Origin of the sequence: Caballeronia terrestris (assembly GCF_001544515.1) — a bacterium.
In the GTDB taxonomy this organism is placed as follows: Bacteria; Pseudomonadota; Gammaproteobacteria; order Burkholderiales; family Burkholderiaceae; genus Caballeronia; species Caballeronia terrestris.
Genome location: NZ_FCOL02000008.1, coordinates 1 through 111573, shown reverse-complemented (window position 1 = coordinate 111573; position 111573 = coordinate 1). Strand labels below are relative to the sequence as shown.

General features: G+C 64.2%; 112 protein-coding genes, 2 tRNA genes and 2 pseudogenes (1 of these 116 only partly in view). 62 read left to right on the top strand and 54 right to left on the bottom strand.

The genetic code is table 11. The features are described from left to right. The 5 genes from puuE to AWB67_RS09760 form a co-directional block, all read left to right on the top strand. Positions 1 to 390, top strand: the final stretch of a protein-coding gene (gene puuE, locus AWB67_RS09780; protein ID WP_087656035.1) for an allantoinase PuuE. The gene continues 567 nt to the left of window position 1, outside the view; only the last 390 of its 957 coding nucleotides appear in the window; its start codon lies beyond the left edge, outside the window; its stop codon occupies positions 388 to 390. Beyond that, positions 387 to 908: a 2-oxo-4-hydroxy-4-carboxy-5-ureidoimidazoline decarboxylase gene (gene uraD / locus AWB67_RS09775; protein WP_087656034.1), complete on the top strand. Its 522-nt coding sequence runs from the start codon at positions 387 to 389 to the stop codon at positions 906 to 908. The genes puuE and uraD overlap by 4 nt, the downstream gene beginning before the upstream one ends. A 38-nt stretch (positions 909 to 946) precedes the next feature. Continuing rightward, complete coding sequence (alc, locus tag AWB67_RS09770; RefSeq protein ID WP_087656033.1) at positions 947 to 1960, top strand: allantoicase; 1014 nt, start codon at positions 947 to 949, stop codon at positions 1958 to 1960. Continuing rightward, positions 1957 to 2457, top strand: coding sequence for an ureidoglycolate lyase (locus AWB67_RS09765; RefSeq protein WP_087656032.1), 501 nt, complete (start codon positions 1957 to 1959; stop codon positions 2455 to 2457). The genes alc and AWB67_RS09765 overlap by 4 nt, the downstream gene beginning before the upstream one ends. Positions 2458 to 2654: 197 nt before the next feature. Then, the gene (locus AWB67_RS09760; protein ID WP_087656031.1) at positions 2655 to 3137 is read left to right on the top strand and encodes a DUF1579 domain-containing protein; all 483 of its coding nucleotides are present in this window, start codon (positions 2655 to 2657) and stop codon (positions 3135 to 3137) included. A 76-nt stretch (positions 3138 to 3213) separates the two neighbouring features. On the opposite strand, the gene AWB67_RS09755 is transcribed toward AWB67_RS09760, so the two are convergent. Then, positions 3214 to 4407 carry a urate hydroxylase PuuD gene (locus AWB67_RS09755; RefSeq protein ID WP_087656120.1) on the bottom strand — a complete coding sequence of 398 codons (1194 nt, stop codon included), beginning with the start codon at positions 4405 to 4407 and terminating at the stop codon, positions 3214 to 3216. Positions 4408 to 4515: 108 nt separating this feature from the next. Then, positions 4516 to 4869 carry a hydroxyisourate hydrolase gene (gene uraH / locus AWB67_RS09750; protein ID WP_087656030.1) on the bottom strand — a complete coding sequence of 118 codons (354 nt, stop codon included), beginning with the start codon at positions 4867 to 4869 and terminating at the stop codon, positions 4516 to 4518. Between the two features lie 458 nt (positions 4870 to 5327). On the opposite strand from uraH, the gene AWB67_RS09745 reads away from it, so the two are divergent. Further along, the gene (locus tag AWB67_RS09745) at positions 5328 to 6701 is read left to right on the top strand and encodes an 8-oxoguanine deaminase (RefSeq protein WP_087656029.1); all 1374 of its coding nucleotides are present in this window, start codon (positions 5328 to 5330) and stop codon (positions 6699 to 6701) included. A 49-nt stretch (positions 6702 to 6750) separates the two neighbouring features. On the opposite strand, the gene AWB67_RS09740 is transcribed toward AWB67_RS09745, so the two are convergent. Next, positions 6751 to 7683: a LysR substrate-binding domain-containing protein gene (locus tag AWB67_RS09740; protein ID WP_087656028.1), complete on the bottom strand. Its 933-nt coding sequence runs from the start codon at positions 7681 to 7683 to the stop codon at positions 6751 to 6753. A 246-nt stretch (positions 7684 to 7929) separates the two neighbouring features. Here AWB67_RS09740 and AWB67_RS09735 point away from each other — a divergent pair, with 246 nt between their 5' ends. The 4 genes from AWB67_RS09735 (at position 7930) to AWB67_RS09720 (ending at position 12800) form a co-directional block, all read left to right on the top strand. Next, positions 7930 to 9501 carry an ABC transporter ATP-binding protein gene (locus AWB67_RS09735; RefSeq protein WP_087656027.1) on the top strand — a complete coding sequence of 524 codons (1572 nt, stop codon included), beginning with the start codon at positions 7930 to 7932 and terminating at the stop codon, positions 9499 to 9501. 5 nt (positions 9502 to 9506) lie between these two features. Then, a complete protein-coding gene (locus AWB67_RS09730; protein WP_087656026.1) occupies positions 9507 to 10616 on the top strand; it encodes an ABC transporter permease in 1110 nt (369 codons plus the stop codon). Positions 10617 to 10649: 33 nt separating this feature from the next. Beyond that, on the top strand, positions 10650 to 11579 hold the full coding sequence (locus AWB67_RS09725; protein WP_087656025.1) for an ABC transporter permease: 930 nt from the start codon (positions 10650 to 10652) through the stop codon (positions 11577 to 11579). Positions 11580 to 11705: 126 nt separating this feature from the next. Next, entirely contained in the window at positions 11706 to 12800 is a 1095-nt protein-coding gene (locus AWB67_RS09720) for a BMP family ABC transporter substrate-binding protein (protein WP_087656024.1), read from the top strand. 87 nt (positions 12801 to 12887) lie between these two features. Here the strand turns inward: AWB67_RS09720 and AWB67_RS09715 are convergent, their stop codons facing one another. The 3 genes from AWB67_RS09715 to mscL form a co-directional block, all read right to left on the bottom strand. Further along, positions 12888 to 13097, bottom strand: coding sequence for a dodecin (locus tag AWB67_RS09715; RefSeq protein ID WP_087656023.1), 210 nt, complete (start codon positions 13095 to 13097; stop codon positions 12888 to 12890). 235 nt (positions 13098 to 13332) lie between these two features. Beyond that, complete coding sequence (locus AWB67_RS09710) at positions 13333 to 13824, bottom strand: hypothetical protein (protein WP_087656022.1); 492 nt, start codon at positions 13822 to 13824, stop codon at positions 13333 to 13335. Between the two features lie 344 nt (positions 13825 to 14168). Next, positions 14169 to 14609, bottom strand: a complete 441-nt coding sequence (gene mscL, locus AWB67_RS09705) for a large conductance mechanosensitive channel protein MscL (protein ID WP_087656021.1) — start codon at positions 14607 to 14609, stop codon at positions 14169 to 14171. A 425-nt stretch (positions 14610 to 15034) separates the two neighbouring features. Here mscL and glgX point away from each other — a divergent pair, with 425 nt between their 5' ends. Further along, a complete protein-coding gene (glgX, locus tag AWB67_RS09695; protein WP_087656119.1) occupies positions 15035 to 17242 on the top strand; it encodes a glycogen debranching protein GlgX in 2208 nt (735 codons plus the stop codon). A gap of 266 nt (positions 17243 to 17508) precedes the next feature. Here the strand turns inward: glgX and AWB67_RS41780 are convergent, their stop codons facing one another. From AWB67_RS41780 to AWB67_RS09680, 3 genes are all read right to left on the bottom strand, one after another. Then, the gene (locus AWB67_RS41780; RefSeq protein ID WP_374729810.1) at positions 17509 to 17652 is read right to left on the bottom strand and encodes a hypothetical protein; all 144 of its coding nucleotides are present in this window, start codon (positions 17650 to 17652) and stop codon (positions 17509 to 17511) included. Positions 17653 to 17860: 208 nt separating this feature from the next. After that, on the bottom strand, positions 17861 to 19111 hold the full coding sequence (locus tag AWB67_RS09685; protein ID WP_087656019.1) for a tetratricopeptide repeat protein: 1251 nt from the start codon (positions 19109 to 19111) through the stop codon (positions 17861 to 17863). A gap of 99 nt (positions 19112 to 19210) precedes the next feature. Then, complete coding sequence (locus tag AWB67_RS09680) at positions 19211 to 19891, bottom strand: PspA/IM30 family protein (RefSeq protein ID WP_087656018.1); 681 nt, start codon at positions 19889 to 19891, stop codon at positions 19211 to 19213. A 272-nt stretch (positions 19892 to 20163) separates the two neighbouring features. Between AWB67_RS09680 and AWB67_RS09675 the strand changes: the two genes are divergently transcribed. Beyond that, a complete protein-coding gene (locus tag AWB67_RS09675) occupies positions 20164 to 20571 on the top strand; it encodes a DUF2177 family protein (RefSeq protein ID WP_087656017.1) in 408 nt (135 codons plus the stop codon). A 24-nt stretch (positions 20572 to 20595) separates the two neighbouring features. On the opposite strand, the gene AWB67_RS43330 is transcribed toward AWB67_RS09675, so the two are convergent. Beyond that, on the bottom strand, positions 20596 to 21009 hold the full coding sequence (locus AWB67_RS43330) for a plasmid mobilization protein (RefSeq protein WP_087656117.1): 414 nt from the start codon (positions 21007 to 21009) through the stop codon (positions 20596 to 20598). Positions 21010 to 21569: 560 nt separating this feature from the next. Between AWB67_RS43330 and AWB67_RS09665 the strand changes: the two genes are divergently transcribed. Further along, positions 21570 to 24080 carry a penicillin-binding protein 1A gene (locus AWB67_RS09665; RefSeq protein ID WP_087656016.1) on the top strand — a complete coding sequence of 837 codons (2511 nt, stop codon included), beginning with the start codon at positions 21570 to 21572 and terminating at the stop codon, positions 24078 to 24080. Positions 24081 to 24148: 68 nt separating this feature from the next. On the opposite strand, the gene AWB67_RS09660 is transcribed toward AWB67_RS09665, so the two are convergent. From AWB67_RS09660 to AWB67_RS09645, 4 genes are all read right to left on the bottom strand, one after another. After that, positions 24149 to 24580, bottom strand: a complete 432-nt coding sequence (locus tag AWB67_RS09660) for a copper chaperone PCu(A)C (protein WP_087656015.1) — start codon at positions 24578 to 24580, stop codon at positions 24149 to 24151. A gap of 7 nt (positions 24581 to 24587) precedes the next feature. Then, positions 24588 to 24947 carry a copper homeostasis periplasmic binding protein CopC gene (gene copC / locus AWB67_RS09655; RefSeq protein WP_200822203.1) on the bottom strand — a complete coding sequence of 120 codons (360 nt, stop codon included), beginning with the start codon at positions 24945 to 24947 and terminating at the stop codon, positions 24588 to 24590. Positions 24948 to 25012: 65 nt separating this feature from the next. After that, the gene (locus tag AWB67_RS09650; RefSeq protein WP_159964814.1) at positions 25013 to 25378 is read right to left on the bottom strand and encodes a DUF2946 domain-containing protein; all 366 of its coding nucleotides are present in this window, start codon (positions 25376 to 25378) and stop codon (positions 25013 to 25015) included. Positions 25379 to 25537: 159 nt separating this feature from the next. Continuing rightward, positions 25538 to 25614 (bottom strand) — tRNA-Met (locus tag AWB67_RS09645). Positions 25615 to 26178: 564 nt separating this feature from the next. Here AWB67_RS09645 and AWB67_RS09640 point away from each other — a divergent pair. Together AWB67_RS09640 and AWB67_RS09635 are read left to right on the top strand one after the other, a co-directional pair. Beyond that, on the top strand, positions 26179 to 26676 hold the full coding sequence (locus AWB67_RS09640; protein WP_087656013.1) for a heme-degrading domain-containing protein: 498 nt from the start codon (positions 26179 to 26181) through the stop codon (positions 26674 to 26676). A gap of 5 nt (positions 26677 to 26681) precedes the next feature. Continuing rightward, positions 26682 to 27020 carry a DMT family transporter gene (locus AWB67_RS09635; protein WP_087656012.1) on the top strand — a complete coding sequence of 113 codons (339 nt, stop codon included), beginning with the start codon at positions 26682 to 26684 and terminating at the stop codon, positions 27018 to 27020. 37 nt (positions 27021 to 27057) lie between these two features. Here the strand turns inward: AWB67_RS09635 and AWB67_RS09630 are convergent, their stop codons facing one another. After that, positions 27058 to 27396 carry a hypothetical protein gene (locus tag AWB67_RS09630; protein WP_087656011.1) on the bottom strand — a complete coding sequence of 113 codons (339 nt, stop codon included), beginning with the start codon at positions 27394 to 27396 and terminating at the stop codon, positions 27058 to 27060. 204 nt (positions 27397 to 27600) lie between these two features. Between AWB67_RS09630 and AWB67_RS09625 the strand changes: the two genes are divergently transcribed. From AWB67_RS09625 to AWB67_RS09600, 6 genes are all read left to right on the top strand, one after another. Continuing rightward, complete coding sequence (locus AWB67_RS09625) at positions 27601 to 27873, top strand: hypothetical protein (RefSeq protein ID WP_087656010.1); 273 nt, start codon at positions 27601 to 27603, stop codon at positions 27871 to 27873. Beyond that, a complete protein-coding gene (locus AWB67_RS09620) occupies positions 27873 to 28226 on the top strand; it encodes a hypothetical protein (protein WP_235025091.1) in 354 nt (117 codons plus the stop codon). Before AWB67_RS09625 ends, AWB67_RS09620 begins: the two co-directional genes overlap by 1 nt. 88 nt (positions 28227 to 28314) lie before the next feature. After that, a complete protein-coding gene (locus AWB67_RS09615; protein WP_087656008.1) occupies positions 28315 to 28599 on the top strand; it encodes a DUF1488 family protein in 285 nt (94 codons plus the stop codon). A gap of 228 nt (positions 28600 to 28827) precedes the next feature. Next, positions 28828 to 29010 carry a hypothetical protein gene (locus tag AWB67_RS09610; RefSeq protein WP_087656007.1) on the top strand — a complete coding sequence of 61 codons (183 nt, stop codon included), beginning with the start codon at positions 28828 to 28830 and terminating at the stop codon, positions 29008 to 29010. A gap of 56 nt (positions 29011 to 29066) precedes the next feature. Next, on the top strand, positions 29067 to 29780 hold the full coding sequence (locus AWB67_RS09605; protein WP_087656006.1) for a TetR/AcrR family transcriptional regulator: 714 nt from the start codon (positions 29067 to 29069) through the stop codon (positions 29778 to 29780). After that, positions 29777 to 30892: an enoyl-CoA hydratase/isomerase family protein gene (locus AWB67_RS09600; RefSeq protein ID WP_087656005.1), complete on the top strand. Its 1116-nt coding sequence runs from the start codon at positions 29777 to 29779 to the stop codon at positions 30890 to 30892. Before AWB67_RS09605 ends, AWB67_RS09600 begins: the two co-directional genes overlap by 4 nt. Here the strand turns inward: AWB67_RS09600 and AWB67_RS09595 are convergent. After that, positions 30889 to 31314 (bottom strand): hypothetical protein, encoded by a 426-nt coding sequence (locus AWB67_RS09595; RefSeq protein ID WP_087656004.1) that lies wholly within the window; start codon positions 31312 to 31314, stop codon positions 30889 to 30891. The genes AWB67_RS09600 and AWB67_RS09595 overlap by 4 nt on opposite strands. Positions 31315 to 31584: 270 nt before the next feature. Here AWB67_RS09595 and ssuE point away from each other — a divergent pair, with 270 nt between their 5' ends. From ssuE to AWB67_RS09570, 5 genes are all read left to right on the top strand, one after another. Then, the gene (gene ssuE, locus AWB67_RS09590; protein WP_087656003.1) at positions 31585 to 32193 is read left to right on the top strand and encodes an NADPH-dependent FMN reductase; all 609 of its coding nucleotides are present in this window, start codon (positions 31585 to 31587) and stop codon (positions 32191 to 32193) included. Positions 32194 to 32289: 96 nt separating this feature from the next. After that, entirely contained in the window at positions 32290 to 33438 is a 1149-nt protein-coding gene (gene ssuD / locus AWB67_RS09585; protein WP_087656002.1) for an FMNH2-dependent alkanesulfonate monooxygenase, read from the top strand. Between the two features lie 105 nt (positions 33439 to 33543). Then, complete coding sequence (ssuC, locus tag AWB67_RS09580) at positions 33544 to 34308, top strand: aliphatic sulfonate ABC transporter permease SsuC (protein WP_235025097.1); 765 nt, start codon at positions 33544 to 33546, stop codon at positions 34306 to 34308. Then, positions 34305 to 35165 (top strand): ATP-binding cassette domain-containing protein, encoded by an 861-nt coding sequence (locus tag AWB67_RS09575; RefSeq protein WP_087656001.1) that lies wholly within the window; start codon positions 34305 to 34307, stop codon positions 35163 to 35165. Before ssuC ends, AWB67_RS09575 begins: the two co-directional genes overlap by 4 nt. Positions 35166 to 35203: 38 nt before the next feature. After that, positions 35204 to 35419, top strand: coding sequence for a TOBE domain-containing protein (locus tag AWB67_RS09570; RefSeq protein ID WP_087656000.1), 216 nt, complete (start codon positions 35204 to 35206; stop codon positions 35417 to 35419). A 16-nt stretch (positions 35420 to 35435) separates the two neighbouring features. On the opposite strand, the gene AWB67_RS09565 is transcribed toward AWB67_RS09570, so the two are convergent. After that, positions 35436 to 35672, bottom strand: coding sequence for a hypothetical protein (locus AWB67_RS09565; protein ID WP_087655999.1), 237 nt, complete (start codon positions 35670 to 35672; stop codon positions 35436 to 35438). A 496-nt stretch (positions 35673 to 36168) separates the two neighbouring features. On the opposite strand from AWB67_RS09565, the gene dusA reads away from it, so the two are divergent. Both dusA and AWB67_RS09555 read left to right on the top strand, forming a co-directional pair. Further along, complete coding sequence (gene dusA / locus AWB67_RS09560; protein ID WP_087655998.1) at positions 36169 to 37173, top strand: tRNA dihydrouridine(20/20a) synthase DusA; 1005 nt, start codon at positions 36169 to 36171, stop codon at positions 37171 to 37173. A 118-nt stretch (positions 37174 to 37291) separates the two neighbouring features. Beyond that, positions 37292 to 37367: transfer RNA gene (locus AWB67_RS09555), tRNA-His, on the top strand. Positions 37368 to 37785: 418 nt separating this feature from the next. Here AWB67_RS09555 and AWB67_RS09550 read toward each other — a convergent pair. Beyond that, a complete protein-coding gene (locus AWB67_RS09550) occupies positions 37786 to 38553 on the bottom strand; it encodes a hypothetical protein (protein ID WP_087655997.1) in 768 nt (255 codons plus the stop codon). Positions 38554 to 38864: 311 nt separating this feature from the next. Here AWB67_RS09550 and AWB67_RS09545 point away from each other — a divergent pair, with 311 nt between their 5' ends. The 4 genes from AWB67_RS09545 to AWB67_RS09530 all read left to right on the top strand — a co-directional run bounded on the left by AWB67_RS09545 (position 38865) and on the right by AWB67_RS09530 (position 41498). Further along, a complete protein-coding gene (locus AWB67_RS09545; RefSeq protein WP_125477570.1) occupies positions 38865 to 39092 on the top strand; it encodes a hypothetical protein in 228 nt (75 codons plus the stop codon). A 130-nt stretch (positions 39093 to 39222) separates the two neighbouring features. After that, a complete protein-coding gene (locus tag AWB67_RS09540) occupies positions 39223 to 39609 on the top strand; it encodes a hypothetical protein (RefSeq protein ID WP_087655995.1) in 387 nt (128 codons plus the stop codon). A gap of 94 nt (positions 39610 to 39703) precedes the next feature. Next, a complete protein-coding gene (locus AWB67_RS09535) occupies positions 39704 to 40159 on the top strand; it encodes an Lrp/AsnC family transcriptional regulator (RefSeq protein ID WP_087655994.1) in 456 nt (151 codons plus the stop codon). 229 nt (positions 40160 to 40388) lie between these two features. Next, on the top strand, positions 40389 to 41498 hold the full coding sequence (locus AWB67_RS09530; protein WP_087655993.1) for a saccharopine dehydrogenase family protein: 1110 nt from the start codon (positions 40389 to 40391) through the stop codon (positions 41496 to 41498). A 160-nt stretch (positions 41499 to 41658) separates the two neighbouring features. Here the strand turns inward: AWB67_RS09530 and AWB67_RS09525 are convergent, their stop codons facing one another. Together AWB67_RS09525 and AWB67_RS09520 are read right to left on the bottom strand one after the other, a co-directional pair. After that, a complete protein-coding gene (locus AWB67_RS09525; protein ID WP_087655992.1) occupies positions 41659 to 42234 on the bottom strand; it encodes a P-loop nucleotide/nucleoside kinase family protein in 576 nt (191 codons plus the stop codon). Further along, a complete protein-coding gene (locus tag AWB67_RS09520; RefSeq protein ID WP_087655991.1) occupies positions 42231 to 43544 on the bottom strand; it encodes a cation:proton antiporter in 1314 nt (437 codons plus the stop codon). The genes AWB67_RS09525 and AWB67_RS09520 overlap by 4 nt, the downstream gene beginning before the upstream one ends. Positions 43545 to 43718: 174 nt before the next feature. Between AWB67_RS09520 and AWB67_RS09515 the strand changes: the two genes are divergently transcribed. Then, complete coding sequence (locus AWB67_RS09515) at positions 43719 to 45101, top strand: FAD-containing oxidoreductase (RefSeq protein WP_087655990.1); 1383 nt, start codon at positions 43719 to 43721, stop codon at positions 45099 to 45101. Between the two features lie 2 nt (positions 45102 to 45103). On the opposite strand, the gene AWB67_RS09510 is transcribed toward AWB67_RS09515, so the two are convergent. From AWB67_RS09510 to AWB67_RS09500, 3 genes are all read right to left on the bottom strand, one after another. Continuing rightward, a complete protein-coding gene (locus AWB67_RS09510) occupies positions 45104 to 46342 on the bottom strand; it encodes an MFS transporter (protein ID WP_087655989.1) in 1239 nt (412 codons plus the stop codon). Between the two features lie 24 nt (positions 46343 to 46366). Further along, on the bottom strand, positions 46367 to 47479 hold the full coding sequence (locus AWB67_RS09505) for a hypothetical protein (RefSeq protein ID WP_087655988.1): 1113 nt from the start codon (positions 47477 to 47479) through the stop codon (positions 46367 to 46369). A gap of 166 nt (positions 47480 to 47645) precedes the next feature. Continuing rightward, on the bottom strand, positions 47646 to 48197 hold the full coding sequence (locus tag AWB67_RS09500; RefSeq protein WP_087655987.1) for an ankyrin repeat domain-containing protein: 552 nt from the start codon (positions 48195 to 48197) through the stop codon (positions 47646 to 47648). Between the two features lie 224 nt (positions 48198 to 48421). Here AWB67_RS09500 and AWB67_RS09495 point away from each other — a divergent pair, with 224 nt between their 5' ends. Next, entirely contained in the window at positions 48422 to 49045 is a 624-nt protein-coding gene (locus tag AWB67_RS09495) for a DUF938 domain-containing protein (RefSeq protein ID WP_087655986.1), read from the top strand. Positions 49046 to 49226: 181 nt separating this feature from the next. Here the strand turns inward: AWB67_RS09495 and AWB67_RS42990 are convergent, their stop codons facing one another. Then, the gene (locus AWB67_RS42990; RefSeq protein ID WP_268807990.1) at positions 49227 to 49355 is read right to left on the bottom strand and encodes a hypothetical protein; all 129 of its coding nucleotides are present in this window, start codon (positions 49353 to 49355) and stop codon (positions 49227 to 49229) included. Between the two features lie 127 nt (positions 49356 to 49482). Beyond that, entirely contained in the window at positions 49483 to 50415 is a 933-nt protein-coding gene (locus AWB67_RS09490) for a DMT family transporter (protein ID WP_087655985.1), read from the bottom strand. 97 nt (positions 50416 to 50512) lie between these two features. Here AWB67_RS09490 and AWB67_RS09485 point away from each other — a divergent pair, with 97 nt between their 5' ends. From AWB67_RS09485 to AWB67_RS09470, 4 genes are all read left to right on the top strand, one after another. Then, positions 50513 to 51424 (top strand): LysR family transcriptional regulator, encoded by a 912-nt coding sequence (locus tag AWB67_RS09485; protein WP_087655984.1) that lies wholly within the window; start codon positions 50513 to 50515, stop codon positions 51422 to 51424. A gap of 224 nt (positions 51425 to 51648) precedes the next feature. Beyond that, positions 51649 to 52827 (top strand): Rieske 2Fe-2S domain-containing protein, encoded by a 1179-nt coding sequence (locus AWB67_RS09480; protein ID WP_087655983.1) that lies wholly within the window; start codon positions 51649 to 51651, stop codon positions 52825 to 52827. Between the two features lie 96 nt (positions 52828 to 52923). Then, positions 52924 to 53196 carry a hypothetical protein gene (locus AWB67_RS09475; protein WP_087655982.1) on the top strand — a complete coding sequence of 91 codons (273 nt, stop codon included), beginning with the start codon at positions 52924 to 52926 and terminating at the stop codon, positions 53194 to 53196. A 642-nt stretch (positions 53197 to 53838) separates the two neighbouring features. After that, positions 53839 to 55083, top strand: a complete 1245-nt coding sequence (locus AWB67_RS09470; RefSeq protein ID WP_087655981.1) for a porin — start codon at positions 53839 to 53841, stop codon at positions 55081 to 55083. An 88-nt stretch (positions 55084 to 55171) separates the two neighbouring features. On the opposite strand, the pseudogene AWB67_RS09465 reads toward AWB67_RS09470, so the two are convergent. Next, positions 55172 to 57348 (bottom strand): annotated as a pseudogene (locus AWB67_RS09465) (TonB-dependent receptor). A gap of 253 nt (positions 57349 to 57601) precedes the next feature. On the opposite strand from AWB67_RS09465, the gene AWB67_RS09460 reads away from it, so the two are divergent. From AWB67_RS09460 to AWB67_RS09450, 3 genes are all read left to right on the top strand, one after another. Next, positions 57602 to 58630, top strand: a complete 1029-nt coding sequence (locus AWB67_RS09460; RefSeq protein WP_143328402.1) for a hypothetical protein — start codon at positions 57602 to 57604, stop codon at positions 58628 to 58630. Positions 58631 to 58700: 70 nt separating this feature from the next. Beyond that, the gene (locus AWB67_RS09455; RefSeq protein ID WP_087655979.1) at positions 58701 to 58895 is read left to right on the top strand and encodes a hypothetical protein; all 195 of its coding nucleotides are present in this window, start codon (positions 58701 to 58703) and stop codon (positions 58893 to 58895) included. A gap of 15 nt (positions 58896 to 58910) precedes the next feature. After that, positions 58911 to 59243, top strand: coding sequence for a hypothetical protein (locus AWB67_RS09450; protein WP_087655978.1), 333 nt, complete (start codon positions 58911 to 58913; stop codon positions 59241 to 59243). 206 nt (positions 59244 to 59449) lie between these two features. On the opposite strand, the gene AWB67_RS09445 is transcribed toward AWB67_RS09450, so the two are convergent. Beyond that, the gene (locus AWB67_RS09445) at positions 59450 to 61045 is read right to left on the bottom strand and encodes a hypothetical protein (RefSeq protein WP_235025090.1); all 1596 of its coding nucleotides are present in this window, start codon (positions 61043 to 61045) and stop codon (positions 59450 to 59452) included. Between the two features lie 121 nt (positions 61046 to 61166). Continuing rightward, positions 61167 to 62210, bottom strand: coding sequence for a T6SS phospholipase effector Tle1-like catalytic domain-containing protein (locus tag AWB67_RS09440; RefSeq protein ID WP_087655977.1), 1044 nt, complete (start codon positions 62208 to 62210; stop codon positions 61167 to 61169). Between the two features lie 313 nt (positions 62211 to 62523). Here AWB67_RS09440 and AWB67_RS09435 point away from each other — a divergent pair, with 313 nt between their 5' ends. The 5 genes from AWB67_RS09435 (at position 62524) to AWB67_RS09415 (ending at position 70190) form a co-directional block, all read left to right on the top strand. Further along, positions 62524 to 62730: a hypothetical protein gene (locus tag AWB67_RS09435; RefSeq protein WP_087655976.1), complete on the top strand. Its 207-nt coding sequence runs from the start codon at positions 62524 to 62526 to the stop codon at positions 62728 to 62730. Between the two features lie 339 nt (positions 62731 to 63069). Next, the gene (locus AWB67_RS09430) at positions 63070 to 64140 is read left to right on the top strand and encodes a hypothetical protein (RefSeq protein ID WP_087655975.1); all 1071 of its coding nucleotides are present in this window, start codon (positions 63070 to 63072) and stop codon (positions 64138 to 64140) included. A gap of 177 nt (positions 64141 to 64317) precedes the next feature. After that, positions 64318 to 67503 carry an efflux RND transporter permease subunit gene (locus AWB67_RS09425; RefSeq protein WP_087655974.1) on the top strand — a complete coding sequence of 1062 codons (3186 nt, stop codon included), beginning with the start codon at positions 64318 to 64320 and terminating at the stop codon, positions 67501 to 67503. 36 nt (positions 67504 to 67539) lie between these two features. Then, positions 67540 to 68724, top strand: a complete 1185-nt coding sequence (locus tag AWB67_RS09420; RefSeq protein WP_087655973.1) for an efflux RND transporter periplasmic adaptor subunit — start codon at positions 67540 to 67542, stop codon at positions 68722 to 68724. Next, a complete protein-coding gene (locus AWB67_RS09415; protein ID WP_087655972.1) occupies positions 68721 to 70190 on the top strand; it encodes an efflux transporter outer membrane subunit in 1470 nt (489 codons plus the stop codon). The genes AWB67_RS09420 and AWB67_RS09415 overlap by 4 nt, the downstream gene beginning before the upstream one ends. 21 nt (positions 70191 to 70211) lie before the next feature. On the opposite strand, the gene AWB67_RS09410 is transcribed toward AWB67_RS09415, so the two are convergent. Together AWB67_RS09410 and AWB67_RS09405 are read right to left on the bottom strand one after the other, a co-directional pair. Then, on the bottom strand, positions 70212 to 71453 hold the full coding sequence (locus tag AWB67_RS09410) for an NAD(P)/FAD-dependent oxidoreductase (protein WP_087655971.1): 1242 nt from the start codon (positions 71451 to 71453) through the stop codon (positions 70212 to 70214). A gap of 22 nt (positions 71454 to 71475) precedes the next feature. Next, entirely contained in the window at positions 71476 to 72261 is a 786-nt protein-coding gene (locus AWB67_RS09405) for a lysine/arginine/ornithine ABC transporter substrate-binding protein (protein ID WP_087655970.1), read from the bottom strand. 150 nt (positions 72262 to 72411) lie between these two features. On the opposite strand from AWB67_RS09405, the gene AWB67_RS09400 reads away from it, so the two are divergent. Continuing rightward, positions 72412 to 73383, top strand: coding sequence for an ornithine cyclodeaminase family protein (locus AWB67_RS09400; RefSeq protein WP_087655969.1), 972 nt, complete (start codon positions 72412 to 72414; stop codon positions 73381 to 73383). A gap of 38 nt (positions 73384 to 73421) precedes the next feature. Continuing rightward, positions 73422 to 74300 carry a class A beta-lactamase gene (gene bla, locus AWB67_RS09395; RefSeq protein WP_087655968.1) on the top strand — a complete coding sequence of 293 codons (879 nt, stop codon included), beginning with the start codon at positions 73422 to 73424 and terminating at the stop codon, positions 74298 to 74300. A 7-nt stretch (positions 74301 to 74307) separates the two neighbouring features. Here bla and AWB67_RS09390 read toward each other — a convergent pair whose 3' ends face one another. Continuing rightward, positions 74308 to 74949 (bottom strand): hypothetical protein, encoded by a 642-nt coding sequence (locus tag AWB67_RS09390; protein ID WP_087655967.1) that lies wholly within the window; start codon positions 74947 to 74949, stop codon positions 74308 to 74310. Between the two features lie 10 nt (positions 74950 to 74959). Further along, a complete protein-coding gene (locus tag AWB67_RS09385) occupies positions 74960 to 76354 on the bottom strand; it encodes a selenium-binding family protein (protein WP_087655966.1) in 1395 nt (464 codons plus the stop codon). A gap of 264 nt (positions 76355 to 76618) precedes the next feature. Between AWB67_RS09385 and AWB67_RS09380 the strand changes: the two genes are divergently transcribed. After that, a complete protein-coding gene (locus AWB67_RS09380) occupies positions 76619 to 77446 on the top strand; it encodes an EamA family transporter (protein WP_087655965.1) in 828 nt (275 codons plus the stop codon). A 69-nt stretch (positions 77447 to 77515) separates the two neighbouring features. Continuing rightward, positions 77516 to 77683 carry a hypothetical protein gene (locus AWB67_RS41405; protein ID WP_200822202.1) on the top strand — a complete coding sequence of 56 codons (168 nt, stop codon included), beginning with the start codon at positions 77516 to 77518 and terminating at the stop codon, positions 77681 to 77683. 113 nt (positions 77684 to 77796) lie between these two features. Here AWB67_RS41405 and AWB67_RS09375 read toward each other — a convergent pair whose 3' ends face one another. Together AWB67_RS09375 and AWB67_RS09370 are read right to left on the bottom strand one after the other, a co-directional pair. Beyond that, positions 77797 to 78114: a hypothetical protein gene (locus AWB67_RS09375; protein ID WP_087655964.1), complete on the bottom strand. Its 318-nt coding sequence runs from the start codon at positions 78112 to 78114 to the stop codon at positions 77797 to 77799. 82 nt (positions 78115 to 78196) lie between these two features. After that, positions 78197 to 78661, bottom strand: a complete 465-nt coding sequence (locus AWB67_RS09370) for an Lrp/AsnC family transcriptional regulator (protein WP_087655963.1) — start codon at positions 78659 to 78661, stop codon at positions 78197 to 78199. A gap of 111 nt (positions 78662 to 78772) precedes the next feature. On the opposite strand from AWB67_RS09370, the gene AWB67_RS09365 reads away from it, so the two are divergent. After that, positions 78773 to 79672: a DMT family transporter gene (locus AWB67_RS09365; RefSeq protein WP_087656114.1), complete on the top strand. Its 900-nt coding sequence runs from the start codon at positions 78773 to 78775 to the stop codon at positions 79670 to 79672. A gap of 62 nt (positions 79673 to 79734) precedes the next feature. After that, positions 79735 to 80652 carry a recombination-associated protein RdgC gene (locus AWB67_RS09360; protein ID WP_087656113.1) on the top strand — a complete coding sequence of 306 codons (918 nt, stop codon included), beginning with the start codon at positions 79735 to 79737 and terminating at the stop codon, positions 80650 to 80652. Between the two features lie 335 nt (positions 80653 to 80987). Here AWB67_RS09360 and AWB67_RS09355 read toward each other — a convergent pair whose 3' ends face one another. The 6 genes from AWB67_RS09355 to AWB67_RS09335 all read right to left on the bottom strand — a co-directional run bounded on the left by AWB67_RS09355 (position 80988) and on the right by AWB67_RS09335 (position 85566). Then, positions 80988 to 82091: a GGDEF domain-containing protein gene (locus tag AWB67_RS09355; protein WP_200822201.1), complete on the bottom strand. Its 1104-nt coding sequence runs from the start codon at positions 82089 to 82091 to the stop codon at positions 80988 to 80990. Beyond that, positions 82051 to 82680, bottom strand: coding sequence for a hypothetical protein (locus AWB67_RS09350; RefSeq protein ID WP_125477569.1), 630 nt, complete (start codon positions 82678 to 82680; stop codon positions 82051 to 82053). Before AWB67_RS09350 ends, AWB67_RS09355 begins: the two co-directional genes overlap by 41 nt. Before the next feature lie 336 nt (positions 82681 to 83016). After that, on the bottom strand, positions 83017 to 83868 hold the full coding sequence (locus AWB67_RS09345; RefSeq protein ID WP_087655961.1) for a DMT family transporter: 852 nt from the start codon (positions 83866 to 83868) through the stop codon (positions 83017 to 83019). An 89-nt stretch (positions 83869 to 83957) separates the two neighbouring features. Beyond that, positions 83958 to 84869: a YihY/virulence factor BrkB family protein gene (locus AWB67_RS09340; RefSeq protein ID WP_235025089.1), complete on the bottom strand. Its 912-nt coding sequence runs from the start codon at positions 84867 to 84869 to the stop codon at positions 83958 to 83960. 125 nt (positions 84870 to 84994) lie between these two features. Beyond that, a complete protein-coding gene (locus AWB67_RS39480) occupies positions 84995 to 85246 on the bottom strand; it encodes a hypothetical protein (RefSeq protein ID WP_125477568.1) in 252 nt (83 codons plus the stop codon). Then, positions 85243 to 85566, bottom strand: coding sequence for a hypothetical protein (locus tag AWB67_RS09335; protein ID WP_087655960.1), 324 nt, complete (start codon positions 85564 to 85566; stop codon positions 85243 to 85245). Before AWB67_RS09335 ends, AWB67_RS39480 begins: the two co-directional genes overlap by 4 nt. Before the next feature lie 96 nt (positions 85567 to 85662). Here AWB67_RS09335 and AWB67_RS09330 point away from each other — a divergent pair, with 96 nt between their 5' ends. Further along, complete coding sequence (locus tag AWB67_RS09330) at positions 85663 to 86634, top strand: alpha/beta fold hydrolase (RefSeq protein ID WP_235025088.1); 972 nt, start codon at positions 85663 to 85665, stop codon at positions 86632 to 86634. 10 nt (positions 86635 to 86644) lie between these two features. Here AWB67_RS09330 and AWB67_RS09325 read toward each other — a convergent pair whose 3' ends face one another. Beyond that, positions 86645 to 86884 carry a hypothetical protein gene (locus AWB67_RS09325; RefSeq protein WP_087655959.1) on the bottom strand — a complete coding sequence of 80 codons (240 nt, stop codon included), beginning with the start codon at positions 86882 to 86884 and terminating at the stop codon, positions 86645 to 86647. Between the two features lie 129 nt (positions 86885 to 87013). On the opposite strand from AWB67_RS09325, the gene AWB67_RS09320 reads away from it, so the two are divergent. The 3 genes from AWB67_RS09320 to AWB67_RS09310 all read left to right on the top strand — a co-directional run bounded on the left by AWB67_RS09320 (position 87014) and on the right by AWB67_RS09310 (position 88862). Beyond that, positions 87014 to 87973 carry an AraC family transcriptional regulator gene (locus AWB67_RS09320; protein ID WP_087655958.1) on the top strand — a complete coding sequence of 320 codons (960 nt, stop codon included), beginning with the start codon at positions 87014 to 87016 and terminating at the stop codon, positions 87971 to 87973. A 108-nt stretch (positions 87974 to 88081) separates the two neighbouring features. After that, positions 88082 to 88417, top strand: a complete 336-nt coding sequence (locus tag AWB67_RS09315; RefSeq protein ID WP_087655957.1) for a superinfection immunity protein — start codon at positions 88082 to 88084, stop codon at positions 88415 to 88417. Between the two features lie 58 nt (positions 88418 to 88475). Beyond that, positions 88476 to 88862: a DUF488 domain-containing protein gene (locus tag AWB67_RS09310; protein ID WP_087655956.1), complete on the top strand. Its 387-nt coding sequence runs from the start codon at positions 88476 to 88478 to the stop codon at positions 88860 to 88862. A gap of 222 nt (positions 88863 to 89084) precedes the next feature. Here the strand turns inward: AWB67_RS09310 and AWB67_RS09305 are convergent, their stop codons facing one another. The 3 genes from AWB67_RS09305 to AWB67_RS09295 form a co-directional block, all read right to left on the bottom strand. Beyond that, the gene (locus AWB67_RS09305) at positions 89085 to 90368 is read right to left on the bottom strand and encodes an RNA polymerase sigma factor (protein ID WP_087655955.1); all 1284 of its coding nucleotides are present in this window, start codon (positions 90366 to 90368) and stop codon (positions 89085 to 89087) included. Continuing rightward, positions 90365 to 90763 carry a VOC family protein gene (locus tag AWB67_RS09300; protein ID WP_087655954.1) on the bottom strand — a complete coding sequence of 133 codons (399 nt, stop codon included), beginning with the start codon at positions 90761 to 90763 and terminating at the stop codon, positions 90365 to 90367. Before AWB67_RS09300 ends, AWB67_RS09305 begins: the two co-directional genes overlap by 4 nt. 78 nt (positions 90764 to 90841) lie before the next feature. Next, positions 90842 to 91195, bottom strand: coding sequence for a YciI family protein (locus tag AWB67_RS09295; protein ID WP_087655953.1), 354 nt, complete (start codon positions 91193 to 91195; stop codon positions 90842 to 90844). A gap of 480 nt (positions 91196 to 91675) precedes the next feature. Here AWB67_RS09295 and AWB67_RS09290 point away from each other — a divergent pair, with 480 nt between their 5' ends. The 3 genes from AWB67_RS09290 (at position 91676) to AWB67_RS09280 (ending at position 94621) form a co-directional block, all read left to right on the top strand. Then, positions 91676 to 93610, top strand: a complete 1935-nt coding sequence (locus AWB67_RS09290) for a hypothetical protein (protein ID WP_087655952.1) — start codon at positions 91676 to 91678, stop codon at positions 93608 to 93610. A 100-nt stretch (positions 93611 to 93710) separates the two neighbouring features. Further along, positions 93711 to 93950, top strand: a complete 240-nt coding sequence (locus tag AWB67_RS09285; RefSeq protein ID WP_087656109.1) for an alkylphosphonate utilization protein — start codon at positions 93711 to 93713, stop codon at positions 93948 to 93950. A 299-nt stretch (positions 93951 to 94249) separates the two neighbouring features. Continuing rightward, positions 94250 to 94621, top strand: coding sequence for a DUF2917 domain-containing protein (locus AWB67_RS09280; RefSeq protein ID WP_159964812.1), 372 nt, complete (start codon positions 94250 to 94252; stop codon positions 94619 to 94621). Positions 94622 to 94634: 13 nt separating this feature from the next. On the opposite strand, the gene AWB67_RS09275 is transcribed toward AWB67_RS09280, so the two are convergent. From AWB67_RS09275 to AWB67_RS09265, 3 genes are all read right to left on the bottom strand, one after another. Then, the gene (locus tag AWB67_RS09275) at positions 94635 to 96287 is read right to left on the bottom strand and encodes a tannase/feruloyl esterase family alpha/beta hydrolase (protein ID WP_087655950.1); all 1653 of its coding nucleotides are present in this window, start codon (positions 96285 to 96287) and stop codon (positions 94635 to 94637) included. Between the two features lie 637 nt (positions 96288 to 96924). Continuing rightward, positions 96925 to 98214 carry an acyl-CoA dehydrogenase family protein gene (locus tag AWB67_RS09270; protein WP_087655949.1) on the bottom strand — a complete coding sequence of 430 codons (1290 nt, stop codon included), beginning with the start codon at positions 98212 to 98214 and terminating at the stop codon, positions 96925 to 96927. Positions 98215 to 98316: 102 nt separating this feature from the next. After that, complete coding sequence (locus AWB67_RS09265) at positions 98317 to 99177, bottom strand: LysR family transcriptional regulator (protein ID WP_087655948.1); 861 nt, start codon at positions 99175 to 99177, stop codon at positions 98317 to 98319. A gap of 127 nt (positions 99178 to 99304) precedes the next feature. Here AWB67_RS09265 and AWB67_RS09260 point away from each other — a divergent pair, with 127 nt between their 5' ends. Both AWB67_RS09260 and AWB67_RS09255 read left to right on the top strand, forming a co-directional pair. Further along, positions 99305 to 100690, top strand: coding sequence for a DHA2 family efflux MFS transporter permease subunit (locus AWB67_RS09260; protein ID WP_087655947.1), 1386 nt, complete (start codon positions 99305 to 99307; stop codon positions 100688 to 100690). Between the two features lie 66 nt (positions 100691 to 100756). Continuing rightward, positions 100757 to 101752 carry an aldo/keto reductase gene (locus AWB67_RS09255; RefSeq protein WP_087655946.1) on the top strand — a complete coding sequence of 332 codons (996 nt, stop codon included), beginning with the start codon at positions 100757 to 100759 and terminating at the stop codon, positions 101750 to 101752. 6 nt (positions 101753 to 101758) lie between these two features. On the opposite strand, the gene AWB67_RS09250 is transcribed toward AWB67_RS09255, so the two are convergent. Together AWB67_RS09250 and rarD are read right to left on the bottom strand one after the other, a co-directional pair. Continuing rightward, the gene (locus AWB67_RS09250; RefSeq protein WP_087655945.1) at positions 101759 to 102418 is read right to left on the bottom strand and encodes a Rossmann-fold NAD(P)-binding domain-containing protein; all 660 of its coding nucleotides are present in this window, start codon (positions 102416 to 102418) and stop codon (positions 101759 to 101761) included. Next, on the bottom strand, positions 102415 to 103317 hold the full coding sequence (gene rarD / locus AWB67_RS09245) for an EamA family transporter RarD (protein ID WP_087656108.1): 903 nt from the start codon (positions 103315 to 103317) through the stop codon (positions 102415 to 102417). Before rarD ends, AWB67_RS09250 begins: the two co-directional genes overlap by 4 nt. A 246-nt stretch (positions 103318 to 103563) precedes the next feature. Between rarD and AWB67_RS09240 the strand changes: the two genes are divergently transcribed. Beyond that, the gene (locus tag AWB67_RS09240; RefSeq protein ID WP_087655944.1) at positions 103564 to 104625 is read left to right on the top strand and encodes an AI-2E family transporter; all 1062 of its coding nucleotides are present in this window, start codon (positions 103564 to 103566) and stop codon (positions 104623 to 104625) included. Between the two features lie 60 nt (positions 104626 to 104685). Here AWB67_RS09240 and AWB67_RS09235 read toward each other — a convergent pair whose 3' ends face one another. From AWB67_RS09235 to AWB67_RS09215, 5 genes and pseudogenes are all read right to left on the bottom strand, one after another. Further along, a complete protein-coding gene (locus AWB67_RS09235; protein ID WP_087655943.1) occupies positions 104686 to 106335 on the bottom strand; it encodes a SpoVR family protein in 1650 nt (549 codons plus the stop codon). Then, on the bottom strand, positions 106332 to 107597 hold the full coding sequence (locus AWB67_RS09230) for a YeaH/YhbH family protein (protein WP_087655942.1): 1266 nt from the start codon (positions 107595 to 107597) through the stop codon (positions 106332 to 106334). The genes AWB67_RS09235 and AWB67_RS09230 overlap by 4 nt, the downstream gene beginning before the upstream one ends. A gap of 203 nt (positions 107598 to 107800) precedes the next feature. Further along, complete coding sequence (locus AWB67_RS09225; RefSeq protein WP_087655941.1) at positions 107801 to 109723, bottom strand: PrkA family serine protein kinase; 1923 nt, start codon at positions 109721 to 109723, stop codon at positions 107801 to 107803. Between the two features lie 557 nt (positions 109724 to 110280). Next, positions 110281 to 111042: a 2-keto-4-pentenoate hydratase gene (locus AWB67_RS09220; protein WP_087655940.1), complete on the bottom strand. Its 762-nt coding sequence runs from the start codon at positions 111040 to 111042 to the stop codon at positions 110281 to 110283. Between the two features lie 159 nt (positions 111043 to 111201). Further along, positions 111202 to 111573, bottom strand: a pseudogene (locus tag AWB67_RS09215) (methyl-accepting chemotaxis protein); the annotation flags it as partial.

Here is a 111573-nt window from a genome sequence, read left to right as displayed (position 1 = left end):
TACGGCGACGACCTGCCGTTCTGGATGGACGTCGAAGTAACGGGCGGCGCCAATTGCCCGCAACTGATCGTGCCGTACACGCTCGACACCAACGACATGCGTTTCGCCACGCCGCAGGGTTTCAACACGGGCGAGCACTTTTTCACCTATCTGCGCGATGCGTTCGACGTCCTTTACGAAGAAGGCGACGAAGCGCCGAAGATGCTCTCCATCGGCATGCATTGCCGCCTGCTCGGACGCCCGGGGCGTTTTCGCGGCTTGCAGCGTTTTCTCGATCACATCGAAAAACATGACCGCGTGTGGGTGACGCGTCGCGTGGATATCGCGCGGCACTGGCGCGAACATCACCCTTATGAAGGCGGCAAACAAACCAACGGGACGACGGCATGAAGGCGATGCACTACACACTCGATCAACTCAACGCACTGCCCACTGAAACGTTCGTGACCGTGCTCTCGGGCATCTTCGAGCACTCGCCGTGGGTGGCTGAAGCAGCAGCACCGCAACGGCCGTTCGCAAGCGTCGATGCCTTGCACGTCATGATGTCGGGCGCGGTGGAAGCGGCGGGCGACGAGCGGCAGCTCGCGCTCATCAACGCCCACCCGGAGCTTGCGGGCAAGGCGGCGGTGCGCGGCGAACTCACCGAGGAATCGACTCGCGAGCAAAGCGGCGCGGGCCTCAACCTATGTACGCAGGAAGAATTCGACCGCTTGCAGGCGCTCAACGCTGCGTATCGCGAGAAGTTCGGCTTCCCGTTCATCCTCGCCGTACGCGGTTACGACCGCCACGGCATCATCGCGAACTTCGAGGAGCGCGTGAATCACAGCCGCGCCGACGAGCTTCGCACCAGTCTCGATCAGATCTACCGGATCGCACGCTTCAGGCTCGATGACCTGATCAGCGCCTGAATCCGTTTTTCACCGCAGAAAGTACAAGGACGAAGACAATGGCAATCCCGACACTCGATCCCAACGCGCCCGAATTCACGCGCCGTTATGTGAACCTCGCGGACCCGCGTCTCGGCGCGCAGGCGCTCGAGGCGAGCGACGACTTCTTCGCGCCGAAAGAGCGCATGCTGAACCCGGAGCCGGCAGTATTCATCCCCGGCAAGTTCGACGACCACGGCAAGTGGATGGACGGCTGGGAAACGCGCCGCAAGCGCTCGACCGGCTACGACTGGTGCGTGATCAAGCTGGCGCGCCCGGGCGTGATCAAGGGCATCGATCTCGACACGAGCCACTTCACCGGCAACTTCCCGCCGGCGGCATCGATCGAAGGCGCGCACGTCGCCGATGGCGCGGCACCGAACCAGTCGACGAAATGGACCGAAATCGTCCCGTCGACCACGCTCCAGGGCAACAGTCACCACTATCTCGACGTCAACGTCGAGCAGCCGGTCACGCACCTGCGCGTGAACATTTATCCGGACGGCGGTATCGCGCGTCTGCGGGTGTACGGCCAGCCGCAGCTCGACTGGAGCGCCGCGAGCAAGAACGAACTGTTCGACCTCGCCGCGATGGAAAACGGCGCGTACCTCGTCAACACGAACAACCAGCACTTCGGGCTCGCCTCGACGCTTTTGATGCCGGGCCGTGGCGTGAACATGGGCGACGGCTGGGAAACGCGCCGCCGCCGCGAGCCGGGCAACGACTGGTGTATCGTCGCGCTCGCGCAGCCGGGCATCATCAAGAAGATCGAAGTCGATACCGCGCACTTCAAGGGCAACTATCCGGATCGCTGCTCACTGCAGGCGGCATACGTGACGGGCGGCACCGACAGTTCGCTCATCACGCAGGCGATGTTCTGGCCGGTGCTGCTCGGCGAGCAGAAGCTGCAGATGGACAAGCAGCATTTCTTTGAGTCGGAACTGGCGGCGCTCGGGCCCGTGACGCACGTGCGCTTCAACATCATCCCGGACGGCGGCGTATCGCGTCTGCGTCTTTTCGGAACGCTCGCATGAAAAAGCTCGCTATCGAACCGTTGACGCGTGCTGCGTTCAAGCCTTTTGGCGACGTCATCGAGCTCGATGGCGCGAAGCAGATCCCGATCAACCTCGGCACGACAATCCGTTTTCACGATCTCGCGAACATCGACGTCGAAAGTGAAAACGGCCGGCCGCTCGTGAACCTTTTTCGCGGTGAGCCGCGCATGCTGCCGTTCGAAGTCAAGATGCTCGAACGGCATCCGCTCGGCAGCCAGGCGTTCGTGCCGCTGAACGACAAGCCGTATCTGGTCGTCGTGGCGCCGGCTGGCGACCTGGATGAAGGCGCGATTCGTGCATTCGTCACGCGCGGGTGGCAGGGCGTGAATTACGCGAAGGGCGTCTGGCACCATCCGCTGATCGCGCTCGATGACGTGAGCGATTTCATCGTCGTCGATCGCGGTGGCGATGGGTTGAATCTCAACGAGCAGGATCTGCGCGAATCGTTGTGGCTGACTGAAGAAGCGATGCGCTGACACGGCGAAGCACACAGCGGCAACATGAAAAGGACCAGGCGACTGGTCCTTTTTGTCATATGTAGTGATCGCTGAATCAACGTGCCGGATCGAGCGGCTCGACGGTATTACAATCGGCTTTCTAGTGCCGATTCGCGGCGCGGGCTGGCTGGGCGCAGACTAAAAAAACGCACGGCGCCCGGCTCAAGGAGATCACGATGATGACGGAACCGCAGAAAGAACACGCCTGGCTGATGAAGCTGTGCGGCGACTGGACTTCGAAGGGCGAGGCGATATGCGAACCCGGCGCCGCGCCCGACACGTGGGAAACCACGGAGCACGTGCGCTCGCTCGGCGGCCTGTGGGTGCTGTGCGAGGGGCGCGGCGAGATGAAGGACGGCAGCGTCATGACGTCGGTGATGACGATCGGCTACGATCCGCAGATCAAGGAATACGTCGGCAACTTCGTGGCGTCGATGATGACGCACATGTGGATCTACGAAGGCGCACTCGACGCCGACGAAAAAGTGCTCACGCTCAACACCGAAGGCCCGGTCTTCACGGAGCCCGGCAAGTACACGAAGTACAAGGACGTGATCGAACTGATCGATGACGATCACCGCACGCTCACGTCGTTCATCCTGATGGACGACGGTACGTGGTTCCAGATGATGCGCGCCGACTACTGGCGCAAGATATAACAAGCGTATGCGCACGAAGAAAGAGGCCATGAATTTGCATTCATGGCCTCTTTGCATTGGAGCCAAGAAAAACCGCTTACTTCACCGCACCGCCATCGAACCACGCGGCGATCTTCTGGCGCTCCGCATCGGTCATCTGCGTGACGTTGCCGAGCGGCATCGCCTTCAGCGTTACCGCCTGCTGATGCACGCGCTGGGCGTTCTGCGAAATCTCGTCGGGCGTATCGAGCATCACGCCGGCCGGGGCGCTGCCCATCATCGTCGGATGCGCGGAGTGGCACGACGCGCAACGCTGCTGGATGATCGGCGCAATATCGGCGACCTTGATCGCGGGGGCGCCTGCCACTTGAACCTGCGCGGGCGAGGGCTTCGGCATCGTCCAGCTGAACGCGCCGAGCACGAGCACGAGGCCGGCCACCGGCAGATACCACAACTGCTGGCCGCGATGGCGCATCACGAAGAACTGTCGGATCAGCGCGCCCGCCAGCATGATGAGCAGCAGAATCAGCCAGTTGTACTGGTGCGTGTAAGTCATCGCGTAGTGGTTCGACAGCATCGCGAACACCACCGGCAGCGTGAAATACGTGTTGTGCACCGAGCGCTGCTTGCCGCGCTTGCCGTAGATCGCGTTCGGTGTCTCGCCCTTCAGCATCGCCGCGACCATCTTGCGTTGTCCCGGAATGATGACGAAGAACACGTTAGCCGACATGATCGTCGCAAGCATGGCGCCCGAAATCAGATACGCCGCGCGTCCCGCGAAGATGTGGCACGCGAGCCACGCCGCGACCACGACGTAGATGCCCACGCAGATGCCGAGCAGCTTGTCGTTGTTGCCGAGCGTGCGGCACAGCGAGTCATAGACGATCCAGCCCGCCATCAGGAAGCCGAGCGCCGACGACACCGCGACCACCGGCCCCATGTCGAGCACGTTCTTGTCGATGAGATACGTGCTCGGCGAGAGCAGGTACAGCACGAAGAAGAGGCCGAAGCCGGACATCCACGTGGTGTAGGACGGCCAGAACGACCAGTGCAGGCTTTCCGGCATGTCCTGCGGCGCGACGGAATACTTCTGCATGTGATAAAAACCGCCGCCGTGCACGTGCCAGAAATCGCCGAACACGCCGCGTTTGCGGGCATTCGGGTCCTGCGGCGGTTTGAGACTGTTGTCGAGAGCGACGAAGTAAAACGACTCGCCGATCCACGCAATTGCAACGACGACGTGCAGACAGCGCAATACGAGATTGAGCCAGTCGGTGACAAAACCTTCCATGTTCTCCTCCACTACCGATTCGTTATGCGCACATCGTCGCTATGGTTGCAACCTTCGTTGCATGGGGACAGGCGCGATGTACTGGTCTGGTGCGATGCTCGATCCGTCTCAACTACCGCGATACGTGCTGTAAGCCCAAGGCGACACGAGCAACGGCACGTGATAGTGCGAGCCCGAATCGGCGATGCCGAAGCGCAGCGCCACCCGATCGACGAAACGCGGTTCCGGCACCTCCACGCCGATGGCCGCGAAATAGTCGCCCGCGTGGAACACGAGTTCGTATTCGCCGGTGACGAGCGCGTCGCCTTCTAGCAGCGGCGAGTCGCAGCGGCCGTCGTCATTGGTGAGCGTGGTTTTGAGCGCGCGGCGGGTATCGCCCGAGAGCGCGAAGAGTTCGACCTTGATGCCGGCGCCGGGACGACCGTGCGCGGTGTCGAGCACATGGGTTGTGAGCTTGCCCATTCGCATGTTCCTTGTGTTGTGCGATGAACGGCTGCGCATCGATCCAGTACCTGTGCGGCAGCGGCGGATCGAGGCTCCACGTGAGTGGCTACATACCCGTCGGCGTGATCAGATGCGCGCCGTGTACAGCATTTTAGAAACTTGCACGCCGCCGTGCGTCCGCGATAGGAAAGATAATCCCCAGCACATGACAGCGGCACGTAAGCTGGCATTCGTTCCAATGCGTTCTCTATGCGCTTCAAACGTACACGGCTACCGGGCGATGCTACCCGCGCCAAAATTCGCGAATATATTGGGGACGTGAAGGCGACTATGGCGGCGTTCGCATTGCCAGCGGGATTTTGGCTACCGACATTGAGGCCTCGCGCAGTGCGGCTGCGCGTCCCGAAGACGGCGATCGACGCTGGGTAACCGGGATTTTCCTTCCCCTTACCTACGCAAAAACGGAGATCGACGCCATGGAAAAACAACAACGCTCACGAACGCTGCTCGTCAAGAATGCACAGGTGCTCGTCACGATGGACGGCGCGCGCCGCGAGATCGCCGACGGCGGCCTGTACGCGGAAGGCAACCGCATCGTCGCGGTCGGCCCGACGCACGAACTGCCCGCTACCGCCGACGAAGTGCTCGACCTGCGCGGCCATCTGGTGATTCCGGGCCTCGTCAACACGCATCACCATATGTACCAGAGCCTGACGCGCGCGATTCCCGCCGCGCAGAACGCCGAGCTGTTCGGCTGGCTCACGAATCTGTACAAGATCTGGGCGAACCTGACGCCCGAGATGATCGCCGTCTCGACGCAGACCGCGATGGCCGAACTGCTGCTCTCGGGCTGCACGACGTCGAGCGATCATCTCTACATTTATCCGAACGGCAGCCGCCTCGACGACAGCATCGCGGCCGCGCGCGCGATCGGCATGCGGTTTCACGCGGCGCGCGGCAGCATGAGCGTCGGGCAGAAGGACGGTGGGTTGCCGCCGGATTCGGTCGTCGAGAACGAAGACGCGATCCTGAAAGACACGCAGCGCCTGATCGAGACCTACAACGACGAAGGCCGCTACGCGATGCTGCGCGTGGTCGTCGCGCCGTGCTCGCCGTTTTCGGTGAGCCGTGAGTTGATGCGCGATTCGGCGGTACTCGCGCGGCAGTACGGCGTGTCGATGCATACGCACCTGGCCGAAAACGTAAACGACGTCGCGTACAGCCGCGAGAAGTTCGGCATGACGCCCGCTGAATATGCCGAGGACCTCGGCTGGGTCGGCCACGACGTGTGGCATGCGCACTGTGTGCAGCTTGACCGCGCGGGCATCGACTTGTTCGCGCGCACCGGGACCGGTGTCGCGCATTGTCCGTGCTCGAACATGCGGCTCGCCTCCGGCATCGCGCCGATCCGCGCGATGCGCGATGCGGGCGTGCCGGTGGGAATCGGCGTCGATGGCTCGGCGTCGAACGACGGCGCGCAGATGGTCGCGGAGGTGCGCCAGGCGCTGTTGCTGCAGCGAGTCGGCTTCGGTCCGGATGCGATGACCGCGCGCGAAGCGCTCGAAATCGCGACGCTCGGCGGCGCCAAAGTGCTTGGCCGCGACGACATCGGCGCGCTCGCACCCGGCATGGCGGCCGATTTCGTGTCGTTCGACCTGTCGCAGCACGGGTTCGCGGGCGCGCTGCACGATCCGGTCGCGGCGCTCGTGTTCTGCGCGCCGTCGCAGGTGTCGACGAGCGTGATCGATGGAAAGGTGGTCGTGCGGGAAGGGCGGCTGACGACGCTCGAACTCGGTGCGCTCGTCGAGCGGCACAACCGGCTGGCGGGGGAACTGGCTAACGCGGCTTAAATAGAGGAGTAAGCGGCCAACGCATCCGCGCTGGCCGTATCGAAGCAGATCAAGGCTGGTCGATGAGTGAGCGCGTCGCTTCCCCGACGAGCCCGCGCAGCCAGCGCACTTCGTCGGAGTAATGGCAGCGCTCGTGCCAGAGCTGGTAGTACTGCATCGGCGGGAAGTCGAGCGGTGCGGGCACCACGGCGAGCGGCAGGAAGCGCGCGTAGTGGTCCGCGAAAAGGCGCGTCGTCGTGAAGACGAGATCGGACTTGATCAGCACGTACGGCGCAAGATTGAAGTACGGCAGCGTGACGACCACATGGCGCTTCAACCGCTCGCGCGCCAGATGCACGTCGATCGCACCGCGCTGGCCGACCGAGTAGGGCGTCGGCGCGAGATGCGGTGCGTTCAGATACTGGTCGAGCGTGAGCCCGCCGCGCTTCGCGAACGGATGCGTATTGGAAACAAGACACACGATCTTGTCGACGAAAAGGTTCGACAGATGCAGTTGCTCCGGCGGTTCCGGCCAGTTGCCGACGACGATATCGAGCTTGCCGTCCTCCAGCGCGAGTTCATAGTCGAAGGCGGGACCGAGCGAATGAAATTCGAGCGTGGCGTTGGGCGCGGCGATGCGAAACCGCTCGACGACCGTCGGCACGAAGAGCACGTTGAGGTAATCCGGACAGCCGATGCGATAGCACCGCACGGAGGTCGACGGTTCGAAGTTGTGTTGCTGAACCTTGATGCGCTCGATTTCGCGCAGTGCGTTCTGCGTCGGTTCGAGCAGGCGCAGGCCGTATTCGGTGGGGACCATCCCGGACTTGCCGCGCACGAGGAGCGGGTCGCCGGTGATGTCGCGCAGACGCCTGAGCGCCGCGCTGATGGCCGGTTGGGACTGATTGAGCTTGACGGCCGCGCGCGTGACGCTGCGCTCCATCAGCAAGGTGTGCAAGACGCGCAATAAGTAAGTATCGATCGCCTCGCGCTGCTGACTCATGTTATCTCCGGTATATGTTCTGGCTGATCGACGACTGTGTGGACCATATCAGTTTTAATATGACTCAACGATTGCGTCAAGGTGGGGATACCCGCAAAGGCCGGCTCGGCGAGGCGTCGGCGGCTTTTTTGAGTTATCGACGGAACGCTTTGAATTCGGTATCTTCTGCCCGCGGTCCGGTTTGCCTCATGCGCCTCTCGGGCTTTCCGGCCTTTCGACTTACGGCTTTGCGCACTCACTGAGCTCATGGGCGACGCTACTCTCACCTCCAATCCGCCGCCGCGCCTGTCGCTTTCCGGCATCAGCAAGCAATACCCGGCCGTCAAGGCGAACGACGACGTCACGCTCATCGTCGCGCCCGGCGAAATCCACGCGGTGCTCGGCGAGAACGGCGCGGGCAAGTCGACGCTGATGAAGATCATCTACGGCGCCGTGCGGCCGGACCAGGGCGAGATCCGCTGGGGAGGCGAGTTAGTCGAGATCGGCAGCCCGGCGGCTGCGCGCAAGCTTGGTATCGGCATGGTGTTCCAGCACTTTTCGCTGTTCGAGACGCTCACCGTCGGTGAAAACATCGCGCTCGCGCTCGAGGACAAATTCGATCTGAAGACGCTGGCCAAGCGCATCCGCGAGGTGTCAGCGGATTACGGGCTCGACGTCGATCCTCAGCGGCACGTACACAGCCTGACCGTCGGCGAGCGGCAGCGCGTGGAGATCGTGCGGTGTCTCTTGCAGAACCCACGCCTGCTGATCATGGACGAGCCGACTTCGGTGCTGACGCCGCAAGCGGTCAAGAAGCTCTTTACGGTGCTTCGACGGCTGGCGTCGGAGGGCTGCAGCATTCTCTACATCAGCCACAAGCTCGACGAAATCCAGGCGCTCTGCGAAACCGCGACCGTGATGCGCGGTGGCCGCGTGACGGGCAACGTCGATCCGCGCAAGGAGACGCACGCGTCGCTCGCGCAATTGATGGTCGGCCATTCGCTGCCCGGTTACACGCGCCGCGCGCACACGCCGGGCGATGCACGGCTCGTCGTGAAGAACCTTTCGGTGGCGAGTCCCGACCCGTTCGGCACGTCGCTCGAAAACGTCTCGTTCGAGGTCAAGGCCGGCGAAATCTTCGGGATCGCGGGCGTCTCGGGCAACGGGCAGGCGGAGTTGCTGGCGTCGTTGTCGGGGGAAATCCGCGACCGGCACGTCGCCGCCGATGCCGTCTCGATCTGCGGCAAGCCCGCCGGGCGTTTGTCGGCTGGCGCGCGCCGCTCGCTCGGCTTCGCCTTCGTGCCGGAAGAGCGGCTCGGACGCGGCGCGGTGCCGGCGATGTCGCTCGCGGAGAACGGCTTGCTGACTGCGCATCGCGAAAGCATGGTGAAGGGCGGCTGGATCAACGCGAAGGCCGTGCGCGCGTTCGCCGACCGCTGCATCCAGTCGTTCGACGTGCGCTGTGGCGGCAACACGGCGCTCGCGCAAAGCCTCTCGGGCGGCAACCTGCAGAAGTTCATCGTCGGACGCGAGATTTTGCAGGAGCCGAAGGTGCTCGTCGTCGCGCAACCGACCTGGGGCGTCGACGTCGGCGCGGCCGCGTTCATCCGCCAGCAGTTGCTGGACCTCGCGGCGCGCGGCGTCGCGATCCTCGTGATTTCGGAGGAACTGGAAGAACTCTTCGACATCTGCGACCGCTTGGCCGTGATCGCGCGCGGCAAGCTCTCGCCCGTGCGCGCGACTGGCGACACGAATGCCGAAGAAATCGGCCTTTTCATGGCGGGCCTCTTCGACGGCAAGCGCGCCGAGCCCGCCGCCATCGACTCAATCAACAAATAACCCCGATGATCTTTCCCTACCGACTCGAAGCGCGCCCGAGCCCGTCCCGCGCGATGCAGCTTGCCGTTCCGGCCGTCGCGGCGGTCGCGACGCTCGTCATCGGCTTCCTGATTTTCAGCCTCGTCGGGCAGGACCCGCTCCGCGCGATGCACGCGTTCTTCGTCGAGCCACTTTCCAACGTGAACGGCTGGTCGGAGCTCGTGCTGAAGGCGTCGCCGCTGTGTCTGATCGGGCTCGGGCTCGCGGTGGGCTATCGCGCGAACGTGTGGAACATCGGCGCGGAAGGGCAGATGCTGCTCGGCGGGATCGTCGCGGGCGGGATCGCGATCCACTTAGGCGACACCTCCGGCTGGTGGACGCTGCCGCTGATGATGGCGGGCGGCGTCGTGGGCGGCATGGCGTGGGCGGCGATCCCGGCGCTCCTCAAGAGCCGCTTCAACACGAACGAAATCCTGACGAGCCTGATGCTCACCTACGTCGCGACGCAGCTTCTGATCTATCTGGTCAGCGGCCCGTGGCGCGATCCCGAGGGCATGAACTTCCCGATCTCGGCGATGTTTGTAGACGACGCGCTCTTCCCGCGCCTCTACGGCGACTGGCACTGGGCGTGGCTGAAGGGCACGCGGATCAACGCGTCGGTCTTCCTGACGGCGATCGCGATTCCGCTCGTCTGGATCTTCATGCGCAAAAGTTTCGCGGGCTACCGGATGAACGTCGGCGGTCTCGCGCCGCTCGCCGCGCGCTACGCCGGGTTCTCCGACAAGAAAACCATCTGGACGTCGCTTCTGCTCTCCGGCGCGCTCGCGGGCTTGGCCGGCATGGGCGAAGTCGCCGGGCCGATCGGACAGTTGCAGGCCGGCTGGTCGCCGGGATACGGCTTCACAGCGATCATCGTCGTGTTCGTCGGACGGCTGCATCCGATCGGGATCGTGCTCGCCAGTCTCCTGATGGCGCTCCTCTATCTCGGCGGCGAAGCGGTGCAGACGTCGCTCCAACTGCCGCAGGCGCTCGCGGGCGTGTTTCAAGGCCTGCTGCTGTTCTGCTTGCTCGGCTGCGATCTCTTCGTCAACTATCGCGTGCGGCGCCGGACGGTGCATCACGCGGCGCATTCCTGATTTCCTTAGGTTTCTTCGCGAGGCTCGAACAATATGGACATCAACCAGGCCGGCAACCTCGCCACGAGCGCCGTCATCGCGGCGATTCCGCTGATGTACGCGGGCGCGGGCGAACTCGTCGCGGAGAAGTCGGGCGTACTCAACCTCGGCGTCGAAGGGATGATGCTGATGGGCGCCGTCTCGGGCTATGCCGTCACGGCGATCACGGGCAATCCGTGGCTCGGCATCGGCGCGTCGCTGCTCGCCGGGATGGCGATGGCGCTGCTCTTCGGCTTTCTCACGATCACGATGCTCGCGAACCAGGTCGCGACGGGGCTATCGCTCACGATCTTCGGCATCGGCTTTTCGGCGTATATCGGCAAGCCCTACACGTCGGCGGCGGTGCGCGCGTCGATCGAGGCGATGCCGATTCCCGGCCTCTCGTCGATTCCGGTCGTCGGTCCCGCGTTCTTCTCGCTCACGCCGCTCGGCTATCTCGCGTTCATCATGTTCGGCGTGATCGGCTGGTTCCTGTACCGCACGCGCGCCGGGCTCGTGCTGCGCTCGGTCGGGGAGTCGCCGGCGGTCGCGCATTCGGTGGGGTTTCCGGTGGTCGGCGTGCGCTACGGCGCGACGCTCTTCGGTGGCGCGATGGCGGGCATCGGCGGCGGCTATTACTCGATTGTCTACCTGCACATCTGGCAGGAGCAACTAACCTCGGGCCGCGGCTGGATCGCGCTCGCGCTCGTCGTGTTCGCGACGTGGCGCCCGGGGCGGCTGATGATCGGCGCGCTGCTCTTCGGCGCGGTGATGGCGCTGCAGTTCTACGCGCAGGCGATCGGCGTGCCGGTCCCGACGCAGTTCCTCGCGATGCTGCCGTACATCGCGACGATCGTCGTGCTCGTGCTGATCTCGCGCAATCCGAACACGATCAAGCTAAACGCGCCTGCCTCGCTCGGCAAGCCGTTTTTCGCCGCGAGCTGAAGGCGTTGCAAGGGCGCGGTGTTGTACATCGGCTGCGCGGCGCGGCTCACGGGTTCCGTTCCCATTTTTGACACAACAAACTGACAGACGGTTCCGCTTTTCACAACATCGACCAGGAGAATCACAATGAAAAAATCATGGCTGAACGCGCTGACGGCTGCGGGTACCGCGGTCGCGCTGTCCGCGACGCTCGCGGCAGCGAGCGCCCGGGCGGCGGATGCGCCGGGCATCGCGTTCGTCTATCTGGGCAACCCGGGCGACGCGGGATGGACCTTCGCCCACGACGCGGGCAGCAAGGAAGCGGAGGCGAAATTCGGCAACAAGGTCAAGATCACGCGCGTGGAGAACGTGCCGGAATCGGCGGATTCGGAGCGCGTGTTCCGCGATCTCGCGAACAAGGGCAACAAGGTCATCTTCGGGACGAGCTTCGGCTACCAGGACTTCCAGTTGAAGGTCGCGAAGGACTTTCCCGACACGATCTTTCTGACCGCGACCGGCTTCAAGAAGGCCAAGAACTTCGGCACGTACGACGTGCGGATGTACCAGGGCGCGTATCTGGCGGGCGTCGCGGCGGGTTACGTGACGAAGACGAACACGCTCGGCTTCGTGGCATCGGTGCCGATTCCCGAGGTGATCCGCAACATCAACGCGTACACGATGGGCGCGCGTTCCGTGAATCCGAAGATCCATACGAAGGTCATCTGGATCAATAGCTGGTTCGATCCGGGCAAGGAAAAGCAGGCGGCGGAAACGCTGATCGGCCAGGGCGCCGACGTGCTGCTGCAAAACACCGATTCGAACGCGACGCTCGCGACCGCCGCCGAAAAGAAGGTGTTTGCGTTCGGCTGGGATTCGAACATGAAGAAGTTCGGCCCGAGCGCCCATCTGGGCTCGGTCGTCGCGCACTGGGGCGTGTACTACAACGAAGTGATCCAGCAGGTTCTGGACGGCAAGTGGAAGAATGACCCGGTGTGGCTCGGCATGCCGCAGAAGGCGGTCGATCTGGAAGACCTGAACAGCGGCGCGATCCCCGCGAAGGCGATGCAGGCGGTCGCGGCGAAGCGTGACGAACTGCACGGCGGCAAGTGGGACGTGTTCACGGGTCCGATCAAGGATCAGGCGGGCGCGGAGAAGGTCGCGGCGGGGAAGATGCTGACCGATCCGGAATTGCAGCGCATCAACTGGTACGTGGAAGGCGTGGACGGGTCGCTACCGAAGTAAGCTCTCGTAGCGCGCTGGATCGAAAAGTAAGGCCGCGCTTCTTGCGAAGCGCGGCCTTTTTTGCATGTGGGCTTGAAACCGCGCGCGTCACTCTTCCAGGCGCAGCCCGACCTTCAGCGTAACCTGCCAGTGCAGGACTTTGCCTTCCTCGATGTGCCCACGGGTCTCTATCACTTCGAACCAGTGCATGTTGCGCAGGGTCTTGGACGCCTTGGTCAGCGCGACACGCACGGCGTCATCGCTTGACTGCGTCGACGAGCCGGTAAGTTCGATCATCTTGTATACGTGTTCCGACATGATGTTCTCCTTGGATTGAGGCGGATTGACGTGGCTTTCGATTTGCCACGATGTTGCAGCAAGACATGCGCCACGGTTCGGCGCGCGAGCGTGGGTGCAATCAATTAAAGGACATGAAGGGGCAGCGCCGAAAGTCGGAAAGACACTGACGCGTTTTGCTGCTGCTGCCCTGAAGGCGCAGGCGGTGATCGAGGGATTGGGATCGCCCGGGCAGAGGATGCCCGGGCATTGAAGATCAGCGCAGCGGTCGCGAGGCGGCGTCGCCTGCGTCCTGCCGGCGTGTGCCGCGACGCGTGCGCGCCGAGACCGTCGCACCGAATTCGCTCAGGATCTGCGTGCGGGCGCGGCTCGCAAACACAAGGAAACCGAAGCCGTTCGCCTCGTACCAGTAGCCGCCGTTCTCCAGTCCATCGAGCGGCTGTTCGAGCGCGTTCGTGATCGACTCGATGCAGCGGCGATGCAGTTCCTCGGTCGCCGGATAGGGCGGCTGGGCGCCGCGCACGCTGCATAGCAGGACGTCCAGACCGGGCAGGACGTGCGCATAGAGTACCGGCTCGTCCTGCGCGCGGGCGCGCGCGATCTTGGTGTCGAGCTGGCCGAACGCCTTGAAATGTCGAAGGACCGCGAGGAACGACTCGTCCCCGTCGACCTTCACGCGCTTACGCTTTTTCGGGAAGGACATAAAAATTCGCCTGAAAAAGAATTGCAAGAAACGCAGCGTCCTCATGCGGCCACTCCCGTCTTGCGGGCCGGACTTTGATCTTGGCACGTCGATCTTTTATAGCACATCGAAGTGGTCGGTTCACCGCGATTCGGTGGGACGCTGCACGTCGCCGGCTAACCGTCCGCCGGACGATGCACGGCGCGCACGAATCGTGCCGAAGACCTGCGGCGGCTCGCTTGGCATCAGTCTCAATAATAGTCCCGCAATTCCGCGCGCGACGAAAAATCTCGAAGAAAAAAGCTGCGGAGCGTACGAATATGCCTCGGCAAATCGCCTGCCGATGCAAAAAACCCGGCGGAGCGCGGGTCGTTGGCGATACGCACACAGGCGGTACGTGCGGGCGAATCTCAGAGACGCGGCGAATTCTTCAGGGAATCGCGAATTTCGCGCAGTAGCAGCACGTCTTCGGGCGTCGCAGCGGGTTCCGTCTCGTTGGGCTTGCGCAGGTTATTGATGAACTTGACCATCAGGAAGATGATGAAAGCCAGCATGATGAAGTTGATCAGGACCGTGATGAACGAGCCGTATCCGAACACGGCGACGCCCGCCGTCTGCAGGTCTTTATACGAGCCGATATTGCCCTTGAACGTCTCCGGTATGGGCCCGAGCTTGACGAACAGGTTCGAGAAGTCGAGCCCGCCTGTCGCGAGCCCGACGACCGGCATGATCAGATCCTTGACGATGGAGTTCACGATGGTCGAGAACGCGCCACCGATGATCACACCGACGGCCAGGTCCATGACGTTGCCCTTCAGGGCGAAATTCTTGAATTCCTGAATCATGCTCATGCGCGGCTTCCTCCAGTAAAAAGTTCGCGACGATTGGCGCAAACAGGCAGCAAAGCTTGTGCCAAAGTTAAAGCGGACGAATATTCCTCCTTATTGCATCCGCGGGTGGAGCAGAGTCATGATAGCTAATCGGTCCCCATGACGCGCGCGGTTTTTGACGCGTTGAAAATTTCAGGCTTGCTGCGGCTGGGCCCGTCGCTCCGTTCGACCTGTACGTTTTACACCGGGCCTAACCGCGCATGCGATAGACGCGCCGAGAACAACGCGCTGACGCGCGACCGCCTTCGGGCATACAACCTGCTTATATCGACGGCCTGAGTCCGCGCGCGGTGTTTTACCGCCGCAGCGAATCCTCATGCCCGCTTTCGCCGCCGCGCTTCGCAAGAGAAGCGTGGCGCATCACCATCACCGAGAACCACCACTACATGCCGAACGATATCCGCATTGCCGAAGGTTCGCCGTTTCCGCTCGGCGCCACCTGGGACGGCGAAGGCGTCAATTTCGCGCTCTTTTCCGCCAACGGGACCAAAGTCGAACTGTGCCTTTTCGACGAAAAAGGCGAGAAGGAAATCGAACGCATCGAACTTCCGGAATACACCGATGAAGTCTGGCACGTCTACGTCCGCGGGCTGAAGCCGGGCACGGTGTACGGCTATCGCGTGCACGGCCCGTACGAGCCCGAAGCCGGTCACCGCTTCAATCCGAACAAGCTGCTGCTCGACCCGTACGCGAAGGCGCACGTCGGCGAGCTGAAGTGGGACCCGGCCGTTTTCGGCTACACGCTCAACGCCGATGGCGACGATCTCACCTTCGACGAACGCGACAGCGCGCCCTTCATGCAGAAGTGCCAGGTCGTCGACCAGACGTTCCAGTGGACCCACCCGACGCGCGTGCGCGTGCCCTGGGAACGCACGATCTTCTACGAAACCCACGTGCGTGGCTACACGAAGCGCCATCCGGCCGTGCCCGAGCACATGCGCGGGACGTTCGAGGGCCTCGGGCAGAAGGAAGTCATCGAGCACATCAAGAGCCTCGGCGTGACCTCGGTCGAGCTGATGCCGATCCATGCGTTCGTCAACGACAGCCATCTCACCGACCGTGGCCTGACCAACTACTGGGGCTACAACACAATTGGCTTTTTCGCCGCCGATCCGCGCTTTTTCGCGCGCGGTCCGGGTGTGGTCGCCGAGTTCAAGGAAATGGTCGACCGGCTGCACGAAGCGGGGCTCGAAGTGATCCTCGACGTCGTCTACAACCACACGGCCGAAGGCAACGAGCGCGGGCCGACGCTGTCATTCCGCGGCATCGACAATGCCTCGTACTACCGCCTGATGCCCGAGGAAAACCGCTATTACATCAACGATACCGGCACCGGCAACACGCTGAACCTGTCGCATCCGCGCGTCTTGCAGATGGTCACCGACAGCCTGCGCTACTGGGTGACGGAGATGAACGTCGACGGCTTCCGTTTCGACCTCGCGACGATCCTCGGCCGCGAGCCGTACGGTTTCGACGAAGGCGGCGGTTTCCTCGACAGTTGCCGCCAGGACCCGATACTCTCGAGCGTCAAGCTGATCGCCGAACCGTGGGATTGCGGCCCGGGCGGCTATCAAGTGGGTGGCTTCCCGCCGGGCTGGGCCGAATGGAACGACCGATACCGGGACACCGTCCGCGAATTCTGGAAGGGCGACGACGGCGTCGCGGCCGAGCTCGCGACGCGCATCACCGGTTCCGGCGACAAGTTCAACCATCGCGGGCGTCGTCCGTGGGCGAGCGTGAACTTCATCACCGCGCACGACGGCTTCACGCTGAACGACCTCGTCTCGTACAACGACAAGCACAACGACGCCAACGGCGAGGATGGCAAGGACGGCCATTCGGACAACAAGTCGTGGAACTGCGGCGCCGAGGGTCCTGCCGACGACCCTGAAATCCGCACTTTGCGCGAGCGTCAGAAGCGCAACATGCTCGCGACGCTGCTGTTCTCGCAAGGCACGCCGATGGTTCTCGCGGGCGACGAGTTCGGCCGCACGCAACAGGGCAACAACAACGCGTATTGCCAGGACAACGAGATAAGCTGGGTCGACTGGGAAGGTATCGACGATGACGGCCGCGCGCTGATCGAATTCATGCGCAAGCTGACGACGCTGCGCCACACGCTGCCGGTGCTGCGTCGCGGGCGCTTTTTGACCGGCGAATATCACGAAGATTTGCAGGTCGCCGACGTGAAGTGGCTGAGCCCGTCCGGCGACGAACTGATGCCCGAGCAATGGGACGACCCGTCGATGCGCTGCTTCGGCCTCGTCATCGACGGTCGCGCGCAGGCGACGGGCATCCGCCGGCCCGCATCGGACGCGACGCTGCTCGTGGTGGTGAACGCCCATCACGATGTCGTCGATTTCACGCTGCCGGAGGTGCCGGGCAGCGACCAGTGGAGCTGCCTAATCGATACGAACGCGCCGATCCGCGAAGAACTCGAAGACTTCGATTCGGGCGCGGTGTATCAGGTGACGGGGCGCTCGTTGCTGCTCTTCGCGCTGCATGCGCGCGGCGCGACCAAGCGCATCTTCAAGCGTCTGGAAGAAGCGTTGACGGACGAAGTAGAACCGGAAGGCGATGCGCCGAAGGGCTGAAGAGCGGATGGCGGGCCCTGCATGATGCGGGTCCGTCTCCCTTTCCCACAACCGCCATCCGGACGATGAACGAAACGAACTCGCCACACCGCGCCCGCTTCATCGGAGCGACATGATTTTCGACGCGATAGCACGCGTCGCGGGTTGGGATCAGCTCGAGCGCGTGTGGGAGTTCATCGTCGGGTTCTTCAAGTTTCTGTGGGCGCTGCTGCGTTTTCTCGGCGGCGGGTGAGCGCTGTATCGCACCAGCGGTCCGATACGCGCCGTCACGCAGCCGTTTGTGCGCGGATGAACATGCCGTGCGTGGCGATAAACGGATTGTTGCTCGCGAGCAGCTGCACGGCGCCGGGCCCGTACCCACGGTCCTTGGTGCCGCCGATATTCGCGAAGTGGCTCAGTTCATGTGCGATCGTCGCCTCGATAACGCGTTCGCTCGCTAGGCATCGTGTCCGGCAAACGATTCGATTGAATCATTGCTCATTTCGCGAGAGGCAATACAGGAGGCTATGCATCTCGGCATGAACGGAGCACAGAGGCCTGTGTGCAGGCGCTAAAAAACAAAACCCCGTCGCTTTCGCGACGGGGTTCGATTTGAGCGCTGCGAGGCCAGAAGCGCTTCTACGTATCGCGCCAGCTATCGTCGTTGTTGCTGCCGAGGTCAAGACCGCCGCCACCGCTGCCGTCGTTCCAGTCGTTCGAGCCGTTGCCGAGGTCGAGGCCGCCCGTGCCGTTGTCGATTCCACCGCCGGTGGCGCCGCCTGCTCCTAACGGATTGTCGGCAGAAGGCGTATCACGCTCGGACAGGGGGCCGCCGCGACCATGCGAAAGCACCTGACCGAGCAGCACGCCCGTGAGCAGGCCGCCCATGCCACCCATGCCGCCTCCGAAACCGCCGCCTTGCTGGATGATTACGGGCGGTTGCTGCTGCGGATACGGTTGTTGGGGATAGGGCTGCTGCGGCTGTTGTTGCGGATAAGGCCCTTGCTGATACTGCCCCTGCGGGTTGCGCCCGAAGCGCTCGGCTTCCTGCGCGTACACGGAATCGCCTTCACGCGGGGCGGGCGCCGCGTTCGAATCGACCCGGCCTTCCGCGCGCGCCTTCAAACTTTCGACGCGGTTGGCAAGATCGTCGACCTGATAGGGCGCGACCGGATTCTTGGCATTCGAGAGCCCCTCGACCAGCTCGCGCAACTGCTCCTCGACACCTTCGACTTCCTTCAACAACGCCTCGTGCCCCGGCGCGGTCGAAAGCCGCACGTCGAGCTTGAGCGTGCGCACTTCGTTGAGCAATTCCGTTGCGCGTTTCAGTTGCGCGCGACGATCGTCGGTCGCTCGGCCGTCGTCTTTCTCGCGGGCGCGCTTCAGGCCCCAGCGCAGCACGAGCGCGATAGCGCCGAACAGGAGCACGATGCCGATCCACGCCGCCGCCGATGCGCCGTGCTTCTCCTGCACGGGCGCCGGCGCCGGGTTGAACGGCTTCTGCGCGACGCTGCCGGTGTTCGCCTGCTGCCCGCCGGGCACGTTCGCGACGACGCCCGCGCGATTCGCGTCGCCGCGAATGCGCGCTTCCGTCGCGGCGAAGCGCATCGGGTCGGTGAACTTGAGCTGCGGATCGAGCGATTTCGCCTGCCGCAAGTGGGCGAGGGCGTCGTCGTAGCGGCCCTCGCGATCGAGCACCTGCGCGTACAGATAGTGCGCATGCGCGTTATCCGGATGCGCCTGCAGGACCTCGGTCAGGCCGGCGTCGGCTTTCTGCCAGTTGCCCTGCGTCATCGCCTGTTCGATTTGCTGGGCGCTCGGCACGGCAAACGCGGCCGACGACGTAACCAGCAGCAGCGACGCCGCGAGAGCCGTCAAAAGTTTTTTCATGATGCGGACCGGACGCGATAAACGCCCGTCTCCAATCGATGACACATTCCCGTGCGACGCGCGGCAAGCCCGGAAGTTCGCCGCGACCGCCCGGTAAGGTTACTGCGCAGGCGTGTTCAACTGCTTCTTCAGCGCTTCGAGCCGGTCCTCGACGGACGGGCCGCGATGGAGTTCAGCAAGCTTGTCGTCGAGCGCCTTGCCGGACTTCTGGTCGGCGGAATTGAGCCGCGCGTCCGAGCGGGCATTGGCAAGCTGCACCTTGTCTTCCAGCTTCTGAAAATCCTCGGACAGATTCTTCCCGCCGATGCCGCCGAGCGCCGTCGCCGCGACGTCCTTGGCCTGCGCGATCTGCTGCTTCGCCTGCAGGATGTTGGAGCGCGCGTTGAGGTCGTTGCGGCGCTGGCGCATGTCGGTGATCTGCTGCTTCAGATGATCGACCGACGGCACGAGTGTCGCGAGCTCGCCCGCGAGCGCGTCGCGTTCGGTTTCGGCGTTGGCTTGTGCCGCGAGCGCTTCACGCGCCAAGCCTTCGTCGCCGGATTGCAGCGCGCGCTTCGCGCCGTCTTCGTACTTTTTCGCTTTCTCGGCGGCGACGTCGCGCTTGCTTTGCTGCGTCGCGACCTGCGCCTCGATTTCGATCAGCGCGTTTTCCGCCTTGGCGATGCTGTCATCGAGTTCGCGCACGATCTGGCGTGAATCGCGCGTCGGGTCCTGCATGGTGTCGGCGGCGTCGTTCAACAGGCCTTTTACGGTACGCGTGATGGAATCCAATAGCGACATGTGTTTCTCCTTGATGAAGGCGGACGTTCGCGCGTTGCGTGATGGCGAACCGTTCGTGCGGCGCGTCTTCCTGACGCGCCACGTAAATTCGGGCCGGGCGCGCGAATTGCAAGCACGAGCTTCAATATTTCACGCTTTTGCCGGCTATCTTGCGTCTTCTATTAGAGCACGATGCGGCTTAAGCGGGTCTTAACCCGACGCCGGGCCAGCGTTAAGGAATGTAACGGCGGACGGCCCTTGCCATCGTGACAAACACAATCAGCGGAACAATCATGTCGAAGGTGCTCGTCGTTGCGTTTGCGGTCGCGGCCGTCGTGTTTCTCGTGCTCGACGGTCTCTGGCTCGGGGTGATCGGACGCGGTCTTTATCAGCGCGAAATCGGCGCGCTGCTGCTCGAGCAGCCGAACTTCGGCGCGGCAGCGGTCTTTTATGTGCTGTACATCGGCGCGATGACGTACTTCTGCGTGATGCCAGGCATCGCCGAATCGAGTGCGGCGCGCGCTCTGATCAACGGCGTGCTGTTCGGCGCGATCGCCTATGCGACCTACGACCTCACCAACCTCGCGACGCTCAAGGGCTGGAGCACGACAATCGTCATCGTCGATATCGCCTGGGGCGCGTTCGCGACGGCGGTGGCATCGGCGGCTGCGGTGGCGGTTTCTGCAAGGTTCGCGCCGTGACACGCGGATGACAAAGGCCTCGAATTACTTCGAATGACCGCCGGTTATCGACGCGCCTTCGCCGGTATCGCCGGATTCGGTGGATTCGTCGGATTCCGGCGTGGATTCGGGTCGGGGAGCCTTGGCGAGCGCCGCGGCCTTCTGCGCGGCCGCCGCATTGACCGCCGCGTTGACGGCTGCCGCCTTCGCCTCGCGTGCGGCCGCTTTTTCCGCGACGTGACGCAACGCGACATTGAGTGCATCGGGCGTTTTGGGCGCCCGCAAACGGTCGACGATGCCGGCGACCTTGATCTGCTCGCTCGTCGCGTTGTAGTTCAGCACGGCCCGCCGCATGAGCTCGCTCACGCTGATGCCGAGGCCATCGGCCGTGTTGCTGATGGCGAGTTTTTGCGCGGGTGTCACGAAAACAACGATGCGTTCGCTGGGTTTGGTAGACATGAGCGGCTCGCAAACAGTAAGGCGATTGCAAAGAAGCGATGCGACAAAGTTACCGCAAAGGGCGGCGCCGGGCGAGTTCGTTCGACCGCTGAACGGCGCATCCATCATATCGTTTTGCGCTTCTGCGTGGTGAGCCGCCGTTTTGCGACGAAAACGCGTCATGAGGCGAAAGTCGCGCGCGCTCAATGACTTGGGCATTTTCTCATACGGTTGTCCACAGCGTGCTCAACAGAATGTGTGGGTAACTCGTCCGTGCGCAGTCGCACCGGGAAAGTCATTTGCTTACAAAAAAATCGGACGCTTCCGGTAGATCGTCGCTCGAATTCTTTAAAATGCGCTGTTACCCTGCGCGTGGGCCGACAAGCGCTCGCTTTAAGTCTCGGGTCTCCGGCCGCACTCATAGCGCATCGCACTGTCTATCAGTGAACCACTGCGAGTGAACCACTGCGCGCCTTCACCGTCATTCATCGCTCGCGCGGCCCGCAGCTGCGCGAAGCGCGGGGCGCAAGCCTCGAGTGCCAGCATTACGCGCCCCGCAGGGCGCCGAACCATCGAAGTCAATGCCAATCATCAAACGACCGAACCCTTCGAACCCCTCGCGCGACGTCCGCCATTACATCGGCCCCGGCGATTCCAACGATCGCAACGACCGCAATGACAGAAACGATCGCAATGACCGCCGCGGCCGCGACGAGCCAAAGCGGCGCTCGTTCCCCGGAGCCGTCGTGAAGTGGATTGCCGGGCTCTTTGCGATCGGCGCGGTGCTCGGCGCACTGATCATTGGCTATGCGCTCGTCGTGATGGGGCCGAATTTGCCGTCGCTCACCGTGATCACCGACTATCGGCCGAAAGTGCCGCTGCGCGTCTATACGGCCGATCACGTGCTGATCGGTGAGTTCGGCGAGGAGCGTCGCAGCCTTGCGCGCTTCCAGGACATCCCCGACTCGATGAAGAAAGCCGTGCTCGCAATCGAGGACTATCGCTTCTACGATCACGGCGGCGTCGATTTCCTCGGCATCCTGCGCGCGGGCGTCACCGACGTGATGCACGGCGGCGCCTCGCAGGGCGCGAGCACGATCACGATGCAGGTCGCGCGCAACTTCTTTCTGTCGAGCGAGAAGACCTACACGCGCAAGATCTACGAAATGATGCTTGCGTACAAGATCGAGAAGGCGCTGACGAAGGATCAGATTCTCGAGCTGTACATGAACCAGATCTATCTGGGCGAGCGCGCCTATGGCTTTTCGGCTGCGGCGCGCGTCTATTTCGGCAAGGACCTGAAGGACATCACGCTCGCCGAGGCAGCGATGCTCGCGGGCTTGCCGAAGGCACCGTCGGCGTATAACCCGGTCGTGAACCCGAAGCGCGCGAAGATCCGCCAGCAATACATCCTGAAGCGCATGCTCGACCTGAAGTACATCACGCCCGAGCAATATCAGCAGGCGGTCGCGGAGGAACTGCACACGAAGTCGTCCGGGACGGAGTACGGCGTGCATGCCGAATACGTCGCGGAAATGGTGCGGCAGATGATGTACGCGCAGTACAAGGAAGAGACCTACACGCGCGGCCTCACGGTCACGACGACCATCGATTCCGCCGATCAGGACGCCGCCTACCGCGCCGTGCGCAAGGGCATCATGGATTACGAGCGGCGCCACGGTTATCGCGGGCCGGAAGGCTTCGTGAACCTGCCGAAAGACGCCGACGACCGCGATCAGGCGATCGAAGACGCGCTAGTCGGTCATCCGGACAACGGCGATCTCGTTGCCGCCGTCGTGACGGCCGTAAGCGCCAAGCAGGTGACGGCGGAGTTCGTCGGCGGCGATCCGGTGAACATTTCCGGCGACGGCCTGCGCTTCGCCGCGCCGGGGCTGCGCAACAATGCGTCGGCGGCGTTGCGCGTCAAGGTCGGCTCGATCGTGCGGCTCGCGAAGGACGCGAAAGACAACTGGCAGATCACGCAGTTGCCGCAGGTGGAAGGCGCGCTTGTGTCGCTCGTGCCGCAGGACGGGGCGATCCGCGCGCTCGTCGGCGGCTTCGATTTCAACAAGAACAAGTTCAACCACGTCACGCAGGCGTGGCGCCAGCCGGGTTCGAGCTTCAAGCCGTTCATCTATTCGGCTGCTATCGACAAAGGCCTGGGACCCGCGACCATCATCAACGATGCGCCGCTCTATTTCCCGCCGACCACCCCCGGCGGCCAGGCCTGGGAGCCGAAGGACGACGACCAGCCCGACGGCCCGATGTCGATGCGTACCGGCCTGCAGCGCTCGAAGAACCTCGTGTCGATCCGCATCCTGTCGTACATCGGCACGCAGTACGCGCAGGATTTCGTCACGAAGAACTTCGGCTTCGATGTCGACAAGACGCCGCCGTATCTGCCGCTCGCACTCGGCGCCGGGCTCGTCACGCCGCTGCAGTTGAGCGGCGCGTACTCGGTGTTCGCGAACGGCGGCTATCGCATCAATCCGTACCTGATCGCCGAAGTTTCGGATGCGCGCGGCACCGTGATCTCGCGCACCGATCCGCTGACTGCGGGCCGCAACGCGCCGCAGACGCTCGATCCGCGCAACGCGTACATGATGAACAGCCTGCTGCATACGGTCGCGACCTCGGGCACCGGATCGGGCACCAACGCGCTCAAGCGCAACGACCTGCAGGGCAAGACCGGCACCACCAACGACGCGAAGGACGGCTGGTTCGCAGGCTATCAGCGCTCGCTCGTCACGGTCGCTTGGATGGGCTACGACCAGCCGAAGACGCTCGGCAGCAAGGAATTCGGCGCGCAGCTCGCGTTGCCGATCTGGGTCGATTTCATGGGACGCGCGCTCAAGGGTGTCGCGCAGCAGCAGATGCCGAAGCCCGACGGCATCAGCAATTTCGACGGCGAGCTTTTCTACGCCGACCGGCTGCCGGGCAGCGGTTTCATCGCGAGCATCGGCATGGATGCGGCCGATCCGGCGGGTGCCGTGACGACGACTTCAGGTGGCGTCGGACCGGGCGGCATGCAGGCGCCGAACGTCGATTCCGACGAGCGCAAGCAGATCATGGATCTGTTCAGCAAGCACTGACCTTATTTGTTGTCGACGAAAAAAAAGCGCGCCGCAGGAGACTGCGGCGCGCTTTTCATTGTGCGGTCTTATTTCCCGAGCGCGGAGGCTGGTTTGACCGTGCAGGTCGTGCTGATCGTCGAGTGGTCGTCGAAAGAGAGCGTGAGCGGCACCGTCGAGCCGATCGCGAGCGGCTTCGGCGCGTCTTCGAGCATCAGGTGATAGCCCTTCGGCGCAAATCGCAACGTGCCGTGCGCGGGCACCTCGGCCGCCTCGACGTGCGACATCGTCGCCGTCGTGCCGCTTGTCTCGGACTTGTGCAGCATCGCCATGCCGAACGCGGGCGTCTCGGCGCCGACGAGGGACACGGCCTTGTCGCCGCCGTTCGACACCACGAAGTATCCCGACGACGGCAGGTTCGGCGGCATCGAACGAATCCAGCAGTCACTGACCGTGAGCGTTGCAGCGTGAGCGAACGGCGCGCCGAGCAGCGCGCCGGCGAGGACGATGATCTTTTTCATGCTGACCTCACTTGACCTTGAAGTTGTAATGGCCCTGCGTGCGATGGCCATCGGCGGCGACGGCCGTCCAGCTCACGCGATACGTGCCCGGCGCGAGGTCGCCGAGCGCGACGCTCATATGCTTCTTGTCGCTGGCATCGACGGCGGATTTGGCCGCGGTGACCGGCTTGCCGGCGGCATCGGTGACGTCGAGCTTGCTGAACGACGGTTCGAGCGCCTCGCCGAAATCGATCGCGACTTCGTGCGGCGCGCTGACGGTGGAGTCGGCAGCGGGGACTTGATGCTTCGGCACGGCGTGCGCAAAAGCGAACGGCGCGGCGACGATGAGGCTCGCGGCAAGTGCGCCGCGGAGGACTTGCGTTTTCATGATGTGTGTTCTCGCCTGATACGAGGTTTGTAGAGCGGCTGCTCGACGCAGCGCATGGAGCGGATTCAGGCGAAGGAGGGCGGGGCGCGGGGCTTGGCGGCGAGCATCGGGGCGTAGGGCGTCGTGGTGACGCGTCCCGTTGCAATGCGCGCGGAACCTTCGATCGATCCCACGCGCTGCGCGTGCTTCGGCGGCGCCATGAACGGCGTATGCGCGGTGAAGCTGCAATAGCCGCACGCTTGCCAATGTGCGGCGTGATCGTTTGGTGTCTGCTTCGCGTTCGAGGAGACATCGGTGGAACAGAACGACGCCAGCGTCGACTCGATGCGACCGCGTTCGATCATCTGCGATGCGGCAGGGACGAGCGTCGTCAAGAGGATCGCAAGCAATCCGACGATACCGCCGATCTTCCGTATCAGAACGCTGCGCATGATCGCGTGGGACACCGTGTGCAGAACCAGCGGCCGATTATGCCACGCGAGGCAAGGGCCGCTTGATGAGCACATGCGATGGATCGACGCATGTCACGACAAGCAAAAAACAAAAAGCCCGACTCGATTGAGCCGGGCTTTTTGCCTTGAAATCTTACTTGGTTGCGGGGGTAGGATTTGAACCTACGACCTTCGGGTTATGAGCCCGACGAGCTGCCAGACTGCTCCACCCCGCGTCCGTCGAAGAAAAGATTATAGCGCGGTGCAACGTTCACCGCAAGCTTTTCGAGATTGCACTGAGGTGCCAGGTGAGTGTCGCTTCGACATCTCATGGGATATCGAGAGAACTCGCGTTTTTCCAGGAGGCGTTCGCCGGATCGCCGAGGCCGCGCTCACGACCAATACGCTCGCATCGCCGTCAGAGTCGAGGAAGAGAGCGTGCTAGTTCATACACGGCAAGCGAGAAGGCATTTCCCGCCGATAACATCAGGCTGACACCCAAGCCTGTTGATCGGTCTGGTTCATGACGCTTGCTGTTCCCGCTGGCCCTGTGAGGCGGCCTTCGACACTATTCGCGGTTCGCGGTGGTTCGGAATCCGATCATTCTTGACCGGCAGAGTACAAACGGGCTTTGCACATGAAACTGATGGAAACGGCAGAGGAAGTCGTTCCAAGGCAAGTCCGCGTGGATTTACGGCTTGCCGGCTTTCGTGGTCATGTCAAAATGTGTGGCTCCAGGCGCGGGTGTACGACGGCCAGCGCTCTTTCAATCACCGTCAATTGAAAATCGACTGGACATCATGGACATCCCCCACGACCTCCACGCCATCGCCCACCAGGAAAAGACGCTCGTCTTCCCGCAGTTCGACTGCGACCGCGCCTGGCAAATCGGCTCGCAATTGCGCGAGATGGCCTATGCGCGCGGCGCGGCTGTCGCGATCGACGTGCGCATGTTCGGCCGTCATCTCTTCTTCGCCGCGCTCGATGGCACGACGCCGAACAACGCGTCGTGGATCGAACGCAAGTCGCGCACGGTCGAGCATTTCCGGTGCAGTTCCTACGCGATTGGTCTCCAGCTCCAGCAGCAAGGCACGACACTCACCGACAAATACGGCCTCTCCGCCGCCGATTACGCCTCGCACGGCGGCGCCTTCCCGTTGACGGTGGCGGACGTCGGCGTGATCGGTTCGGTGGCGGTGTCGGGGCTGCCGCAGCGCGACGATCATCAGATGGTCGTCGAGGCGCTCAGCGCCGTGCTCGGCAAGGATTTCGGCGCGCTCGCGCTCTCGCGGGAATAGGCCGCATGCGCTCGTTCGCGTATGGGCTGCTCGCGGTGGCGATCGTCGCGGAAGTCGTGGCGACGTCCGCGTTGCGCGCGTCGGATGGATTCACGCGGCTCGTGCCGTCGCTGATCGTCGTCGCGGGCTACGGGCTGTCGTTCTATTTGTTGTCGCTCACGCTGCGCTCGCTGCCGGTCGGCATCGTCTATGCGGTCTGGTCGGGCGCGGGGATCGTGCTGATCACGGCCGTCGCCGCGTTTCTTTTCAAGCAGGTGCCCGATTTACCGGCTGTTCTCGGCATGGGCCTGATCGTCGCGGGAGTTGTGGTGCTGAACGTGTTCTCGAAGGTGAGCGCGCACTAAAACCAAAAGCGCCTCCTTCGATCGACATAAAAAGCGCTTACTTGCAGCGTACGACCATCGAGCGGTTCTTGACGTTGGCGGAAATCACGTTCGTGATGCCGCCGCCCGTCGGGCCGCCTTCCTCGTTGTCCTTCGACACGATGTCGTAGCCCGTTGCGCCGCACGCGCGGCCGGCGAGCACGTAGCAGCTTCCCCAGCTCGATCCGGCATCAGCGCCGCTGCAGTTGATCGCGTAGCCGGTCTGGCCGTCGGGCAAATTGATGAGCGACGCGTTGTTCGACGACGCGCAAGCTGCAAGGCCGGCAGCCAAGAGCAAAGAGGCGCAAAGCGGCAGCCTCGACGATGTGCGGCGCATGCGCCGCGCGAATTCCTTCATGTGTACCTCGTGGATGTTCGGTGCGGAAAGGCCGTATTTTCCCACACGCGCCTTACGCGACCCGTAAGCGGTTGTTAGCGCAGGCGCGCGGTTTGCGGGGTGCCAGACAACGCATGAACGGGCGTTGATCGGCAATATGTACGCTATTTACAGAAATATTTGCCGATTGACGAGGATCAACGAAGCATACATAAGGAAAATGTCATGGCAGAACGAGTGAGCGGCCCGTACCGGGGCTATTACATCAGCGCGTCGGCGCGGCTGATACAGCCGCACGGCCTGCAGGGCAAAGGCGACGAAGCGCCCATCTACGTCGGCTCGGTGAGCGTGGCGCAGCACGGCCCCGACGATGCCCACCGCTTCGAGGCGCTCATCGATCTCGGCAGCGAACAGCGTTTCGCCACCGTCGACGAGGCGCTCGCGCACGTCGAAAAAGCCGCGCGCGCGTATATCGACCGGCTGTTGCCGTCTTCCTGATGCGACATCTGCACGTTCGCCACCCGCTCCTGCACGACATCGCGCAATGTCTGCTCGATCTCTTTCCGAGCAGCGCCGATGTGAGCGAAGTCGGCCCTGAACAGACGCCGTCGCTCTTCATGAGCTGGCGCACGAGCGGCGTCGCGAATCATCCGGGTAACGTCGCCTGGGGCGTGCATTACCGCTTCGATCCCCAAGTGCTGCGCGCCGGCCCCGAGTTCACCGACGACGCCCGGCGTGCGATGTGCAACCGCGTGCGCGAATTGAGCCGGCATCTGCGTTTCGATTACGCCGATCCGACGGCGACGTCGCTCTTCGTGGTCGACGTCCCGGCGGCGCCGGTCGAGGCATAACAGGTAGACCGCGCCGCGCGCTGGCGAGTACCATATGCGCCACTTCCCATGCGACGTAGTTGTATCCGCGTCGAGTCACGAGGCGATCATGGTCATTCAGTTTCCCCCGGACGCTCCCGATTACCACGGTTCCAACCTGACGATCGTCTTCGCCGCGCTCGTCGATGGAGAGCGCGTAACGTGCGCGATCTCGGTCGAAGCGCTCGAAGATCACTTCGATACACCGAGCTGCGACAGCGACGGCTGGATCCGCGCGTTCGATTCCGGCCGCCCGCGCATCGAAGCAGTCGCACGCGAACATCTGCGCGTGAGCAACGGCTCGCCGGTGCTTTTGAAGAGTGGCCACTTTCCTCCCGGAAAAGTTGTCGCATAGGCAAGGATTACACCACCGTGTAAGCCGTTTATCCCGCGTCGGGCACATCCGACCGTACTTCAGAAATCCTTAGCAAAACCCCCGCACCGTCTCAACGCGCGGCCTAATTTGCGATTACCATTCAAGAACAGTGCGCCGCGAAAATGCGATTGGCGCGGCACGCCGCTTGCTGGCCGGGATTCGCTTGGCGGCCGGAAGCTCAAATATAAAAATCGCGCGGGGGTTGTCATGTTTCATACCTTGATGAGTTCGCTCGTCGAGTTCAGCGCTTTCTGGCTGATCTGGGCGGCGGTCGGTTTGTTGTTCCTGGCGGTTTGCATCGTGGTGGCATCCGCCATCACGAGCGATCCGGAAGAGCCGCTTCACGGCGCCACGCAAGCAGCCGACGAAGAACGCAAGATGATCGTCTGAGCGTTCGGCCGGGCTGAACGACCGTCAGCCCGGACTCACTTTCGAGAGTGATCCGCATGGGAATCCAGGAACGACGGACCGAGCAGCGGCAGGCGGTGCGCGAACGCATCCTGGATGCGTCGCGTGACATCGTCGGGCGCGAGGGCTTCGCCGCGCTTTCCATGCGAAAGATCGCGGAGGCGATCGACTACTCGCCCGCCGCCTTATACCTGCATTTCAAGAGTCGCGCCGATATCGCCCAGGCATTGCGCGCGGAGGGCCACGCGCAGCTCTTCGCGGCCTTTGCGCCGCACTCGACGATCGTCGATCCCGCCGCGCGTCTGAAAGCGATGGGGCGCGCCTACGTCGAATTCGGGCTCGAACACGGCGAGACGTATCGTCTGATGTTCATGGAGCCGTCGAGCCCCGCCGATACCCCCGATTTCCCGAACGCCGCCGCGGCGCACGCTCTGATGACCGATGCCTTCGTCGAACTGCGCGCGGCGGGCCGCTCGCCAGCGCGCGCGCCGGCGGCCGCCTGCGCGGAGGCGCTGTGGGCGAACCTGCACGGCATCGTCGCGCTGGCGCTCGCGCGCTCGGCCTATTTGCAGCATTTACCCGGTTCCAGTCATTCCACGCACGCCGCGCTGCCTGAAGCGCTCGGTGCAGCGCCGGCCGAAACGCTCGCCGAGCTTTCGCTCGACGCGTGGTTCGGCCACGACGCTGAAACCGCCGAACCCGCGTTTTCAGTCCGTGGCGTGAAACCCGAACAGACCCCTATCCACCGATGAGAACCGACGACATCCGCATCGAAACCGCCAACGGACTGGGCTTCATCGCGCTCGACCGGCCGCAGGCGCTGAACGCACTGACGACAGGCATGCTCCACGCGATCCGCAACGCGCTTGGCGACTGGCGCCACGATCACGCGATCCGTGCCGTCGTGGTGTACAGCCCGCACCCGCGCGCGTTCTGCGCGGGCGGCGACATCCGCTATCTGTATGAATTGGCGAAGGCAGGGGAGCGCGCTGCCATCGACAAGTTCTTCACCGACGAATACCGCCTCAACCATACCGTCTTCACCTATTCGAAGCCGTATATCGCGGTGACGAACGGCGTCGTGATGGGCGGCGGAGTCGGCATTTCGCAGGGCGCGCACCACACGGGCGGCCTGCGCATCGTGACCGGCTCGACGAAGATGGCGATGCCGGAAACGCGCATCGGGCTCTTTCCGGACGTCGGCGCGAGCTGGTTTCTCGCGCGCGCGCCGGGCGCGATCGGGCGTTACATGGCGGCGACCGGCGCGACGATCGGCGCCGCCGATGCGCTCTACGCCCGTCTCGCCGATGCATACCTCGACGACGCCGCGCTCCCCGAACTGATCGAATCGCTCAAGCGCGAGCGCCTGAACGACGCCGTCGACGTGGTGCGTTTCATCGAAGCCGCGTGCGTGAAACACAAGGTCACGCCGACGCCGGACGCGAGCCCGCTCGCCGCCGCGCGCGCGCAGATCGACAAGCACTTCGCGACCGGCGACGGCGCGGCGATCCTGGCGTCATTGCAGAAGGAAGCTGACGGCGGCGCCTCGGCCGACTGGGCCGCGCAAACGATCGCCGAATTGCGCGAACGCTCGCCGCTATCGATCGAAATCGCGCTGGAACTCGTCGATCGCGCGAAGCTCTCGACGATGGCCGACACGCTGCGGCGCGATCTCGACCTCACGCACAACATCTTCGAGCACGGCGACGTGGTGGAAGGCATCCGCGCGCGCATCGTCGACAAGGACAACCAGCCGGTGTGGAAAGTGCCGCGCATCGAGGACGTGACGCGCGACGGGGTGAAGCGGATGTTCGACAGTCCGTGGACGCGCGAGCACCATCCGCTCAGGCTCTTGAAGGATTAGCGCTCCGCGTGGCCCGCCATGAAGGCGCGCATGAACACCAGCGCGCCCCAGCCCCACATCGCGTTGGTTACGAAACCGAGCGCGAGGCGCGGCAGCATGTTGCCGCTCGGCCAGATGCCGCGCGCCGGATCGACCACGAACACGCTCGCCGCCGTCAGCACGATGCCGCCGAACACGAGCGCGCCCACCCACGGCGCGTGCCGCTCAGGCGAAACGCGCAAAAGCCACGCCATCAGAATGCCGAACACCGAGCTCCAAAGCGCGTTCGCGAGGAACGTCGGGATGCCGAGCGGCAGGAACGGGTCGGTGGAGAAGCCGGCCGGCTCGAAGAGACCGGCGGCATGCAGCAGTGCGAGAGTCGATTCGCGAAAAAACAGGGCAGCGAGAAAACCCGAAACGAACGGCAGTATGACTTTTTGCATTGAATGGACCGCGTAGGGCGCTAGCCGCCGCATTTTTAAGATGAGCGCCATTATAGAGGGCGCCTGTCTGTAAAAAGCGGTGGAAAAAGCGTCGGCGCATGGCTGCTCCAGCGTCGGCCTAATCACGAAAGTGGAAAACCTAAGCTGGAAAAAATCGTTCTAATCGACAAGTCGCATCCATAGACTGTTTCCAGAGCGAGACGGAGCGGCCGTCTCACGTAAAACGCGCAGCCTCGGCACATCAAGCGCGAGCACAAGGAAACAGCACCGATGTCCTATGTAGTGTCGATCTCCGGAAGTCCTGCCGTTCAGTCGCGCAGCACCTGGCTGCTCTCGCTTGCCGAAAGCGCGCTGCGCTCGCGCGGCCTGACGGTGCGACGCATCGATGCCCGCGCGTTGCCGCCCGCCGCGCTGATGCACGCCGACTTCGCGCATCCGGCGATTCGCGAGGCGCTCGAACTGATCGAACACGCGCAGGCGGTGGTGATCGCGACGCCGCTCTACAAGGCGTCCTACAGCGGCCTCATCAAGACGCTGCTGGATTTGCTGCCGCAGACGGGTCTCGCCGGCAAGATCGTCCTGCCGATCGCAACCGGCGGCTCGCTCGCGCATCTGCTCGCGCTCGATTACGCGCTGAAGCCGGTGCTGTCGTCGCTCGGGGCGCGGCATCATCTGACGAATGTCTTCGCCTCCGACGCCGACATGCCGAGGAGCGACACCGGCTACACCGTGCACGCCGAGACCGCGCAGCGCGTGATCGCCTCGGCCGATGCACTCGCGCACGCGCTCGGCGAACAGGCGCAGTTGCGCGAATGGCGCTCGAAAGCGGCCGTTGCGCCAGCGCCCGCGCTTGCCGGACTCGTGCCCTGCGCGACCTGACCGTTATTTAAGAATCTTCCAAGGCCCGCTGAACGCATCGTCCGGCGGCGCCGCTGCACGCCATTTCCATACAGATCGTCTCGCAGGAGTTTTCCGATGAATGTCTTCTGGTTCATTCCGACCCACGGCGACAGCCGCTATCTTGGCACGACGCAAGGCGCGCGCGCCGCCGACGCCGATTATTTCCGCCAGATCGCCGTCGCCGCCGACACGCTCGGCTACGAAGGCGTCCTGCTGCCGACCGGCCGCTCCTGCGAGGACGCGTGGGTCGTCGCGTCGAGCCTGATTCCGGCGACCAAACGCCTCAAGTTCCTCGTCGCGATCCGGCCGGGGCTGTCGTCGCCGGGATTGTCGGCGCGCATGGCGTCCACCTTCGACCGGCTCTCCGGCGGACGGCTGCTCATCAACGTCGTGACAGGCGGCGACCAGGCGGAACTGGAAGGCGACGGCGTCTTCCTCGATCACGACACGCGCTACGAAGTCACCGACGAGTTCCTGCACATCTGGCGTCAGTTACTGGAAACGTCGCACACGAACGATTCGATCGATTTCGAGGGCAAGCACCTCACGTCGAAGGGCGGCAAGGTGCTGTATCCGCCGGTGCAGAAGGCGCATCCGCCGCTGTGGTTCGGGGGATCGTCGCCGGCGGCGCATGAGATCGTCGGCGATCACATCGACACGTATCTCACGTGGGGCGAACCGCCCGCCGACGTCGAGAAAAAGCTCGCCGACATCAAAAAGCGTGCGAAAGAGAAGGGCCGCGACATCAAGTTCGGCATTCGCCTGCATGTGATCGTGCGCGAAACCGAGGAGGAAGCCTGGGCCGACGCCGACAAGCTCATCAGCAAGCTCGACGACGACACCATCCAGCGTGCGCAGGCCACTTTCGCAAAGATGGATTCCGAAGGCCAGCGGCGCATGGCGGCGCTGCACGGCGGCCAGCGCGACAAGCTCGAGGTCTATCCGCACCTGTGGGCGGGCGTCGGGCTCGTGCGCGGCGGGGCGGGCACGGCGCTCGTCGGCAATCCAGAGCAGGTCGCGGGGCTGATGAAGGAATACGCGGCGCTTGGCATCGATACGTTCATTCTGTCGGGCTATCCGCATCTGGAGGAGTCGTACCGCTTCGCCGAACTCGTCTTTCCGCTTTTGCCGCGCGAGCAAAAGGAACGCGTTTCCGGGCCGCTATCGGGGCCGTTCGGCGAGATCGTCGGCAATTCGTATTTGCCGCGCGCGTCGCAAAGCTGACAGCGAGGAGCGTCGAACGTGTCTCATATCGATATCGCCCAGCCGGGCGCCTCCCAGCGCGCCGCGCAGTCCCCGGACGGCGGGCAATTCTTCCGGCGCTTTCTCGTGCAGGCCGCGCCGTGGCTCGTGCCGTTCGCCGTGTTCATCGCGTGGGAACTCGCTGCGCGCACGGGCGGATTGTCGGCGCGCGTGCTGCCGGAGCCGCTCGCGGTCGTCAAAGCGGCGTGGTCGCTCGTGCTCTCCGGCGACATGTGGACGAACGTCAAGGTCAGTTCGTTGCGCGCAGTGACGGGGTTCGCGGTGGGCGGCGGCATCGGCTTCGTGCTCGGGCTCGCGACGGGGCTTTTCCGGCCCGCCGAAACCGCGCTCGATTCGACGATCCAGATGATCCGCAACATCCCCGCGCTCGCGATGATCCCGCTCGTGATCCTGTGGTTCGGCATCGGCGAGGAGGCGAAGCTGTTCCTGGTCTCGTTCGGCGTGTTTTTTCCGGTGTACGTGAACACGTTCCACGGCATTCGTTCCGTCGATGCGAATCTTATCGAGATGGCGCGCAGCTACGGGCTGTCGGGCTTCGCGCTGTATCGTGACGTGATCTTGCCAGGCGCGCTGCCGTCGATTCTCGTCGGCGTGCGGTTCGCGCTCGGGCTGATGTGGGTGATGCTGATCGTCGCGGAAACGATTTCCGCGCAGTCGGGCATCGGCTACATGACGATGAACGCGCGCGAATTTTTGCAAACGGATGTGGTGGTCGTCGGCATCCTGCTTTACGCGCTGCTCGGCAAGCTCGCCGACATGCTCGCGAAGGGCATCGAGCGCGTGACGCTGCGCTGGCATCCCGCTTATCAACACAAAGGAGCGAAGCGATGAACGCGATCACTTCCTCGACGGCGTTCGCGGGCATCCCCGGCGCCCGCGCACCGCTCTTTCGCGAGGCTCAGCCAGCGGGCCCAGGCCGCGCCGATCTCGCGATCGAGCTGCGCAACGTCGACAAGCATTACGGCGACCGGTCCGTGCTTTCGGACTTCGATTTCGCGATCGAGCGGGGCAGTTTCGTCTCGATCGTCGGACGCAGCGGCTGCGGGAAATCCACGTTGCTGCGACTGATCGCGGGACTCGAAGCGACGAGCGGCGGCACGCTCACGCGGCACGCGGCGCGCGAAGGCAGCGCGCTCCAGACCCGCATCATGTTCCAGGACGCGCGGCTCTTGCCGTGGAAGTCCGTGCTCCAGAACGTGATGCTCGGCCTGCCGCGCTCGGCACGCGGCGATGCGCGCGCCGTGCTCGCCGAAGTGGGTTTGAGCGAGCGCGAGGGCGACTGGCCGGCACAGCTTTCCGGCGGACAGCGGCAGCGTGTCGCGCTGGCTCGCGCGCTGGTGCATCGGCCGGATCTGCTGTTGCTCGACGAGCCGCTCGGCGCGCTCGACGCTCTTACGCGCATCGAGATGCACGCGCTGATCGAGCGTTTGTGGCGCGAGCATCGGTTCACGGCGTTGCTCGTCACGCACGACGTGCAGGAGGCGGTGGTGCTCGGCGACCGGATCGTGCTGATCGAGGAAGGCCGCATTTCCTTCGATGCCGCGATCGACCTTGCCCGGCCGCGCTCGCGTGCGTCGGCCGGTTTTGCCGCGCTTGAGGAAGCGGTTTTGACGCGCGTCCTCGGGACGACGCCTGGCGTGGAGCCGTCGCGCGATTCACATCCGCTTGCGGTCCGCTGGGCGATCTGACAAGTCTGACAATCGATTCACCACTCTGGAGACTCACAATGGGCATCACCGCGATCAACGTGCGCAATCAGTTCAAGGGCAAGGTCAAGGAAATCATTCGCGGGTCGGTGGTGTCGGAAGTCGACGTCGATACGCCGTTCGGCATCGTCACGTCTGTTATCACAACGCGCTCCGTCGACGAGCTCGAGCTCAAGGTCGGCTCGGAAGTGGTGGCGCTCGTGAAGTCGACGGAGGTGTCGATCGCGCGGCTTTGAGTCGCTTTATTTCGCTTTATTTCGCGATGGCGTCGCTCGCCGGGTTGCTGTGGATCATGCGGTCGCTGTTGGGCGGCGGCGTCGGACGCTTCATCGGCATGTTGTCCGGATTGTTGGGATTGTCGGGGCGCACCGTGCTGGCGCCCGCGGCAGCCGGCGGCTTAACCATCGAGGCGGCGGCGTCGGATGGCGGTTTTTGTTGGGCGAAGGCGGTGGAGACGGCGCAAAGGAGCAGGGCGGCGAGCGTTTTCATGATTTTGTCCCTCGGATGGCGGGCGGTTTGGCATGCGTTTGGTAAGCATTTTGTGTGACTGGCATTTGGCGTCGACGCGGAATGGGGACCTAAATCACTCGGTCAGGAACCGCACGAACTTCCCGCCCCGCTCCGAAACCGCGCATCCCACTGAATGATCTTGAACGGCTCGCCAGCCGTTCGACCGTGCAATCAGCGTTCGCGAGCCCTGCGCGGGCGCTGACGTCTCGAAAGTCCGCACTTTTTCCCGAATGATTTGAACGGCCCACTGGACGGTTAAAGTGGAAGTTCGTCGTTGCTGGTCGCGCGACTGCGGCTGCGCCACGAAGGTGTGTACCTCCGCTGAATGATCTTAAACGGCTCGTTAGCCGTTCGAATGCGGAGATCAGCGTTCGGCCGCCCCACGAACGAATTTGTCCTCATCCTGTAAAATCACGGATTCGGCGCCGTTTTTGCCGCACCGGCGTGGCGCCCCACGCAATCGATCCCGCGTCCCATGTCAGCAGTTTCCGAACCCAGCCCGCGCCGCGTGTCCGTCGCCCCGATGATGGACTGGACCGACCGCCATTGCCGGTCGTTTCACCGTCTGCTTTCCCGCGATACGTGGCTCTACACCGAAATGGTGACGACCGGCGCGCTCCTTTTCGGCGACGTCGCGCGGCATCTCGCGTTCACGCCCGCCGAGGCGCCCGTCGCGCTGCAACTGGGCGGCAGCGAACCCGCCGATCTCGCGAAGAGCGCGAAGCTCGGCGAGCAGTGGGGCTACGACGAGATCAACCTGAATTGCGGCTGCCCGTCCGAGCGCGTTCAGCGCGGCGCGTTCGGCGCGTGCCTGATGAACGAGCCGCAGCTCGTCGCCGATTGCGTGAAGGCGATGCGCGATGCCGTCGCGATTCCCGTGACGGTGAAACATCGCATCGGCGTCGATACGATCGAGGACTACGAGTTCGTGCGCGATTTCGTCGGCACGGTGGCGGAGGCGGGCTGCGAGGTGTTCATCGTGCACGCGCGCAACGCGATCCTGAAGGGCTTGAGCCCGAAGGAAAACCGCGAGATTCCGCCGCTGAAACATGAGTATGCGTATCGGCTGAAACGCGATTTTCCGCAGCTCGAGATTTTGATCAACGGCGGCATCAAGACGCTCGACGAGGTGGAAGAGCACCTGAAACACGTCGATGGCGTGATGCTCGGCCGCGAGGCTTATCACAATCCGTTCGTGCTCGCGGGCGTCGATTCGCGCTTTTACGGCGCGCAGTCGCCGGTCGCGACGCGCGAGGAGATCGAAGCCCGCCTGATCGACTACGCACGCGCCGAGCTTGCGTGCGGCACGTATCTCGGCGCGATCACGCGGCATGCGCTGGGGCTGTATCGCGGCGTCGCGGGGGCGCGCGGCTGGCGCCGGGTGCTGTCGGACAGCAAGCGTCTCGCGACCGGCGATCTCTCCATCTTCGACGACGCGCGCACGCATCTGCGCGAAGCGGTCGAACTAGCCGAAGGCTGATTGACGAATCGCTTCGCGCGGGGGCTAGGCAAACGGAATCTTTATTCGTATAATCTCGCTTCTCGATCGGCAAGCCAGTTCTTGGTAAGCCCGAGAGCAGTAAATCAGGTTGTCAGTGGTGGCTGTAGCTCAGTTGGTAGAGTCCAGGATTGTGATTCCTGTCGTCGTGGGTTCGAGTCCCATCAGCCACCCCAAGTTTTTTTCTCAAGCCAGGTCGGCATTTTTCCCAGTTGATATATCGCGTTGAATCGGGTTTCGCTGCCGCATTTCGCACGCGGTGTGAAGCCGACGGAAACTGCGTCGTCGAGTGAAAAAGTCCCGCAAGGCGAACCTTGATCGCACGAGTAAGCGCGCGTGACGCTATTCGGTCATTCTGAGTATCGTGTCCGCGCCGGTTACTGCGTGGGCGGCCAGTCCGCGATCGATTTCGACATCGATGTGATAGTCGGCCTTGACTCGTGCGTCGAACAGGGGCCGAAGCCTTTTGAAAAGCCTTTGCGGCATGAAACGCCGCGTAGTACGAGCGACTGCAGACCGCCCGGTAGTGAGGTTCCGACTCGGCAGTTTTCAATAATTCGGCTGCGCAGGTGGCGAGTTCTCTCGGTGTCGCGCTCATACCCGGACCTCCTCGAAGACCACGTCGAAGGTTACATCCTTCTTGAGACCCGCCTGATTTTCCGCTTCGGCGAGTTCGACGTTCATTTCAAATGCTTCGAGTGCCGGGACAGGAACGGTCAGCGAATACGTCACGCCATGGAATAAACCATCAGCGGAGGTGACGAGAGGCACAATGATCGGGCGGATCCTATGACGGCGAAGCACTGTGCCAGCCACGTCGAGATGACTCGCGATCTGTTCGTCTGAAATGCCAGCATCGAGCAAAATCGCGTGCGCCTGCAGGAGATCGTCCGCTTCCTCCATGTCCCATTCGATCTGCATTTTTTCGGCTCGCGCAATGAAGCGGGCCGCCTGAGCGATTGCGCCAGCCGCAAATCCTTCCCGAAGCGCCAGCGTGAACTGACCAAGCTCCGGCGCGCCGACTCGGGCATAGATGTCCTGACCCGCCTGGAACTTGCCGAGGTTCAAGCGATTAATCATCCGGTTCACTTCATTCGTGCCGGTGTTCCCCAGCGCGACGCTGTTCCTGAATGCCTCTTCCGTGTCATCAAAATCGCCCGTCAGCCCCTTCCACGCGCCTGTGAGTTCCCAGGCGGAGCACGCATCGACGGTCATAAGAGCATCGATTTCCCGCTTGATCGCGCGCCACTCGCGGACGAGCGGCGTCACCGTCGACGGATCGATGTAATAGGGCGAGGCCGTCTGGAGAGCGTTGATTCTCTCCACGATTTGTTCGGTCTTCGGCTGAGGAATTGCTTTCATGCGCCTTCTTTCAAAGAGTCACGCGGGCTGGGCGGTTTGTCTTTAAGTCAATTTAAAACGGCTTACTTTAAGAATCGTACTATTTGTCGATCGAGCTTGTGTGTGCCCGGAGGCGGCTTTGGAATAGGCCGCGCGGTAAGGCAAAAGCGAATCGGCCTAGAATCGTCAAGGCTGGCGCGCCTTTGCGAGACCCATATGCCAAGTTGTCATTTGAAAACTCTTTGCACAAAAGCGCAGAAACGCACATGAATTAAGCAGAAGGCGCGAAACCGCGCGCTCAAGTTTTGACAAACCCTGCCGTCAAAACCGGCATGCCCCGCGAAACCTATTCTCCCGCGAAAGACCCCGACATCCACGAGCTGATCGCCCGGGGCAGCGCGTTGATCGGATCGCTCGACGTGATCCGCAAGGCGCGCTGCATGCCGTCGTTCACGGATGACATGAACGCCTACTGGACGTGGTGCCAGGCCGGCGAGCCCGACGATCCCAGCATCGTCGATATCATCAGACGCCTGATTCGCGACGGCGCAGCCAGTTGATCGCGCCACGAGCCGCCAGCCTCCGCCAATTTGCCCCGCGATGTGTCCCGCGCCACACAACGCTCGCCGCATCGGCACTACGCTCACCGTGCGATTCCTGCCAAGAGCAATCGAAGAACGGGAGACCGACATGGCGCTGAGCAAAGCAGAAAACCGGGTGTTCGGGGACAAATGCCTGCCGTTCCTCGTCAAAAGCGTCACTTCCAGCTTCGGGCGCGACTTCCACGTAATGCCGCGCTTGATGCACGTCGCGCCGACCGTCGGACTGCACATCACCGCGCACCGCGCCGCCGACGCCAGAATGTCGTATCCGCTGAACGTGTTCGTCTTCTGGCCCGCGCCGGGGATCCGGCAGTTCCTGAGCAACGTCGACCGGCCGATCGTCGCGGCCAGCGTAAGCGAGCGCGTCCCGCAGGAGATCCGCAAAATCATGGAGCGATCGGGCATCGATTTCACCGGCCGCTCGCAGGAGCGCGGCGAAGTCGTGATGGTCGAATTGAGCGAGAGCGTTCTTTGAGCGGATCTTAGGCTCGGACTCAATGCCCGGATGACGGCGGTTTGGCCATGTGTTAATAATGCGCGAACCTGAAACCGCCCCGGAACGCCACCGCATGAGACCGCCGCGCCTCGATCAACTCGACGACATTGACCGCAACCTCGTCGCGCTCCTGCAAACGAACGCGCGTGAGAGCGTCGCGAATCTGGCACGCCAGCTCGGCGTCGCGCGCACGACTGTCATCGCGCGCGTCGCGCGGCTCGAAAAGAACAACGTGATCGCGGGCTACGGCGTGCGCCTCGGCCAGGACGTGCTCGACGCGAGCATCCAGGCTTACGTCGGCATCAAGCTCGCGCCGAAGTACGGCCGCGACGTCCAGAAACGTTTCGCGAAAATGCCCGAGATCCAGCTCCTTTGCGCAGTCAGCGGCGAGTTCGATTACGTCGCGTGGCTGCGCGCCGATTCTCCCGACCGCCTAAATGATCTGCTCGACGAAATCGGCGCGCTGGAAGGCGTCGAGCGCACGACGACGTCGATCATTCTCGCGCGCAAAATCGACCGCGGCGGGTAGGTTTCGACGATTCGTAGCTAATCCAAGTCGAAATGACGAAAACGATCGTCGATACGCATCATTTTGTGTCTATGATCAATATTCATGCGCTCCTAAACTTGTGTAAGAAGGACTGACTAAACAGCGCAACTTCGTTGCATGGGACCGGAGTAAGGCGCATGGGTTCAGAGTAAGCGCTAAAGCGCCAACTCTGATCGACAGCGCCAACTCTGTTCGACAGGAGATAAGAATGAAAGTAGCCCTGATAGGCGCCGGCTTGATCGGTCAAAGCATCGCCCACCTGCTGCGTGAAAGCGGCGATTTCGAAGTCGTCGCGTTCGACCGCGATACCGCTGCGCTCGCGCTGCTCGACGAGCAGGGCATCGAGACGCGCCGCGTCGATTCCGCCGATACTGCCGCCTTGCGCCACGCCTTGCAAGGTTTCGACGCGCTCATCAACGCGCTGCCGTACTACCTTGCGATCAACGTGGCATCGGCGGCGAAAGCGGCGGGCGTCCACTATTTCGACCTCACCGAAGATGTGCGCGCGACCCACGCGATCCGCGCGATCGCCGACGACTCGCAGCAGGCGTTCATGCCGCAGTGCGGCCTCGCGCCGGGGTTCATCGGCATCGTCGCGCACGATCTGGCGAAGCGCCTCGACGACGTTCGCGAAGTGAAAATGCGCGTCGGCGCGCTGCCGGAGTTTCCGACCAACGCGCTGAAGTACAACCTGACGTGGAGCATTGACGGCCTGATCAACGAGTACTGCCAGCCGTGCGAAGCGATCCGTGACGGTCGCACGCAATGGGTCCAGCCGCTCGAAGGCGTCGAGCATTTCTCGCTCGACGGCACCGAATACGAGGCGTTCAACACGTCGGGCGGGCTCGGCACGCTGTGCGAGACGCTCGCGGGCAAGGTCGAGACGCTCGACTACAAGTCGGTGCGCTATCCGGGTCATCGCGACCTGATGAAGTTCCTGCTCGACGATTTGCGCATGTCCACCGATCGCGACGGCCTGAAGGCGATGCTGAAGCGCGCGGTGCCGTCGACGGCGCAGGACGTCGTGCTGATCTTCGTGACGGTGACAGGCATGCGGGGCGGCCAGCTCGTGCAGGACGTGTTCACGCGCAAGATTTTCGCGAAGGATGTCTGCGGCGTGCCGATGAGCGCAATCCAGATCACGACCGCTGGCGCGATCTGCGCGGAACTCGATCTGTTCCGCGAGGGCGTCTTGCCGCAAAGTGGCTTCATTCGCCAGGAGCAGGTGCCGCTCGATGCGTTCCTGAGCAATCGCTTCGGGCGTTTGTACGAAGGGGAGAGCGTGGTGCAGGCGACGCGGCGGCTTGCGGCGGCGTAAAAACAAAAAACCTGAGAGACGAAAAGGCGCTTCGGCGCCTTTTTTGTGCGCCGGGGCAGGCGGGATGGCTTGGTGCAGGTTCTCCGGTCAGCGTGCCGAGTGGCGAAAACGAGCAAAGCGCCGGTGGTGTCGCAGTGCGTGGCTTCCTCGACTCAAGCCACTACGTAAGGCGCTTCAGCAGTTCCTCATAAGCTTCATCCGACGGCGCGGAGTTGTCGAACGCCAGCAGATCGCGGCACGAGTCGCCACCCGGCACGAAGCGGCGCGTCTTGTACTCGTCCCAGTGCGCGAGCTTGTACGCGTCGTTCGGATCGCCACGCGCGACGATCCGCTCACGCGCCACGTTTTCATCGACATGAACCCAGACGACGCGCAGCGTCACCTCATCACCGATGCCGAGCCACGCGCGCTCGAAAATCCGCCCGTCGCGCACTTCACGGGACAACGGCGCGACCACCGCCGCGGATACACCGAGTTCGAGATTCTCCCGAGCGGTATCGATCAGCGATCGATACTCGGGATCGCGCAAGTGCTGCAAAAAAAACGGGCTGTCGCGATCGTTCGGGTCGCCGGTCAGCGCGCCCATCGCGGCGGCGCTGTATGCGCCGTAGAGCGTGTCCTTGTCGAGCATGCAGAACGGTTCGCCAGTCGCGCGCATGAGCCGCGGCACCAGCCGCTTGGCGAGCGTCGTCTTGCCGGTGCCGGCGTGGCCGCAGAAGAAAATCAGATGTGTCATAGGGTTGACCGTCCGCGCTGATACCACTTCATCAGCGGCGTCGAAGAGATGCCGTGCACGATCACCGACGCCGTGATCACCGCGATCACGAGCGGAATCAGCGGTCCGGCGGCGCTTTTCGGCGCGTGTTCGAGCGCGAACATCAGGTAATAGAACGAGCCGACGCCGCGTATCCCGAACCAGCTCATCAGCCGCCGCTGCGGCCCCGTCGCCATTGATCCGACGAGCGACGCCTCGACGGCCGCCGGCCGCACGACCACGAACAGGGCGACGATCAGGATCACCGCGTGCCAGGTCAACATCGGCTGCCAGTAGTTCGCGAGCACCGCCCCGACGATCAGCATGATCGCCACCTCCGCGATCCGTTCCAGTTCGATCGTGAAGCCGAGCACGCGTTCCGCCATGAACGCGTGCGCGCGCTCCGGATCGGACGCAACCGAGCCGACGTCGTCGGCGTCGATCGTGCCCATTGCCTCGCGCGGCGACTTGTCGCCGCTCGCCTTCTGCTCGACGCGGCGCATCGCGAGGCCGGCCGCGAACACCGCGAGAAACGCGTACGTGTGCAGCAATTGTGCGACGCCGTACGATAACGCGATTAATCCGAGCGCATAGAAGCCCTCGGGGCCAAGCGCCTGGCCGTGGCGCGTGCGCAGGAACGCGACGAGCCGCACGGCGAGATCACCGAGCAGCCAGCCGCTCGCGAGCGCGCCCGCGACGCCCCACAGCGCCTCGCCCGTGAACGCCCACGAGAGCGCCTCCCCCGGCGACGCCTCGTACTTGCACACGGCGACGCCGAGCAGCGCGAACGGCAGCGCGATGCCGTCGTTCAGGCCGCCTTCGCCCGTCAGCGAAAAGCGCAGCAAGTCGATGTCGCCGGGACGCTCGACTTGCACGTCGTGGGCGAGCACGGGGTCGGTCGGCGCGAGCATCGCCGCGAGCAGCAGCGACGGGCCCCAGTTCAGGCCGAGCAGATACACGCCGACGAGCGTCAGCGCGGCGACGGTCAGCACCATCGCTACGACCCCGAGCCGCAGCGGTAGCAGCCAGATGCGATCGGTCGGCGGAACGCGCAGGCGCAGGCCGATCGCGAACAGCGACACGAGCATCGCGACTTCGGTGATGCGGCGCAGCACGGTCGCATCGGCGAGGAGATCGAGGGAGAGAAGGCCTGCGCCCGCGGGCCCGAGGCCGAAGCCGATCGCGAGGTAGCACATCGCTGTGCTGATCGGCAGATGCTTGAACGTCGAACTGGCAAGTCCCATGAGGATGAGTACACCGCCAACGACGAGAAACCACATCGTCTCGGTCATGGAAACCTGTCTGCTGAGGGGAAATGGCCGGCGTTTTTTCTGTGGCCGGAAGATGAATCAAGGTAGCACGGCCCATGCCCGTCGCGCCTTTTGGTGCACGCAATCGGCGCCCGCGACGCGTAAGATGTGACGACCCTCGTTCAACGCAATGCAACGCAATCGCGGGAGGTTCCCATGTCACAGCATTTCGACGCCGTCGTGATCGGCACCGGACAAGGCGGCTCGCCGCTCGCCGTGCGCCTCGCGCAAAGCGGACGCAAGACGGCGGTCATCGAGCGGCATCTGTTCGGCGGCACCTGCGTGAACGTCGGCTGCACGCCGACCAAGACGTACGTCGCGAGCGCGCGCGCCGCGTACGTCGCGCGCCACGCGGCGGAGTACGGCGTGATGATCGCGGGCGACGTGCGCATCGACATGGCGCGCGTGAAGGCACGCAAGGACGAGGTGATCGGCCAGTCGCGCAACGGCGTCGAGAAATGGCTGCGCGATACGCCCAACATGACGGTTTTCACCGGCCACGCGCGCTTCACCGGGCCGCATGCGATCCGTATCGACGGGAACGACGGCCAACAGCACGACCTGCAAGCCGATACGGTTTTCATCAACACCGGCACGCGCCCGACGATTCCCGACATCGACGGCATCGAGCGCATTTCGTATCTGACCAACTCGACGCTGCTCGATCTCACCGAGGTGCCTGAGCATCTGGTGATCGTCGGCGGGAGCTATATCGCGCTCGAATTCGCGCAGATGTTTCGCCGCTTCGGCAGCCGCGTGACGGTGCTCGTGCGCGGCAAGCGAGTGCTCGTCCGCGAGGACGCCGATTTCGCCGAGAGCGTGCAGGCGGTGTTGGCGAAGGAGGGCGTCGAGTTCCGTTTCGGCGGGGAGCCGACACGCCTGGAGCCGTTCGGCAACGGCGTGCGGATCACGCTGAACGAAGCGACGATCGACGCCTCGCATCTGCTCTTCGCGACCGGCCGCCAGCCCAATACCGACGACCTCGGCCTCGACGCCGCGGGCCTCGCCACCGACAAGCACGGCCTGATCGAAGTCGACGGCCAGTTGCGCACGAAGGTCGAGGGCATCTGGGCGATCGGCGATGTAAACGGGCGCGGCGCGTTCACGCATACGTCGTACAACGATTTCGAGGTCGTCGCGGCGAATCTGCTCGACGGCGAAGCGCGCAGCGTCGATACGCGGATCATGACCTACGCGGTGTTCGTCGATCCGCCGTTCGCGCGTGTCGGGATGAGCGAGAGCGAAGTGCGCGCGGCGGGCCTGGACGCGCTGATCGCAAGGATGCCGATGTCACGCGTGGGGCGCGCGCGCGAACGCGGCGAGACGGACGGCTTCATGAAAGCGTTGGTCGACGCGAAGACGAAGCGGATTCTGGGCGCGGCGATCCACGGCATCGAAGGCGATGAAGCGATCCATACGTTCGTCGACATCATGAACGCGGGCGCGCCCTACACGACGCTGCAACAGGCGATGCACATCCATCCGACCGTCAGCGAACTGATCCCGACGCTGCTCGGCATGTTGAAGCCGCTCAAATAAGCTCAAGCCTCGACCGGCGGCTTCTCGGCTTCCTTCGTAAGCGCCGCCTCGCGCGTTTCCGGCATCGCGAGCCAGACGAGCGCGGCCGCGAGCGCGCCGGCCGCAGCAAGCCCGAAGAAGCTCATCGACGTGCCGAAGCGGTCGGCGGCGAAGCCTGCCGCCGCCGTCGAAAGTGTCGCGCCGACGCCTGCCGCCAGCCCGAAGAAGCCGATGCACAGGTTGTAGCGGCCCTTGCCACCGGCGACGTCGGCGGCGATCAGTGGCAGCATCACGCCGAACACCGCCGCGCTGATGCCGTCGAGCATCTGCACCGGCACGAGCAGGTACGGGCTGCTCACGCCGGCAAACAACAGCGCGCGCACCGGCAGCGCGCAAAAGCCCAGGATCAGCACCGGGCGCCGTCCCCAGCGCTGCGCCTGCCGCCCGACCCACGGCGACAGCGCCGCGACGATGAACTGCGGCACGATGATGCACGCGGCGATCACGAGTTGAACGTTGTCGCCCATGTGCGCCGTGACTTCGCCCGCGGCGAGATTGAGCATTGCCGCGTTCGAGAGGTGAAACAGCACGACGCACGCCGCGAAGATCAGGAGCCGCTTGTCCTGCAGCATCTCGCGCAGGGTCTCACGCTCCTCGCCGGTCTCGGTGAGCTTTTTCTCCTTCGGGCTGCCGCGCGGCAGCTTCGGCGCCATCTCGTGATGGATCATCGAGAGCGCGACGAGCGCCGGCAGCGCGAGCGCGGCTGTCAGGAAGAACACCGAGCGCAGCGAGAAATACTCACCGAACACGCCCATCAAGGCGGCGGTGAGCGCGCTGCCGATCGACGCCCAGCGCGCGTTGCGTCCGAGCCGGTCGCCGAGATCGGCGCGGGACACGAGCGCGTAGGAGATCGCCGCCATCGCGGGCACGAGCATGCAGCTCGCGAAGCCGTGCAGCACTTCGGCGGCGAAGACCATCACGAACGTCGGACTCGCCGCGAGAAAGAGCGCGCTCGCGATGATCGCGACGATCGCGGAGGCGGCGGCGAATTTCTTGTTGCGCATCGCGTCGACGAGCGCGCCCGCCGGCAACTGGCTCGCCATCGCGCTGATCGTGCCGACGGAGAGCATCAGGCCGATCTCGCCCTGCGTCCATTTGTTGGCCGAAAGGTACGACGCGATGAAAGGGCCGAAGCCGGTCTGCACGTTGGCGACGAAGAAGTTCAGCCAGTCGAGCGCGCGAAGACTTCGTGCAATTACCATTGTTGTGGATCGGTCTCGTTGTCGTTATCTGGAGGAGCGCGCGGCTGAAGCCGCACCTGCCACGCCCGCGGCCCCCGACGCGCCCGACGCGCCCGACGCCACCGCGCCGGTCGCGACGGCGCCCGACGAAGACGACGCGGCGGACGCGGGGGCCGAAGCGGCAGCGGTGGCGGAAGCCGGCGCGGGCACCACGGGAGAAACGATCTTGATCGGTTGTTCGGGTCCGTAAGTGGGTGACGCCTTCAACTGGGCGTCGGTGAAATCCATCTGCAATTGCAGCGCCTTGTTGCGTGTCACGAGCCGCAAGTCGCCCCAGTTCGCCGCGACGTGCCGCTTGTCGCCGGAGAGCGAATCGCTCAGGTCGACAACGACGGCCTGCGGCTGCGCCTGCGAGTCGATCAGCACGTCGACCACGCGGCCCATGCGGCCGCCGTTTTTCGCGAGAACCGTCGAATCGACGAGCTGCGCGAGGTTCGGCGGCACGTCCTTGACCGGCAGCGGCTTGGGCACGGCATCGGTCTTCGGTTTCGGCGTGCCCGGCGGAGGCGCGCCGAGCGTGATCGCGGCGGTTTTCGCGGCCGGGGTAAAGCGGAACGCCGTCCACGGAAACACGACCTTGCGATCGCCCACGCCGAGGAAGCCCGCGAGGTTTACCATCATCAGCTTTGGCTTCGCGGCGTTGTCGACGAAGAGGTCGATCGCCCGGCCGATCACCTTGCCGTCGGGACGCTGCACTTCGCTGTCGAGCAGGCCGTGGAGCTGGTCGTGCTGGAGGATGCGCGTCGAGATGATCTGCGGCGGAGGCGGGGGCTCCGGCTCTTCCACCGGCGGCGGAGCAGGCGGCGCCACGGGCTTCGGCTTCACGACACGGCGTTTCGGCTTTGGCGGAGGCGGCGTTTTCGCTTGCGACGCAGGCTCGGCTTCGGCGACGACCACCGCCGACGACGGCTCCTCGGCATCGGCGGCTTCGCCTTCGCTCGGCGGCGGCTGGTACGAGTGCTCGACGATCGGCACGGGCGACTGCTGCGGCAAGAGGCTGCACGCCGACAACGCACAGAGCGCGGCGAGGGCACTCAGCCGTGCGCGGCGCTGCCACGCGGCAAGGAGCGCCGCCACGGCAAGGCCAAGCGCCAGCATCGCCGGCAACGACAGATCTCGGGCTGAACCATTTCGACTTCGACGCGAGAAACCGCCAGTCATCACAAAAGCTCCATTGTCCGGGCCGCCTGCCTTGGGTCAGATCGCCCCGGACTGAGCCTGCGTGGCCGGGGCGGATTGAGAAGTGAACGCGCGCTGCGGGGCTTCAGTCGCCCGAAGGGTTTAAACGCGCTTCAGTTGCCGCGGCGAGCCGCGCGACGGAATCGGGCGCTCCCATCTTTTCAGCGGCATCGCGCGCAGAGAAGCCGTTCGCGTCGCGCGCCCCGGGGTTCGCGCCGTGCGCGATCAGATACTCCACCAGTTCGACGCGATTGAACATCGCCGCGATCATCAGCGCCGTGCGGCCATCCGGCGACGCGCCCTCGACATCCGCGCCGTGCGCGAGCAGCACTTCGATCACCGGCATGTAGCCCTTGAACGCGGCGCCCGCGATCGGCGTCTGGCCGCGATCGTTGCGCAGATCGGGATCGGCCTTGTGTTCGAGGAGCACGCGCACCGCGTCGGCGTGGCCGTGGTAGCTCGCGAGCATTACGAGCGTGTCGCCATGGTCGTTGCGCAGGTTCGGCGGGAGGCCCTTCGACAGCAGGGCGTCGAGCATCGCCGCATCGCCGCGCCGGGCGACGTCGAAGACTTCGCTCGCGAACGCGATCATGTCTTCGTCGGGGCCTTGGGGTTTTTCGTTGTCGGGTTCTTGCATGGTCTTGCTCCGTCTCGGCTGCCGGGTGAAATGCGCGGCGGGCGGGTTGCTCCCTCAAGCGTCGAACTGCGTGCAGGTCGAAAGCGCAGGTTGAAGGATACAGGTTTGCTCGCGCGGGCTGCACGTCAGCACGATTCGCGCCATGTGGGTGCTTGCGTGCTTGACTCGCGATGTCGCGCGCACTTACGCTCGGCGCAATCCATCGATTGAAGGGAGCCGCTCACATGACCGATTCCGACATCGCCGTACGCCGCAAGGCGCCCGCCGCCGAGCGCAATCGCGACGCCATCCTCTCCGTGCTCGCGCGCGTGTTGCCGAAGAGCGGCGTCGTGCTGGAGATCGCGAGCGGCACCGGCCAGCACGCCGTGCATTGCGCGCGGGCGCTGCCGGGTATCGACTGGCAGCCGAGCGATCCGGATGCTGCGTCGCGTGCGTCGATCGAGGCGTGGCGCGTTCACGAAGGGCTTGCGAACCTGAAGACGCCGCTCGCAATCGATGTGCGCGCGGCGGACTGGGACGTGAAATCGGCAGCGGCGATCGTCTGCGTGAACATGATCCACATCGCGCCGTGGGAAGCGGCCGAGGCGCTTTTCGACGGCGCCAGGCGGTTGATTGGAGCGGGTGGTGTGCTCTATCTGTATGGCCCGTACAAGCGCGACGGCGCGCACACGGCGCCGAGCAACGAAGCATTCGATGCGCAACTGCGCGCAACCGACCCGCGCTGGGGCGTGCGTGACATGGAAGCGGCGGAAGCGCTGGGACACGGCGCTGGTTTCGTGCTGGAGGAAGTCGTGCCGATGCCGGCGAACAACTTCAGTCTGGTGTTTCGGAAGGGTTCGACGGTCTGACAGCGTCCGATATTGCGCCGCGTGCAACGAGTTAGGTCATGAGCGGCAAACTGTTGATGAAATCGGACACTTGTCGCTTCACGCGCTTCGGCGCGGCGGTACTTATCGCGCTCGATGGTCAGGAAGCGTTCAGAATTGCGCCGCACGCACCGCGCCAAGTCGCGGGCGGCAAGCTGTTTGATCAAATCGAGCGTTTCGTCGCTTCACGCGCTTCGGCGCGGCGGTACTTATGGCGCTCGATGGTCAGGAAGCGTTCGGAATTGCGCCGCGCGCACCGCGCCAAGTCGCGGGCGGCAAGCTGTTTGATCAAATCGAGCGTTTCGTGGCTTCACGCGTTTCGGCGCGGCGGTACTTATCGCGCTCGATGGTCAGAAAGCATTCAGAATTGCGCCGCACGCACCGCGCTTCTTCACGGGCGGCAAGCCTTCCAAGAAGCCTCAAGTCCTCACGCCGACGCCACGTTCCGCCACCGCAACCGGCTTTTCCCACCGCACTGTCGCCATCACCGATGCCGCGACGATCATCCCGCCGCCGATCCACCCGCCGGCCGACACCGTTTCCCCCAGCCACACGCTCGCGAAGAGCGCGCCGAACGCGGGTTCGCTGCCCATCAGCAGGGAAACGCGCGTCGGGCTGCTGCGGCCGATCGCGAAGTTCTGCGCAAAGAACGCGAACAGCGTGCACGCGCAGACGAGATAGATCACCGATCCCCAGAAGAGCCCATGTCCGGCGAACGCGGGCGCGTGGCGCAACTGCCCCGGCGCGAAAACCAGCGCGACGACCACGCTCCCGATCGCGACGACACCCGCCTGTACCGCCGTGATCGACAGCGCGGGCAGGCCCGCCGCGCCGCGCATGACGCGCTTGGTCACACAGACGTTCAGCGCGCGCAGCAGGGCCGCCACGAGGATCAGCACGTCGCCGGGGTTGAAGGCGAACGCGCCGTCGCCGGCGAGAAGCCATGCGCCCGCGAGCGACACCGCGACCGCCAGCCATTCGATACGGCTCGGCGGCCGCCGCAACAACGCCCATTCGACGATCGGCGTCAGCACGACGCACAGGCTGATCAGGAACGCCGCGTTCGACGCACGCGTCTGCATCACGCCGAAGGTTTCCGCGAGAAAGATCGCAAAAAGCAGCACGCCGACGGTCAGCACGCCGCGAACGGTGGCGGCATCGGCGTGGCGAAAGTGTCGCAGACTCGGCGACAGTAAACAAAACGTGATGCCGAAGCGCAGCGCAAGGAGGGCGAGCACGGGATAGACCGCCAGCGCCTCCTTCACGACGCCGTAGCTGCTGCCCCACACGATGGCGACCCCGAGCAACATCAGGTCCGAGAGAAATTGCAGACGCTTGGTGTCGGTTGTCATGGCGCAGCCGGTAGGGAGTCGAGCCGCCATTGTCGAATGATGTATCGGCCGCGATAATCGGGAACGCGTGCACAACCTTTTTGCGTCACGCGCACAAATGAATCCATCTGAACTTTTCGCGTTGCTGCCCGATATGGCGGTGTTCGCGCGCGTCGTCGATGCCGGCAACTTCTCCGTCGCCGCGCGCCAGCTTGGCAGCACGCCATCGACGGTCAGCCGCCAGATCAAGCGTCTCGAGGACGCGCTCGCCACGCGCCTCCTCGAACGCTCGACGCGCAAGGTCCGCGTGACGGAGTCGGGCCAGCAGGTCTACCGCTATTGCCGCGACATGGCGGCGGCCGCGTCGGGAGCGGTCGACGCGGCGGGGCGCGTCGTCGGGAGACCACAGGGGCGGGTCGCGGTGAGCGCGCCGTCGGCGTATGCGAAATCGGTGATTCATCCCCTCGTGCCGGCGTTTCTCGCGGCCTATCCCGAAGTCGACATCCAGTTGCGCTTCGACGACCACGACATCGATCCGCTGGATACCGATCTCGATCTCGTGATCCGCGTGACGGAGCGTCCTCCGCAGGGGCTCGCCGCGCGGCCGCTCGGACGCGTGCGCTGGGCGCTGTGCGCATCGGGCGCGTATCTGCACGAGCGCGGCACGCCCACGCATCCGCGCGAACTCACGGCGCACGACTGCATCTGGCTCGGCGAAACCGCCGACGACAACCGCTGGCAGTTCCGCCGCGGCAGCGAGACGGCGAGCGTGGCGGTGCGCGGCCGCTATGTCGCGAATCACGCGGGCGCGCGGCTGGAGGCGGCGCAGGCGGGCCTCGGCATCGCGAGCTTGCCGGAATTCGCCGCGCTCGACGCGCTCGCGGCCGGCGCCGTCACGCGCGTGCTCGACGACTGGAGCCTCGAAGCGCGCGCGTATCAGGGACCGGTCTGGCTGCTCTATCCGCCGAACCGCTTCTTGCCGCCGAAGGTGCGCGCGCTGATCGATTTTTTGGCGGAGCGGCTGGCTTGAGCGCACCGGCCGTCGGCACGAGCGGCGCGGTCGATTACATCGCCTCGACAGAAACGAACGGACAGTAACGCGCCGAAGCAGAAGGCCGGGGAGGCCGTCGTTCACGCAATGATCATCGACTTCGAGCCGAAAACAGCGTCGCCGTGTAGACTGCGAATGCTCGTTCGACACGCCGCGCCCGAAGGCCGCGGCCCAACAGATTTCCTCATACGGAGGCATCGTTCATGCATGCAGCGTTGCCGCAGCAAACGGAGCAGAGCGCCGGTTCCAGCGACGCAGGCGCGTCGCAGACGCCGCGCGACCTGCGCCGCGTCGACATCCATCCCGATCATTGGTATCCGCTCGCGTGGTCGCGCGAGGTGAAGCGCGGCAAGACGCACGGCGTCTTTTTCGCCGGCGACCCGATCGTCCTCGTGCGCACGGACTCGGGCCGCGTCTTCGCGCTCGAAGACCGCTGCGTGCACCGGCAGGTGCCGCTGCACGCTGGCGTCGTCGATGGCGAATCGATCCGCTGCTGTTATCACGGCTGGACCTACGACTGCACCGGTCGCTGCATCGACGTCCCTTATCTCGGCCGCGAGCGGCTGCCGAACGGCGTGCGCTCGTATCCGTGCCGCGAGGAAGCGGGACTCGTCTTCGTGTTCACCGGCGATCCGCTGCTCGCCGATCAAGCCAAATTCCCCGAACTTGCCTCCGCGAGCGACAAGGCCTACAAGACGCGCCGCTTCGGCCGCGCGGTCAAGTGCCACTACTCGTTCATGCATGAAAACCTGATGGACATGAACCATCAGTTTCTGCACCGCAAGCAGATGGGGCAGATGAAGGCGCGCTCGCTCGGGCGCCGGCGCGGCGAGGACTGGGTCGAAGTCGATTACACGTTCGCGCGCGAGGAAGGCAAGCAGCCGATCGGCGAGGCGCTCGTGTTCGGGCAGAAGCGGGGCAACAACAGCACCCGTCCGGACGACGCCCACAAGGACGTCATGACGATCCGCACCGCCTATCCGTACCAGACGCTCAAGATCCACACCAAGGACGACACGATGGTGATGGATCTGTGGATCGCCTACGTGCCGCTCGATCGCGAGCAGCGCACCAATCGCACGTTCGGCCTGTTGTCGATCCGCCGCCCGAAAGTACCGCTCGTGCTCGATGCCGCGTGGCCGTTGCTCGTGTGGTTCACCGAGCGCATCTTCAAGGAGGATCGGTGGATCGTCGAGCGCGAGCAGGAAGCGCACGATCGCCAGGGCGCCGATCACAATCACGAGGTGTTTCCGGTCATCAACGAATTGCGCGCGCTTTTGACGGAACGCGGGGCGCCGGAGCGCGATGCGACCACGCATGGCTTCGACGGCCGACGCGTGCATCTGATCCAGCCGGTGACGGACTTGCCGCCGGCGTCATAAGGCGTGCACGTCGCCGCGCATCGGGCATGGCCCACTGGCGCGAAACGCGCGGCGGCGCTATACAGAAGGGATGCTCCACACGAAGGAGGTGCGACCATGACACGCGACTCGACTGACCCATCCGCCGACGACACCACGACGCCCGAAGCGTCGCAGCCCGAGCTCGAACATTTCGATGCGGCGCTCGCGCACGTCGACGATTCGGTCGCGGCGGGCCGGATGGCCGCGGGCGCGGCGAAGGGCATTTTGTATAGCATCATCGAGACGCTCGGTACGCTCGTTGGTGATCCGGATTTGCCGGCCCATGCGCGGTCCGGGTATGAGGGATTGCTCGAGACGGCGCGCGAGTTGCGCGCGAAGATCGATTAGTACGAGAGGCGCTGATGCCTGGGGTTGAGGAGGAGGCGGTGCCTATAGCCTCGCCAATTCGCGCGGCGTCGGGCACTATAAGAGCTCTATCGTAAGAGGAGGCCATCATGAGTAAAGCCCAGGACGCCAAGAAGGCGCAAAAGAAAGTCGCGACCAAGACGCCCAAGGAAAAGAAGGAAGCGAAGAAAGTGAAGAAGGAGGCGTCGAAGCGTCAGTGATGTCTGCAGGAATGGTTTAAAGAAGGTCCGGGCGCCGCTGGATGTCGGGTTCATCCAGCGGCGCCTGATCGATTGAGAAGTCGAACATTTCGACATTCCGGCAGCCACCCCCGGCGCGCGATTTCCAACCCTTCTGCTTACACGATGTAAGGCGGCGCAATGCCGCCTTTGAGCATGCTCCGTAAGCCTCCCAGCCTGTGCCAGCACACCACCCGCCCCATCCAAACGGCGGCGGAAATACTCGTTAACCAGACAGTGAAAAAAAACGACACTCGCATTTCGTGATGCTTCCGCATTCCGTCTGTAAGCCCTTAAACTTGCGAGCAACAAAATGTAACGAAGTGGACCAAAACTGCACGGACGTACACAGTGCCGCTTTCAGCTCCGCCCAAGAATCCGCCAAAACCGTTCAGAGGAGAAAAGAATGAAGCGTTATCAGAAAACCAAGGCCGCGATGATCGCCGGCGCCGCATTGACGGCAGCGCCGGCCTTCGCGCAAAGCAGCGTGACGCTGTACGGTATCGTCGATGATTCGATCGTCTACCAAAGCAGCTCGACGAACCTTGCCAAAACCAATCCGGGCCGCTCGAACGTCAAGATGGCGTCGGGCATCTGGGCGGGCAGCCGTTTCGGTTTGAAGGGCGCTGAAGACCTCGGCGGCGGTTACAAGGCGATCTTCCAGTTGGAATCGGGCTTCGACATCAACAGCGGCAGCCAGCAGTTCACGAATGCGATGTTCGGCCGCCAGGCCTGGGTCGGCTTGACGAACCCCGCCTACGGTACGTTCACCGCCGGCCGTCAGTACACGTCGTACTACACGCTGCTCTCGCCGTATAGCCCGACGAACTGGCTCACCGGCTACTTCGGCGCGCACCCGGGCGACCTGGACGGCCTCGACACGATCTACCGCGCAAACAACTCGGTCGTCTATACGTCGCCGAAGCTTTACGGCGTCACGGTCAGCGGCTCGTATTCGTTCGCCGGCGTGCCGGGCAGCGTCTACCAAGGCTCGACGTGGTCGGCTGGCGCGCAGTACGCGCAAGGCCCGGTCGGCCTCGCTGTGGCGTTCTCGCGCATCAACAACGCGGCGAACGGCGGCGGCATCTACAGCGGCAGCTCGACGACCATCAACGACACGACGAGCACCACGGGCGCAGGCCAGCCGGGCGTGTCGGCGGTGACGGCCGGGTATCAGCGTGCGCAGGCGCAGCAGCGCTTCGCGGTCGCGGGCGGCTACACGTTCAGCAGCGCGTGGGACGTCTCCTTCACGTACACGAACGTTCAGTACATCCCGGGCCTCAACTCGCTCTTCACCAGCGAAGCGGTCTTCAACACGGCTGGCACCGTGCTGCACTGGAAGGCATCGCCGACGTGGGACTTCGGCGCAGGCTACAGCTACACGTGGGCGAGCAAGGCGAACGGCATCAACGACGCCGCGTCGTACCACCAGTTCAACCTGTCCCAGTACTACTCGCTGTCCAAGCGCACGGGCCTGTACGCACTCGAAGCGTTCCAGCGCGCGAACGGCAACACGCTCGCCGTGCCGTCGGGTACTGGCGTGAATCGTCAGACGTCGGCCAACGCGACAATCGGCGACGGCTTCCAGAGCGCACCGTCGGCCTCGCGCAGCATGTTCGCAGCAGGCGTGGGTATCATCCACCGCTTCTGATCGACGATCGACGCCGCGCCTTCTTCTGGCGCTGCAAGAAAAAACCGGACGCCTCGGCGCCCGGTTTTTTTTCGCCTGCGTCGCGGAATCAAAAATCCGACGTCACCGAGAGCAGCAGCGTGCGCGGCGTGCCTTGGGCGAGATAACCTCCCATCGTCGAGGCCCAGTACGCCTTGTTCGTTACGTTCAGCACGCTGGCGCGCAGCGTCGTGTCGTGGCCGGCGACGCTGGTTGCATAGCGCGCGCCCAGGTCGAAACGATTCCACGATGAAATCGACAGCGTGTTCGCCGCGTCCAAATACTGCTTGCCCGTGTGGACGTAGCGCGCGGTGAGCGTGAGGCCCGTCAGCATCGGCACGTCGTATTCGGCGCCCAGGTTGAAGAGGAACGCCGGGACGCCGACCGGGCGGTTGCCGTCGGTCGCGCCGCCGTTGTTGGTGTCGAGTTGCTCGGCCTTGATGAGCGACGCGCCCGCGATCAGCCGCACGCCGCGATACGGCTCGCCGTAAACCGACGCCTCCAGCCCGCGATGCCGCTGATTGCCGTTCGTGCTGAAGATGCGGGTGTCGGCGTCGGTATAGGCGGTCGGCTTCTCGATCTGGTACGCCGCGAACGATGCGCCCATGCGTGTCGTGTCGTACTTCACGCCGAATTCGACCTGTTTCGTGCGATACGGCGCGAGCGTCTGGCCGACATTGACCGCATCGGCCGGGGCGGTCTCGCCCTTTGCGAGCGCTTCCGAGCGGTTCGCGTAGAAGGCGACGTTCTGCCACGGCTTCACGACGAGCCCGAAGATCGGCGTGGTGACGGAGTCGTCGTAGGAATCGGTGAGGGCGCTGGTCGCGCTCGAGTAGCCGTTCTGGTGAATCTGCTGATGCCGCGCGCCGATCGTGAAGAGCACGCGGTCGTTCAGAAACCCCAGCGTGTCCGATACCGCGACGCTCTTCATCATCGTGCGCGCCGTGACGGGCGGGTCCGCGAAGTCCCCGGCGGTGATGACGGCGGCGGGGCGCGGGACCTGGGCCGTGTCGTAGAGGCTCGTCGGGTAGGTGCCGGAGAAGTCGTAGGCCGAGCGGTCCTCGATATGCGTGTACGCCGCGCCCGCCGCAATCTGATGCGTCACCGGGCCCGTCGCGAAATGGCCGCGCACGCCGGCCTCGGCCGCGAGCGCGTCGGATTTGCGCGGCACGCCCAGGCGATAGGCCGTGGTGCCCATGTCGGCGTTGTAGTTCGGCGACGAATAATCGCCGTGCTCGTTGCTGTGATGCGCGCCGCCCGACACATACGCCGTCCACGCGGGCAGGAAGTCGTACTCCGCGCGCACCATGCCGACCGTGTCCTCCAGATTGCTGTAGGTCCACGATTGCGCGTAGTTGTGCGTCGCCGGGGGGACCGTCGGCACGCCCGGCCCGGTCACGTAGACGACCGAGCGGCCTTCGTCGATTTTTCGCGCTGGTACAGAAAATCGCCGTAGAGGCGCAGCTTGTCGCCGCGCCAGTCGAGCGAGACGGCAGTCACGCCGCTCTGGCGGTGTTCGTCGTCGATGCTCGTCTCGCCGCCGCGAAGCGCCGTGTTCACGCGGATCCCGAACTGGCCGTCGCTGCCGAAGCGCCGGCCGGCGTCGAGATGCGCGCCCACTTCGCCCGAGCCGCTCGTTTCGGCGGTGATGCGGGTGCGCGGCTTGTCGTCGGCGCGCTTCAGTTCGAGATTGATGCCGCCGCCGACCGCCGAGCCCGTCGGCGACGCGCCGCTGAGAAACGCGTTCGCGCCCTTGAAGACGTCGACGCGCTCAATTGCCTCGGTCGCGACGAGCTGGCGCGGCGTTACGCCGTAGAGGCCGTTGAGCGAGATGTCGTCGCCGGTGAGCGCGAAGCCGCGGATCACGAAGACCTGCGCAAAATTCCCGAAGCCGAAGGCGGTGCGCACGGCCGGGTCGTTCTCGACGACGTCGGCGATCGTGCGCGCCTGCTGGTCTTCGATCAGCTTCGACGTGTAGCTCGACATGCTGAACGGCACGTCGATCGACTTCTGGGTGCCGAGGATGCCGAACTGTCCGCCGCGCGCGACCTGGCCGCCCGCGTAGGTGGGCGCGAAGTCGCCGGGAAGCAGGGCGTCGGCGCTCGCGGTGACCTCGACGGCGGGGAGGGTGTTTTCCGGCTCGGCTTGCGCGGCCGCGATCGTTGGCAGGCTGGCCGCCGCGAGCAGGAAGGAGAAGCGCGCGGCGGCGCTGATCGGTGAAACGCGCGAAATGGAGAAAGCGTGCATGTCTGGATTCGAAGCGGAGTGGTAGTCGTTCGTTGCGACGGTCGCGCCGTTGCTGCGTGGTAAGCCGGCTCTTGGAAGAGCGCCGGATTATATGGGCAGATGCGAATCGTTTTCATTTAAATGAAACGTTCGTGCGGTTTATGTTGCGTCGACGCGACCGAAACCCGAATTGGCGTCACTCAGCGAGTTCCTAACAATTGTTGACATTAATGCTTCGCTTCTTCCGCTATGTTCCGAAGCTGGTCAATCAGTGATGCCAACGAAAATGAACTTCCGCCATCGCCTCGCGTTTCGTCCTCTCCAGGTCATGTTCGCTGCGGGCGCAGCCACTTCCGAGCAAGCCGCTCGGGCCCCCTCGCTGCGGCAGGCGGCGCTGATCTTCGCAGGCGTCGCGCCGATGCTTGCCTCCGCCGCAACGGGCACTGTCAAGCATGCGTCGACGCAAGCCGACGAGCCGTATCAAACGGAGATGATGGATTCCGTGCTGATCGAAGAGCCGTACCAGGCGCCGCGCGTCAAGCGGCCGGCGCGTCCTCAAGCGAAGGCGAGCGTGCAACGTACGTCGGTTGCGCGTCGCCGGACGGCGCCGCGCAGCGGGTTCAACGTGACCTCAGCGAAGATTCGTGGGGCGTCCGAGCCGCGAGTCGCGGTGACCGATGTCGCGAGCCGCATCGTGCGCGAACAGGAAACTGTTGCGATGCCTATTGCGGCGATGTCCGCAATCGCGAAGCCGGTGAATGCCGAGCCGCGCCCGCAGCCGATCTTCGACGACTGGACATCGGCGGCGGCGATCGCCGAGTCGGCATATCCAGCGTATGACGGATGGTCGCGCAGCGCGGCTTCGTCGAGCGATTCGGGCGCGCCGGCGGGTGAAATGGCGGCGTCGGCGAGCTTCGGCCTCGCGCCTGTGCCGGACCGGGCGGCGGCAGCGGGCGTCACGGGTGCGCGGCTGACCGAACGCGTCGCGGCGCCGGCCCAGCTTCATAGCACGGTAGCTGGCGTGGCGATAGTGACGGCGTCGGAAACGGCGGCGGGCGCCACTTTGGGCCGCAGCCAGCCGATCCTTCCCGTAGCGCGGGTAGTGCCGTCCGGCAGCGATCCCGTCGCCGATCCGTGGGGCAGCGCATGGTTCAGCCGTAGCGGCTCGATGCAGGGCGGTGCCGCGAAAGCGTTCGACGCCACGCTCGTCGCGGCACCGCGCGAGGATTCCAGCACCGACTGGACGCGCGTCAGCGAAGTCCGGCCGGATTCGGCGTCAACGAGTTCGCGCGAGGTCTGGTAAGGAGCTGGCGCGGGCGCGCGATGTGCTACGAACGATTTGCCAGCAATCCACATCGAAAGGACATATCGACATGACCGACCCAAAAGACGACACTCAAACCGACCGCCCGACGCCGCCCCAGCAGACGACGAGCGACCCGAACGTCGCCGATCGCCGCCTGAGCGAAGAGCAGAAGCAGTCATCGACGGGCGAGCCGGACCCGCCCGAGCCCACGCGCGGCAAGCCGGAACTGCCCGACCCGGCGGGCGTGGGCGAGGCGGGTTGAGCCAGGAGAGTGACGATGGCCACGAGTGAAAAGGAAGATGCCGCCCCGCGCCTCGAACGTCCGTTCCGGCTGTTCGCCGTGGAGCAGCGCGTGCTGGCGCAGAACGTCGACGGGAAGGTGATCGACATCGGCGCGATGGAAGCGAAGGCGGGCGAATTCTGCGTGCGGCTGGACGTGGACGATATCGTCGTCGAGCCGAAGCGGAGCGCGGAGCTCGCGCTGAAAGCGCTCGTGCCGAAGCTGTCGTTCGATTATCTCGACGGGTTGTTTACGAGTGAGGGCGAAGCGGAGGTGGCTGGGCGATTGCAGGACTTTCCGAACGTCGAGTTCTCGCTGGACGAAGCGTAGCGGTCGCATGCCATATAGCCACGGCGCCGGTTGCGCAGCGCCGCGTCGCCCACAAGCTACGGCAAGCTCGTTACGGGCGAGGGCGAAGCATGGTGGCCTGGCACCTGCAGGACTTTCCGAACACCGAGTTTCGCCACGCGAAGCATCGGCCCGGCAGCACCAGGTATCAGTCGCGTGCCACCGCTTTGGCTACAGGCCGCATCAACTCACGGCGTCTGTCGCGACGCCGCCGCGCCATCATCCCCGCCCGTCGTCTTCGATGCCGCTCCATGCGACGTTCGGCCGGCGCCACCGCTGCCATGACCCGCGCCGGGCTTCTCCGGCTTGTCCGGCGCACGCACCGGAAACACCGCGCTGACCAGCCGGTCGACGAAAAGGAAGAACTTGTCGGACGCGTAGCCCGCGATAAACGCGATCGCGAGCGGCGACACTTCCTTGCCGCCCTGCAGCAGTTCGCTGAAGAGCCCGATCGAAATTCCGACGATCACCGCGCTCGTCACATGCGCCCGGTTCGCCACTTTCGAGTGCTCGGGATGGAACGTGTTGGCGGCGGAATCGGCGCTCAATTGCCGCAAGATCGCCGCGCACGCACCGAGCCACGCGTAAAGCACCGGCAGCAAAAACCCTGTCACCGCCCCGACAATCGACAGAATGATGTCGTTCACGTAAAGCGCCATCGCGCGGATGTCCTGGTACACCGCGATCTTCTGAAACCCTTGCGCGACGGCGTCCTCTGGCGGGGGCGGGTTCTTGTCGCCGGCTTGGGCTCGTGGGCTCGCGAGCAGCGGCAGCGTGATTTCCAGCACCTCGCGCGCGATCGCCAGATTGCATTGCCAGTCGTCCTTTTCCTCGCGGACGATGTAGCCGGTCGAGTGGGACGTCGCGTACGCGCTCGGGAAATTGAGCACCGTCTCTTCGCCGGGACACGGCGGCTTGTAGGGGCTGCGCACGACGCCCAGCCCCATGCTTGTCGTGAGTGAGCTGATCCGGCTCACGTCGGCGAAAAGCTGGCGGTTGTTGGTCGCGAATTGCTGCAATTCCTGCTTGATCTGCAGCGCAGGTTGCGAATTCTGCAACGCGATCACCGCGTCGACTCCTTTTACCTTCGCCTCGGTGATCGCGACCGCGTGCGACTGCAACTGGTTGTGCAGCGAGAGCGCGGCGGCATCGTTGTCCTTCACGACGATCGCGATATCGGTGGAAATCTGGTTCACCACGAAGAGCACGCAAGACAGCAGCACGACGAGCACCGTCAACGCGATCGCCGAGCGCGTGTAGATGCGGATCGCGCGGCGCGCACCGTGACGCGCATCGTCGCCGGCGGTTTCCGCGACGACCGGCGTCACCGCGTGCGCGATGCGGCTCATCGCCGCGTAAAACGCGCCTTCGATAGCCGGATTCCACGAGTGGCTCAACTGCGCATCGCGCGCCCTGGACATCGAGCCGACGTCGTTTTCGTCGAGCACTTTGCCGTTCTGCGCCGCGTAGGAAACCATGTCGCGGCAGTGATCCAGGTCCTCGGCGAGCTTCTTGCCGGGATACTGCACCGCCGCCGCGATGCGGCTCATCGCGGAGTAGAAGCTGCCGTCGACGGCGTTGTTCCACTTGTTCAGATCGAGCGCGTGGCGGGCGTCGCGCACGGCGTCGACGTCGGCCTTGTCGAGCGTCGTGCCGGTTTCCGCCGCGTGCGACACGAGCCCTTCGCATTTCGCGACGTCTTTCGCGACGCGCGGGCCGGGGTAGCCGTCGGCGTCGCCGGAGTCCGCTTCGGCGGCGAGGCCCTGCGACGAAGGAACACTCATGCCAGTCACCCCCGCTGTCGATTCAGGCCCGGTTCGTGTGTCAGCAAACGTTTGCTAAATCGATTTTAGGCGGCGATTCGTCGGACCGTATGCGTGCGATCGCACAGAAATGCGGTCTGTCTTACTTCCCCAGCGGCAACGCCCTTAACTGTTCGCGATATTCGCCGAAATCGGCGAGGAAAGCGGGGTCGTCGAAGCGCATCAGGAGGCTCTGGTCGATCGTTTCGTTCAGCGCGCCGCCCGCCGCGCGCGCCTCCCGGTTGCAGACTTGCTGGAGGAAGGGGTGGTGCTCGGTGAATTCGGCATAGGAATCGACGAGCGGCGATGTATACGCCGAAGCGGGGATATCGACCGGGCCGTCGGTTTCGAGCCCGCATTCCTCCGCTTTCTGGCGCAGCCACTCGGCCGGGATCAGCGGCAGCAGGTCTTCGGGGTTGCGCGGCGGCGTGACGTAGCCGCCGCCGACGTTCGCATGCGCGCCCGCGAACCAGCGCTGCTCCAGCGGCAAGTCTCCGCGCGGGTTGGCGCCGGGCGTCCAGAGCGTCGGCTTGTAGAGCGAGCGGTATTCGTTCGCCGCCAGCGCGTGGAAGGCGGCTTTTGTCGTGCTGGAGAGCGTCGTGTCGTGAAACGCGTAGTAGCTGGAAAAGCCTGGAATCGTCAGGCCGCCGAGCGGAATCCCCAGTTCGCCGACCGTATCCCACACGCCGACGTACTCGATACTCACTTCGCGCGAATGCCGGCGGCGGTACTCGACGATCTGGTCGTCGTTCGGACCGAGGTCACGGTCGCGATAGAGCTTGTACGCCTCGGCGACCGATTCCTTGCCCGCGTCGCGTATCAGCCCGCACTTGCGGATGAGGCCGGCCAGGCTGCGCGCGGAATAGGCGCCGCGGCTGAAGCCGAAGATATAGATGCGCCCGCCGTCCTCGTATTGCTCGCAAAGCCACGCGTAGGCGGACTTGATGTTGTCGGAGAGGCCGTCGCCGAATGCGCCGCCGAGCAACTTGTCCGCGAGCGCGAAGAGGCCCTGTCCCTGCGTGCCGACGCCTTGCACGTAGCACGTTTTCTGCTGCGCGGTCACCGGCGTCTTCTGGAACAGAAGCCAGGCATTGGTGCGGTCGTTGGGTTCGTTCCAGGTGCCGTCGAAGAAAATCGCGAAGTTCATTTCGGCTGTCTCCATATGAGTGCAGGGTGCGGTCTCTCATCGGTCTTTCATCGGTCTTTTGTAAGGCATAGGTAATGTCGTGGCGCGATTCAAGGTCGCGACGCACGACGGTGCGGTTTTAGCTGGAGATCGTCGGAAGAAGGCGAGGGCGCAGCGTCCGCCTCGACTTGCGCGCGTTTGTGCGGTCCGCATCACGACGGGCCGGTTTGTGGTTGAACGGCGTGGCGAGGGCGGGATCAAATAGACCTTGGGGCGCGTTTGCGCCTCCTGGTCGTCCGGTGTCTCCGTGTCTGCGTGACCTATGGAGCGAATGATGAAGAAACTGCTTCTGACCGCGTCGTTGCTGACCTTTGCGTCCTCGTTCGCCGCTCCCGCCTTCGCGCGCGACGACGGCCCGCGTTTCGCCTCCGATCGCCTCGATACGCTCGTCGCCCAGCACGCGGACGCGAGCCGGTACATCAGGGACCGGCAGGCTCCGGCTAAGGGCGACGCAGCGCAGGCGCCCGGCGCGACAAACTGAAGTCAGGCGAAGTAGTCGAAGCGCGCCCGAGGTGAGCGCGGGAGGACGTTCGTCCGCAGATTCCCGAGCCGGATGCGCGATCAGCACGCGTGGCGAACGGCAATGGCCCGGACAACCGGCCTTTGGTAGTCGGCTCCCGGCAAAAGCGCCGCAGACGCCAGTGGGCCCCTCAAACGACCACCGCCGATCACTCCACGAGAACCCGCGAACGTCGACGGGCGACCAAAACCGCCGTTCTCCCGCAACAAAACATCAACAAAGGTATGAAATTTGCGACCCCCGCCCCGACGCGGCGGGCTTCCTGTCCGCCTGACCGACTGATCCAGACTCACAAGGGCTATGACAAGGAAGGCAATTTCGATAGCGGTGCTCGGCCTGGCGTGCCTTTCAGCGGGATGCTCGATGATCGGACCCAACCGGCTGAAGGCCGATCAGGTCGATTACGCGCGCGCCCTCGGCGACGCCAAGAAGCGTGAGATTCTTGCAGCCATCATCGGATTGAGGTTCGCGGATTCCCCCGCGTTCCTGACCGTGAGCCAGATCATCGCGGCCTATACCTTCGATGCCACCACCGGCGCGACGCTCAACGCCGGTTCCGGCTCGCAGCCGAACTACGCGCTGGCGACGGGCGCCGTGTCCTACTCGAACCACCCGACCTTCACCTTCACCCCGACGACAGGCGAAGCCTACGCGAGCGCCTATATCCGTCCGCTAGCGCCGACACTCGTGATGCCGCTCGCCGAAAGCGGCATGCCGATCGATCTGCTCTTGCGCATCACCGCGCAGTCGATCGGCGGGTTGCAGAACGGCACCGCGCTCGGCGGCCCGAACAGTTCGGGCGCGCCGGAGTTCTTCCAGCTCCTGCGCGTGCTGAGGCGGCTGCAAATGGCGGGCGAGCTGAACATCGAATCGCGCGACGAGAAGCACGTCGGCCGGGTGTTCATCACGATCGGCGCGACTTCCAGCGGTGCATCGAAGGAAACCACCGCCGATCTCGCGAGCGTGCGCAAGCTCCTGAAGCTCTCGCCAAAAACGAAGACCTACGAGATCGTCTACGGGCAGTCCGCGCAGCGCGGCGACCACATTCCGATGGTCACGCGCTCGGTGCTCGGCATCCTGACGGACCTGGGCGCACAGGTGAACGTGCCGGACGAGCAGGTCAAAAGCGGCTCGACGCAGCCGACCATCAGACTGATCGGCGGGGAGACGCGTCCGACGATCATCGTCAGCACGGGCAAGAAGGCGCCGCCCGATGCCTACGTGAACATACTGTACGGGCAGTCCGAGTACTGGATCGAGCGCAGCGATTTCGATTCGAAGTACGCGTTCACGGTCGTGCAGAACCTGATGGCGCTCGCGGAAGTCACGCAGGATTCGAAGGCGCCGATCGTGACGATTCCCGCGAACTAGCGTGATCGAAAGAAACGCCCCGTAATATTTTGAATTAATTCCTCAGCGGAAATCGCGCGCGCAAACGCTCGCAAGCGTTTGCGCGATTTGTTTTGTAAGCTTCTTTTGTGTCATGTTATAGAGCGTTGAAAATCCAATAACCGTCAGACACGGAAAACATACGGGCAAGCGAAATCGATGTGGATCGTCAGACTCGCGCTCCGGCGCCCGTACACGTTTATCGTTCTGTCGCTGCTGTTGCTGATCATCGGTCCGCTCGTGATCGCGCGCACACCGACCGACATCTTTCCGAACATCGACATCCCCGTCGTCTCCGTGATCTGGTCGTACAACGGCCTGCCGCCCGACCAGATGGAACGGCGCATCACGCTCAACTACGAGCGCGGGCTCTCGGTGGCGGTGAACGATATCGAACACATCGAATCTGAGTCGCTGCCGGGCATCGCGGTGATCCGCATCTTTTTCCAGCCGAACGCGAACGTCGATGAAGCGATCGCGGAAATCACGGCGCTCTCGCAGACGCAGCTCCGCGCGCTGCCGCCCGGCATCACGCCGCCGAACATCCTGCGCTACAACGCGTCGACGGTGCCGATCCTGCGGCTCGCGCTTTCGTCGATGGAGCTCACCGAGCAGCAGCTCTACGACTTCGGCAACAGCTTCCTCAAGACGCAGCTCGCGACCGTGCAGGGCGCTTCCGTGCCGCTGCCATACGGCGGCAAGCAGCGCCAGATCATGGTCGACATCGACTCGCGCAAGCTCCAGGCGAAAAACCTCGCGCCGACCGACGTCGTCAACGCGATCAGCGCGCAGAACCTGATCCTGCCGACCGGCACGACCAAGATCGGTCCGACCGAATATTCGGTGGGCCTGAACGCGAGCCCGAACTCGATCGAAGGGCTCAACGACATCCCGATCCGCACTGGCCCGAACGGCACGATCTACATCAAGGACGTGGCGCACGTGCGCGACGGTTTTCAGCCGCAGACGAACATCGTGCGCCTCGACGGCACGCGCGCATCGCTGCTCACGATCAACAAGAGCGGCAACGCGTCGACGCTCGACATCGTCTCGCGCGTGAAGGCGCTCCTGCCGACGCTGAAGGGCCTCGTACCCGAGTCGCTCAAAATCGAGCCGGTCGCGGACCAGTCGCTCTTCGTGCGGGCGTCGGTGTCGGGCGTGCTGCGCGAAGCGGTGATCGCGGCCGGCCTGACCGCGCTGATGGTGCTGCTCTTTCTCGGGAGCTGGCGCGCGACGCTCATCATCGCGATCTCGATCCCGCTTTCCATGCTCACGTCGATCGTGATGCTCTCCGCGATCGGCCAGACGATCAACATCATGACGCTCGGCGGCCTCGCGCTCGCGGTGGGTATCCTCGTCGACGATGCGACCGTCGCCATTGAAAACATCAGCCAGAATCTGGAGCAGGGGAAGGAACTGGAGCAGGCGATTCTCGACGGCGCGCAGCAGATCGCCGTGCCGACGCTCGTCTCGACGCTTGCCATCTGCATCGTGTTCATTCCGATGTTCCTGCTGACGGGCGTCGCGCATTACCTCTTCGTGCCGCTCGCCGAAGCGGTCGTGTTCGCGATGCTCGCGTCGTACTTCTTCTCGCGCACGCTGGTGCCGACGCTTGCCAAATACCTGCTGCGCAACCACGAGCACATGGGCGGCGACGTCGAGGGCATGAAGGGCTCGAAAAATCCGTTCGTGCGCATCCATCTCGGCTTCGAAAGGCGTTTCGAGTCGGTGCGTCATCGCTATCGCGGCTTTCTCGAAGCGCAACTGAAGCACCCGGGCCGCTTCGCGCTCATCTTCCTGTTGTGCTGCCTGCTTTCGCTCGGGCTCGCGCCGTTCCTCGGACGCGATTTCTTCCCGTCCGTCGATGCCGGCGTCATCGCGATGCACTTGCGCACGCGCACCGGCACGCGCATCGAGGAGACGGCGGCGCTGACCGATCGCGTCGACCAGCGCGTGCGCCAGTTGATCCCGAAGAACGAAGTGCATTCGATCATCGACAACATCGGCCTGCCGGTGTCGGGCATCAACCTCTCGTACAGCAACACGGGCACGATCAGTTCCGCCGATGCCGACGTGCTCATCAGCTTGAGCGAAGACCACAAGCCGACCGCCGATTACATCCACGAGTTGCGGCAGAAGCTGCCCGCTGAGTTTCCGGGTGTCGCGTTCTCGTTCCTGCCGGCCGACATCGTGAGCCAGATCCTGAACTTCGGCGTGCCCGCGCCGATCGACATCGAGATCGTGGGGCGCGACGTGCAGGGCAACCGCGCGTTCGCGAACCGCCTGCTCGCGAAGATACGCGGCGTGCCGGGGCTCGTCGATGCGCGCATCCAGCAGCCGTCCGACCTGCCGACGATCAACGTCGAAGTGGATCGCACGAAGGCGCTGCAAGCGGGCTTCACGCAGCGCGATGTGGCGAACAATCTGCTGATCACGCTCTCCGGCAGCCAGCAGACGACGCCGACCTTCTGGCTCAATCCGGCCAACGGCGTGAGCTACAACGTGATCACGTCGGCGCCGCAATACGACATGGATTCGCTGCAATCGGTGGCGAACATTCCGGTGACGTCGTCGACCGGCCGCACGAACCTGCTCGGCTCGCTCGCGCAGCTTTCGCGCGGCTCGCGCGAAGCGGTCGTGTACCACTACAACGCGCAGACGAGCATCAACCTCTACGCGACCACCGAGCGGCGCGACCTGGGCGCGGTGTCGGACGACGTGTTGCGCATCATCGACGAAGCGCGCGGCCAGTTGCCGAAGGGCTCGTCGATCAGCATCCGTGGCCAGGTCGAGACGATGAACTCGTCGTTCAACGGCCTCGCGTTTGGACTGATCCTCGCGGTCGTGCTGGTGTATCTGCTGATCGTCGTGAACTTCCAGTCGTGGCTCGATCCGTTCATCATCATCACGGCGCTGCCGGGCGCGCTCGCGGGCATCGTCTGGATGCTGTTCCTTACGCACACCACGCTCTCGATTCCCGCGCTCACCGGCGCGATCATGTGTATCGGCATCGCGACGGCGAACAGCATTCTCGTCGTGAGCTTCGCGCGCAGCGCGTTGCAGGAGCACGGCGACGCGGTGCGCTCGGCGCTCGAAGCGGGCTTCACGCGCTTTCGCCCGGTGCTGATGACCGCGCTCGCGATGATGATCGGTATGGTGCCGATGGCGATCGGCCTCGGCGAAGGCGGAGAGCAGAACGCGCCGCTCGGACGCGCGGTGATCGGCGGGCTGATGGTCGGCACGCTCGCGACGCTGTTCTTCGTGCCGGTCGTGTTTTCGATGATCTACACGCGGCTCGAAGCGCGCGCAAAGAAGACGGACGCGGGCGCACCCGCGCCGCAATAGCCTCAATAGCAGCAGGCAGAATTATTCGGAGCGTAAATGGAAGAGCAGGGACCGCAACGGCCGATTCAACCGCGACGCAACAGGCTATGGCTCGTGCTCGCGGTGGTGGTCGTGCTCGCGCTAATCGTGCAGGGCATCGTGTCGCGGCGTTCGGCGCATGCCGAGCTGGAGCGCGATGTCGATCGCTATAGCGTGCAGACCGTCGAAGTGATCGCACCGACGCGCATGAAGGCCACGCAGGACCTGATCCTCGCGGGCGACATCCGCGCGTTCTCCGATGCGCCGATCTTCGCGCGCACGAACGGTTATCTGAAGCGCTGGACAGTGGATATCGGCGAGCATGTGAAGAAGGGGCAATTGCTCGCCGAAATCGATGCGCCCGAAATCAACGATCAGCTCCGCCAGGCCCGCGCCGACGAACAGACCGCGCGCGCGAATTACCTGCTCGCGAAGACGACGGCGGATCGCTGGGCGCAGATGCAGAAGAACAACTCCGTCTCGCGCCAGGAGACCGACGAAAAGAACGGCGACATGCTCGCGAAGCAGGCGGCGCTCAACGCGTCGCAGGCGAATGTGTCGCGGCTCACGCAGCTCGTGTCGTTCCAGAAGATCTACGCGCCGTTCGACGGCGTCGTCACGGCGCGCAATACCGATGTCGGCCAGTTGATCGATGCGGGCAGCGCCTCGGCCGGGCGCGAGCTGTTCCACATCCAGGACCCGACGACGTTGCGCGTGTTCGTCGACGTGCCGCAGGCGTATGCGCGGCTCGTGCGGGTCGGCTTGCCCGCCGAACTGCTGCTGACGGAGCAGGGCGATCGCAAGTTCGAAGGCACGGTGGTGCGCACGGCGGGCGCCGTCGATCCGGTCGCGCGCACGATGCGCGTCGAGGTGCAGGTGAAAAACCCCGGCGGCGAACTGCTCGCGGGCGCGTACGCGCAGGTTCGCTTCAAGCTCACGAGCGCGAATCCCGGGCTGATGCTGCCGGGCAACGCGCTGCTCTTCCGCCCCGACGGCGTGCGCGCCGCGACCGTCGATGCGAACGGCCGCGTGAAGCTCCTGCCGGTTGTGCTCGGCACCGATTACGGCACGCGGGTGTCGATCGTGTCGGGCCTGACCGGCGATGAGCGCGTGATCCTGAATCCGCCCGATTCGATCATCGACGGTACGGCGGTGCGCGTCGCCAAAAAGGACGCTAAGGCGCCGGAGGGCAAGGCGTCATGATCGCGATGCGCGCTTTGGCCGTGGCATCGGCTTTGAGTCTTGCGCTGACGGGGTGTGTTGTTGGCCCAGACTATGTGCGGCCTGACGTGAGTGTGCCGGCGGCTTTTAAATCTGCTGATGCGGCGTCGAAAGACTGGAAGCCCGCCGAACCCGCCGACGCCAAAACGCGCGCGCCGTGGTGGGAAATCTACGGCGATCCGCAACTCAACGCGCTCGAAGAAAAAGTCGCGGCGGCGAACCAGACGGTGGCCGCCGCCGCTGCGCGTTTTCGCGGCGCACAGGCGGCGGTGGCGCAATCGCGCGCCGCGTACTTTCCGACCGTGACGGCGAACGTCGCGTTCAACCAGTCGCGGGCATCGGAGAACGTGCTGTACAAGTCGAGCGCGGGCGTGACGCTGCCCGACTACATGCTCAACGCGCAGATCACGTGGGAACCAGACTTGTGGGGCCGCATCTCGCGGGCGGTCGAAGGCGGTCGCGCCGAGGCGGCCGCGAGCGCCGCCGACCTTCAAAGCGCGATCCTGTCGATGCAGGCCGAACTCGCGACCAACTACTTCGAATTGCGCGGCACGGTGGAGGAAGAGCGTTTGCTCGCCGAGACCTTGCAGGCGTATCAAAAAGCCCTCACGCTGACGAAGGACCGCTTCGCGGGCGGCATCGCGGCGGAGTCGGACGTCGCGCAGGCTGAGGAGCAACTGAAGTCGACGCAGGCGCAACTGATCGACCTCGAGACCACGAAAAGCCGCCTCGTCAACGCGATCGCGATTTTGATCGGCGAGCCGCCGTCGTCGTTCACGCTCGACGTTTCACCGCTGAACGCGGGCAACGTGCCGAACCCTGGCGCCGCGCTCGATGCGCTGCCGCTCGGCATCCCGTCGACGCTGCTCGAACGCCGGCCGGACATCGCGGCGGCGGAAAGGCGCGTCGCGGAGGCGAATGCGCGCGTGGGTGTCGCGACGGCGGCGTTCTTTCCGAATCTGCTGCTCGCGGCAACGGGCGGTCTCGAAGCGACGAACTTCAGCTCGTGGCTGATGGCGCCGAGCCGCTTCTGGTCTCTCGGGCCTCAGCTCGCGTTCACGGTGCTCGACTTCGGCGGACGCGCGGCGGCCCGCGACGCGGCGCGCGCAGCCTACGACGAGAGCGTCGCGGACTACCGGCAGACGGTGCTGACGGCATTCGGCCAGGTGGAGGACAACGTCAACGCGCTGCAGGTGCTGCGGCGGGCGCTGGATGCGCAGCGCGAAGCCGTCGATGCGGCGCAGCGCGCGTTGAGCAAGGTGGGCAATCGCTATGAGAACGGGGCGATCACGTACTTGAGCGTCGTGGTGACGCAGGCGATCGTGCTCAATGACCAGCGCGCGGCGGTGAGCATCGAGCGCAGGCGGATGGCGGCGAGTGTCGCGCTCGTTAAGGCGGTGGGGGGAGGGTGGACGGCGGGAGAGTTGCGGGTGTCGAAGGGGGAGTGATCCTCGCACACTCGCGACGCCCTAAAACCTCCCCACCCGATACGGCGCCGGATCGGTAAACGGCGTCTCTCCCGTCATCATTTCCGCGAGCAATCGTCCGGTCACCGGACCGAGCGTCAGTCCATGATGGGCGTGCCCGAAAGCGAACCACAATCCCGGATGCCGCTCCGCCGGCCCGATCACCGGTCGCATATCCGGCGTACACGGCCGCAGGCCGAGCCACGGCTTGTCGTCGAGTCGCCGCCCGAGCCCGAATACCGGCCGTGCCGCGCGTTCCGCCAGATCGAGTTGCACCGGATTAGGCGGACGTTCTCGCGTAGCCAGCTCGACACCCGTCGTCAGCCTGAGCCCGCGCCGCATCGGCGCAACGACATACCCGCCCTCGATATCGACCACCGGCCGCAGCAACGGCGCCTTCGCCGTGCTCTCGTAATGCATGTGATAGCCGCGCTTCGCCATCAGCGGCACGCGATAGCCGAGCGGTCGCAGCACGCGATCCGACCACGCGCCGAGCGCGACGACGGCCGCTTCGGCTTCGATCGGCCCATCGTCCGTTTGCACGCGCCACGCTTGGCCACGCTGTTCGAGCGTCGCCGCATCGCCGCGCACGATGCGGCCGCCTTCGTGCTCGAAGAGCCGCGCGTAGCCCTTCGTCAACGCGCCGGGGTCGGACACGCTGCGCGGATCGGTCCAGTGGATCGCGCCCGCATAGCCGCTCGTGAGTGACGCCTCAGCACCGCTCAAGCCCGCGCGATCGAGGATGCGCACATCCAGCCCATGCGTCGCCGCGATGCGTTGCGCATCGAGCGCCTCGCGTTCGAATGCATCGGCCGCGCGATACGCTTCGAGCCAGCCGGTCGGCCGCACGAGATCGGCGAGGCCCGCGCGCTCGATGAACGCCTCGTGCTCCGCGACGCTGCGCCCGATGAGCGGCAGCATGTCGCGCGCGGCGGCCTGCAGACGGCCGGGCGCGGACTCCCACCAGAAGCGCGCGAGCCAGCGCGCATACGACGGCAGCGAGCGCACGTCGTAGCGCAGCGCGGTCGAGCCGTTGCGCGCGTAGCGCAGCACGGTGCGCCAGTCGCGCGGAAACGCATACGGCACCACCGCCGACGCCTCGATCAGCCCCGCGTTGCCGAAGCTGGTCTCCTCGCCGGGCGCGCGCCGGTCGACGAGCACGACGTCGAATCCGCGCTGTCGCAGATGCAACGCCACGCTCACGCCGACGATGCCCGCCCCAAGCACGATCACGTCCTTTGCCATATCGTCCTTTGCAAAAACAGCATCACTTCGCAATGATGTCGCGTTTGAAGTACTTCTGCGACAACTGGCTGAGCGTGCCGTCCTTCTTCATCTCGTCGAGCGCGGCGGCGATCTTCGCTTTGAGCGCGGCGTCGTTCTTGCGCAGACCGAAGCCCGTGCCTTCGCCGAGCGTCGTCGGATCGGAGACGGGCGGGCCCGCGAAATCGAAGTCGCGGCCTTCGGGCTTGGCGAGAAAGCCGTCGATGGCGGTCTGCACTTCCTGCACGCCGCCGTCCAGCCGCCCGGCGGAGAGGTCCGCGAAAATCTGGTCCTGGCTCTGGTACGTCACGACCTGCACGCCTTCTTTCGCCCAGTGCTTGCGCACGAAATCCTCCTGCGTCGAGCCCTGCAACACACCGATCGACTTGCCCTTGAGGCTCGCGGTCGTTGGCAGCAGGTTCAAGCCGCGCTTGGCGACGAGCTGGATCGGCATCACGTAGATGGGCGGCGTGAAATCGATGGCCTGGCGACGCTTGGTCGTGATGTTCATCGCCGAGTTGATCACGTCGAACTTGCGCGCCTGGAGCGCCGGAATCAGGCCGTCGAAACTGTTCTCGACCCACACGCATTTCATCTTGATGCGCTGGCAAACCGCGTTGCCGATATCGATGTCGAAGCCCTCCAGTTGCCCCGACGGCGTCTTGCTCTCGAATGGCGGATACGCCGCCTCGACGCCGAATCGCAGGGCTTGCTGAGTGTCGGCGTGCGCCGCGCCGAGCGCGAAGGCGAAGCTCGCCGCGCCCGCGAAGCAGATCGTTTTCCACTTCATCGTTGTCACCGTAGTCGTATGTTGTAAGTGCGCTTTCCGATCATCGCGGCGCGGGTCGTGAGAGACGAGGCCGCCACCGCAATATAGACTAAAAATAAAATAAAAGTCTAGAATGGACGAAAATGTCCATCAATGGAAAGGAGGCTCGGAATGAACGAATCGCTTAATCGGGGCGCTGAGGCGCCGGTCGTCGTCGGAGAGGAAGAGGTTCGCGCGGCGCTGCCCAAGCTTGATGTGCGTGGCGCGCTGCAACGCATGTTCGCCTCGCTCGCTCGCGCGGAAGCGGTCCAGCCGCTGCAGACCCTCACGCTTTTCCCGCAAGGCGCGGGCGACTTCATCACGTATCTCGGCGTGCTCTCCGAAGAGAAAGTGTTCGGCGCGAAGCTCTCGCCGTACATCGCGGTGCCGGGCGCGCCGGTGATCACCGCGTGGACAGCGCTGATGTCGATGCAAAACGGCCAGCCGCTGATGTGGTGCGACGCCACGCTCCTCACCACCGAGCGCACGGCGGGTACGACGGCGCTCGCCGTCGACTATCTGGCGAAGAAGGACAGCACGCGGCTCGCGGTGATCGGATCGGGCGCGGTGGCGCTTGCGCATCTGCGGCACACGGCGCCGCTGCGCGCGTGGGAGAGCATCCGCGTGTACTCGCCGCGCCTCGCAAACGATGCCGCGCGTCAAGCCGAACTCCGCGCGATCGATCCGCGCATCGGCATCGCAGAGACGAGCGCCGAGTGTGTGCGCGATGCCGATGTCGTGATGCTGTGCACGTCGTCGGGGACGCCTGTTCTTGAGTTCGGCGATCTGACGAAGCCTGCGCTGGTCACGTCGGTCAGCACGAACGTCGCGCGGGCGCATGAAGTCGATCCGGCAGCGTTGCCCGCGATGGATGTGTACTGCGACTATCGGCGCACGACGCCGTCGAGTGCCGGCGAGATGGTCATCGCGAGCGAAAGCGGCTGGTCGCCCGATGCGATCCACGGCGATCTCGCGGAACTCGTGAGCGGCGCGTGCAGTGCGCCTTCTTACGAGCGGCACGCGTTCTTCCGGTCGATCGGGCTCGGGCTGGAGGATGTGGCCATTGCGCATGCGTTGTATCTGCAGTTGCGCGAAGCGGCATAGAATTGCCTCCTTTGTTAAGCAAAGGAGGAAAAGCACAGATGACGCATTCACCCGTTCGCCGCGCATGGCTGGCCGCGGCCATATCGATACCTTTTGCGAGCGCTTGCATGTCGTCACCGGCCGATGCCTCGGCCGCATCGCGGCTGAAAGCGCTCGAAGACGCATCGAAGGGACGCCTCGGCGTATCCGCGCTGAACACCGCCGACGGCTCCCGCATCGACTATCGCGCGGACGAACGCTTTGCGTTCTGCAGCACGTTCAAGGTGGTGCTGTCGTCGGCGATCCTCACGCGCAGCGCGCGCGACGAGGGCCTGCTCGCGCGTCGCATTCGCTACGGGCAAAGCGACATCGTCGCGAATTCGCCGGTGACGAGCAAACACGTCGCGGATGGCATGACGGTCGGCGAACTCTGTGCCGCCGCGCTCCAGTACAGCGACAACGCGGCGGCGAACCTGCTGATTCGTCTGCACGGCGAGTCGCCCGCGGATGTCACGGCGTACGCACGCTCCATCGGCGACACCGAATTCCGGCTCGACCGCATGGAGACCGAGCTCAACACGGCGATCCCCGGCGATCCGCGCGACACGACCACGCCCGCCGCGATGGCGCTCACCTTGCAGCGCCTCGCACTGGGCAACGCGCTCGGCGTCGCGCAGAGAGACCAGCTTCAAACCTGGATGCGCGCTAACACGACGGGCGACAAGCGCATCCGCGCCGGCGTTCCGCGCGACTGGCAAGTCGCCGACAAGACCGGCACGGGCGACTACGGCACGTCGAACGACATCGCCGTGCTGTGGCCGCCCGCGAAGCCGCCCATCGTCCTCGTGATCTACTTCACGCAGCGCGAGCAGGACGCAAAGGCACGCGACGACGTGCTTGCATCGGCGGCCAGGATCGTCGCGGAGAAGTTCGGCTAAGCCCGAGTCACAGGAGAATCAGCGCCGCGCCGCACAGCACGAGCGCGGCGCTCCACACGAGATCGATGTTGATCCATCCCGTGCGCAGAAAGCCAAGTCCACCCGCGCGGTCGTAGACGATCATCGAGATCGCGCCGATTACCGCGAGCATCGCGAGCGTATGGATGCCGAGCACGAGTGCGGCGGGCGGCAGCGTCTTCGCGGTCGCTGCGAAACTGGCCGCCGGTCCCGCCGCGGCGCACAGCGGCAGCAGCACCGGGATCAGCATGAACCCTGCGCCGTGCGCACTCGACATCACGAACGACCACACCGCGAGCCCCGCCAGCCCCGTGCGCATCCCGATCACCGGTTTTCCGCGATGCCCGCGCACCGCGCACCACCCGCCCCAGCCGATCAGCAACGCGCCGCACGCACGATTCAGATACGCGTGATCGATCAGCGAGCCGAGCGTGAGCGCGCCCGCGAGCACGAGCGCGACCGACGCCGCATGCCCGATCGCGATCGGCACAAGCGAGATCAGCACGACGCGCCGGCTGTGCGCGTACAACCCCAGCGCGACGGCGAAGAGCCAGCCCATCGCCGGATTGATGCCGTGGAAAGCGCCGAGGCCGGCGGCGCTAAGCCACATCGTGGTTGAACCGGGCTCCATCAAAAAGCGCCTACGGGTAGCAATACGAATCGGACGAGCAGTCGCCGCCTTGCAGCCGGATCTGATGCGGACGGCGTCCCTTCGGCCAGTCGATGAAGAAGTTCTTGTCGGCGGACAACCCGCCTGATGGATCGGCGTCGAGCTTGACCATCCAGCCGTCGATGCCATCTGGATAGAACTGGTCGTCGATCGCGCCGTAGAGCGAGTTCGTGAAATAGACGCGCCGGCCGTCACGGCTTACTTCGACCATCTGCGGGCCGCCGTTGAGCTTGCCATTCTTCGCACCCGGATGCGTCTCGCGCGACACGATCCCGCCGATGCGCACCTTGCCCGTGAGCTTCGGCGCGAACGGGTCGGAGACGTCGTATTGCAGCAGGTCGCCCGTGCCCCAGCACGACACGTAGAGGAAGCGGTCGTCCATCGAGAGATCAATGTCGGAGACGAGCGGCGGCACCGCGCCGAAGCCCTTGAGCATCGGCGGGAGCACGGAAGCATCGGCGGGCTCGGCGGAAATGTCGATGATCTTTTTGACGGCCCACTTGTCGCCGTCGCGATACCACGTCCAGATCGACGACGACAGATCCTTCAGGCTGATCACGCAATTGACGAAGCCGTAGGGCTTGGTCGGATCGTGCGCGGGACGCAGTTCGAAGACGAGCTGGTATTCGTCGCCGAAGTCGATTTCCTGCAGGTGCTTGCGGCGCGTCATGTCCCAGAAGTGGAGCTTGCGGCCGTATTTCCCGCCAAGCAGGATTTCGGGGACGAGGCCGTTCTCGAACGTGTCGGGCGTGCCCCATTCACTCGTGACGACCGTGTCGTAGCCGAGATGCCACCAGCCGTCGTAGGCGAGTTGCTGCGGGCCGCGCTGCACTTCCCAGCGGCCGAGCGGATCGAAGCTCTGCTGGTCGAGCAGCGCGATGCCGCCCGGCGCTTTGCCTTCAGCGTTGCCGAGCGCGGTCACGTAGATGCCGCCCGGCCCGCAGTGGATGGTGTGCGGGCGCGTGTAGCCGGTCTTCTCGGCGAATTCTTCCGGCTCGATCGTCTTGACGATGCTCAGGTTGCGCGGGTCCGGCTTCGTATCGACGATATGGATGCGCGACGAGCGCAGCCCCGGCACGATCAGATAGCGCCGCTCCATATGCGGGTGCGGCGCGTTCGGGCACAGGCAGGACGAGCACGCGTTCCAGCCGAAGTGATGCAGTTCGTCGCCGGTATTGGGCATCGCCAACTGGCTGACGATTTGCGTGTAAGTCGGCGATTGCGGATCGACGTCGACGACTGCGAGCGCGTCGGGTTGCTTCCTCTCGGGATCGAATGTTGCGACGTAGGCGAGTTGTTCGGGCGGGGCCTGGGCCGCCAAGCGGGGTGAAGGGTAGAAGCTGGGGTCCGGTCTCCATGTCGCCATGATTCGTTTCTCCTGTCGAACAGAGTTGGCGCTGTCGATCAGAGTTGGCGCTTTAGGCTTACTCTGATCCCATGCAACGAAGTTGCTCGGGGTGGTGTTTGCACTATAGGACACGCACGCGGATGACGTTGCGCTCAGCGCAAGGATTCTGTCAGGGCGTCGGATGTGGCATTGCAGCGCGAGCCGGCCGCAAAAAAGCCTTGACCCGCACTGGTTTAAGCAATTCAATCATCGCGATCCAGGATACGCGCGAGACGCATCGAAATGTTCACCTACGTAGGCGGTTTTGTCCTGCTGGCCGCAATCCTGCATGCGACATGGAACGCCATGCTGCACGGCAACCGCGACCGCTTCCTCTCGATGACGTGGATGAGCACCTGCACGGGCCTCGTCTCGGTCATCGCGATCCCTTTCCTGCCGATGCCCGCCGCGCCCGCGTTTCCGTACATCGTCGCGTCGGGGCTCGTGCATATCGTCTACAGCGTGAGTCTCGTCTACGCGTACCGCAGCGGTGATCTCGGCGAAACATATCCAATCGCGCGCGGCTCGTCGCCATTGCTTGTCGCGCTCGGCGCCGCGCTTTTCGCGCGCGAGCACCTGGGACTCTTGCCAATGGCGGGCGTCCTGCTCGTCTCCGGCGGCATCGTGTCGCTTGCGCTCGAACGCGGACGCGTGTCCGGCAAAGGCGCGGCGGTCGCGTTCCTCACGGGCGCGACGATCGCGGTCTATACGGTGATTGACGGCATGGGCGTGCGCGTCGCGGGATCGGCTGCCGGCTATACGGCGTGGATGTTCGCGTTTTTCCTGTTGATGCCGCTCGTTTTCATCTCCGTGCGCGGCGTCGCGGCGCTCCGCACGCCGCTCGCGGACATCGGGCGCTCGGCGGGCGGCGGGATGGTGTCGATCGCGGCGTACGGCATCGTCATCTGGGCGATGCAGTTTGGCTCGATGGGCGCGGTGTCCGCCCTGCGGGAGACGAGCGTCGTGTTCGCGGCGCTGATCGGGCGCATGTTCCTCAACGAACGGCTGACGTTCCGGCGCATCGCCGCGTGCTGCGTGATCGCGGCGGGCGCGATCTGCCTCGGCGCCTGAGGTGCGGCTGGTGATTATCCGCGGCTCACCTACAATGTAAGCATGGCCCTGACCTCGGAGGAGGCTGCCATGACTGAGTCGATGATCAGCTTGATAGTTGGGATCGTGGTGGTGCTCTGCATCACCGTCGTGCTGGTGACGCGTCGCCGCGCCGAACACAGGGGAGAGCCGCATGCCACGAACGCGCGTTGGCTCGACACCCATCCGCTGCGCGACTGGATGAAGCACAAGCACTAGCAACCGAGTGGTACTCACTCGGCCGCGCGACGCGGCCCACCGCCGGCCCTACGCGCCGGCGGTTTTGTTTTCCGCGGGCGTTACATGCTTTTTGCGCGACTCAGGCGCGAATGTCAGCGCTTCGGCCCCTTCATGGCTTCGGCTTCCATCGCGGCGTGCCATTCCTCGCTGGCTTCGATCGGGTCCATCGCTTCGTCGATGAAGGCGGACGCGCGCTCCGATGCCGCGCGGGTTTCGTCGTCGGAGTCGTCGGCTGCGAGGTCGTCGTCGCCGGGCGGTTCGAGCATGTCGCGCAGCATCTCGCGCAATTCAGGTGTGTCCCACGGCTCGCCGTGCTGCTTTTTCTTCTTGATGTAGTGGCGGACTTCGGCATCCTGTTCTTCGGTCAGGGGAAGCCCGCGGAAGGTGCGGTTGGCGTCGATATCGGGCATGGTGTTCCTCCTGGTGATTCGCCACCCAGTGTAGACCTGTTGCCGCGCCGTTTGTAGGGCGGCCGCCCGAGCCGCGCGCCGCCTAGCTGAGGGGAGGAAGCCGACGCGCGACCGGTGTCGATTTGACGATCGCCGTGCTCGTTTCCGCGCGCTCCGTGATTTTCGAGAGGATTGCGTCGAGTTGCTCGATCGAGCGCAGATAGAGGCGGCAGATGAAGCAATCGTCGCCGGTCACCTTGTCGCACTCGACGAATTCCGGGATGCGGCGGATTTCTTCTTCCACCAGGTGCAACTGCCCGGGCAGCGGTTTCACGCGCACGATCGCCTGCAGCGTGTAGCCGAGCGCGCGCGGCGCGATCCGCACCTCGAAGCCTTCGATCACGCCCTGCGCTTCGAGCCGCCGCATGCGCTCGGCCGTGCTCGGCGCGGAGAGGCCGACGCGCCGCGCGAGTTCGGTGATGGCGATGCGTGCGTCGTCGGCGAGGATCGAGAGCATCTCGCAGTCGATGTCGTCGAGGCCTGGTTGCGATGTAAGGTTTTTCGACATGGTGAGCTTCTTTCAAAAGGCAAATTCATCGATACGCCTAATTTTAGGCATGGTTTGGCGCGTTCGCCGCCGATAGACTTGATCGCATCGAAACTCGACATCAACGCAATCATGCATACCGATGAAACGCGCCGTGGCGCAATCGAAATGAGCCTCGCCATGCTGATGTCGGGCACGATCGGCTGGCTCGTCGTCTCTTCGGGGCAAACGCCGTTTAACGTCGTGTTCTTCCGCTGCGTGTTCGGTGGCGCGACGCTCTTCGCCGCCTGCGCTGTGCTCGGCGTGCTGCGGCGGCAGTTCTTCTCGTGGCGCATGCTGCTCCTGGTCGCGCTCGGCAGCGTCGCGATCGTCGGCAACTGGCTGCTGCTGTTCGCGGCCTATTCGCGCGCCTCGATCTCGATGGCGACGACCGTCTACAACACGCAGCCGTTCATGCTCGTCGCGCTCGGCGTGCTCGTCTTGCGCGAGCGCGTCTCGATGTCGACGATCGCGTGGCTCGGCATCGCGTTCGCCGGGCTCGTGATGGTGGTGCGCGTCGAGCCCGCCGTGCTCGCGATGCCCGGTCAGTATCTTGAAGGCATCGGCTATGCGCTCGGCGCGGCGTTCCTGTACGCGATCTCGTCGATCGTGACGAAGCGCCTGAAGGGAACGCCGCCGCATCTGATCGCGCTGCTGCACGTTTCGCTCGGCGTGATCATGCTCAGTCCCTTCGTGCGATTCGACCAGTTGCCGGCAGTGGCGTCCGGGTGGATCGAGCTCGTCGTGCTCGGCGTCGTGAATACGGGGCTCATGTACGTGCTGCTTTACGGCGCGATCCAGAAGCTGCCGACCGCGATGACCGGCGCGCTGTCGTTCATCTATCCGGTGGTGGCGATCGTCGTCGACTGGATCGCGTTCGGGCAGCGGCTCGCGTGGCTGCAGGTCGCGGGCGCGGTGTTGATCCTGCTCGCGGCGGCGGGCGTCAATCTCGGCTGGCGCATCGTGCCGGCGCGGCGCGCGACCGCGAACTGAACGCGCTATGCCCGCGATGCTCGGTTAGAATGGCGCGCTTTGCTCAAACGCAGGGCGTTCCCATGTGGTTCAAGAACCTTCAGCTTCATCGTCTTCCGGCTCACTGGGCCGTCACTCCCGCGCAGATCGAAACATGGCTTGCGCCGCACGCGTTCGCGCCGGGGAACACCGTCGAGATGCAGGCGCACGGCTGGGCCTCGCCGCGCGATGACGGCGCGCTCGTCTATTCGACCAATCGGCAGATGCTGCTTGTTTATCGTGCGGAGAAGAAGTTGCTGCCGGCGTCGGTGGTCAATCAGGTGACGAAGGCGCGCGCCGTCGAACTCGAAGAGCAGCAGGGCTTCAAACCCGGCCGCAAGCAGTTGCGCGAGCTGAAGGAGCAAGTCACCGACGAACTCCTGCCGCGCGCGTTCAGCATTCGCCGTGATACGCGCGTGTGGATCGATCCGGTGAACGGCTGGCTCGTGATTGACGCGGCATCGCCGACGCTCGCGGACGAAGTGCGCAGCCTGCTGGTGAAGTCGATCGACCGCTTGCCCCTCGCGAGCGTGCGCGTGGCGAGCTCGCCGGTGTCGGCGATGACGGAATGGCTCCTGTCGGGCGATGCGCCCAGCGGCTTCTCACTCGATCAGGACACGGAACTGCGCTCGACGGGCGAAGGCAACGCGACGGTGCGCTACGTCGGCCACGCGCTCGACGCCGACGACATGCGGCGCCACATCGAAGGCGGCAAGCAATGCATGCGGCTTGCGATGACGTGGAACGACCGCGTGTCGTTCGTGCTGACGCCGTCGCTCACGATCAAGCGCGTGACCCCGCTCGACGTGCTGAAGGAAGCGTCCGATCCGACCGCGCAGAACGACGAGGAGCGTTTCGAGTCGGATTTCGTGCTGATGACGGCGGAATTGGGGCGGCTTTTTGTCGATCTCGCCGATGCGCTGGGCGGGGAGGCGGAGAGGGTGGTGGAGCAGGCGGCGTAGGACGTCCTTTGGGATCGGTGCGCGAACGCGCGTCCGGTCTTGGTTGCGCCCGCCTGGGTACTGCAATCGCGCTCAGGCAGTGATCTGCTCGCCGCGTAATTCACGTACTTCGTCGTGCCTCGCGAGCCAGATTCATAGCGCGTGGCCGCGCGCATTGTTTAGTCGCGGCGAGCCGCCGGTGTGTCAACGCCGAGGCCGCGCGCCGCGTCGTTCACTCAGCGCGCTGTGCGCGCGGCGAGCTGTGCGAACCAGTCTTCGTAGCGCGTGGCCGCGCGCATTGTCCAATCGCGACGATCCGCCGCGGTGTGTCGAACGCTAGCCCGCGTCCCACGCCCTCACTCCCCGCGTTGCGCGAACGCGAACCCATCCTTCCCGTTGCGCTTGACCTCGTACATCGTTTCATCGGCTGCTGCGACGAGCCGCCAGTAATCGTCGACGCGATCCGGGAAGCTCGCGATCCCGATGCTTGCGCGCACGAGCCCGAGCCCCATCTGCTCGTCGGTCTGCGCGACGCAGTTGATCAGCCGCTGCGCGATCGCGGCAAGTTCCGAGTCCGTCTCGAAGCGCGCGACGAGCACGGCGAACTCGTCGCCTCCGATCCGCGCGACCACATCCCCATTCCTTACCGACTGCCTGAAACGCCGCGACACCGCGATCAGAAACTCATCGCCGATACGGTGGCCGAGCGTGTCGTTCACGCGCTTGAAGCCGTCCAGATCAATGTAAAGCACGGCGATCTTGCGCCCCGTTTCCGGCGATGCCGCCGCCGTCGCCTCCAGCGCGGCAAACAGGCGCCGCCGGTTGGGCAGGCCCGTCATGGCGTCGTGGAGCGCGGCGTGCTCGAATTCGTGCGACATACCGGCCAGTTGCCGGTTGCGCTTCGCGTACATGCCGAGCGCAGTGACGAAGACGCCGAACACGATCGCGGACAGCAGGATCAACGTATCCGCAACGCGCGAAATGCGCTCGCGCATCGCGGCGCTCACGTTTTCACGTTGCGCGCGCCAGTAGGACGCGGTCGCATCGAGTGATGCGCTCAAGGTGGTGAGACTGGCGGTGGGTAACAACGAGTCTTTCGGAAGCGGCGGCGCCGGCTGCGGGCTGGCGTTCACGAGGGCGTCGAGCGTGGCGAGGCGCGTGGAGAGGTCGATGCGGGCGCGGCGGTAAGCGTCCGTGGCTGGCGGGGTTGAGAGGGTCGTAGCGGCATCGCGGGCGCTTTCCGCGCGATCAACGGCTTCCAGCACGAGTCCGATGTATTCCTGCTGCAATTGCGCCGAGAAAATAGACCGGACCTGGACGGCCAGGAACAGCAGGCCGATCAACAGGCAAAGGAGGGCGGCGCCCGCCATCGGCGCCGGTCCCGGCAGCCGTGGCATGAAACGCAGCGCCGGCCGGCCTTCAGGGACGGGAATATTCGTCTCGCTGGCTTCCGTTGACATTCTGTCGATAGCTCACGCGGTGGAAAAATGAACCCATGCGGGCGAACAGGCTCTCGTTCGGCTTGGCGCGCGGCGTGGTGTGGCGGCGGTTTTGGGCGGTGTTTTGCGTCGTCTGGGCGCGGCTCGCCTTTGACTGCGCCGTTTGCTGCGCGCGGTTCGCGGCGGCGGCCGGCGTGCCTGCGCGGCCCGGCGCGGCGGGCAAGACGAGCGGAGCGCTCGTGGGTGATGTGTCTGCGCTGGCAAGCGTGATCGGGGCGACCGGGGTGACGGTTTCGGCAGCGGCCGGCGTGACGCCGCGCGATGCATCGACGGTTCCGTACGAAGCCTGCGCCAACGTCGCCTGCGACATGCCCAGCGTCGTGCGCGCGCTCGACAGCGCTTCGACGTATGCAGTCTGCTCGTGATCAAACCAGACGCGATACGCAACCGTCCCCGCGACGCCCATCACCAGCGCACTCGCCGACACGACCCACAGCGCAAGGCGCCCGAAACGCGGCGGTGGCGGCACGGGCAGGCCATCGTCGGAATAATCGATGTCGGCGTCCAGCAGACCTCTGCCGGAGGTCGGCGGCATGTCGTGTCTTGTCATGTCAGCGTCTCCGAAACGGTTCGTCAGACGTTGATGCGCCGGGGGCGCTTGGGCACAGACACGCTTTCACGGCAAAGCGGAACCATTTCGGACTCGTCTGACAGAATCCGATTCGAGCTTATTCAACAGATTTTAACGAGAAAGCGGCGCCAGTAATGCATATTCCGTCAGCCCGGTGCGCCGTTGCGCGAAGTGGACAGCGGGTAATCCCTTGTTGGACGGATGTCACGGCTCGTCAAAGCGTCTGCGCAAGGTCGCGGATTCGGCGCTTTCAGCCCAAAATTGTCAGCAAACTTCGGTCCCGACCAAGCAGCACTGGACGAAGCGCGTCGCTTGTCAATGTGCCGTCCGCCGCGCTATTACCAGCGCGACGCCCCCGAGAATCGCTACCGAAGCGACGACGAGCCGCACCGTCAACGGTTCCCCGAGCAGCACGATCCCGCCGACCGCCGTAATCACCGGCACGCTCAACTGCACCGACGCCGCGCTCGACGCCGTCAATTGTTTCAACGCGGCGTACCACACGATATAACCCGCGCCCGACGTCAACGCCCCCGACACGATCGCATACGCCAATCCGACGCCATCGAACGAAACACTGCTGATCGTCGCGACACTTAGCGCAACCGCAAACGGCACGGCGCGCAGGAAATTGCCAGCGGTTGTCGCGACGGGATCGGCGGCGCTGCGTCCGCGCAGCGAGTAGACGCCCCATGCGGCGCCCGCGCCGAGCATCAGCATCGATACCCCGACCGGCGTCGACAGCGCGGAAACCGCCCTCGGCAGCACGAGCCACACGAGGCCTGCCAGCGCGATCAGCAGCCCCATCCACTGCCGCACGCGCATTCGCTCGCCGTTGACGACGCCATAGCCGATCATCGTCGCCTGGACGGCGCCGAAGAGCAGCAGCGCGCCGGTTCCAGCCGCGAGATGCACGTAAGCCAGAGAAAATCCCGCCGCGTACACGAACAGCGCAAGCGCCGACGCCCAGTTGCCGCCGAGTCGGCCGCCAACGCCGCGCGTCCGGCGGATCACCCACAACACGAGCGCCGCCGACGCGATCCGCACGAGCGTAAACGTCGAAGGATCGATGGCCGTGCCCTTGAGCGCCAGCCGGCAAAGCAGCGAATTGCCCGCGAAAGCGAACATCGCAACGGTGGTCAGCAGGGCGGTTCGCGTGCGCGGCATGGGCGTCGCGGCCGGGGAGGGCGGCGAGATGGAAGGCGACACTTCCAATGTAGGCCGACGACGCGAACAACGGCGGATTTCCGGCCGCATCAACCCGTATGAAACGGCTCCGGCTCGGCTTCATCGACCGCCGTGCCGAAGCGTTCGAATTCCGAGATGACTTGCGCGCCGAAGAGCAGCAGCGTCGCGAGCGCTTCGAGACTGAAGAGCACGACAATCGACGTCGTCAGCGACCCGTAGACGACGCTCACCTGCGAGAGCGTCGCGAAGTACCAAACGAGCACATGCCGCGTGATTTCCCACAAGAGCGCCGCCGTGACGCCGCCGATCAGCGCATGCCGCAGCGACGGCCTTCCGACAGGCATCACGAGATAGATCGACGTCAGCACGAAAATCTCGCCCGCGAGGCCGAGGAGGTAGAGCAGCGCGCGCGAAAACCCCTTCAGCGATACATACTCGCCGAAGAGGTCGATGCTGCTGTCGCCCATCGCCTGCAGGCCGTTCGAGACGATCGTCACGACTAGCATGCCGATACCGAGACACAGGATGTAGCAGTAAGGGAGCAGGGCGGAGAGCAGGAAATGCCGTCGCCGGATCGCGACGCGGTGCACGAAGATCACCGACATCGCGTTTTCCAGCACGGTAAAGGCGAGCGAACTGAAGAAAATCATCGTAACCAGCAATAGCCAGCCGATGACAGCACGATGCGCGAGGAAGTTCGACAATTCCCGAACGACCGCACGCGCCTGCCCTGGCACGAGCCATTCGAGGAGACGCGCGAGGTTATCGAGAAGCGTCTGCTGCCCGACGACGTTCGACAGCGCGATCACGATCAGGATGAGGAGCGGGACGATAGAGAGCAGCGCGTAATAGGCGACCGCGCCCGCGAGCAGCATGCCCTGATTGGCGCGAAACGCCTTCAACGTCTGCACGACGAAGGTGCCCGGATGGCTCGCGATGTTCTGGACGTTCGGACCCAGAATTTTCCATACGACTTTCACATGAGACCTCCGCCGGGGCCGAAGGCCGTCAGGGCGGCCGTCTTCGGCGCCGCGCGGGTTTCGCGCGGCATTCGGACAATAGTGGCCTCTTGCAGCAATTTCTGCACCGCGGGTGCGTGTGGCGGTCAGTTCCGGCGGGCTTCGTCAGGGACCAGATCCTTCTGCGCGGCGACATCGAGCGCCATGTTCCAGAATGCGTCGACTTCGCTCGGCGCGAGGTCAACGGCATCGATGCCGCGCAGGCGGCAAATCAGAGCGAGCGTCTCGCCAGCGGCGGCAAAGGCGTCGTGCATATCCCGAGAGGTGACACGTTTCTTTTTCATGTCAGGATTATCGGCAGGGTGCGGGCAGACTTTAGTCGACCGGGCCGTGCTCATTGCAGCCACTTGCGCACGTCTTCCTCCCACGCGGGCTGGCCGCAGCCGGGCGGATTCTCCGGACCGAGCACCGTGATGTAACCCTTCGTCTTCATGCACGCCTCGTAAGCGCGGACCTGCGTGCAGCGCCCCGCGCCGGCGCTCTTCGCGGCTTGCTTGCAGCCGTCCATCGTGCGGTCCATGCCGGTGAAATCGGCGTTGTCGCTGGCGAGACCCGATGGTGGCGCGCCGCCGCCCAGCGACAACTCGACCGGCCCGGTCTGCGTGCACGCGCACAGGAGAACGGCGACGGCGGCGATCAGGAGGGCGGTCGGTTTCATCGTCGGGTTCCTTGGATGTGGGTCACTGCTTATTATGAGATGCTTTCTCGAGCGGCGGCCCGCGAAGTCCTGAAGAACAATCACCCGGAGTCTGCGATGAAAACGTCGGTGCTCTTCTGCATGTGCGCGTCGATCGTGCTCTCGTGCGGAGCGCTCGCCGCCAATGCCGAGCAGGTTTCGCTCGGGCAGAGCAAGGTCTGCGGGATGCAATCGGCGCGGCCCGACCGCAATGCGGCGGCACTCAAGGAAAACGTCGTCGAAGGGAGAAACGGGCCGATCGCCTACTACCGCTTCGGGCGCGGCACGCCGGTCGTGCTGATCACGGGCTACCGCGCGAGCATCGCCGAGTGGAACGCGTACTTTCTCGGCGAACTCGCACGACATCACGAAGTGATCGTTTTTGACAATCGCGGTGTGGGGCGCTCGGCGGGCGTTGCGGGGCGCTACGGCGTCAATTACGGCATCCCGGACATGGCCGACGATGCCGCCGATCTCATCGCAGCGCTCGATCTTCGGCGCGTGACGATCGTCGGCTGGTCGATGGGCGGGATGATCGCGCAGCAGCTCGTTACGATGCCCGGTCGCCGTTTCGACCGCCTCGTGCTGCTTTCGACCGCGCCGCCTGGCGCGCTGGCGGTGCCGCTCGCGGCCGAAACCGACAAGGTGCTGTCGGGCGGCGGCGGACCGGACGCCTTTGCGAACGTCATGGGCGTGCTGTTCCCGTCGAACGCGACGAGCGACGCGGTGCGCTGCTTCGTCGCCGACATGTTCGCGCCGTCCGGCTACGAGGAGACACGAGTCCCCGACGAAGTCACCGCGCAGCAGCATCGCGCGATGGAGCGCTGGTTTGCTGACGACGAAACCGTTACGGCGCTCAGGCGCGTGCGGCTGCCGACGCTGATCGTCGCGGGCGCCGACGACGAAGTCCTCGCCGACGCCAACGCAGTCGCGCTGAACAGGCTGATCGCGGGTTCGAGGCTGCGCATCGTCGATGACGCCGGGCATGCGCTGATGTTCCAGTATCCGCGCCAGCTCGGCCGGATGATCGACGCGTTCATCGGGCCGTGAGCCGCTCCGCTTACTGCTTCATCTTGCCGGTCGCTTTCCCGGCCGCCGCATCCGACGCCCCTTCCGGCGACATGCCTTTTTCGCGCTGCTGCATCAGCGTGCCGCCGCCCGCGCTGTTTGCGCCTGCATCGGCTTTGCCCGCTTGGGCGCCCGGCTGCGGCGACGGCGGGGTTTTCGCGTCGTTCTGGGCGAACGCGCTGGTGCTCGCGGCGAGGACGAGGGCGCCGAGCAGGATCGGGATATGTTTCATGACTGTCTCCATGTTGTGGGTTCGTAAGCTTGCTCCAGCATCAGTCGTGCCGCGCCGCACATCGACGGCGACTGACATTCCCGGCGAGGTTTGCTAGCGTATGTTCCGTCCCCTAACCGCGCGATTCAAATGGACCTTTTGAGCAGGCTTCTGTCGCTGATGACCGTCAGCGGACGACTCGACGTGCGCTGTCGCTTCGGCGCGCCGTGGGAGATCGCGCACGGCGTCGCGGGCGTGCGCGAGATTCACTATCACATCCTCCTGTCGGGCGAGGCGGTGCTCGAAGACGCCGACGGCGCGCCGCAACCGCTGATCGCCGGCGATATCGTGATGTTTCCGGGCGGCGGCGCCCATCGTCTGCACGATGGCAGCGGCAAGCCGCCAGTTCCGGTCGTCAAGCGCCCCGGCCCCGCGTTCGAGATCGCGGGCAACGGCGCCTCGGGCGACGCTGCTGATCTCCTTTGCGGCCGGTTTCTCCTCGGCGCCATGCCGGACCGATTGCTGCGCGACCACTTGCCAGGGCGGCTCGTCGTGAGGAGCGCGGCGGCGGATTCGTCGGAGCCCGCGAGCGGCTCGCGGCTCGCCCGGCTGATCGGCCTGATGCGCGAAGAAGCCACCGACGAAGGGCCGGGCAGCGAATCGCTGGTCGGCCATCTGTCGGCGGCGCTGTTTGCGCTGACGCTGCGCTTCGCGAGCGAGGGATCGCAGCCGCCGCACGGATTGCTCGCGCTCGCCGCGCGGCCCCGTCTGCAGGCGGCGCTCTCGGCGATGTTCGAGCGGCCCGGCGAGCCGTGGACGCTCGATCAGTTTGCCGCGCTCTGCAACATGTCGAGGGCGACCTTCGTGCGGCAATTCCAGGACGCGATCGGTCGCTCGGCCACCGACGTGCTGACCGAAGTCCGCATGACGATGGCGGGACGCGCGCTCGTGGAGACGAGCGCGCCGGTGGCGGAAATCGGCGAATCGGTGGGGTATCAGTCGGACGCGGCGTTTCAGCGGGTTTTCAAGCGGCAGACGGGCGTGACGCCGGCGCGTTGGCGCGCGTCGGGCGGGCGGGAGTCGAGCGGGGAGGAGCGAGCTGGGGGATGAGCCCCGCTCGCGCAAATAATCTTTTGTTGCAAACGACATTGATCGACGAGCCTGCCGTGCCTAGGATTTTCCCTATGACGCGCCGCTTGTACGGCGCCGGGAGCGAACATGCTGAAAGTTTTGCTGGAAGTGCTGATAGCCGTCGCGGCGATCGCGATTTACCTGTTGCCCGCGATCCTCGCCGATCGCACGAAACGCCGGTCGGTGTTGCTGCTGGCGCTGTTTAATCTGCTGTTCGGGTGGACGGTCGTCGGGTGGTTTGCCGCGCTTTACTGGGCGTTTCATCCCGATAGCGCGCGACGGCTCGGACGTGTCGCGAAGAAAAATCGTCAGGCGGCTGCGCGCCATACGGTCGATGCGATCGTTTCCCGCGCGCAGGCGCGTGGGGCGCGTCGCGCGGGGATCGATTTTGCGCACGGGGGTGCCCGCGGCGGCTCGGAGTAATCGACCTCTGTTCTGTGCTCGAAGCGCTGTTCCGAGGGTGTGGCGGGGACCACGACGCATGAGCATTCGCATCGTCCAGCTTGGAACGGAGCGCGCAGCCGACGAAGGACTGCGCATCGGCACCGTGCGCCGGCCGCCGCGCGGCGTGCCGAAGGCCGAATTCGGCACGCGCAATTACTACGACGTATGGCTGCCGATTCTGGCGCCGAGCGCCGAGTTGATGCCGCAGGGACGCAACGCCGCCGACGATGCCGAATGGTCCGCGTTCGAGCGTAAATACCGCGCGGAGATGAACGCGGGCGATGCGAGCAAGGTGCTGGATTTGCTAGCCGCGCTCTCGGCGACGTCGAACTTTTCGGTCGGCTGCTATTGCGAGGATGAGCGCCGTTGTCATCGCGGGATCTTGCGGCGGTTGCTGAGCGATCGCGGGGCGATGATTATTTGATGGGTTCGGCGAATGGTCGCGTGGTCGCGCGGCGGCATGGATCACTGCTGGTGTGGCGATCAAGTCCGTCGCCATTTGCAGCTCCGAATCCGGATGTCGCGAAGACGGCCTGAGAGAGATATTTTCTAGTTAACTGCTGAATAATTTGAAAGTCGATAATTTATCTTATGTTAAATTATCAAAGTTGAGTAGCTACCAAAGGCATCAACCCGAACGACCGTGTCATCCCATGTCCCGCGCACGCGCAAGCAAGAAATCCCGCTCCTTGGAATTTCGCGTCATCCCCGCTGCGCGCTCGAACTCCTCGCGCGCTTCCTCACGCCGTCCGAGCTTCGCGAGTAGATCCGCGCGCACGCTCGGCAGCCAGTGATAACTCGTGAGCTTCGCCTCGGCCCCGAGCGCGTCGACGATATCGAGCGCCGCCTGCGGCCCGAACGCCATCCCGACCGCGACCGCCCGAGTCAGCTCGACGACCGGCGACGGCGCCACCTGCGCCAACGCGTCATAGAGCGCGACGATCATCGGCCAGTCGGTTACGTCGGCGCTCGGCGCGCGCGCATGACACGCGGCAAGCGCCCCCTGCAACGCGTACGCGCCGCGCGCGCCACCCAGCGCTTCCGAACGCCGCAGCGCTGCCAGCCCGCGCCGGATCAGCAGCGGATCCCAGCGACTACGATCCTGATCGGGCAGCAGGATCGGCCGCCCTTGCCCGTCGACGCGTGCCCGCATCCGCGACGCCTGAATCTCCATCAGCGCGACGAGCCCGTGCACTTCGCTTTCTTCGGGCGCGAGCTCGGCGAGAATCCGCCCGAGCCGCAACGCGTCCTCGCACAACGCCGGACGCAGCAGATCGTCGCCGGCGGTGGCCGAATAGCCTTCGTTGAAAATCAGGTAGATCACTTCGAGCACCGACGACAGCCGCGCTGCGCGCGCATCGGCCTTCGGCACCTCGAACGGCACGCGCGCCGCCGACAGCGTGCGCTTCGCCCGCACGATGCGCTGCGCGATCGTCGGCTCCGGCACCAGAAACGCACGCGCAATTTCATCGGTGGTGAGGCCGCCGATCAGCCGTAGCGTCAGCGCGACGCGCGCATCGATCGACAGCACTGGATGGCACGCCGTGAACACGAGCCGCAGCAAATCGTCGCCGATGTCGTCCTCGCGCGCGGCATCCAGCGAATCGACGAAATCAGGCACGACGTGCTTCTCCAGCGCGTCGAGTTCGCGCCCGAGTTCCTCGTGCTTGCGGGCGTGGAGCGCCTCCTGTCGCAGGCGGTCGAACGCGCGGTTCTTCGCTGTCGTCATGAGCCACGCTCCCGGGTTGTCGGGCACACCCGTCTCGCTCCAGCGCTCGAGTGCCGCGACGAGCGCGTCCTGCGCGAACTCCTCGGCGAGCGCGACGTCGCGCACGATCCGCGCGACGCCCGCAATCACCTTTGCCGACTCGATGCGCCATACCGCTTCGATCGCGCGGTGCGTCGCCTGTTTTGCTGCGTCGCCGCTCACGCCGCTTCCGGGGCCATGTGCACGAGTTCCCAGACATGGCCGTCGATGTCCTCGAAGGCATGGGCGTACATGAAGCCGTGATCCTGCGGCTCGCGCGGCGCAATGCCGCCCGCCGCGATCGCCTTCGCGACGAGATCGTCGACTTCAGCGCGGCTCTCGCACGACAGGCACACGAGTACTTCGATACTGCGTTTCGCATCGACGATTTCTTTCGACGTGAAAGTCCTGAAAAAGTCCTCGACGAGCAGCATCGCGTAAATGTTCTCGCCGATGACGAGGCACGCCGCCTGATCGTTGGTGAACGCCGGATTGAACGAGAGGCCGAGCGCCTTGAAGAACGTCATCGACCGCTTGAGATCGCTGACCGGCAGGTTCACGAAGATTTGCTTATGCATGTTTCAGGTCTCGGGTGGGTGTTATTTGAACGACGATCGGCCCTTTACTGAATCGACATGAAACGGACAAAAATCCGCTCACGTAAAGCAAGGCCCGACCTTGCGCACTTCAACGGTGCACCATTGCGCCGCCGGACATTCTTCGGCGATGGCAACCGCTTCCCCCCGCGTCTCCACACTCAGCAGGAAGAATCCGCCGATCATCTCCTTCGCTTCGGTGAACGGTCCGTCGGTGAGGCGGGGCTCGCCGCCGCGCTTCTGCACGCGCACGCCCTCCTTGTCCGATGCCAGTGATTCGCACGCCTGCAGCACGCCGCGCGCTTGCAATTCCCCCGCGAATTCGAGCATTTCCGCGTACACGCGCCGCCCTTCTTCCTCGCTACGAAGACCACGTTGCTCGCGTGGTTCCACGATCAAAAGCAGATAACTCACGGCGCCTCCAAAAAATTTATGAACGAGCCTCAAGGTAGCGCGGCGATGGTCGTCAAGCAATCATGCCGGCGCTCTACGTTTTCTTAAGACGAATAATTCTTCCGATTGTTGTTACTGTCTGTTACGGCCTTTAACGTACTGTTACCGGCTTCCTTAGTACCATTCGACCACAACGCTTTTCCGTTATTTTTTACCGGAATAGAATCGTCTGTACAGACAAAAACGGTCGAAATTGCTCGTCCACCCGAGTATCGAGGCCGAAACAAGTAAGTTCTATCACGAGCCGTCCAACCGGGCGGCACCGCAATCGTTTGCCCTTACCGGTTTCCTGGCTTGTCTCCCAAGCCTGATCGCCGCTGCGAACGGTCCATGCCGCCGGCTGACGACCTGTCCCTCCGAACCGGGTCTCCGCCTGCTGTGAAATTCGACGCGCGTCTCACGAGCGTCACCGGGCGCCAGTCCGTACGAAACCGATATCCGATGAACAAGCATCCCCTATTCCTTTGTTCGATCGCGCTCGCCATCGCCATCGCCAGCGCGCTCACGGCCTGCGGCGGCTCCGACAGTTCCGACCTCGCCTCGACGGCCAACACGCAAAACGCATCCGGCGATGCCGCCAATCTGAAGGCGACGGCCAACGCCGCCACGCCGCAGAAGATTACGTGTGCGTCGCCGTCGTCGTCGGCGGCAACGTCCGGCAGCGGCAAGATCACCGCCGACACCATCAGCGCCGACAAGACGCGTCTCTACCCGTCCGGCAGTACCTTCAAGCTCGCGATCACGACGCGGGCCGGCAGCGCAGACACGCTCCGCTGGACGATCTCGACGGCCGTCAGCAAGACGGTCGCGAGCGGCAGCTTCGCTGTGCCCGCATCGGCCACGACGACCACCCTCACCTGCACGTCGACGATGGCGGGTTTCTTCGCCGTCACCGCGAACCTCGCGAAGGGCGGCGGCATGATCCAGACGTCGGGCACGCGGCCGAATGGCTTCACGACGTTCGGCGTGCTGCCGGACCTCTCCGGCACGCTCCCCGCGCCCAGCTACGCGCATCAGGAACAGCATCGCTTCGGCATGCAGGGCTTCAACGGCAACGGCCCGGCGCTCGCGGCACTCGGCATCTCGTCGACGATCGACGACCGCCAGATGTCCGTGATGGAGCCGAGCGGCCGCAACACGTTCAACGCATCGGCGAACAATCTCGATCCGTTCTACACGTCGGGAAAGGTGATGCGCCTCGTGCGCCTCGACGGCATCCCCGGCTGGGCGAGCGGCCACGGACTGTCGCCGGATTACGGCTACGTCCCCGTCGACCTGAACTACTTCTCGAACTACCTGGGCCGCGTCGGCGCCGAAACCGAGGCGATCCGTGCGCGCTACTACTCGACGCAGCAGTCGAACTACTATCAGGTGACGTGGGAGCCGTACATCCTCTGGAAGGATACGGACGCGAACTTCGTCGCGCTCTACAAGGCCGCCTACCAGGGCCTGCATTCGAAGGACCCGAACGCCGTTGTAATGGGCCCGGCGGAGCCGTTCCCGTCGCTCACGACCGATCGATTGAAGCGACTCGCGCCGCTCGGCTATGCGAACTACATCGACGGCATCGCGACGCATGGTTACTACGACGCGGGCACGTCGCCGTCGCATCCGCCGGAGCGCCGCCACACCGAGCCGAATCCCGCCGATGCCGCGAACTCGCTGATCAACGAGATGCGCAACCTGCGCGCGGAAATGGCCGCCGACTACAAGCCGGGCATGAAGCTTTTCGTGACGGAAACCGGCATCAGCTATGACCTCGGATCGACCTATAACCCGAGCTATCCGACGTCGAACGTGCTGTTCGCGCATGGCGCGGTCGTGGCGCGCGCGCACCTGATCCTGCTCGGCGAAGGCGCGGACCAGACCTACGTGTTCTTCGGGCCAGACTTCCCGGGCGAGACGGGCTATGGCACGTTTTTCGATCTCGACAACCCGCAGGCCGCGTTCGGCACGACGAACATCAGCCCGAAGCCGGCCGCGATGACCGTCGCCGCGATGACGCGCATCCTCGACGGCACGACGACGCTCGGCCCCGTGAAGAACACGCCGACGGGCGTCTACGCCTACTCGTTCCAGCAACGCGGCAGCGGCGGCAAGGTGGTCACCGCGCTCTGGACGCACAACAACGCGGTGTGGGACGCGAGCGTCGGCTTCAGCACGACGTACAGCAAGGCGTACCAGTTGAGCGTCGATGCGCCGGGTACGAGCGGCACGGTGCAACTGATCGACGCGATGGGCAATCCGTCGAGCGTGCCGTACAGCAACGGCGTCGTGACGGTGACGCTGACGGAGCTGCCGCAGTACGTGGTGTCGACGAACGCCGACGTCGCGAAGAACAACTCGACGAAGCCGGTGGGCTATACGGGCTCGTGAGGCTAATTGTTGCTTGATGGTCTCGAAGGCCCGGAGCGTATCCATGCTCCGGGCCTTTTTCTATAATGGCGCGCATTTTTCATCGCAACAGGACTTGATCATGAGCAATACCGACGACAACGACACGCCAACCGTTCGCGACAGCAACGGCAATCTGCTCGCCAACGGCGACTCCGTGCAACTGATCAAGGACCTGAAGGTCAAGGGCACATCGGTGACACTCAAGCGCGGCACGATCGCGAAAAACATCCGCCTGACGGACGACGACGAAGAGATCGAATGCAACGTCGACAAGGTGAAGGGACTCGTGCTGAAGACCGCATTCCTGAAGAAAGTCTGAGCGCTGTCCCGATAAAGCAGGAGCGTTCGATGCAGCAACTGCCCCACGCATCCCCGCTATCTTGTTATTGACAGCGAATCGTCGCCCGCAGCATACTGTGACTCATGCACGCAAGCCGCCTTCTCTCCATCGTCCCGATTAATTTCCCAATGAACGCCACTGGCGGGTCATCGGGAGAACGCGTGCGCTAGCAACACCTGAGCAAACACATTCGATTTCCGAAGGCCCCGCCGAAAGACGGGGCCTTTTGTTTTATGCGTGCGACTCCGTCTTCCTCGGCTCACAACTGGAGAAGCGCGATGTCCGAAGTGTCACAGCAATCCCAAAAACAAAGCCGCGTTGCGCGCGGTTCGAAGGCGAGGACCGTCGAGTATTTCGACGTGCAGCCGCGCCAGACGCTCTCATGGCGCGTTGCGCGCGATGCCGAACTGCGCGTCGATGAAGCGTCGGTGTGGCTCACGCGCGAAGGCGATCCGTACGACTACTGGCTCCTGCCCGGCGATGTCGCGTGTCTCGCGCGCGGCGAGCGCGTAAGGGTGTCGTCGGATGCGCAGGGGCCACTCGAAGTGTCGCTCCCGACGTACCGGCGCACCGGCATGACGCAGTTCGGACGCTGGCTCGCGAGGTTCTGGCCGCGCGTCGCACGTGGCAGCAACGCGAGTGCGTTCTAGCTCGAGGACGGGCTCACGGTCCCGGATAGACGCAGCGAAAGTTCGCCGCATTGTTGACGTTGCCTCGGCCGACATAGCGCGGATAGGCAGGATAACGGCACATCGGCCGCGAGCGTCCGTTCGTTGCGCTTGCGATGTCGGTGCCGACAAGCGTCTCCGGCGCGATGCCGTCCGTCACCCAGCGGTCGAGCGCGCCGAGTTCGTCCCACGACGGGATGAACACGCCGTTGCCGTGCTGGAAGCCCGGCACCATGTAGAGGCGCATGAACGAATCGACGCCGTCCTGTCCGTAGCGCGCGATGAGCCGCCGGTAGAACGCGATCGTCTGGTTCGGGCTGATGACTTCGTCGGCGAGGCCGTGCATCGCGATCAGCTTGCCGCCGCGCGCGATGAACTGGGAAAGATCCGAGTTCATCGCGCCGACCGCCGCCGAGAGCGCCATCAGACGCCGCCCGTAGCGTCCCGGATTCCCGATGTCGAAGCCGATGCTGTTGTACGACAGGTCGCGCGTGACGAAATGCTTCATGTACGCATCGCCCTGCGCGAAGAGATAGCCGTTGACGCTGAAGGCCGGCGGGAACACGAGCGTCGGTGAGTCGCCGAGACCGAGCACGCCCGAGAAGTCGACGCCCTGATAGACGTTGTAGCCCGGATACGTATCGACGCCGAACGCGAGCATGTATGGCAGGTTGAGGCCGTCGCGCAGGGTGTCCAGCGTCGCGATCTGCGCATCCGACAGGCAACTGTCGCGCAATGAAGGCCGCTGCCCGTTTGCGCAACGCACGGCCGCGATGATCTGCGGCTCCAGCTTGCGGCACGCTTCCACGTTGCTGACGATGCCGTCGGCGGCGTTGTCGAGCATGTCGCATTCGTGCAGGACGGTATCGAACACGCGCCGCTGCTGCGCTAGCCCGACGTAACCGCCCGGCTTCCCATACGACGCCTGCCCGACAGCCACGCCCATCAGCCGGACGCCCGCGAAGTTGATCGCGGGCGCGTTGGCGATTACGCCGTCGTAGTCGCGCGGATAGCGCTCGATCACCGTGAAGCCTTCGCGACCACCCGTCGAGCCGCCGGCGAAGTAGGTTTTTTCGGGGTCGCGTCCGTAGCCCATCTGGATCAGCGCGAGCGCGACGTCGTGGGTTTTCTTCAGATGGCCGAAGCCGAAGTTGAGGATCGCTTCGTCGTTGGCGGCGAAGTCCGCTCGTCCCGCGTTGCCGACGTGGCCCGAATCGGAGCCGAAGGTCGCGTAACCGCGCGCGAGCGGCGTCGAGTCGGGGGCGAACGACATCGGCTCGGTGCCGCTCACGACGACGCCGCTGTAACCGCCGCCGCCCATCTGCAGCGCGCGGCCATTCCAGCGGGCCGGCAGGTTCACTTCGAAGCGGATGTCGGGCGTGCTGTCCTCGATCGGCTTGATCGCGCCGACGATGCGGCAGTATTCGCCGTTGCGGTTGCCCGGCGCGGCGGCCTTGACGACGGAGGCAGACCAGATGACGGCGCCGCGGGTCGGCAGGCCGATGATCGAGGGCGGCACGGTCTTGCCTTCGAGGTCGGCGCAGTGCTTTGTGAGATAGGAGGCGGCGCGGGCCGGCTGGCTTGCTGCAAGCGCGCAAGCAAAAAGTAAAACGAACACGAGGCGCGAAAAAGCGGCGATGGGGGTCACGGGTAGTTCGCTGACGGGCGCTGGGTACGCGGTGCTGGCGCAAGTCTCGTGCACGGTATGCGGCGCTCGGCGGCGGCGTTATGGAATGACGGGGACGGAATGCCGCTCAATATATAAGAAGAGTTTCAGAGGGAGCAATCTGTAAGGCGTTTCTCTTTATGTCTTACGGATCGCGTTGGTGAATGCGAATCGCAGTCGGTCTCTTGCCCGCAAACATGGCCATCCAGCTAATAGCGGCGGTGCGCTCGTCTGGATATGCTTGAGTCGTGCAGCAATCCGTAAGGGAGGGTGTCGACGCAGATGAAAATGAGTGAAACGATTCGAGCGATGAAGATTCCCCAACGGGCTCGCTGCGCTCCGCTCGTTCGTGACAACGGGCAAATTTTTCGAGCCGAGGGAGGTGCGCTTCACCGACGCGAATGGTCAGGAGCGTGTCGTAGTGTTGAAGTACGTCCCGACCAGGGACTGACATTGAATATCGCTACGGTTCAGCGACAGCCATGGCCGAGCGGTTCCATCCGATCGACGGTCACAATTTCTGACATCAGCTTTTTGATCGCGGGCTGAGACGGAACGGCCCGCGAAGAATCCTTCTGGCGCCAGATAGCCGCCGGCCGCTCGGGGTAACGGCCGCCGCTTACCGCCCGCTCTCCGCCAACGCCGCATCGAGATACGCCTCCCGCGCGCCGGATATATTCCGCGCGCCCTCCTCGTCTTTCGTATGCGCGAGACTGAACCGCTCGTTCGGCGCGGTGCCGTTCAGATGAAACGCGCCGATTGCCGCCTCCCGCTGGATCGCGGGGTTATGCGACGCGATCACGCGCGCGTTGCGCCAGTGCCGGTCGAGGCGCCGCGCTTCGCTCGTCGCGCTCGCCCCGCCGACCTCGAACAGTAGCGTCGATGCCTCCAGTACCTGCTCGATCACGATCTGCTGCGCCTTGTAGACCTGGATGTCGAGCGCGATGTAATCCTCGGTCGTCGCCCGGCCCTCGGCCCGCGCCCGATGCACGTTCTCCAGTGCCGCCGACACCGAATCGACGATGCTCTCCGCCGCGAACGCGAGGCTCGCAAGCCGCCCGACCACGCGATGCACGAGCGGATTATCGCGCGGGCTCGAGCGCCCCGGCACGCCGAACGTCCGCGTGCGCCCCTGCACGAACGCGACGCCATCGCGCAGCACTGCGCGCGCGATGCCCGCGAGCGTCGCGAGGTGTACGGTCTGATAGAACGCCGTCACGAGCGTGTTGCGGCGCGGCTCCGACGCCTTGAAGCGATGCAGGATCTGATCGTCGGAGACGCGAACGTCGTCGAAACGCGTCGTGCCGCTCGCCGTCAACCGCTGGCCGAAGCCGTCCCAGTCGTCGAGGCGCGTGACGCCCGGCGCGTCGCCGCGCACGAGCAGATGCACGTCCTGGTCACCATCGTGCGCGGTGACATTGATCCAGTCGGCATAGAGCGCGCCCGTGCTGTAGTACTTTTCGCCGTTCAGCAGCCACTCGCCGCTCGCGTGGTCCCGCGTCACGGTGACCGTGTTATGCGTCGAACCGGTGCGCTCGGAAATCGCCGCGCCGACCGTCTCGCCTTCCGCGACGCGCGTGAGCCAGCGGCGGCGGGCGGTTTCGTCGTCGCTTTCGAGGCGCATTTCGATGAAGCCGAAGTTCAGCCGCAGGATTTGCGGCAGGTTCGAATCGGCTTCGCCGAGCCGTGTCAGGAGGCGGAAGAACTGCGGCAGTGTTACGCCGCCGCCGCCGTATTCGCGCGGCACGCGCAGCGCCGTGAAACCCGACTCCTTGAGCCATCGCACCGCATCGTTCGCGAGTTCGCGCTTCTGCTCGCGCTCGACCGCGCCCGCCGCGATGTGCTCGAACACCTCCGAGAAGCGCTCGAGCAATTGCGCGTCGCCAAGCGGCGCCTGGGTCGTTGTCATGTGCTTTCTCCACTTTGGAACAGTATCGAAAGAGCATAAATTCGACGCCATCCCGCACACAACGAAGCAAATTTGCTAACGATATGCGCGTTTCGACGTTTCTTATTCGCCGTCCCATTCGCCCCTGAGGTCGCTGTCCTGCAAAAGCTGCAGCAACGTCTCGGCGGGCCGGCTCAGATGTTTCGCTCCGAGCGCGATGAACTCGACCTCGGGCAAATCCGGCAGCGCCGCGCGATTGACCGGCGCCGCGAGCCCGCGCCCCGCCAGGAAATGCGAGCGCACCGTGAGTCCGAGTCCGCCGCGCGCGGCCGCGATACAGCCCGCGTGGCTGCTGCTCGTGCAGACCATCTGCCAGCGCGCGCCTGCCATCGCGAGCGCATCGAGGACGACCGCGCGCGTCACGCTAGGCTCGGCGACGAGGATCAGCGGCAGCGGCGAGTCCAGATCGACCACGGTGCCGGGCTTGGCGAGCCACTCCAGCCGCCCGCTGAACAGCCGCGTGCCGCGCGCGTCGCCGAGACGCCGCTTGCCGACCGCAAGATCGATCGAGCCGGCATCGAGCAGTTGATAGAGCTGGCCCGTCATCCCGATCGTGATTTCGAGCTCGACGTCGGGATGGGTGTTGCGAAACGCGGCGAGCACGCTCGGCAGCGGGCCGAGCGCGAGATCGTCGGAGGAGCCGAGGCGCACGCGGCCGCGCAGACGGGGTGAACGGAACTGCGACTCCGCGTGCGACATCGCCTCCAGGATCACGCGCGCGTGGACGAGCATCGCCTCGCCGTCGGCGGTGAGCGCGAGCGAGTGGGTATCGCGCGTCATTAGGCGCCGGCCGACGCTTTCCTCCAGCCGACGGATGTGCTCGCTCACGCTTGACTGCGTGAGGCCGAGCTGGCGCCCGGCGTCGGTGAAGCTGTGCGACGCGGCCACCGTCGCGAAGGTGTTCAGCCAGACGGGATTGAGCATGCGGCAATTGTGATCGGATTAGCCGATCGTAGTCAATGTGGTTAGCGGGGTTCCCGATAGCTTCAACAGTCATTAACATTTCACACATGGCATTTTCAGGCGCCGCCCACGCCTTTTTACACTTCCCATGACCAGACAGTCCTCCCACACGGCCCTTCTCTGGATCGTCGCCGTCGGTTTTTTCATGCAGGCGCTCGATACCACGATCGTCAACACCGCCCTGCCCTCGATCGCCCACAGCCTCAACGCGCATCCGCTCGCGATGCAGTCGATCGTCGTCGCCTACACGCTGACGATGGCGCTCCTCACGCCCGCCTCTGGCTGGCTCGCCGACCGTTTCGGCACGCGGCGCGTCTATTTCGTCGCGATTTTGCTGTTCGTCATCGGCTCGCTGTGTTGCGCGGGGGCGCATACGCTGAACCAACTGGTGATCGCCCGGATCTTGCAAGGTATCGGCGGCTCCATGCTGCTGCCGATCGGGCGCCTCGCCGTGCTGCGCAGCGTGACGGGCGAGGCTTACGTCTCGGCGCTGGCCGTAATTTCGATCGCCGGACAGGTCGGCCCGATCCTGGGACCGACGCTCGGCGGCTGGTTCGTCGAATCGATTTCGTGGCACTGGATCTTCTTGATCAACGTGCCGATCGGCGCGCTCGGGCTCCTCGCCGTGCAACGCTTTCTGCCGGACGACGCCATCGCCGATGCGCCGCCGTTCGATTTCGTCGGCTGCGGCTTGCTGTCGCTGTGCATGGTCTCGTTTTCCCTGGCGCTCGATAGTCCGGTGCACGAGCATCGCGGGCTCGTGGCCGTTGGTCTTTTCGCGATCAGCGCAATCACGGCGCTCGCCTATATCCCGCACGCTCGGCGGCGCAGGAATCCGCTCTTCGAACTGGCGCTTTTTAGCGAGCCGAACTTCAGCGTCGGGTTGATCGGCAACCTGCTGTGCCGCGTCGGATCGAGCGCCGTGCCGTTCCTGCTGCCGCTCCTGATGCAGCTCGAACTCGGTTACAGCCCGCTGCATTCCGGCCTCATGATGCTGCCCGCCGCGTTCGCCGGCACCATCGCGAAAGGCTGGATCGCGCCGCTCGTCAAGCGCTATGGCTACGACACGTTCCTGCTCGTAAACACGATTCTGGTAGGTGCGTCGATCGTCGGCTTCGCGGCGTTCTCGCCGGCGACGCCGCTCGTCATCGAGATCGCGATCCTCGCCGTGTTCGGCGCGTGCAACTCGATGCAGTTCGCCGCGATGAACAGCGTCACGCTCAAGGGCCTCTCGATCAAGGACGCGGGCAGCGGCAACAGTCTCTTTTCGATGGTGCAGATGCTCGCGATCGGGCTGGGCGTGTCGATCGGCGGCGGGCTCGTGCAAGTGTTCGACGGCCAGTCCGGCTCGGCTGCGCTCGGCTTCCGGCTGAGCTTCGTGTGCGTGGGCGTGATTACGCTGCTCTCGGCGCTCGTGTTCCGCAGGCTCGACGCCGCGCCGCAACCGGTGCCCCGCCCGGCGACGGCGCAGTGACTCTGCAGGCTCGCGCCGAGACGGCTATCCTTGTCCGTCGCCACTAACCGCTAACGGAGCCACATCGTGCAATATCGCAAATTCGGCAGCACCGGTCTCACCGTCTCGCGCCTGTGCCTCGGCACGATGACGTTCGGCTTGCAGACAGAAGAAGACGCGTCGCGCAGCATCATGGACAAGGCCGCCGACGCCGGCGTCAATTTCATCGATACCGCCAACGTCTATCCGCTCGGCGGCACTGAATCGGTGGCTGGACGCACGGAGGAAATCGTTGGGCGCTGGCTGAAAGGCAAGCGCGACCGCTACATCCTCGCGACGAAGGCAGTCGGCAAGATGGGGCCGTCGGCGTGGGACCAGGGCGCGTCGCGCAAGCACTTGCTCGATGCGATCGACGCGTCGCTCAAGCGGCTGAACACCGATTACGTCGATCTGTATCAGTTGCATTCCGACGATCGCGAGACGCCGCTCGACGAGACGCTCGAAGCGCTAGATACCATCGTGCGGCAAGGGAAGGCGCGCTATATCGGGGTGTCGAATTTTCTGGCTTATCGGCTGGCGCGGGCGCTCGGGCGGTCGGATGCGTTGCGGGTGTCCCGCTTCGTGTCGGTGCAGCCGCGTTACAACCTGCTGTTCCGGCAGATCGAGCGTGAGTTGCTGCCGCTCGCGACCGAGGAGCAGCTTGCAGTGATCCCCTATAACCCGCTCGCGGGTGGGTTGCTGACCGGAAAGCATCGGCATGATGCGGCGCCTTCCGAAGGTCGCTTTACCGCGACGGTCGGCAAGGCCGGCGAAATGTACACGCAGCGCTACTGGCACGAGCGCGAGTTTCAGACGATCGAGAAGCTGAAGGCGATCGCTGCGGAGACGGGAGAGACGCTGGCGAAGACGTCGCTTGCCTGGGTGCTGGCGAATCCGGCTGTGACTTCGGCGATCATCGGCGCCAGCCGCGCGGAGCAGCTTACCGATACGCTCGCCGCAATCGATCTCGTGCTCGATCCTGAAGTCAAGGCAAAGCTCGATGAGGCTACGGACGAGTATCGGTGGGGGGATGCGCCGCGCTGAGTCGTCTCAGTACCGCGCGATGTCCCGGCTTTCCAGGATAGGCGATGGCGCGCCTTGCTTCGCGACTGCGAGCATCGCGCGCCCGACCTGCTCGGTCGTGACGATCGCGTTCGGAAACATGCGCTGCACGAGCGGCAGCACGGGGCGCGTGAGCGAGTAAATCGTCTGATACAGCGCGGTTTTCGAGCGCACGCCGTGCAGCGGGACGATCGCGCCAGGGCGGAACATGAACGCCGCCTTGAACGGCAGTCGCAGCAGCGCGTTCTCGGTGCGGCCCTTCACGCGCGCCCACATGCTGCTACCCTGTTCGGTGCTGTCGCAGCCGGCGCCCGTCACGTAGACGAAAGTCATCTGCGGATTCAGCCGCGCGAGCGTCTTTGCCGCAGCCATCGTCATGTCGTAGGTGAGGCGCGTGTACTCGGCCTCGCTCATCCGGAACGACGACACGCCAAGACAAAAGAAGCACGCATCGAAACCAGTAAGGTCGCTTTCCAGCGTCGCGTAATCGAACATGTCGCGATGCACGATTTCGCGCAGCTTCGGGTGCGCGACGCCCGTCGGCGTGCGGCCGAGCGTCACGACCTCGGTGACGTGGGCGTCGAGCAGGCATTCGCGCAGGACGCCCTGCCCGACCATGCCCGTTGCGCCAAAAAGAAGGACTTTCATCGAACGTCGGCTCCGGACGGTGAGCGCGGGGTTGTCAGTCGCGCCCGCCAGATTCCTTCCATCGAATAAACCGCCAGCGCCGCCCAGATCGCCCCATACCCGATCAGCCGGTCGTGCCCGAACGGCTCTCCATACACGACCACGCCGATCAGCAACTGCAGCGTCGGCGTGATGTACTGAATGAGCCCGAGCATCGAAAGCGGGATGCGACGCGCGCCGGCGGCGAACAGCAAAAGCGGAATCGCCGTGATCGGCCCGGCTGCGATCAGCAGAATCTGCACCCCGACCGATGCATGCCCGAATCCGCTCGTCCCATGCATCCCGAGAAACAGCAAGTAGACCGCCGCGAGCGGACAAAGCAGCATCGTCTCGAGCGTGAGCCCTTCGAGCGCCCCGAGATGCGCGGTCTTGCGCAGCAATCCGTATCCGCCGAACGTGAGCGCGAGCGCAAGACTGATCCACGGCGGCGCACCGTTCACCCACGTGAGCCACGCAACCCCCGCCCCCGCAATCGCGACCGACACCCACTGCAACGGCCGCAGCCGTTCATGCAGGAACGCCATCCCGAACAGCACGTTAATCAGCGGGTTGATGAAGTACCCGAGACTCGCCTCGACGATGCGGCCATCGTTGACCGCCCAGATGTAGATGCCCCAGTTCGTCGACAAGAGCACCGCGCTCGCCACGAACCGCAGGAGCTGCTGCCGGTTGCGCATGACGGGCCAGAGCCAGTTCCACTGACGGCGCACCGTCAGCACGATGAACAGGAACACCATCGACCAGGCCATCCGGTGCGTGAGCATCTCGACCGCGCCGATCGAATGCAGCGCCTTGAAATACAGCGGGAAAAGTCCCCAGATGGCAAACGCCGAGAATGCGTAGACGACTCCTGGATTCATTTTGGTTTGGGCGGAAAGACGGTTCTGGACGAGCGGCAACGTTGTAAGGCTCGTCGCGCGGAAGTGTCGGATTTTAGTCGACTCGAGTGTGTTTCCCCTAATCACGCTTGTGGCGCCGCGCGAACCGTTTGCTGCTCCTCACGCTCAAACCGAGGCGAAAAACGCGCGTGTTAGCATTCCCCGGCCTGTTTTTTGCGGTGCAGCGACGGCATCCGCCACCGCATCGCCCTGACCTCCCTGGACATAATGGATAACAACTCCGTTCATCAGCATTTCTTTCATTTTCTGCTACTGGTTGTGACGGTTGCATTCGCCTGGGTCCTGCTGCCGTTCTTCGGCGCGGTCTTCTGGGGCACGATTCTGGCGATCCTTTTCCAACCTATGCAGCGCTGGCTCACGGTGCGCTTCGGCAAGCGCCGCAACCTTGCCGCGCTGACGACGCTCGCGATCACCATCCTCATCGTGATCCTGCCGCTCGCGCTGGTCGCGGGCACGCTCGTGCAGGAAATCACGCTCGCGTACACGCAGATCAAGTCCGGCCAGCCGAACTTCACGGGCTACTTCCAGCAGGCGGTGCACGCGTTGCCGTCGTCGGTGCAGAGTCTGCTCGGCCGCTTCGGTCTCGACGACATCCCCGGCATCCAGCGCCGTCTGACCGCCGGCGCGGCGCAGATCAGCCAGTTCGTCGCGGAACAGGCGCTCAGCATCGGGCAGAACACGTTCCAGTTCGTGATCAGCTTCGGCGTGATGCTCTACCTCGTGTTTTTCCTGCTGCGCGACGGCGGCGAAATCGGCCGGCGTATCCGCCGCGCCCTGCCGCTCGATGAAGCGCACAAGATGCATCTGATCGCCAAGTTCACGACGGTCGTGCGCGCGACGGTGAAGGGCAATATCGCGGTGGCGGCGGTACAGGGGCTGCTCGGCGGACTGATCTTCTGGATTCTCGGCATCCAGGGGTCGCTCCTGTGGGGCGTGCTGATGGCGTTCCTGTCGCTCTTGCCTGCGATCGGCGCAGCGCTCGTATGGGCGCCCGCCGCTGCCTATTTCCTGATGACGGGCGATATCTGGCGCGGCGTGATCCTGATCGTGTTCTGCGTGGTGGTGATCGGACTGGTCGACAACGTGCTGCGACCGATTCTCGTCGGCAAGGACACGAAGATGCCCGACTGGGTCGTGCTGATCTCGACGCTAGGCGGCATGGCGCTCTTCGGCATCAACGGCTTCGTGATCGGGCCGCTGGTGGCGGCGCTTTTCATGGCGAGCTGGGATTTGTTCGCGCAGGGCGAGGAGACGGGGCCGGATTTGTAACTACCGCGTCCCAATGAAAAACCGGCTCCTGAGAGCCGGTTCTTTATTTGTCATCAATTTTCACCGCGCCTCACGCGGCACATATCTGCAGTCGAAACGCTTCCTCACCGTCCCGTTCTCATCGACGCTTTCCAGATACACATCGAACTGCCACAGCCGCGCCATGTGCTTGAGCACTTCATCGCTATCGTTCGACAGATGCCGGTTATCCGTCATGAAGTGACGCAGCGTGAGACTGCGGTCGCCGCGCGTGTTCACCGAATACACCTGGATGTTCGGCTCGCGATGATGCATGTCGTATTGACGCGACAGCGCCTGCCGCACATACCGATATCCGCTTCCATCATGAATCGCCGACACTTCGAGCGCGTCGCGCATGTCGTCGTCGAGTATGGAGAAGAGGCGCATCTCGCGGATCAGATGGGGCGACAGATACTGCGCGATGAAGCTCTCGTCCTTGAAGTTGCGCATCGCGTAGTGCAGCGCTTCCAGCCAGTCGCTGCCGGCGAGTTCGGGGAACCACTCGCGATCCTCATCGGTCGGGTTCTCGCAGATGCGGCGGATGTCGCTCATCATCGAGAAGCCGAGCGCGTACGGATTGATGCCGCTGTAATACGGCTTCGTCACCGGTGGCTGATACACCACGTTGCTGTGCGAATGCAGGAACTCCATCATGAAGCCGTCTTCGAGCCGGCCTTCGTTATAGAGCGTGTTGAGCAGCGTGTAGTGCCAGAACGTGGCCCAGCCTTCGTTCATCACCTGCGTCTGACGCTGCGGGTAGAAATACTGCCCCACCTTGCGCACGATGCGGATCACTTCCCGCTCCCAAGGCTCCAGCAAAGGCGCGTTCTTCTCCGCGAAGTACAGCAGGTTTTCCTGTGGTTCCGGCGGATAGCGGCTTTCGATTTCCTCGGCGGTCTGCGCCTTGCCCTTCGGCAGGGTGCGCCACAGTTCATTTACCTGCGACTGCAGATACGCCTCGCGCTCGCGGCGCATCGCGGCTTCCTTCGCGAGCGAGAGTTTCTGCGGCCGTTTGTACCGATCGACGCCGTAATTCATCAGCGCATGGCATGAATCGAGCAGTTCCTCGACATGATCCAGCCCGTAACGCTCCTCGCACTCCGCGATGTAATTCTTCGCGTAGACGAGGTAATCGATGATCGCGTGCGCGTCCGTCCACAGGCGGAACAGGTAGTTGCCCTTGAAGAACGAGTTGTGCCCGTACGCGGCGTGCGCGATGACGAGCGCCTGCATCGTCATCGTGTTCTCTTCCATGAGGTAAGCGATACATGGATTCGAATTGATGACGATTTCGTACGCCAGCCCCATCTGCCCGCGCCGATAGCTCTTCTCAGTCGATAGAAAATGTTTGCCGAACGACCAGTGCCGATAGTTCACCGGCATCCCGACCGACGCATACGCGTCCATCATCTGCTCGGCGCTGATCAGTTCGAGCTGGATTGGATAGACGTCCAGCTTGTACCGTTCGGCGACGCGCGCGATTTCGGTGTCGTATTCCTCGATGAGTTCGAAGGTCCAGTCCGACGGGCACGGCAACGGCCTTTTTTCCGCAACATTCATGCTGCCTTCCTTCCGCGCCGGCGAGGGCGCGCTCCGTTGCTCCGCTTCCAGCTTCGACGGTACGCGGTCGTCTGCGCTGCCGTCCAGGTTATAACCACGCGCTTCGTTGTGGAGATGCCTTGTCGTCATGCAGCCGCCTGTTGTTTCTCGAACAGTTCGCGGAACACCGGGTAGATGTCCGCGGCCGATTCGACTTTTTTCATCGCGAGCTCTGGCGCCGTCAGCGCCAGTTGAGCGTACTCCAGCCAGAGATTCTGCTCTTCGGGCGCCACTTGAATATAGGCAAAATACCGTACTTTGGGCAGGATGTCTTCGGACAGAAGCTTGCGGCACTTGGGCGAGTCGTCGGTCCAGTTGTCGCCGTCCGAGGCCTGTGCGCCGTAAATGTTCCATTCAGTCGGCGAATAGCGCTCGTCCATGATCTTCTTCATCAGCTCCAGCGCGCTCGATACGACCGTGCCGCCGCTCTCCGTCGAATGGAAGAACGTCTCTTCGTCGACTTCCTCGGCGCGCGTGTGGTGACGGATGAACACCACTTCGATCTTCTCGTAGTTGCGGTTCAGGAACAGGTACAGCAGGATGAAGAAGCGCTTGGACAGGTCCTTGCGCTGCTCGTCCATCGAACCCGAGACGTCCATCAGGCAGAACATCACGGCTTTGCTCGACGGCGTCGGCTGCTTTACGCGGTTCACGTAGCGCAAGTCGAACGGATCGATGAATGGAATGCGCGTGATGCGGCCCTTCATGATCACGATGTCGGCTTCGAGACGCGCGATGTCGTCAGGGTCGGCCTTCTCTTCCTTGAGCTCTTCCAGTTGCCGCTCCATCTCGTGCAACTGGCTCAGAAGCGGCGAGCCGAGCGCGATCCGCCGCCCGAGCGCGCTGCGCAGCGACCGCACCACGTCAATGTTGTTCGGCGTGCCTTCCGCCGCCCAACCGGCGCGGACGTTCTTCCACGTCGGGACGGCGAGCAACTGGGTTTTGACGAGCCGGGGCAATTCGAGATCGTCGAAGAAATACTGCATGAATTCTTCGCGCGAAAGTTCGAAGACGAAGTCGTCCTGCCCATCGCCTTCGTTGCTGGCGGTCTTGCCGCCGCCACCGCCGCCGCCTTGCGGGCGCTGGATCTTGTCGCCGCGAATGTAGTCGGCGTTGCCCGGGTGGACGAGTTCACGTTTGCCGCCAGGGCCATGCCGGAACGACGGTTCGGCAATGTCCTTCTTCGGGATCGTGATGCTCTGGGTGTTTTGAATGTCCTTGATGCTGCGGTCACGCACCGCGTCGGACACCGCGCGGCGAATGTAGTTCTTCACGCGGCGCAGAAAGCGTTCGCGGTTGGCGATGCTCTTGTTCTTGCCGGCTAACCTGCGGTCGATGATTTGGTGCAGCACATCCAGTCTCCCGCGTTATTGGCGAGGAAGCGAGGCGCTGCGCTGACTTCCGCCGCATGTGGCCGTGGCCTGTGGCGGATGCCGTCGGTCACGCCTCGCAAGGTGCCCGCGCTGCGCCACCGATGATTGCACGGGCAATCCCGGCGACGTGGCGTGGACCTGATACGTAGGGTTTCACGATTCAGTCATGCTGTTGGCCTCGATCAGGAAGACTTGCGCACGCGCAGATACCAGTCGCAGAGGAGCCGCACTTGCTTCGGCGTGTAGCCCTTCGCGACCATGCGATTGACGAAGTCTTCGTGCTTGCGCTGTTCTTCCGCCGATCCCTTTGCATTGAACGAAATGACAGGCAGAAGTTCTTCGGTATTCGAGAACATTTTCTTCTCGATCACCACGCGCAGCTTCTCGTAGCTGATCCATGCCGGATTCTTCCCGCCGTTCGCCGCCCGCGCCCGCAGCACGAAGTTCACGATCTCGTTGCGGAAGTCCTTCGGGTTGCTGATGCCCGCCGGCTTCTCGATCTTCTCCAGCTCGGCGTTGAGCGCCGCACGGTCGAAGCTCTCGCCGGTATCGTGATCGCGGAACTCCTGATCCTGAATCCAGAAGTCGGCATAGGTCACGTAGCGATCGAAGATGTTTTGTCCATACTCCGAATACGATTCCAGATACGCGGTCTGAATCTCCTTGCCGATGAACTCGGCATAGCGCGAAGCCAGCACGTCCTTGATGAACGACAGGTACTTCTGCTCCGTCTCCGGCGGGAACTGCTCGCGTTCGATCTGCTGTTCGAGCACGTACATAAGGTGAACCGGATTGGCGGCGACTTCCGCCGAATCGAAGTTGAAGACGCGCGACAGGATCTTGAACGCGAACCGCGTCGAGACACCGGTCATGCCTTCGTCGACACCCGCGAAGTCGCGATACTCCTGATACGACTTCGCCTTCGGGTCCGTGTCCTTGAGGTTGTCGCCGTCGTAGACCTGCATCTTCGAAAAGAGGCTGGAGTTTTCCGGCTCGTGCAGGCGCGTGAGCACCGCCATCTGCGCCATCATCTTGAGCGTGCCGGGCGCGCACACGGCCTCGGCGAGCGACGAATTGCGCAGCAGCTTTTCGTAGATCTTGACCTCTTCGCTGTAGCGCAGGCAATACGGCACCTTCACGACGAAGATCCGGTCGAGCAGCGCCTCGTTGTTCTTGTTGTTGCGGAACGCCTTCCACTCCGATTCGTTCGAGTGAGCGAGGATCACGCCGTCGAAAGGAATCGCGCCGAAGCCTTCCGTGCCCTTGAAGTTGCCTTCCTGGGTTGCGGTGAGCAGCGGGTGCAGGACCTTGATCGGCGCCTTGAACATTTCGACGAATTCGAGCAGGCCCTGATTCGCGAGACATAGGCCGCCGGAGTAGCTGTAGGCGTCGGCGTCGTCTTGCGAGTAGGTTTCGAGCTTGCGGATATCCACCTTGCCGACCAGCGACGAGATGTCCTGGTTGTTCTCGTCGCCCGGTTCCGTCTTCGCGATGCCGATCTGCCGAAGGATCGACGGATAGCGCCGCACGACGCGGAACTTGCGGATGTCGCCGTTGTATTCGTGCAGGCGCTTGACCGCCCACGGGCTCAGGATGCTCTTGAGATAACGGCGCGGGATGCCGTACTGCTCTTCGAGCACGGGACCGTCTTCGTCATAGTCGAAGAGACCGAGCGGCGACTCGTTCACGGGCGAGCCCTTGATCGAGTAGAACGGCACGCGTTCCATGAGCTGCTTCAGGCGCTCCGCGATCGACGACTTGCCGCCGCCGACAGGCCCGAGCAAATACAGGATCTGCTTCTTTTCCTCGAGGCCCTGTGACGCGTGCCGGAAGTACGACACGACGTGTTCGATCACTTCCTCCATTCCGTAGAACTCGCGGAATGCCGGATACACCTTGATGACCTTGTTCGCAAACACACGCGATAAACGCGGATCGAGTCGTGTATCGACCTGTTCGGGTTCACCGATGGCCGTCAACATGCGTTCGCCCGACGTTGCATACGTGGCGGGATCTTCTTTGCAGAGCGCGAGGTACTCTTCGAGCGAGAATTCCTCCTCGCGAGTTTTTTCGAAGCGCGTCGCGAAACTGCTGTAGATATCCATGCTACCTCCTCGCCGAAGTCAGAAAACGTTGCCGTGCGCAAAGCGCGTAATCGAAACGACATCGCTTGAATTCATCCTAAACCCTTTCGAATTTTTTTTCACGCACTTGCGTGGGTGATTTGCTTCGAAGAATTCCTAGCTTGGAGGATTATTTTCGTTCACCTACAATCCTCAGTCCCGATGTCACTATCGTGTTGCCGCAAGTCCCGCTTGCCTGTTCGTTTCACCTCGTAGCAGCACAGTTATCCACAGCAAGACGCCATCGCAACCCTGCTGCCCTGGCAGTCGGCGGCGTGGTTTGCTGCCATGCGCGTGTCCTGTGTCGTCGCAATAGATACACAATCGTTCTGAATGCAATGGCGATGCCTTTTTCAATCGTGTTCCACCGAACGCTACGCTCCGGCGGCTTGTAATTTCCACTTACCGCATCGATATCGCGCGTCGAATCTTCTTTGCATGCCGATACCCGCGTCGATACCCTTTTGATGGATATGGATTTACGGGCCATCGGCATAACGTCACGGATTTGTTTGTGGGGTTTGCGCATCATCGCTGGTTCATACGAGTGCGAGTTCTATCTCCCCGACACGGTCGATCGAGCCGTGCACGAGTCCCGGCACTTCGATCCGGTGCGCGCCGGTATAGGTGCCCGTCGTGACGGTCCAGAAGGGCTCGACCGCGAGTCCCATCCGCGAACAGTGATTGACGAACCAGACGAGCAGTTCGCGCGGATCGCCCGCGGGATTGCCGCCCGTGTCGGGCACGATCGAGACGCCGTCGAGCGTCAATTCCAGGCGCGGCGCGAGGAAGTCGAAACCGGGCGCGATCACGTTGTAAGGCTCGATGGCGCCGACGACCAGCGCGCCGTTGTTCTGCGCATCGGCGAGTTGCGCGAGCGGCGCGAGGTTCGGCCACTGCGCGAAGCGGCTGTCGACGACTTCGAGCGCCACCGCCATCCCGCCGATCGCGCCGAGCACTTCGTCGCGCTCATAAGGCTCGGCGCGCGCGGGCAGCGCGCGGTCGAAGCGAAACGCGATCTCCATTTCCACCAGCACGCGAAAGAACGACGCGATCTCGAGCCGTGCCGGCGACGCATGCACGAGCGCCGCTTCGATCGGCGCCCCAGCGGGCGGCGCCGACGGCGTGCGCGCGCCGATCTTCCACGCACCGATGCGCGCATCGCGCAGCCTCAGGACCTCGTGCTGGATGGCGTAGGCGGCGCCGGTGTCGGCGGGGATGTCGCGGGCGGCGAGTTCGTCGATCAACGTGTGCTGCTCGCGCGCCCGAACGAGTTGTGCGGCGAGTGTCGATTCGGTCATGTCGGAGTTCCTCGTAAACGTGACGGACAAGTGCCATCAGTGTACGAGTTACCGTCGCCGCGCGAAGCCGTCATGGTTGTTACAAAAGCAAACGCGCGCCGCGAAAGGCTTTCGCGGCGCGCGTTCAACGACTTTGTAACAGCGATCCGTGCAGGATGATCAGAAGGTTTCCCAGTCGCCCGATGCGGTTGCTGCGGCAGCCGGTGCCACAGTGCGCGGCGCGGCCATCGCCGGGCGCTTGGCGGGCGCGGCGACAGCGGGTTTGCGCACGACCGGCCGCGGACTGGCCTTCGACCGCGGAGGCGCTACCGGCGCACCACCGCTTTCGTTCAGTTGAAACACTGAAACCACCTGACGCAGACGCCCCGCCTGATCTTCCAGCGATTGCGCCGCAGCCGCCGCTTCCTCGACGAGCGCCGCGTTTTGCTGCGTCACTTCGTCCATTTGCGTGACGGCGCGCGCTACCTGGTCGATCCCGCTGCTCTGCTCTTCCGATGCCGCCGCGATCTCGCCCATGATGTCGGTCACGCG

Coding starts and splice junctions, on each gene's coding strand:
- uraD (WP_087656034.1), top strand. CDS start 387: ATGAAGGCGATGCACTACACACTCGATCAACTCAACGCACTGCCCACT.
- alc (WP_087656033.1), top strand. CDS start 947: ATGGCAATCCCGACACTCGATCCCAACGCGCCCGAATTCACGCGCCGT.
- AWB67_RS09765 (WP_087656032.1), top strand. CDS start 1,957: ATGAAAAAGCTCGCTATCGAACCGTTGACGCGTGCTGCGTTCAAGCCT.
- AWB67_RS09760 (WP_087656031.1), top strand. CDS start 2,655: ATGATGACGGAACCGCAGAAAGAACACGCCTGGCTGATGAAGCTGTGC.
- AWB67_RS09755 (WP_087656120.1), bottom strand. CDS start 4,407: ATGGAAGGTTTTGTCACCGACTGGCTCAATCTCGTATTGCGCTGTCTG.
- uraH (WP_087656030.1), bottom strand. CDS start 4,869: ATGGGCAAGCTCACAACCCATGTGCTCGACACCGCGCACGGTCGTCCC.
- AWB67_RS09745 (WP_087656029.1), top strand. CDS start 5,328: ATGGAAAAACAACAACGCTCACGAACGCTGCTCGTCAAGAATGCACAG.
- AWB67_RS09740 (WP_087656028.1), bottom strand. CDS start 7,683: ATGAGTCAGCAGCGCGAGGCGATCGATACTTACTTATTGCGCGTCTTG.
- AWB67_RS09735 (WP_087656027.1), top strand. CDS start 7,930: ATGGGCGACGCTACTCTCACCTCCAATCCGCCGCCGCGCCTGTCGCTT.
- AWB67_RS09730 (WP_087656026.1), top strand. CDS start 9,507: ATGATCTTTCCCTACCGACTCGAAGCGCGCCCGAGCCCGTCCCGCGCG.
- AWB67_RS09725 (WP_087656025.1), top strand. CDS start 10,650: ATGGACATCAACCAGGCCGGCAACCTCGCCACGAGCGCCGTCATCGCG.
- AWB67_RS09720 (WP_087656024.1), top strand. CDS start 11,706: ATGAAAAAATCATGGCTGAACGCGCTGACGGCTGCGGGTACCGCGGTC.
- AWB67_RS09715 (WP_087656023.1), bottom strand. CDS start 13,097: ATGTCGGAACACGTATACAAGATGATCGAACTTACCGGCTCGTCGACG.
- AWB67_RS09710 (WP_087656022.1), bottom strand. CDS start 13,824: ATGAGGACGCTGCGTTTCTTGCAATTCTTTTTCAGGCGAATTTTTATG.
- mscL (WP_087656021.1), bottom strand. CDS start 14,609: ATGAGCATGATTCAGGAATTCAAGAATTTCGCCCTGAAGGGCAACGTC.
- glgX (WP_087656119.1), top strand. CDS start 15,035: ATGCCGAACGATATCCGCATTGCCGAAGGTTCGCCGTTTCCGCTCGGC.
- AWB67_RS09685 (WP_087656019.1), bottom strand. CDS start 19,111: ATGAAAAAACTTTTGACGGCTCTCGCGGCGTCGCTGCTGCTGGTTACG.
- AWB67_RS09680 (WP_087656018.1), bottom strand. CDS start 19,891: ATGTCGCTATTGGATTCCATCACGCGTACCGTAAAAGGCCTGTTGAAC.
- AWB67_RS09675 (WP_087656017.1), top strand. CDS start 20,164: ATGTCGAAGGTGCTCGTCGTTGCGTTTGCGGTCGCGGCCGTCGTGTTT.
- AWB67_RS43330 (WP_087656117.1), bottom strand. CDS start 21,009: ATGTCTACCAAACCCAGCGAACGCATCGTTGTTTTCGTGACACCCGCG.
- AWB67_RS09665 (WP_087656016.1), top strand. CDS start 21,570: ATGCCAATCATCAAACGACCGAACCCTTCGAACCCCTCGCGCGACGTC.
- AWB67_RS09660 (WP_087656015.1), bottom strand. CDS start 24,580: ATGAAAAAGATCATCGTCCTCGCCGGCGCGCTGCTCGGCGCGCCGTTC.
- copC (WP_200822203.1), bottom strand. CDS start 24,947: ATGAAAACGCAAGTCCTCCGCGGCGCACTTGCCGCGAGCCTCATCGTC.
- AWB67_RS09650 (WP_159964814.1), bottom strand. CDS start 25,378: ATGCGCAGCGTTCTGATACGGAAGATCGGCGGTATCGTCGGATTGCTT.
- AWB67_RS09640 (WP_087656013.1), top strand. CDS start 26,179: ATGGACATCCCCCACGACCTCCACGCCATCGCCCACCAGGAAAAGACG.
- AWB67_RS09635 (WP_087656012.1), top strand. CDS start 26,682: ATGCGCTCGTTCGCGTATGGGCTGCTCGCGGTGGCGATCGTCGCGGAA.
- AWB67_RS09630 (WP_087656011.1), bottom strand. CDS start 27,396: ATGAAGGAATTCGCGCGGCGCATGCGCCGCACATCGTCGAGGCTGCCG.
- AWB67_RS09625 (WP_087656010.1), top strand. CDS start 27,601: ATGGCAGAACGAGTGAGCGGCCCGTACCGGGGCTATTACATCAGCGCG.
- AWB67_RS09620 (WP_235025091.1), top strand. CDS start 27,873: ATGCGACATCTGCACGTTCGCCACCCGCTCCTGCACGACATCGCGCAA.
- AWB67_RS09615 (WP_087656008.1), top strand. CDS start 28,315: ATGGTCATTCAGTTTCCCCCGGACGCTCCCGATTACCACGGTTCCAAC.
- AWB67_RS09610 (WP_087656007.1), top strand. CDS start 28,828: ATGTTTCATACCTTGATGAGTTCGCTCGTCGAGTTCAGCGCTTTCTGG.
- AWB67_RS09605 (WP_087656006.1), top strand. CDS start 29,067: ATGGGAATCCAGGAACGACGGACCGAGCAGCGGCAGGCGGTGCGCGAA.
- AWB67_RS09600 (WP_087656005.1), top strand. CDS start 29,777: ATGAGAACCGACGACATCCGCATCGAAACCGCCAACGGACTGGGCTTC.
- AWB67_RS09595 (WP_087656004.1), bottom strand. CDS start 31,314: ATGCAAAAAGTCATACTGCCGTTCGTTTCGGGTTTTCTCGCTGCCCTG.
- ssuE (WP_087656003.1), top strand. CDS start 31,585: ATGTCCTATGTAGTGTCGATCTCCGGAAGTCCTGCCGTTCAGTCGCGC.
- ssuD (WP_087656002.1), top strand. CDS start 32,290: ATGAATGTCTTCTGGTTCATTCCGACCCACGGCGACAGCCGCTATCTT.
- AWB67_RS09575 (WP_087656001.1), top strand. CDS start 34,305: ATGAACGCGATCACTTCCTCGACGGCGTTCGCGGGCATCCCCGGCGCC.
- AWB67_RS09570 (WP_087656000.1), top strand. CDS start 35,204: ATGGGCATCACCGCGATCAACGTGCGCAATCAGTTCAAGGGCAAGGTC.
- AWB67_RS09565 (WP_087655999.1), bottom strand. CDS start 35,672: ATGAAAACGCTCGCCGCCCTGCTCCTTTGCGCCGTCTCCACCGCCTTC.
- dusA (WP_087655998.1), top strand. CDS start 36,169: ATGTCAGCAGTTTCCGAACCCAGCCCGCGCCGCGTGTCCGTCGCCCCG.
- AWB67_RS09550 (WP_087655997.1), bottom strand. CDS start 38,553: ATGAAAGCAATTCCTCAGCCGAAGACCGAACAAATCGTGGAGAGAATC.
- AWB67_RS09545 (WP_125477570.1), top strand. CDS start 38,865: ATGCCCCGCGAAACCTATTCTCCCGCGAAAGACCCCGACATCCACGAG.
- AWB67_RS09540 (WP_087655995.1), top strand. CDS start 39,223: ATGGCGCTGAGCAAAGCAGAAAACCGGGTGTTCGGGGACAAATGCCTG.
- AWB67_RS09535 (WP_087655994.1), top strand. CDS start 39,704: ATGAGACCGCCGCGCCTCGATCAACTCGACGACATTGACCGCAACCTC.
- AWB67_RS09530 (WP_087655993.1), top strand. CDS start 40,389: ATGAAAGTAGCCCTGATAGGCGCCGGCTTGATCGGTCAAAGCATCGCC.
- AWB67_RS09525 (WP_087655992.1), bottom strand. CDS start 42,234: ATGACACATCTGATTTTCTTCTGCGGCCACGCCGGCACCGGCAAGACG.
- AWB67_RS09520 (WP_087655991.1), bottom strand. CDS start 43,544: ATGACCGAGACGATGTGGTTTCTCGTCGTTGGCGGTGTACTCATCCTC.
- AWB67_RS09515 (WP_087655990.1), top strand. CDS start 43,719: ATGTCACAGCATTTCGACGCCGTCGTGATCGGCACCGGACAAGGCGGC.
- AWB67_RS09510 (WP_087655989.1), bottom strand. CDS start 46,342: ATGGTAATTGCACGAAGTCTTCGCGCGCTCGACTGGCTGAACTTCTTC.
- AWB67_RS09505 (WP_087655988.1), bottom strand. CDS start 47,479: ATGCTGGCGCTTGGCCTTGCCGTGGCGGCGCTCCTTGCCGCGTGGCAG.
- AWB67_RS09500 (WP_087655987.1), bottom strand. CDS start 48,197: ATGCAAGAACCCGACAACGAAAAACCCCAAGGCCCCGACGAAGACATG.
- AWB67_RS09495 (WP_087655986.1), top strand. CDS start 48,422: ATGACCGATTCCGACATCGCCGTACGCCGCAAGGCGCCCGCCGCCGAG.
- AWB67_RS09490 (WP_087655985.1), bottom strand. CDS start 50,415: ATGACAACCGACACCAAGCGTCTGCAATTTCTCTCGGACCTGATGTTG.
- AWB67_RS09485 (WP_087655984.1), top strand. CDS start 50,513: ATGAATCCATCTGAACTTTTCGCGTTGCTGCCCGATATGGCGGTGTTC.
- AWB67_RS09480 (WP_087655983.1), top strand. CDS start 51,649: ATGCATGCAGCGTTGCCGCAGCAAACGGAGCAGAGCGCCGGTTCCAGC.
- AWB67_RS09475 (WP_087655982.1), top strand. CDS start 52,924: ATGACACGCGACTCGACTGACCCATCCGCCGACGACACCACGACGCCC.
- AWB67_RS09470 (WP_087655981.1), top strand. CDS start 53,839: ATGAAGCGTTATCAGAAAACCAAGGCCGCGATGATCGCCGGCGCCGCA.
- AWB67_RS09460 (WP_143328402.1), top strand. CDS start 57,602: ATGCCAACGAAAATGAACTTCCGCCATCGCCTCGCGTTTCGTCCTCTC.
- AWB67_RS09455 (WP_087655979.1), top strand. CDS start 58,701: ATGACCGACCCAAAAGACGACACTCAAACCGACCGCCCGACGCCGCCC.
- AWB67_RS09450 (WP_087655978.1), top strand. CDS start 58,911: ATGGCCACGAGTGAAAAGGAAGATGCCGCCCCGCGCCTCGAACGTCCG.
- AWB67_RS09445 (WP_235025090.1), bottom strand. CDS start 61,045: ATGAGTGTTCCTTCGTCGCAGGGCCTCGCCGCCGAAGCGGACTCCGGC.
- AWB67_RS09440 (WP_087655977.1), bottom strand. CDS start 62,210: ATGAACTTCGCGATTTTCTTCGACGGCACCTGGAACGAACCCAACGAC.
- AWB67_RS09435 (WP_087655976.1), top strand. CDS start 62,524: ATGAAGAAACTGCTTCTGACCGCGTCGTTGCTGACCTTTGCGTCCTCG.
- AWB67_RS09430 (WP_087655975.1), top strand. CDS start 63,070: ATGACAAGGAAGGCAATTTCGATAGCGGTGCTCGGCCTGGCGTGCCTT.
- AWB67_RS09425 (WP_087655974.1), top strand. CDS start 64,318: ATGTGGATCGTCAGACTCGCGCTCCGGCGCCCGTACACGTTTATCGTT.
- AWB67_RS09420 (WP_087655973.1), top strand. CDS start 67,540: ATGGAAGAGCAGGGACCGCAACGGCCGATTCAACCGCGACGCAACAGG.
- AWB67_RS09415 (WP_087655972.1), top strand. CDS start 68,721: ATGATCGCGATGCGCGCTTTGGCCGTGGCATCGGCTTTGAGTCTTGCG.
- AWB67_RS09410 (WP_087655971.1), bottom strand. CDS start 71,453: ATGGCAAAGGACGTGATCGTGCTTGGGGCGGGCATCGTCGGCGTGAGC.
- AWB67_RS09405 (WP_087655970.1), bottom strand. CDS start 72,261: ATGAAGTGGAAAACGATCTGCTTCGCGGGCGCGGCGAGCTTCGCCTTC.
- AWB67_RS09400 (WP_087655969.1), top strand. CDS start 72,412: ATGAACGAATCGCTTAATCGGGGCGCTGAGGCGCCGGTCGTCGTCGGA.
- bla (WP_087655968.1), top strand. CDS start 73,422: ATGACGCATTCACCCGTTCGCCGCGCATGGCTGGCCGCGGCCATATCG.
- AWB67_RS09390 (WP_087655967.1), bottom strand. CDS start 74,949: ATGGAGCCCGGTTCAACCACGATGTGGCTTAGCGCCGCCGGCCTCGGC.
- AWB67_RS09385 (WP_087655966.1), bottom strand. CDS start 76,354: ATGGCGACATGGAGACCGGACCCCAGCTTCTACCCTTCACCCCGCTTG.
- AWB67_RS09380 (WP_087655965.1), top strand. CDS start 76,619: ATGTTCACCTACGTAGGCGGTTTTGTCCTGCTGGCCGCAATCCTGCAT.
- AWB67_RS41405 (WP_200822202.1), top strand. CDS start 77,516: ATGACTGAGTCGATGATCAGCTTGATAGTTGGGATCGTGGTGGTGCTC.
- AWB67_RS09375 (WP_087655964.1), bottom strand. CDS start 78,114: ATGCCCGATATCGACGCCAACCGCACCTTCCGCGGGCTTCCCCTGACC.
- AWB67_RS09370 (WP_087655963.1), bottom strand. CDS start 78,661: ATGTCGAAAAACCTTACATCGCAACCAGGCCTCGACGACATCGACTGC.
- AWB67_RS09365 (WP_087656114.1), top strand. CDS start 78,773: ATGCATACCGATGAAACGCGCCGTGGCGCAATCGAAATGAGCCTCGCC.
- AWB67_RS09360 (WP_087656113.1), top strand. CDS start 79,735: ATGTGGTTCAAGAACCTTCAGCTTCATCGTCTTCCGGCTCACTGGGCC.
- AWB67_RS09355 (WP_200822201.1), bottom strand. CDS start 82,091: ATGTCAACGGAAGCCAGCGAGACGAATATTCCCGTCCCTGAAGGCCGG.
- AWB67_RS09350 (WP_125477569.1), bottom strand. CDS start 82,680: ATGACAAGACACGACATGCCGCCGACCTCCGGCAGAGGTCTGCTGGAC.
- AWB67_RS09345 (WP_087655961.1), bottom strand. CDS start 83,868: ATGCCGCGCACGCGAACCGCCCTGCTGACCACCGTTGCGATGTTCGCT.
- AWB67_RS39480 (WP_125477568.1), bottom strand. CDS start 85,246: ATGAGCACGGCCCGGTCGACTAAAGTCTGCCCGCACCCTGCCGATAAT.
- AWB67_RS09335 (WP_087655960.1), bottom strand. CDS start 85,566: ATGAAACCGACCGCCCTCCTGATCGCCGCCGTCGCCGTTCTCCTGTGC.
- AWB67_RS09330 (WP_235025088.1), top strand. CDS start 85,663: ATGAAAACGTCGGTGCTCTTCTGCATGTGCGCGTCGATCGTGCTCTCG.
- AWB67_RS09325 (WP_087655959.1), bottom strand. CDS start 86,884: ATGAAACATATCCCGATCCTGCTCGGCGCCCTCGTCCTCGCCGCGAGC.
- AWB67_RS09320 (WP_087655958.1), top strand. CDS start 87,014: ATGGACCTTTTGAGCAGGCTTCTGTCGCTGATGACCGTCAGCGGACGA.
- AWB67_RS09315 (WP_087655957.1), top strand. CDS start 88,082: ATGCTGAAAGTTTTGCTGGAAGTGCTGATAGCCGTCGCGGCGATCGCG.
- AWB67_RS09310 (WP_087655956.1), top strand. CDS start 88,476: ATGAGCATTCGCATCGTCCAGCTTGGAACGGAGCGCGCAGCCGACGAA.
- AWB67_RS09300 (WP_087655954.1), bottom strand. CDS start 90,763: ATGCATAAGCAAATCTTCGTGAACCTGCCGGTCAGCGATCTCAAGCGG.
- AWB67_RS09290 (WP_087655952.1), top strand. CDS start 91,676: ATGAACAAGCATCCCCTATTCCTTTGTTCGATCGCGCTCGCCATCGCC.
- AWB67_RS09285 (WP_087656109.1), top strand. CDS start 93,711: ATGAGCAATACCGACGACAACGACACGCCAACCGTTCGCGACAGCAAC.
- AWB67_RS09280 (WP_159964812.1), top strand. CDS start 94,250: ATGTCCGAAGTGTCACAGCAATCCCAAAAACAAAGCCGCGTTGCGCGC.
- AWB67_RS09270 (WP_087655949.1), bottom strand. CDS start 98,214: ATGACAACGACCCAGGCGCCGCTTGGCGACGCGCAATTGCTCGAGCGC.
- AWB67_RS09265 (WP_087655948.1), bottom strand. CDS start 99,177: ATGCTCAATCCCGTCTGGCTGAACACCTTCGCGACGGTGGCCGCGTCG.
- AWB67_RS09260 (WP_087655947.1), top strand. CDS start 99,305: ATGACCAGACAGTCCTCCCACACGGCCCTTCTCTGGATCGTCGCCGTC.
- AWB67_RS09250 (WP_087655945.1), bottom strand. CDS start 102,418: ATGAAAGTCCTTCTTTTTGGCGCAACGGGCATGGTCGGGCAGGGCGTC.
- rarD (WP_087656108.1), bottom strand. CDS start 103,317: ATGAATCCAGGAGTCGTCTACGCATTCTCGGCGTTTGCCATCTGGGGA.
- AWB67_RS09240 (WP_087655944.1), top strand. CDS start 103,564: ATGGATAACAACTCCGTTCATCAGCATTTCTTTCATTTTCTGCTACTG.
- AWB67_RS09235 (WP_087655943.1), bottom strand. CDS start 106,335: ATGACGACAAGGCATCTCCACAACGAAGCGCGTGGTTATAACCTGGAC.
- AWB67_RS09225 (WP_087655941.1), bottom strand. CDS start 109,723: ATGGATATCTACAGCAGTTTCGCGACGCGCTTCGAAAAAACTCGCGAG.
- AWB67_RS09220 (WP_087655940.1), bottom strand. CDS start 111,042: ATGACCGAATCGACACTCGCCGCACAACTCGTTCGGGCGCGCGAGCAG.